The 115,343-nt window shown below is 29.1% G+C and carries 117 protein-coding genes, 1 tRNA gene, 1 pseudogene and 1 other annotated feature (1 of these 120 running past the window's edge); of the genes and pseudogenes, 109 read left to right on the plus strand and 10 right to left on the minus strand.

Annotation, left to right across the window (positions count from 1 at the left end; all coding sequences use genetic code 11):
• Nucleotides 1-443, minus strand: a 443-nt coding sequence (locus BS62_RS05095; RefSeq protein ID WP_496490174.1) for an NADH peroxidase, incomplete at its 3' end; no start/stop codon positions are given.
• Nucleotides 444-665: 222 nt separating this feature from the next.
• Here BS62_RS05095 and BS62_RS05100 point away from each other — a divergent pair.
• From BS62_RS05100 to BS62_RS05115, 4 genes are all read left to right on the plus strand, one after another.
• Nucleotides 666-881, plus strand: a complete 216-nt coding sequence (locus tag BS62_RS05100) for a small, acid-soluble spore protein, alpha/beta type (RefSeq protein ID WP_496490175.1) — start codon at nucleotides 666-668, stop codon at nucleotides 879-881.
• 76 nt (nucleotides 882-957) lie between these two features.
• Nucleotides 958-1,176, plus strand: a complete 219-nt coding sequence (locus tag BS62_RS05105) for a heavy-metal-associated domain-containing protein (protein ID WP_496490176.1) — start codon at nucleotides 958-960, stop codon at nucleotides 1,174-1,176.
• Between the two features lie 154 nt (nucleotides 1,177-1,330).
• On the plus strand, nucleotides 1,331-1,861 hold the full coding sequence (locus tag BS62_RS05110) for an ECF transporter S component (protein ID WP_496490177.1): 531 nt from the start codon (nucleotides 1,331-1,333) through the stop codon (nucleotides 1,859-1,861).
• 10 nt (nucleotides 1,862-1,871) lie between these two features.
• Complete coding sequence (locus tag BS62_RS05115) at nucleotides 1,872-3,008, plus strand: pyridoxal-phosphate-dependent aminotransferase family protein (RefSeq protein WP_496490178.1); 1,137 nt, start codon at nucleotides 1,872-1,874, stop codon at nucleotides 3,006-3,008.
• A gap of 118 nt (nucleotides 3,009-3,126) precedes the next feature.
• On the opposite strand, the gene rocF is transcribed toward BS62_RS05115, so the two are convergent.
• Nucleotides 3,127-4,023 carry an arginase gene (gene rocF, locus BS62_RS05120; RefSeq protein ID WP_496490179.1) on the minus strand — a complete coding sequence of 299 codons (897 nt, stop codon included), beginning with the start codon at nucleotides 4,021-4,023 and terminating at the stop codon, nucleotides 3,127-3,129.
• A 296-nt stretch (nucleotides 4,024-4,319) separates the two neighbouring features.
• Between rocF and BS62_RS05125 the strand changes: the two genes are divergently transcribed.
• From BS62_RS05125 to BS62_RS05280, 32 genes are all read left to right on the plus strand, one after another.
• Nucleotides 4,320-4,958 carry a hypothetical protein gene (locus BS62_RS05125; protein WP_496490180.1) on the plus strand — a complete coding sequence of 213 codons (639 nt, stop codon included), beginning with the start codon at nucleotides 4,320-4,322 and terminating at the stop codon, nucleotides 4,956-4,958.
• 28 nt (nucleotides 4,959-4,986) lie between these two features.
• Nucleotides 4,987-5,838 carry a GNAT family N-acetyltransferase gene (locus BS62_RS05130; protein ID WP_496490181.1) on the plus strand — a complete coding sequence of 284 codons (852 nt, stop codon included), beginning with the start codon at nucleotides 4,987-4,989 and terminating at the stop codon, nucleotides 5,836-5,838.
• 66 nt (nucleotides 5,839-5,904) lie between these two features.
• Nucleotides 5,905-6,582 carry a DUF4397 domain-containing protein gene (locus BS62_RS05135; protein ID WP_496490182.1) on the plus strand — a complete coding sequence of 226 codons (678 nt, stop codon included), beginning with the start codon at nucleotides 5,905-5,907 and terminating at the stop codon, nucleotides 6,580-6,582.
• 147 nt (nucleotides 6,583-6,729) lie between these two features.
• Nucleotides 6,730-7,461, plus strand: a complete 732-nt coding sequence (locus tag BS62_RS05140; RefSeq protein WP_496490183.1) for an endonuclease/exonuclease/phosphatase family protein — start codon at nucleotides 6,730-6,732, stop codon at nucleotides 7,459-7,461.
• A gap of 39 nt (nucleotides 7,462-7,500) precedes the next feature.
• Complete coding sequence (locus BS62_RS05145) at nucleotides 7,501-7,872, plus strand: VOC family protein (RefSeq protein ID WP_496490184.1); 372 nt, start codon at nucleotides 7,501-7,503, stop codon at nucleotides 7,870-7,872.
• A gap of 341 nt (nucleotides 7,873-8,213) precedes the next feature.
• Nucleotides 8,214-9,368, plus strand: coding sequence for a C40 family peptidase (locus BS62_RS05150; protein WP_496490185.1), 1,155 nt, complete (start codon nucleotides 8,214-8,216; stop codon nucleotides 9,366-9,368).
• 108 nt (nucleotides 9,369-9,476) lie between these two features.
• Complete coding sequence (locus tag BS62_RS05155; protein WP_496490186.1) at nucleotides 9,477-10,382, plus strand: hypothetical protein; 906 nt, start codon at nucleotides 9,477-9,479, stop codon at nucleotides 10,380-10,382.
• A gap of 253 nt (nucleotides 10,383-10,635) precedes the next feature.
• Nucleotides 10,636-11,973, plus strand: a complete 1,338-nt coding sequence (rsxC, locus tag BS62_RS05160; RefSeq protein WP_496490187.1) for an electron transport complex subunit RsxC — start codon at nucleotides 10,636-10,638, stop codon at nucleotides 11,971-11,973.
• Nucleotides 11,974-11,989: 16 nt separating this feature from the next.
• Nucleotides 11,990-12,970: an RnfABCDGE type electron transport complex subunit D gene (locus BS62_RS05165; RefSeq protein WP_496490188.1), complete on the plus strand. Its 981-nt coding sequence runs from the start codon at nucleotides 11,990-11,992 to the stop codon at nucleotides 12,968-12,970.
• Nucleotides 12,970-13,524, plus strand: a complete 555-nt coding sequence (locus BS62_RS05170) for an RnfABCDGE type electron transport complex subunit G (protein WP_496490189.1) — start codon at nucleotides 12,970-12,972, stop codon at nucleotides 13,522-13,524. The genes BS62_RS05165 and BS62_RS05170 overlap by 1 nt, the downstream gene beginning before the upstream one ends.
• A gap of 15 nt (nucleotides 13,525-13,539) precedes the next feature.
• Nucleotides 13,540-14,133 carry an electron transport complex subunit RsxE gene (gene rsxE / locus BS62_RS05175; protein WP_496490190.1) on the plus strand — a complete coding sequence of 198 codons (594 nt, stop codon included), beginning with the start codon at nucleotides 13,540-13,542 and terminating at the stop codon, nucleotides 14,131-14,133.
• Nucleotides 14,134-14,147: 14 nt separating this feature from the next.
• On the plus strand, nucleotides 14,148-14,723 hold the full coding sequence (gene rsxA / locus BS62_RS05180; protein WP_496490191.1) for an electron transport complex subunit RsxA: 576 nt from the start codon (nucleotides 14,148-14,150) through the stop codon (nucleotides 14,721-14,723).
• Nucleotides 14,724-14,740: 17 nt separating this feature from the next.
• A complete protein-coding gene (locus BS62_RS05185; RefSeq protein WP_496490192.1) occupies nucleotides 14,741-15,712 on the plus strand; it encodes an RnfABCDGE type electron transport complex subunit B in 972 nt (323 codons plus the stop codon).
• Nucleotides 15,713-15,844: 132 nt separating this feature from the next.
• A complete protein-coding gene (locus BS62_RS05190; protein ID WP_496490193.1) occupies nucleotides 15,845-16,420 on the plus strand; it encodes a Maf family protein in 576 nt (191 codons plus the stop codon).
• 82 nt (nucleotides 16,421-16,502) lie between these two features.
• Nucleotides 16,503-17,165 carry a RadC family protein gene (gene radC, locus BS62_RS05195; protein WP_496490331.1) on the plus strand — a complete coding sequence of 221 codons (663 nt, stop codon included), beginning with the start codon at nucleotides 16,503-16,505 and terminating at the stop codon, nucleotides 17,163-17,165.
• Nucleotides 17,166-17,191: 26 nt separating this feature from the next.
• A complete protein-coding gene (locus BS62_RS05200) occupies nucleotides 17,192-18,289 on the plus strand; it encodes a rod shape-determining protein (RefSeq protein ID WP_496490194.1) in 1,098 nt (365 codons plus the stop codon).
• 14 nt (nucleotides 18,290-18,303) lie between these two features.
• Nucleotides 18,304-19,188, plus strand: coding sequence for a rod shape-determining protein MreC (gene mreC / locus BS62_RS05205; RefSeq protein WP_496490195.1), 885 nt, complete (start codon nucleotides 18,304-18,306; stop codon nucleotides 19,186-19,188).
• 13 nt (nucleotides 19,189-19,201) lie between these two features.
• Entirely contained in the window at nucleotides 19,202-19,690 is a 489-nt protein-coding gene (mreD, locus tag BS62_RS05210; protein ID WP_496490196.1) for a rod shape-determining protein MreD, read from the plus strand.
• A 13-nt stretch (nucleotides 19,691-19,703) separates the two neighbouring features.
• Complete coding sequence (locus BS62_RS05215) at nucleotides 19,704-22,565, plus strand: penicillin-binding transpeptidase domain-containing protein (protein ID WP_496490197.1); 2,862 nt, start codon at nucleotides 19,704-19,706, stop codon at nucleotides 22,563-22,565.
• Nucleotides 22,566-22,647: 82 nt separating this feature from the next.
• Complete coding sequence (locus BS62_RS05220; protein WP_496490198.1) at nucleotides 22,648-23,307, plus strand: septum site-determining protein MinC; 660 nt, start codon at nucleotides 22,648-22,650, stop codon at nucleotides 23,305-23,307.
• A 24-nt stretch (nucleotides 23,308-23,331) separates the two neighbouring features.
• Nucleotides 23,332-24,129, plus strand: a complete 798-nt coding sequence (gene minD / locus BS62_RS05225; RefSeq protein ID WP_496490199.1) for a septum site-determining protein MinD — start codon at nucleotides 23,332-23,334, stop codon at nucleotides 24,127-24,129.
• A 14-nt stretch (nucleotides 24,130-24,143) separates the two neighbouring features.
• Entirely contained in the window at nucleotides 24,144-24,428 is a 285-nt protein-coding gene (minE, locus tag BS62_RS05230; protein WP_496490200.1) for a cell division topological specificity factor MinE, read from the plus strand.
• A 119-nt stretch (nucleotides 24,429-24,547) separates the two neighbouring features.
• Nucleotides 24,548-25,666 carry a rod shape-determining protein RodA gene (rodA, locus tag BS62_RS05235; protein ID WP_496490201.1) on the plus strand — a complete coding sequence of 373 codons (1,119 nt, stop codon included), beginning with the start codon at nucleotides 24,548-24,550 and terminating at the stop codon, nucleotides 25,664-25,666.
• 24 nt (nucleotides 25,667-25,690) lie between these two features.
• The gene (locus tag BS62_RS05240; protein ID WP_496490332.1) at nucleotides 25,691-26,104 is read left to right on the plus strand and encodes a methylglyoxal synthase; all 414 of its coding nucleotides are present in this window, start codon (nucleotides 25,691-25,693) and stop codon (nucleotides 26,102-26,104) included.
• A gap of 112 nt (nucleotides 26,105-26,216) precedes the next feature.
• Nucleotides 26,217-26,603, plus strand: coding sequence for a 3-aminobutyryl-CoA ammonia lyase (gene kal, locus BS62_RS05245; protein ID WP_496490202.1), 387 nt, complete (start codon nucleotides 26,217-26,219; stop codon nucleotides 26,601-26,603).
• Nucleotides 26,603-27,376, plus strand: coding sequence for a beta-keto acid cleavage family enzyme (locus BS62_RS05250; protein ID WP_496490203.1), 774 nt, complete (start codon nucleotides 26,603-26,605; stop codon nucleotides 27,374-27,376). Before kal ends, BS62_RS05250 begins: the two co-directional genes overlap by 1 nt.
• Nucleotides 27,357-27,941, plus strand: a complete 585-nt coding sequence (locus BS62_RS05255) for an MDR/zinc-dependent alcohol dehydrogenase-like family protein (protein WP_496490204.1) — start codon at nucleotides 27,357-27,359, stop codon at nucleotides 27,939-27,941. Before BS62_RS05250 ends, BS62_RS05255 begins: the two co-directional genes overlap by 20 nt.
• A gap of 185 nt (nucleotides 27,942-28,126) precedes the next feature.
• On the plus strand, nucleotides 28,127-29,395 hold the full coding sequence (locus BS62_RS05260; protein WP_496490205.1) for a Rossmann-fold NAD(P)-binding domain-containing protein: 1,269 nt from the start codon (nucleotides 28,127-28,129) through the stop codon (nucleotides 29,393-29,395).
• Between the two features lie 149 nt (nucleotides 29,396-29,544).
• Nucleotides 29,545-30,066 carry a GNAT family N-acetyltransferase gene (locus BS62_RS05265; RefSeq protein ID WP_496490206.1) on the plus strand — a complete coding sequence of 174 codons (522 nt, stop codon included), beginning with the start codon at nucleotides 29,545-29,547 and terminating at the stop codon, nucleotides 30,064-30,066.
• A gap of 23 nt (nucleotides 30,067-30,089) precedes the next feature.
• The gene (locus BS62_RS05270; protein ID WP_496490207.1) at nucleotides 30,090-30,734 is read left to right on the plus strand and encodes a hypothetical protein; all 645 of its coding nucleotides are present in this window, start codon (nucleotides 30,090-30,092) and stop codon (nucleotides 30,732-30,734) included.
• A gap of 46 nt (nucleotides 30,735-30,780) precedes the next feature.
• Nucleotides 30,781-31,641 carry a metallophosphoesterase gene (locus BS62_RS05275; RefSeq protein WP_496490208.1) on the plus strand — a complete coding sequence of 287 codons (861 nt, stop codon included), beginning with the start codon at nucleotides 30,781-30,783 and terminating at the stop codon, nucleotides 31,639-31,641.
• Between the two features lie 40 nt (nucleotides 31,642-31,681).
• Entirely contained in the window at nucleotides 31,682-32,104 is a 423-nt protein-coding gene (locus BS62_RS05280; protein ID WP_496490209.1) for a cytidine deaminase, read from the plus strand.
• A 31-nt stretch (nucleotides 32,105-32,135) separates the two neighbouring features.
• Here BS62_RS05280 and BS62_RS05285 read toward each other — a convergent pair whose 3' ends face one another.
• Nucleotides 32,136-33,326 (minus strand): FprA family A-type flavoprotein, encoded by a 1,191-nt coding sequence (locus BS62_RS05285; RefSeq protein ID WP_496490210.1) that lies wholly within the window; start codon nucleotides 33,324-33,326, stop codon nucleotides 32,136-32,138.
• A 158-nt stretch (nucleotides 33,327-33,484) separates the two neighbouring features.
• Here BS62_RS05285 and BS62_RS05290 point away from each other — a divergent pair, with 158 nt between their 5' ends.
• The 9 genes and pseudogenes from BS62_RS05290 to BS62_RS05330 all read left to right on the plus strand — a co-directional run.
• Nucleotides 33,485-33,766 (plus strand): hypothetical protein, encoded by a 282-nt coding sequence (locus BS62_RS05290; RefSeq protein ID WP_496490211.1) that lies wholly within the window; start codon nucleotides 33,485-33,487, stop codon nucleotides 33,764-33,766.
• Entirely contained in the window at nucleotides 33,741-35,591 is a 1,851-nt protein-coding gene (locus BS62_RS05295) for a TIGR03960 family B12-binding radical SAM protein (RefSeq protein ID WP_496490212.1), read from the plus strand. The genes BS62_RS05290 and BS62_RS05295 overlap by 26 nt, the downstream gene beginning before the upstream one ends.
• On the plus strand, nucleotides 35,591-36,286 hold the full coding sequence (locus BS62_RS05300; RefSeq protein WP_496490213.1) for a TIGR03936 family radical SAM-associated protein: 696 nt from the start codon (nucleotides 35,591-35,593) through the stop codon (nucleotides 36,284-36,286). The genes BS62_RS05295 and BS62_RS05300 overlap by 1 nt, the downstream gene beginning before the upstream one ends.
• A 139-nt stretch (nucleotides 36,287-36,425) precedes the next feature.
• Complete coding sequence (locus tag BS62_RS05305; protein ID WP_496490214.1) at nucleotides 36,426-37,784, plus strand: Rne/Rng family ribonuclease; 1,359 nt, start codon at nucleotides 36,426-36,428, stop codon at nucleotides 37,782-37,784.
• 93 nt (nucleotides 37,785-37,877) lie between these two features.
• Nucleotides 37,878-38,189 carry a 50S ribosomal protein L21 gene (gene rplU, locus BS62_RS05310; RefSeq protein WP_496490215.1) on the plus strand — a complete coding sequence of 104 codons (312 nt, stop codon included), beginning with the start codon at nucleotides 37,878-37,880 and terminating at the stop codon, nucleotides 38,187-38,189.
• 14 nt (nucleotides 38,190-38,203) lie between these two features.
• A complete protein-coding gene (locus BS62_RS05315) occupies nucleotides 38,204-38,521 on the plus strand; it encodes a ribosomal-processing cysteine protease Prp (protein WP_496490216.1) in 318 nt (105 codons plus the stop codon).
• A gap of 14 nt (nucleotides 38,522-38,535) precedes the next feature.
• Nucleotides 38,536-38,826 (plus strand): 50S ribosomal protein L27, encoded by a 291-nt coding sequence (gene rpmA, locus BS62_RS05320; protein WP_490141179.1) that lies wholly within the window; start codon nucleotides 38,536-38,538, stop codon nucleotides 38,824-38,826.
• A gap of 134 nt (nucleotides 38,827-38,960) precedes the next feature.
• Nucleotides 38,961-40,244 carry a GTPase ObgE gene (obgE, locus tag BS62_RS05325; RefSeq protein ID WP_496490217.1) on the plus strand — a complete coding sequence of 428 codons (1,284 nt, stop codon included), beginning with the start codon at nucleotides 38,961-38,963 and terminating at the stop codon, nucleotides 40,242-40,244.
• Nucleotides 40,245-40,261: 17 nt separating this feature from the next.
• Nucleotides 40,262-40,549, plus strand: a pseudogene (locus BS62_RS05330) (YhbY family RNA-binding protein); the annotation flags it as partial.
• A gap of 51 nt (nucleotides 40,550-40,600) precedes the next feature.
• Here BS62_RS05330 and recX read toward each other — a convergent pair.
• On the minus strand, nucleotides 40,601-41,239 hold the full coding sequence (gene recX, locus BS62_RS05335; RefSeq protein ID WP_496490218.1) for a recombination regulator RecX: 639 nt from the start codon (nucleotides 41,237-41,239) through the stop codon (nucleotides 40,601-40,603).
• 211 nt (nucleotides 41,240-41,450) lie between these two features.
• On the opposite strand from recX, the gene nadD reads away from it, so the two are divergent.
• The 8 genes from nadD (at nucleotide 41,451) to sdaAA (ending at nucleotide 49,598) form a co-directional block, all read left to right on the plus strand.
• Nucleotides 41,451-42,122, plus strand: coding sequence for a nicotinate-nucleotide adenylyltransferase (gene nadD / locus BS62_RS05340; RefSeq protein ID WP_496490219.1), 672 nt, complete (start codon nucleotides 41,451-41,453; stop codon nucleotides 42,120-42,122).
• A 10-nt stretch (nucleotides 42,123-42,132) separates the two neighbouring features.
• Nucleotides 42,133-42,699, plus strand: coding sequence for a bis(5'-nucleosyl)-tetraphosphatase (symmetrical) YqeK (yqeK, locus tag BS62_RS05345; RefSeq protein ID WP_496490220.1), 567 nt, complete (start codon nucleotides 42,133-42,135; stop codon nucleotides 42,697-42,699).
• Between the two features lie 98 nt (nucleotides 42,700-42,797).
• Nucleotides 42,798-43,148: a ribosome silencing factor gene (rsfS, locus tag BS62_RS05350; RefSeq protein ID WP_496490333.1), complete on the plus strand. Its 351-nt coding sequence runs from the start codon at nucleotides 42,798-42,800 to the stop codon at nucleotides 43,146-43,148.
• A gap of 44 nt (nucleotides 43,149-43,192) precedes the next feature.
• Nucleotides 43,193-43,378, plus strand: a binding site (T-box leader).
• Between the two features lie 52 nt (nucleotides 43,379-43,430).
• Entirely contained in the window at nucleotides 43,431-45,845 is a 2,415-nt protein-coding gene (leuS, locus tag BS62_RS05355) for a leucine--tRNA ligase (RefSeq protein ID WP_496490221.1), read from the plus strand.
• 320 nt (nucleotides 45,846-46,165) lie between these two features.
• A complete protein-coding gene (gene ilvA, locus BS62_RS05360) occupies nucleotides 46,166-47,377 on the plus strand; it encodes a threonine ammonia-lyase (RefSeq protein WP_496490222.1) in 1,212 nt (403 codons plus the stop codon).
• A 149-nt stretch (nucleotides 47,378-47,526) separates the two neighbouring features.
• Nucleotides 47,527-47,907, plus strand: coding sequence for a RidA family protein (locus BS62_RS05365; RefSeq protein ID WP_496490223.1), 381 nt, complete (start codon nucleotides 47,527-47,529; stop codon nucleotides 47,905-47,907).
• A gap of 103 nt (nucleotides 47,908-48,010) precedes the next feature.
• Nucleotides 48,011-48,691 (plus strand): L-serine ammonia-lyase, iron-sulfur-dependent subunit beta, encoded by a 681-nt coding sequence (gene sdaAB, locus BS62_RS05370; protein WP_496490224.1) that lies wholly within the window; start codon nucleotides 48,011-48,013, stop codon nucleotides 48,689-48,691.
• Nucleotides 48,692-48,719: 28 nt separating this feature from the next.
• Nucleotides 48,720-49,598 carry an L-serine ammonia-lyase, iron-sulfur-dependent, subunit alpha gene (gene sdaAA, locus BS62_RS05375; RefSeq protein WP_496490225.1) on the plus strand — a complete coding sequence of 293 codons (879 nt, stop codon included), beginning with the start codon at nucleotides 48,720-48,722 and terminating at the stop codon, nucleotides 49,596-49,598.
• Between the two features lie 38 nt (nucleotides 49,599-49,636).
• On the opposite strand, the gene BS62_RS05380 is transcribed toward sdaAA, so the two are convergent.
• The gene (locus BS62_RS05380) at nucleotides 49,637-50,941 is read right to left on the minus strand and encodes a D-alanyl-D-alanine carboxypeptidase family protein (protein ID WP_496490226.1); all 1,305 of its coding nucleotides are present in this window, start codon (nucleotides 50,939-50,941) and stop codon (nucleotides 49,637-49,639) included.
• Between the two features lie 80 nt (nucleotides 50,942-51,021).
• Here BS62_RS05380 and BS62_RS05385 point away from each other — a divergent pair, with 80 nt between their 5' ends.
• From BS62_RS05385 to BS62_RS05435, 11 genes are all read left to right on the plus strand, one after another.
• Nucleotides 51,022-51,705, plus strand: coding sequence for a helix-hairpin-helix domain-containing protein (locus BS62_RS05385; RefSeq protein ID WP_496490227.1), 684 nt, complete (start codon nucleotides 51,022-51,024; stop codon nucleotides 51,703-51,705).
• Between the two features lie 65 nt (nucleotides 51,706-51,770).
• On the plus strand, nucleotides 51,771-52,808 hold the full coding sequence (selD, locus tag BS62_RS05390) for a selenide, water dikinase SelD (RefSeq protein WP_496490228.1): 1,038 nt from the start codon (nucleotides 51,771-51,773) through the stop codon (nucleotides 52,806-52,808).
• Between the two features lie 94 nt (nucleotides 52,809-52,902).
• Nucleotides 52,903-54,303 carry an L-seryl-tRNA(Sec) selenium transferase gene (gene selA, locus BS62_RS05395; RefSeq protein ID WP_496490229.1) on the plus strand — a complete coding sequence of 467 codons (1,401 nt, stop codon included), beginning with the start codon at nucleotides 52,903-52,905 and terminating at the stop codon, nucleotides 54,301-54,303.
• 9 nt (nucleotides 54,304-54,312) lie between these two features.
• On the plus strand, nucleotides 54,313-56,193 hold the full coding sequence (gene selB, locus BS62_RS05400) for a selenocysteine-specific translation elongation factor (protein ID WP_496490230.1): 1,881 nt from the start codon (nucleotides 54,313-54,315) through the stop codon (nucleotides 56,191-56,193).
• 92 nt (nucleotides 56,194-56,285) lie between these two features.
• The gene (locus tag BS62_RS05405; RefSeq protein ID WP_496490231.1) at nucleotides 56,286-58,931 is read left to right on the plus strand and encodes an ATP-binding protein; all 2,646 of its coding nucleotides are present in this window, start codon (nucleotides 56,286-56,288) and stop codon (nucleotides 58,929-58,931) included.
• Between the two features lie 20 nt (nucleotides 58,932-58,951).
• The gene (locus BS62_RS05410) at nucleotides 58,952-61,780 is read left to right on the plus strand and encodes an ATP-binding protein (RefSeq protein WP_496490232.1); all 2,829 of its coding nucleotides are present in this window, start codon (nucleotides 58,952-58,954) and stop codon (nucleotides 61,778-61,780) included.
• 146 nt (nucleotides 61,781-61,926) lie between these two features.
• Nucleotides 61,927-64,659, plus strand: a complete 2,733-nt coding sequence (locus BS62_RS05415; RefSeq protein ID WP_496490233.1) for an ATP-binding protein — start codon at nucleotides 61,927-61,929, stop codon at nucleotides 64,657-64,659.
• A gap of 83 nt (nucleotides 64,660-64,742) precedes the next feature.
• Nucleotides 64,743-65,111, plus strand: coding sequence for a NusG domain II-containing protein (locus tag BS62_RS05420; protein ID WP_496490234.1), 369 nt, complete (start codon nucleotides 64,743-64,745; stop codon nucleotides 65,109-65,111).
• A gap of 17 nt (nucleotides 65,112-65,128) precedes the next feature.
• Nucleotides 65,129-65,803, plus strand: a complete 675-nt coding sequence (locus tag BS62_RS05425; RefSeq protein ID WP_496490235.1) for a uracil-DNA glycosylase — start codon at nucleotides 65,129-65,131, stop codon at nucleotides 65,801-65,803.
• Nucleotides 65,804-65,938: 135 nt separating this feature from the next.
• The gene (locus BS62_RS05430) at nucleotides 65,939-66,793 is read left to right on the plus strand and encodes a resuscitation-promoting factor (protein WP_496490236.1); all 855 of its coding nucleotides are present in this window, start codon (nucleotides 65,939-65,941) and stop codon (nucleotides 66,791-66,793) included.
• Nucleotides 66,794-66,894: 101 nt separating this feature from the next.
• Nucleotides 66,895-66,991: transfer RNA gene (locus tag BS62_RS05435), tRNA-Sec, on the plus strand.
• A gap of 51 nt (nucleotides 66,992-67,042) precedes the next feature.
• Here BS62_RS05435 and BS62_RS05440 read toward each other — a convergent pair.
• On the minus strand, nucleotides 67,043-67,834 hold the full coding sequence (locus tag BS62_RS05440) for a hypothetical protein (protein ID WP_496490237.1): 792 nt from the start codon (nucleotides 67,832-67,834) through the stop codon (nucleotides 67,043-67,045).
• An 82-nt stretch (nucleotides 67,835-67,916) separates the two neighbouring features.
• Between BS62_RS05440 and BS62_RS05445 the strand changes: the two genes are divergently transcribed.
• On the plus strand, nucleotides 67,917-68,633 hold the full coding sequence (locus BS62_RS05445) for a tRNA threonylcarbamoyladenosine dehydratase (RefSeq protein ID WP_496490238.1): 717 nt from the start codon (nucleotides 67,917-67,919) through the stop codon (nucleotides 68,631-68,633).
• A 164-nt stretch (nucleotides 68,634-68,797) separates the two neighbouring features.
• On the opposite strand, the gene BS62_RS05450 is transcribed toward BS62_RS05445, so the two are convergent.
• Nucleotides 68,798-69,622, minus strand: a complete 825-nt coding sequence (locus BS62_RS05450; RefSeq protein WP_496490239.1) for a ComEC/Rec2 family competence protein — start codon at nucleotides 69,620-69,622, stop codon at nucleotides 68,798-68,800.
• Nucleotides 69,623-69,812: 190 nt separating this feature from the next.
• On the opposite strand from BS62_RS05450, the gene BS62_RS05455 reads away from it, so the two are divergent.
• From BS62_RS05455 to holA, 5 genes are all read left to right on the plus strand, one after another.
• Nucleotides 69,813-70,718, plus strand: a complete 906-nt coding sequence (locus tag BS62_RS05455; protein WP_496490240.1) for a DUF2156 domain-containing protein — start codon at nucleotides 69,813-69,815, stop codon at nucleotides 70,716-70,718.
• A 1-nt stretch (nucleotide 70,719) separates the two neighbouring features.
• On the plus strand, nucleotides 70,720-71,892 hold the full coding sequence (locus BS62_RS05460; protein WP_496490241.1) for a GNAT family N-acetyltransferase: 1,173 nt from the start codon (nucleotides 70,720-70,722) through the stop codon (nucleotides 71,890-71,892).
• A 97-nt stretch (nucleotides 71,893-71,989) separates the two neighbouring features.
• Nucleotides 71,990-72,499 (plus strand): ECF transporter S component, encoded by a 510-nt coding sequence (locus BS62_RS05465; protein ID WP_496490242.1) that lies wholly within the window; start codon nucleotides 71,990-71,992, stop codon nucleotides 72,497-72,499.
• Nucleotides 72,500-72,563: 64 nt separating this feature from the next.
• Nucleotides 72,564-73,820 carry a ComEC/Rec2 family competence protein gene (locus BS62_RS05470; RefSeq protein ID WP_496490243.1) on the plus strand — a complete coding sequence of 419 codons (1,257 nt, stop codon included), beginning with the start codon at nucleotides 72,564-72,566 and terminating at the stop codon, nucleotides 73,818-73,820.
• On the plus strand, nucleotides 73,798-74,829 hold the full coding sequence (gene holA, locus BS62_RS05475) for a DNA polymerase III subunit delta (protein WP_496490244.1): 1,032 nt from the start codon (nucleotides 73,798-73,800) through the stop codon (nucleotides 74,827-74,829). Before BS62_RS05470 ends, holA begins: the two co-directional genes overlap by 23 nt.
• A gap of 159 nt (nucleotides 74,830-74,988) precedes the next feature.
• Here holA and rpsT read toward each other — a convergent pair whose 3' ends face one another.
• A complete protein-coding gene (gene rpsT / locus BS62_RS05480; protein ID WP_496490245.1) occupies nucleotides 74,989-75,255 on the minus strand; it encodes a 30S ribosomal protein S20 in 267 nt (88 codons plus the stop codon).
• Nucleotides 75,256-75,534: 279 nt separating this feature from the next.
• Here rpsT and gpr point away from each other — a divergent pair, with 279 nt between their 5' ends.
• The 18 genes from gpr to BS62_RS05570 all read left to right on the plus strand — a co-directional run bounded on the left by gpr (nucleotide 75,535) and on the right by BS62_RS05570 (nucleotide 93,878).
• Nucleotides 75,535-76,491: a GPR endopeptidase gene (gene gpr, locus BS62_RS05485; protein WP_496490246.1), complete on the plus strand. Its 957-nt coding sequence runs from the start codon at nucleotides 75,535-75,537 to the stop codon at nucleotides 76,489-76,491.
• A gap of 20 nt (nucleotides 76,492-76,511) precedes the next feature.
• Nucleotides 76,512-77,438, plus strand: a complete 927-nt coding sequence (gene spoIIP, locus BS62_RS05490) for a stage II sporulation protein P (RefSeq protein WP_496490334.1) — start codon at nucleotides 76,512-76,514, stop codon at nucleotides 77,436-77,438.
• Nucleotides 77,439-77,447: 9 nt separating this feature from the next.
• Nucleotides 77,448-77,699 carry a hypothetical protein gene (locus tag BS62_RS05495; protein ID WP_496490247.1) on the plus strand — a complete coding sequence of 84 codons (252 nt, stop codon included), beginning with the start codon at nucleotides 77,448-77,450 and terminating at the stop codon, nucleotides 77,697-77,699.
• Between the two features lie 117 nt (nucleotides 77,700-77,816).
• Complete coding sequence (gene lepA / locus BS62_RS05500) at nucleotides 77,817-79,622, plus strand: translation elongation factor 4 (protein ID WP_496490248.1); 1,806 nt, start codon at nucleotides 77,817-77,819, stop codon at nucleotides 79,620-79,622.
• Between the two features lie 184 nt (nucleotides 79,623-79,806).
• Entirely contained in the window at nucleotides 79,807-81,141 is a 1,335-nt protein-coding gene (locus BS62_RS05505; protein ID WP_496490249.1) for an APC family permease, read from the plus strand.
• A gap of 137 nt (nucleotides 81,142-81,278) precedes the next feature.
• Complete coding sequence (gene hemW, locus BS62_RS05510; protein WP_496490250.1) at nucleotides 81,279-82,409, plus strand: radical SAM family heme chaperone HemW; 1,131 nt, start codon at nucleotides 81,279-81,281, stop codon at nucleotides 82,407-82,409.
• A gap of 106 nt (nucleotides 82,410-82,515) precedes the next feature.
• Nucleotides 82,516-83,532, plus strand: a complete 1,017-nt coding sequence (gene hrcA / locus BS62_RS05515) for a heat-inducible transcriptional repressor HrcA (protein ID WP_496490251.1) — start codon at nucleotides 82,516-82,518, stop codon at nucleotides 83,530-83,532.
• Between the two features lie 24 nt (nucleotides 83,533-83,556).
• Nucleotides 83,557-84,072, plus strand: a complete 516-nt coding sequence (gene grpE / locus BS62_RS05520) for a nucleotide exchange factor GrpE (RefSeq protein ID WP_496490252.1) — start codon at nucleotides 83,557-83,559, stop codon at nucleotides 84,070-84,072.
• A 28-nt stretch (nucleotides 84,073-84,100) separates the two neighbouring features.
• Nucleotides 84,101-85,948, plus strand: a complete 1,848-nt coding sequence (gene dnaK, locus BS62_RS05525; RefSeq protein ID WP_496490253.1) for a molecular chaperone DnaK — start codon at nucleotides 84,101-84,103, stop codon at nucleotides 85,946-85,948.
• Between the two features lie 117 nt (nucleotides 85,949-86,065).
• Nucleotides 86,066-87,217, plus strand: a complete 1,152-nt coding sequence (gene dnaJ / locus BS62_RS05530) for a molecular chaperone DnaJ (protein WP_496490254.1) — start codon at nucleotides 86,066-86,068, stop codon at nucleotides 87,215-87,217.
• Between the two features lie 200 nt (nucleotides 87,218-87,417).
• The gene (gene prmA / locus BS62_RS05535) at nucleotides 87,418-88,362 is read left to right on the plus strand and encodes a 50S ribosomal protein L11 methyltransferase (RefSeq protein ID WP_496490255.1); all 945 of its coding nucleotides are present in this window, start codon (nucleotides 87,418-87,420) and stop codon (nucleotides 88,360-88,362) included.
• An 8-nt stretch (nucleotides 88,363-88,370) separates the two neighbouring features.
• On the plus strand, nucleotides 88,371-89,123 hold the full coding sequence (locus tag BS62_RS05540) for an RsmE family RNA methyltransferase (protein WP_496490256.1): 753 nt from the start codon (nucleotides 88,371-88,373) through the stop codon (nucleotides 89,121-89,123).
• Nucleotides 89,124-89,125: 2 nt separating this feature from the next.
• A complete protein-coding gene (mtaB, locus tag BS62_RS05545) occupies nucleotides 89,126-90,424 on the plus strand; it encodes a tRNA (N(6)-L-threonylcarbamoyladenosine(37)-C(2))-methylthiotransferase MtaB (protein ID WP_496490257.1) in 1,299 nt (432 codons plus the stop codon).
• 47 nt (nucleotides 90,425-90,471) lie between these two features.
• The gene (locus tag BS62_RS05550; protein WP_496490258.1) at nucleotides 90,472-90,819 is read left to right on the plus strand and encodes a histidine triad nucleotide-binding protein; all 348 of its coding nucleotides are present in this window, start codon (nucleotides 90,472-90,474) and stop codon (nucleotides 90,817-90,819) included.
• Nucleotides 90,820-90,945: 126 nt separating this feature from the next.
• On the plus strand, nucleotides 90,946-91,125 hold the full coding sequence (rpsU, locus tag BS62_RS05555; RefSeq protein WP_490141223.1) for a 30S ribosomal protein S21: 180 nt from the start codon (nucleotides 90,946-90,948) through the stop codon (nucleotides 91,123-91,125).
• A gap of 22 nt (nucleotides 91,126-91,147) precedes the next feature.
• Entirely contained in the window at nucleotides 91,148-91,588 is a 441-nt protein-coding gene (locus tag BS62_RS05560; RefSeq protein WP_496490259.1) for a GatB/YqeY domain-containing protein, read from the plus strand.
• Nucleotides 91,589-91,795: 207 nt separating this feature from the next.
• Nucleotides 91,796-92,302 carry a TspO/MBR family protein gene (locus BS62_RS05565; RefSeq protein ID WP_496490260.1) on the plus strand — a complete coding sequence of 169 codons (507 nt, stop codon included), beginning with the start codon at nucleotides 91,796-91,798 and terminating at the stop codon, nucleotides 92,300-92,302.
• A gap of 76 nt (nucleotides 92,303-92,378) precedes the next feature.
• Nucleotides 92,379-93,878, plus strand: a complete 1,500-nt coding sequence (locus BS62_RS05570) for a hypothetical protein (protein ID WP_496490261.1) — start codon at nucleotides 92,379-92,381, stop codon at nucleotides 93,876-93,878.
• Between the two features lie 79 nt (nucleotides 93,879-93,957).
• Here the strand turns inward: BS62_RS05570 and BS62_RS05575 are convergent, their stop codons facing one another.
• Nucleotides 93,958-94,710, minus strand: coding sequence for a TSUP family transporter (locus BS62_RS05575; protein ID WP_496490262.1), 753 nt, complete (start codon nucleotides 94,708-94,710; stop codon nucleotides 93,958-93,960).
• Between the two features lie 176 nt (nucleotides 94,711-94,886).
• The gene (locus BS62_RS05580) at nucleotides 94,887-95,258 is read right to left on the minus strand and encodes a class II SORL domain-containing protein (RefSeq protein WP_496490263.1); all 372 of its coding nucleotides are present in this window, start codon (nucleotides 95,256-95,258) and stop codon (nucleotides 94,887-94,889) included.
• 185 nt (nucleotides 95,259-95,443) lie between these two features.
• Here BS62_RS05580 and BS62_RS05585 point away from each other — a divergent pair, with 185 nt between their 5' ends.
• From BS62_RS05585 to BS62_RS05685, 21 genes are all read left to right on the plus strand, one after another.
• The gene (locus BS62_RS05585) at nucleotides 95,444-95,680 is read left to right on the plus strand and encodes a YabP/YqfC family sporulation protein (RefSeq protein ID WP_496490264.1); all 237 of its coding nucleotides are present in this window, start codon (nucleotides 95,444-95,446) and stop codon (nucleotides 95,678-95,680) included.
• A gap of 12 nt (nucleotides 95,681-95,692) precedes the next feature.
• Nucleotides 95,693-96,985, plus strand: a complete 1,293-nt coding sequence (yqfD, locus tag BS62_RS05590; RefSeq protein WP_496490265.1) for a sporulation protein YqfD — start codon at nucleotides 95,693-95,695, stop codon at nucleotides 96,983-96,985.
• Nucleotides 96,986-97,005: 20 nt separating this feature from the next.
• A complete protein-coding gene (locus tag BS62_RS05595; RefSeq protein ID WP_496490266.1) occupies nucleotides 97,006-98,019 on the plus strand; it encodes a PhoH family protein in 1,014 nt (337 codons plus the stop codon).
• Nucleotides 98,020-98,032: 13 nt separating this feature from the next.
• Entirely contained in the window at nucleotides 98,033-98,497 is a 465-nt protein-coding gene (ybeY, locus tag BS62_RS05600; RefSeq protein ID WP_496490267.1) for an rRNA maturation RNase YbeY, read from the plus strand.
• A 5-nt stretch (nucleotides 98,498-98,502) separates the two neighbouring features.
• Nucleotides 98,503-99,216, plus strand: coding sequence for a diacylglycerol kinase (locus BS62_RS05605; protein WP_496490268.1), 714 nt, complete (start codon nucleotides 98,503-98,505; stop codon nucleotides 99,214-99,216).
• 106 nt (nucleotides 99,217-99,322) lie between these two features.
• Nucleotides 99,323-99,724: a cytidine deaminase gene (locus BS62_RS05610; RefSeq protein WP_496490269.1), complete on the plus strand. Its 402-nt coding sequence runs from the start codon at nucleotides 99,323-99,325 to the stop codon at nucleotides 99,722-99,724.
• 22 nt (nucleotides 99,725-99,746) lie between these two features.
• On the plus strand, nucleotides 99,747-100,637 hold the full coding sequence (gene era / locus BS62_RS05615; RefSeq protein WP_496490270.1) for a GTPase Era: 891 nt from the start codon (nucleotides 99,747-99,749) through the stop codon (nucleotides 100,635-100,637).
• Nucleotides 100,638-100,652: 15 nt separating this feature from the next.
• Nucleotides 100,653-102,026 (plus strand): magnesium transporter, encoded by a 1,374-nt coding sequence (gene mgtE, locus BS62_RS05620; protein ID WP_496490271.1) that lies wholly within the window; start codon nucleotides 100,653-100,655, stop codon nucleotides 102,024-102,026.
• A 69-nt stretch (nucleotides 102,027-102,095) separates the two neighbouring features.
• Nucleotides 102,096-102,266: a YqzL family protein gene (locus BS62_RS05625; protein ID WP_496490272.1), complete on the plus strand. Its 171-nt coding sequence runs from the start codon at nucleotides 102,096-102,098 to the stop codon at nucleotides 102,264-102,266.
• Entirely contained in the window at nucleotides 102,217-102,969 is a 753-nt protein-coding gene (gene recO / locus BS62_RS05630; RefSeq protein WP_496490273.1) for a DNA repair protein RecO, read from the plus strand. Before BS62_RS05625 ends, recO begins: the two co-directional genes overlap by 50 nt.
• 34 nt (nucleotides 102,970-103,003) lie before the next feature.
• Nucleotides 103,004-103,624, plus strand: a complete 621-nt coding sequence (locus BS62_RS05635) for a DUF4342 domain-containing protein (RefSeq protein ID WP_496490274.1) — start codon at nucleotides 103,004-103,006, stop codon at nucleotides 103,622-103,624.
• A gap of 123 nt (nucleotides 103,625-103,747) precedes the next feature.
• On the plus strand, nucleotides 103,748-104,632 hold the full coding sequence (gene glyQ, locus BS62_RS05640) for a glycine--tRNA ligase subunit alpha (RefSeq protein ID WP_496490275.1): 885 nt from the start codon (nucleotides 103,748-103,750) through the stop codon (nucleotides 104,630-104,632).
• Nucleotides 104,625-106,691 carry a glycine--tRNA ligase subunit beta gene (glyS, locus tag BS62_RS05645; RefSeq protein WP_496490276.1) on the plus strand — a complete coding sequence of 689 codons (2,067 nt, stop codon included), beginning with the start codon at nucleotides 104,625-104,627 and terminating at the stop codon, nucleotides 106,689-106,691. The genes glyQ and glyS overlap by 8 nt, the downstream gene beginning before the upstream one ends.
• A 164-nt stretch (nucleotides 106,692-106,855) precedes the next feature.
• Nucleotides 106,856-107,497: a transcriptional regulator CcpN gene (gene ccpN / locus BS62_RS05650; RefSeq protein ID WP_496490277.1), complete on the plus strand. Its 642-nt coding sequence runs from the start codon at nucleotides 106,856-106,858 to the stop codon at nucleotides 107,495-107,497.
• 13 nt (nucleotides 107,498-107,510) lie between these two features.
• Nucleotides 107,511-108,347, plus strand: a complete 837-nt coding sequence (locus tag BS62_RS05655) for a pyruvate, water dikinase regulatory protein (RefSeq protein ID WP_496490278.1) — start codon at nucleotides 107,511-107,513, stop codon at nucleotides 108,345-108,347.
• A gap of 31 nt (nucleotides 108,348-108,378) precedes the next feature.
• Nucleotides 108,379-111,012, plus strand: coding sequence for a pyruvate, phosphate dikinase (gene ppdK / locus BS62_RS05660; RefSeq protein WP_496490279.1), 2,634 nt, complete (start codon nucleotides 108,379-108,381; stop codon nucleotides 111,010-111,012).
• A 96-nt stretch (nucleotides 111,013-111,108) separates the two neighbouring features.
• The gene (locus tag BS62_RS05665) at nucleotides 111,109-112,290 is read left to right on the plus strand and encodes a M20 metallopeptidase family protein (RefSeq protein ID WP_496490280.1); all 1,182 of its coding nucleotides are present in this window, start codon (nucleotides 111,109-111,111) and stop codon (nucleotides 112,288-112,290) included.
• A gap of 97 nt (nucleotides 112,291-112,387) precedes the next feature.
• Nucleotides 112,388-112,633 (plus strand): hypothetical protein, encoded by a 246-nt coding sequence (locus BS62_RS05670; protein WP_496490281.1) that lies wholly within the window; start codon nucleotides 112,388-112,390, stop codon nucleotides 112,631-112,633.
• Between the two features lie 235 nt (nucleotides 112,634-112,868).
• Nucleotides 112,869-113,807, plus strand: coding sequence for a metal ABC transporter solute-binding protein, Zn/Mn family (locus BS62_RS05675; RefSeq protein ID WP_496490282.1), 939 nt, complete (start codon nucleotides 112,869-112,871; stop codon nucleotides 113,805-113,807).
• A 10-nt stretch (nucleotides 113,808-113,817) separates the two neighbouring features.
• On the plus strand, nucleotides 113,818-114,537 hold the full coding sequence (locus tag BS62_RS05680; protein ID WP_496490283.1) for a metal ABC transporter ATP-binding protein: 720 nt from the start codon (nucleotides 113,818-113,820) through the stop codon (nucleotides 114,535-114,537).
• A 15-nt stretch (nucleotides 114,538-114,552) separates the two neighbouring features.
• Nucleotides 114,553-115,343, plus strand: the 5' portion of a protein-coding gene (locus BS62_RS05685) for a metal ABC transporter permease (RefSeq protein ID WP_496490284.1). It continues 61 nt past the right edge of the window; the window shows 791 of its 852 coding nt (coding positions 1-791); the start codon lies at nucleotides 114,553-114,555; the stop codon falls past the right edge of the window.

Genomic DNA, 115,343 nt, shown 5'->3' on the forward strand with positions numbered 1-115,343 from the left:
AGTTCTTTAGCACGAGTAGCTAACTTTTTCTTGCCATCACAAGCACCGTACTCAGCATCAACTCTAGCAGTTAAGTTAGCTTTAGTATCAGCAACAACAACTTCACCTAATAATTCAGCAAACTTAGCAGCATGTTCAGCTTCTTCAAAAGCTATTCTCTTGTAAGCTTCAGCAACTTCAGGATAACCTTCTCTATCTGCTTGTCTAGACATAGCTAAGTACATTCCCACCTCAGTACATTCCCCTATGAAGTTAGCTCTTAAACCTTCTATTATTTCAGGATCTACATCTTTAGCAACACCTATTCTGTGTTCATCAGCCCAAACTAAATCCCCTGATTTTTCTATGAACTTTTCAGCTCCAACTTTACAAACTGGACATTTTTCTGGTGCAGTTTCTCCTTCGTGTATATACCCACAAACTGTACAAACAAATTTTTTCATAATCAATTCCCTCCATATATTTCAAAATACTTACTATTTTTTTCTCAATACTAAATATATACCTTGTAAAAAATAATTTAAACAAAAAAATAAAAAAATTATTATTGATTAGATTTTTATAAATGGAAAACATTGAATTTATATATATTTAAGCTTTTAGATTATTTTTTATAAATAATCAAAAACTAGATATGAAAATATATAAAAAAAGGAGGAATTAATATGAACAATAACAAAATAATAGATGAAAATGCTAAAAAAGCTGTAGAATTAATGAAACTAGAATATGCAGATGAATTTGCAATTTCTGATGGTGGAAAAAGGTCGGCTTATGGAAACGGTATGTTAGGTGGATATGTAGGCGGACTTATGACCAAAAAGCTTGTACAAATGGGAGAAGAAGAACTTTTGAGAAACTATGGACCTAAAAATAAATAAAAATACCATATTTACAATTAATGGTGCATGGATATATAATATACCTATAGAGGGTATATGAAAGGAGTGTTTTAAAATGAAAAAGAAAATATCAATAGAAGGCATGAGTTGTGGCCATTGCGTTAATCACGTTAAAACTGCATTACTTGAAGATATGAATGGTGTTAAATCAGCAGATGTAAGTTTAGAAGAAAAACAAGCTATAATTGAAGTTGAAGATAGTGTAACTGATGAAAATATAAAATCAGTTATAGAAGAAGTTGGATTTGAAGTAGTTAATATAGAAAACATATAATTTATTAAAAACTGGAGAATTTTTCTCCAGTTTTTTTATTTTAAGTATAATATTTAATAAATTTCTAAAATTGTATGGATACAATTCCTGTTGTTGTGTGGTACAATTTCCGTTAAAATAATTTTTAAGAATAATATGGTTTGGAGGTATACATATGAGTACTATAGTAGAAAGTAAATTTAATACAAAGGATTTGGTCATATCCTCACTTCTTATATCCTTAGTATTTATAGCTACAAAATTTATAAATATAAGACTGCCTATATCTATAAATGGAGGATTAATTCACTTAGGGAATACAATGCTTTTTATATCAGCTATTGTTTTTGGAAAAAGAAAAGGGGCTATTGCAGGAGCATTTGGAATGGGGCTATTTGATATTGTATCTGGGTGGATACTATGGGCTCCTTTTACATTTCTAATAAGAGGTATTATGGGATATATTATAGGCTATATTTCATGGGGTAATAATAGAAATGGAAATAGTAATTTATACAATGTTATAGCTGTTTTATTAAGTGGGATATGGATGATAATAGGATATTATTTAACAGAAGTTATACTATATGGAAACTGGATTTCTCCTATAACTTCTATACCTGGGAATATAGTGCAAATAGCTATAGGGATTATTATAGGACTTCCAATAGCTAAGGTTTTAAAAAGATATAATTTTAATATATAGGAGGATTTTTATGAATAAAGTTATGATAATGACACCAGGGCCTACACATATAGATGAAGAAGTAAGGTATGAAATGGCAAAGCCAAATATGAACCCTGATTTGGATAAAAATTTCTATGAATATTATAAGAAAACTACTGAAAATTTAAAAACTATATTAAAAACTAAAAACGATGTATTAATATTATGTGGAGAAGGAATATTAGGACTTGAAGCAGCATGTGCATCATTAATAGAACCTGGGGATAAGGTATTATGTATAGATAACGGTATATTTGGAAATGGATTTGGAGATTTTGCAAAAATTTATGGTGGTGAAGTAGTATATTTTAAAGGTGATTATGAAAAAGGGATAGATTTTTTAGAATTAGAAAAATTCCTAGAGAATAACAATGGCTTTAAAGTAGCTACATTAGTTCACTGTGAAACTCCATCAGGTATTACAAATCCTATAGAAAAAGTATGCAAATTACTTAAAAAATACAATATAATTGCAGTGGTAGATTCTGTATCAGCAATAGGTGGAGAAGAATTACATATTGATGATTGGCAGATAGATATTGTATTAGGAGGATCTCAAAAGTGTCTATCTGCTCCTGCAGGGCTTACTTTTTTAAGTATAAGCGATACTGCTTGGAATAAGATATTAAATAGAAAACTTCCTATAGGTAGTTTTTATGCAAATTTGGCTATATGGAAAAACTGGTATGAAGATAAATGGTTTCCATATACCCAACCAATAAATAATATATATGGATTTAATAAGGCAATTGAAAGATATTTAAATGAAGAAAACCCTATATATAGACACGAAAAAATTGCAAATGCAGTTAGAAATAGCATTATAAATTCCGGATTACAGCTATATGCAGTAGATAGTTTTTCAAATACAGTTACATCTGTAAAAATTCCAGATAATGTATCATTTGATGATATATACAATTTAATGTTAAATGATCACAACATAATGATTGGAGGCGCTTTTGGATATTTAAAGGATAAAATATTTAGAATTGGCCATATGGGTGAAAATTGTCATGAAGAAAAACTATATAAAACATTAAAATCACTAGATGATGTTTTAAAAAAATTAGGGGTAAGCTTAAAAGGAAGGCTACATAAAGAATTTATAAAAGAAATGAAGTAATTTTTAAATAAAATATGATATTAAAAAAGGATGAAATTTTTATTAAATTTCATCCTTCTTTATTTGAGCAAGGTCCCTGCTCTTCAAGGTCGTTGGCGACATGAGCGCAGCGAATTTTTTATTTAAGATTTGCAAATACAGTATCTATAAGCTCTATAGCTATATTAGAAGTAATGTTATCTATATCTAATAATGGATTTAATTCAACTAAGTCCATTGACTTAACCATACCACTTTGTACAAATTTACTTAAAAATTCTTTTGATTCTTCAACACTAAATCCATTTTCTACTCTAGTTCCAGTACCAGGAACACAAGAAGCATCCATAAAATCTAAGTCAAAGCTTAAGTGTATAGCATCTATATCTTGTAAATTTATTTTTTCTAAAATTTCACTTACAACATTACCTATACCAATACGCCTTATATACTCTGGTGTATATACATTCATATCCAATTTATTTATTAGTTCTTTTTCTCCTTTATCTAAATCTCTAACACCTATAAGAAATACATTTTCTGGCGAAATCTTAGCGCCGTCAAAATATATATTAGTTAATTTTTCATGGCCTAACCCCATTGCTGCAGCTAAAGGCATTCCGTGAACATTTTTTGAATAAGTTGTTAGATGAGTATTGATATCTCCGTGGGCATCAATCCACAAAACGGCCAAATTATCATAATACTTACTTGCTCCAGATATACTTCCTACCCCTAATGAATGGTCTCCTCCTACAATTAGAGGGAAACAATCACATTTTAATGAGTTGTAAACAGTATGAGCTAAATTGGTATTAGCATCTGCTATAGGATCTAAATATTTCATGTCAGGATGAAATGAAAGTTTGTCTTTGTCTTCAACATATGGGATATATATATCGCCTAAATCGTAAATGTTGTAGTATTTTCTTATTGTACCTATAATGTCATTTTTTCTTAGACTATCAACTCCGAGGTTTGCTCCATACCTATCACATCCGTAAAAAATAGGAACTCCTATTAAGTTTATGTCCATAAAAATACCCCCATAAAATAATATTAGCTATCTTAGGTAACTAATATATTATATTCATGGTGTATAAAAATGGGCATGAAAAAACTAAAATATAGAAAAAAGGTTCCTATTGGGGGATAATAGGAACCTTCAAAATTGGGGGAGATTGAGTATATTTAATTTTATATATATATTATGTACTAGACTTAATAATGTTATACATAATTTAAATAAAATTTATTATTAATATAGAAATCACACTTCTATTTTAATTGGAATATAATAATATGAATAATTAAGTATCAGGGGGTGAAAATATGGAAAGGAAAAACTACCATAAACAAAATAATCAATCACATCATAAGCAAGAATTAAAGAATATGCTAATGAATTTGGCGCAAAAAGAACTACAAAGTTATGTAGCAAAAAAAGGTACACTAAAGTATGTAGAACAAAACGTAGATAAAGTTATAAATCAAAACTTAAAGAAGTTAAGTAAAAGTTTGAATACAAACCCTGCATATGATAGATTAATAGAAAAGTGTGCGTATCAAGACAGTCTACAAGATATTATGAGAATAATAAGAAATGAAAAACACCTAAGATCAAAATCTGAAATTATGAAACTAGCTAAATATTTAAATGTAAGTATTAATCATAAAAATTCATATAAAATAATAACTAGAAAAATAGCTAATCATATATACAAACAAAGAGACCATATAATAAGAGGATATTCTTTTTATGAAGAAAGAGGAATAGATAAAGTATTAGATCCAGAAGAAATTAGATATGAGCTTATAAATGAATACAAATCAAAGCAAAGAGAAAATTTAGAATCGGTAGCACACTCCTTTGATATTGACGTATATGAAGATGAAAGTGAAGAAGACTTAAAAAGAAGAATAATTAGTTATATAATAAAAGAAAAAATAAGAAAAGATGATAAGCTTTAGGCTTATCATTTTTTTGGAAGGAGTAAATATGTTTGGATTTAGAAAATTAACTTATGAAGACTATGAAGATGTATATGAAATGTGCAAAGATATATGGGAAGGAACAGATTATATACCGGATGTATTTAATAAATGGATAGGTGATGAAAAGGGTGCTTTTCTAGGCGTTATAAGTAATGGAAAAGTTATAGGATTAGGAAAATATACTATTTTACATGACCAAAAGGGATGGATAGAAGGACTTAGAGTACATAAAGACTATAGAGGACAAAAGCTAGGAAAAACTATAACTAATAAACTTTTGGATATGGCAAAAGATGATTTGAAAAAAGGACTTATAACAAAGATAGGAACTTCTACTCATATATCAAACGGAGCAAGTATGAAGATGTTTAAAGATATGGGATTTATATTAGAACAAGGATTTGTAACAGTGATAAAAAAATATAAATATCTTAAAAATTATGACATAAACATAGAGAATTTTGATGTGAAAAAGTGGGATCTATCTTACGATGAATTTAAGGAACTACCTTATTTCAAAAAAAGAAATAATGTATTTCACTGTGATTTTATATTTATAGATATGTGTGAAGATTTATATAAAGATTTAAATGAAAATAATAATTTATTAATTATAAATGGTCACAAAGGTATAATAAGATACAAAAAAGAGCCAAACTTCGTATGTATAGATGAAAGTTTTGAAGGAATAGATACTTTTATGAATTATTGCTTAACAAAATATAATAAAGAATACCTGACTATGACAACTGTAATTGAAGAAGATAAGAACTTAATAAATGATTTGAAAAATAATAAATATAGATCTTGGAATAATTGGGAAAATGATTATTTATATTTTTTGTATAACATTTAAAAGTCTACTTGCATATATGAATAGTAGGACGTGTTCCTAATACTAGATAAAAAAGAGGTAGATATAATGTATAGTTACGCCCGCGATATAAATGGAAATATGTTACAATGTGTAAGTTCAGATTTTTCACTTGTTAGAGTATTTCATGCATCACCAGATGCCCCTGTAGTAGATGTATATGCAGATGAATCTTTGTTAGTTAAAAATTTAAGTTATAAAGATTTTAGTAATTACGTGCCTGTACCAGTTGGAAATTATGATGTTGAAGTATATCCAGCTGGAAGTCAAAATGGTCCAGTATTATCTATAAATATAGATGTGCCTGGAGGGCAAATAATAACAGTGGCAGCTACAGGCAATTTAGATGACTTGACATTACTTCCTATAATTGATGATGCTACTCAAATGGTAAATGAAGGTGAAGCAAAGGTTAGATTTTATCATTTATCTCCAGATGCTCCAGAAGTTTATATAACTGCAGATGGAAATGAATTATTTGAAAACATATCCTTTAGAGAAGGTTCTGAATATGCAGATGTTCCTGCTGGAAGTTATAATATACAAGCTTATCCGACTGATTCAAATGAAGCTGCATTATCATCTACAATTAATATAAATGAAGATAAAATATATACTATATATGCAGTAGGTAGTGCTGACCCTAACTCAGAAGCATACTTAGCTGGTAATGCGCTTGAAGTTATTCAATCTGTAGATGGAAATACTTTCGTAAAACAATGTTAAAATAGATAGAAATAAAAAACGTTGATTAAAATCAGCGTTTTTTGATTTTATAAAGTAAAGTAGAAAACAGTATAAGCATATACTATTATAAAGTCAACGCAGAGGGGAGGCATAAATATTATAAAAATTAAAATTAATAAAATAATAGTGTATGCTTTTGTACTAATCATACTAGGTGGATATTATGCATATGAAAAAGAAATTTTTCCTATAAAAGATAAGGTTACAATAGTAAGCTATAATATACACAGTGGATTAGACAAGGATATGGCTCCAAGTCTAGAAAATATAATAAAATTTTTAAGTTTAAGTAAAGCTGATATAATATGTCTTCAAGAAGTTAATGAATCTGCCAAAGTTGGATTTCAAGTAAGTAGTTTGCAACAAAAGCTTGGAATGTATTTGCATTTTGGGGCAAATGTTATAAAAACGGGGATGAATTACGGACTTGTAAATTATTCTAAATATCCAATAATAGATCAAAATCATACATATTTAAGCAGTAACAGAGAACAAAGGGGAATGCTTCACAGTGTAGTAAATGTAAATGGAAAAGATTTAAATGTTATAAATGTACATTTAGGGCTAGATAAAGAAGAAAGAAGAAAACAAATGGATGAAATTATTAAGTATGTATCAAAATTAGAAAAGCCTTATGTATTAGTAGGTGACTTCAACCAAAGTTATTTAGATATAGATAAAAATTACTTCAAAGATGTAGCAAAGGAGTTAAAGCGAGACCATATTTTAACTCATATTACAACACTTAATAGGATAGATTATATATTAACTTCTGATGATGTACAAATAGTGAGTTATGATGTTTTGTTTGAAAATATGTCTGATCACTATCCTATAATTGTAAAGATTAAAATATAGGTGTATTATAATATTAAAAAAGTACATAGGAGGAAAAATATGAAATTTACATTTTATCACAATAATATAAACGTATTGGATCTTCAGAAAAGTTTAGAGTTTTATGAAAAAGCTTTAGGATTAAAGGAAGTTAGAAGAATAGAGCCAGAAGATAAAAGTTTTATAATTGTATACTTAGGAGATGGAGTTACAAGTCATATGTTAGAGTTAACATGGCTTAGAGATTGGGATAGACCATATAACTTAGGCGATAATGAATTCCACCTAGCTCTAAAAGTTGATGATTTTGATGGTGCATATAAAATGCACAAAGAAATGGGATGCATATGCTTTGAAAATAAAGATATGGGAATATATTTTATATCAGACCCAGATAACTATTGGACAGAAATATTACCAAGTGATAAATAAAATTCGCTGCGCTCATAAAAAAAGAGGCAACCTTATAATTGTGTAAGGTTGCCTTTTTGATTACAAGAATATTGATAGCTTATCTGGTCTGTGGATAAGTTATCAATATTCAACTGATAAACTTGAGCAACGGACCTGTTTTTTAAAGGTTGTTGGCGACATGAGCGTAGCGAATTTTTGTAACTAATTTGTAATTTATCAGAAAACTCCCTTTACATATGTTGGTAAATGCGGTAACATATAGGTAAATGATATTTTTTTATGCGGAAAATTGTCTTAAAAACTGAATATATGTTGTGTTTTATTGAACAAATAAATAAGATTGGGGGAATTACTGGATTATGAAAAAAGGTATAGCTATGTCATTATGTTTAAGTGCAGCTGCTTTTGGAATGGCTGCAACGGATTCTCATGCTCAAGAAGTAGGAACAATAACTGCGAGTGCGTTAAATATAAGAAGTGGCCCTGGTACAGGGGATTCTATAGTAGGTAAGGCATACAAAGGGCAAACTGTTACAATATTAGAAAGTCAAAATGGATGGCACAAGGTAACACTTTCAAATGGAACAACAGGTTGGGGAAGTGGAGATTACATAAGAATAGGTACTCAATCTTCAACACCGGCACCAACTCCAGAATCTGGAATAGGAACAATAACAGCAAGTGCTTTAAACATAAGAAGCGGAGCTGGAACAGGGAGTTCGGTAGTAGGTAAGGCGTATAGTGGACAAACTGTTATAATATTAGAGAGCCAAGGTGGATGGTACAAAGTAAAACTTTCAAATGGAACAATAGGTTGGGGAAGTGGAGATTACATAAGAATAGGTTCTCAATCATCAACACCGGCACCAACTCCAGAAGCAGCACCAGCGCCAGTTACATCAGTATCTGGAACTGGAACGATAACAGCAGGTACATTGAATATAAGAAGTGGGGCTGGAACAGGATATCAGGTAGTAGGTAGTGCTTATAAAGGACAAGTTGTTGAATTGTTAGCAAGTCAAAATGGTTGGTACAAAGTAGAACTTTCAAATGGAACAATAGGTTGGGCTAGTGGAAGTTATGTATCTAAAGGTTCTCAAGCACCTCAAGAATCAGTAACAGAAGCTCCATCTAGAGGAACTGATAGAAGTGCAGCGATAAACTTAGCTTATGCCCAAATGGGAAAACCATATAGATGGGGTGCTGAAGGTCCAAGCAGTTTTGACTGTTCAGGATTTACAACTTATATTTATAAAAATGCACTTGGTAAATCAATACCTAGAACATCATCTGCTCAAAGTGGATATGGAGCATATGTTTCAAAAGACCAATTACAAACAGGAGACTTAGTATTCTTTGATACTGATAGCGATGGTGATGTAAATCACGTTGGTATATACGTTGGTGGTGGTAAGTTTATACACGCATCATCAGGAGCGGGTAAAGTTACTGTATCAGATTTAGACGGATGGTATAGCCAAAATGGTAGATACAAAGGTGCTAGAAGACCTTAGTTATATAAAAGATAAAAAGTTAATAGCTTTTTATCTTTTTTTTGTAATAAATTTGTGTTTTCTTTAATATATATTTTATATATGAATTATATTAGGGGGGACAAACTAATGAATAAAAGAAGAGGATTTTATAGAAGAAAAAGTAATCCATTAGCTAGAATACTGCCTATGTTTATAATTATAACTAGTTTAGGCGGATATACTGCATATAAATACAAAGACAAGATAGGTGAAATAGTAAATATAAAAGATGTTTTTAGTATAACTTCAAAGGATAAAGATGATGAAGTTTTTACTGCAGAGGATTTAGGCTTAGATGGTAAAAAAGATGATAAAAAAGAAGAAGATAAAGAAAAGGTAGAAGATAAAGAAACAACTAAAGCAGAATCGTCTTTAATAACTATAAATGAGTGGAAAATATATTCAGTACAAGTTGGAGCATTAAATGATAAAACAAAAATAAAAACTATACAAGATAAATTATTAAAAGATAAAACTCCATTTTGTATAGTAGAAGACAAGGGAGTATCAAAAATATATACATATTCATTTGTAGATGAAAATTCTACAAGAAAGCATCTAGAGAATATAAAAGGTAATTTTACAGATGCATTTTTATCAACTACAGAACTTCCTGTTATGAGTTTTGAATATACCAAAAAATACGAATACATGAAAGCGGTATCAGAAGATTTAAATAAATTAATATCGAACTTTGAAGCTGAATCAAAATTCTGGAGTGAAAATAAAGCCGGAGAATTTGACTTTGAAAAATATAAAGGTATATTAGAGAATAGAAAAGCAATAACTGAATCCTTGGATAAAGGAATTAAGGAAATAGATTATAAAGACTTAGGAAAGTTTAAAGATTCGTTAGAATTATACAACAAAAGTCTTAAAGAAACTATAGAATCTTCGCTAAAATTAAATGATGCACAAAAAACTTATATAAATCAAAGTTTATTTATATCTAGTATGTTTGGATATTTTACATTTATAAACTCTATTCAATAAATTTAAAAATGACCTTATAGGTCATTTTTTTGTTAAAAAGATTATAACTTTCATTATACAAAATTGAGAAATAGGATATACTTTCAAAGTGGTGTGAGGCATGACCAATGTAATATTTATGGAAATATTTAAAAGTGGTGATAATTTTTTAACAATTGTTAAGATTTAGCGAATTATGTAGTATAATAGTTATATAATTCTCATTTTGAAATTTTTTAAAAATTTATCTATTAATAGATAAGGAGGTAAACTAATGAAGCTCTTAAGTTTTAAAGGGGGAATACACCCTCCACACAATAAGAAGTATACAGAACACAAAGCACTAGAAAGAGCAGTAGAACCAAAAATAGCTTATGTACCTCTTCAACAACATATAGGTGCTCCAGCTAAACCTATAGTTAATGTTGGTGATGAAGTAAAAGTTGGTCAAAAAATTGGAGAAATGCAAGGATTTGTATCATCAAATGTACATGCACCAGTATCAGGAAAGGTTAAGGCTATTTCTGAACATGCAACTCCTGGTGGAAGTTCTCAATGTATATTAATTGAAAACGACTTTAAAAATGAAATCCATGAAAGTGTTAAACCAAAAGGTGACTTAGAAAAGCTATCTAAGGAAGAAATACTTGAAATAATAAAAGAAGCTGGTATAGTTGGTATGGGTGGAGCAACTTTCCCAACTCATGTTAAATTATCACCACCACCAGATAAGAAAATAGATACTGTAGTATTAAATGGTGCAGAATGTGAACCTTATTTAACAGCTGACCACAGATTAATGCTAGAATCTCCTGAAAATGTAGTAGATGGACTTAGAGCATTAATGAAAGCTTTAAATGTAGACAAAGGTTATATAGGAATAGAAAACAATAAGCCAGATTGTATAGAAGTTATGACAAAAGCGGCAAAACAATATAACAATATTGAAGTTGTAGGACTTGAGACTAAATATCCTCAAGGAGCTGAAAAACAACTTATATACGCATGCACAAAAAGAGAAGTACCATCAGGCGGACTTCCAATGGAAACTGGAGTTGTTGTAACTAATGTAGGAACTTCAGCACAAGTTGCTATAGCTATAAAAACTGGTATGCCACTTATAGAAAGAATAACAACTATAACTGGAAATTGTATACAAGAACCAAAAAACATGATTGTAAAAATAGGAACTCCATACAGTGAAGTAATAGATCAGTGTGGAGGATTTAAATCTGACAAAAAAGTAGGAAAAGTTATATCAGGTGGACCTATGATGGGTATCGCTCAAACTACAATAGAAGTTCCAATTACTAAAGGATCATCTGGAATACTTTGTTTAGATGAAAAAGAAGGACACGTTCCAAAACCACAAAACTGTATAAGATGTGGTAAATGTGTAGATATATGTCCAGCATTTTTACAACCTTTATATATAAGTGCTCATTCATTAAAGTACGATTATGAAAATGCAGAAAGCTATAGAGCATTAGATTGTATAGAATGTGGTTCATGTTCATTTATATGTCCGGCTAGAAGACCTCTTTTACCATCTATAAGAGTTGCAAAAAGAGAAATAGTAGCTATCAAAAGAAAACAACAGGCGAGTAAATAATTAAGGGGGTAAAAAGATGGATAATAAGTTTATAGTATCGTCTTCTCCTCACGTGAGAAGTAATGAAGATACGTCTTATATAATGAAACAGGTATTAATAGCTTTACTTCCAGCTACAATAGCTGCACTATATTTCTTTAGATTAAGTGCTGTTAATGTAATATTTTGGTGTTTATTAGGTGCAGTTGGAGCTGAACTTTTATACCAAAAACTTATGAAACAAGATGTTACAATAAAGGATTACTCAGCAGCAGTTACAGGATTATTACTTGCATTTAACGTTCCTGCATACCTACCTTGGTGGATGTGTTTAATAGGTTCAGCTTTTGCTGTAATAGTAGTTAAGCAATTATTTGGTGGTATAGGTAATAACTTTATGAACCCGGCTCTTGGAGCTCGTGCTTTCTTAATGGCATCATTCCCTGTAGCAATGACATCTTGGTCTAAACCAGGTGTAAATTGGGTTAGTAATGGTAATTTAGATGCAGTTGCTACAGCAACGCCTCTTTCATATTTAAAAGCAGGTTCTGAAGGATTAACTGCATTATCACAAAATGGAATAAATTTATTTGATTTATTTATAGGAAACATAGGTGGATCTTTAGGTGAAACATCAGCTATATTAATTATACTTGGTGGAGTTTACCTAATATATAAAGGAATAATAACTTACGTTATACCAACTTGTTATATATTAACAGTTGTAGTATTAACATTTGTATTCGGAGGATTTGATGCTACATTTGCTATATACCAAGCACTAGCAGGTGGTCTTATGATAGGTGCATTCTTTATGTTAACTGATTATTCATCTTCTCCAATGACTACAAAAGGTCAAATAATATATGCTGTAATAGCAGGTATATTAACTGCTGTTATAAGAATGTATGGAGGATATCCAGAAGGAGCATCTTATTCAATACTTCTTGTAAACGTATTAACTCCACTTATAGATAAGTATACAAAGAGAAGAGTATTTGGGGAGGTGGCTAAATAATGAAAGACATGATCAGATTAGGTTTAATCTTATTTGTTATATCAGCTATAGCTGCTGGATCACTTGGAGCTACTAATCAAGCCACTAAACCTATTATAGAAGATATGATAGCAAAGGCAAACGATGAAGCTCGTAAAATAGTACTTTCTACTGCAAAGGAATTTAAACCATTAGAAGGTGCTGAAAAAGGGCTAGTTGCTGAAGTATACGAAGGAATAGATAACGGAAATGTTGTAGGATATGCATTTAAAACTGTTCCATCAGGATACGGTGGAAATATAGAACTTATGGTTGGTATCTCAGCTGATGGAAAAGTAACAGGAATAAACATGGGTACAAACAAAGAAACTCCAGGACTTGGAACAAAGGCAGCAGAGCCAAAGTTCAAAGATCAATACAATGGCAAAAGTGTAGAAAAACCACTTGAAGTTGTTAAAGGAAAAGCTACTGGTGAAAATAGTATAGTAGCAATATCTGGTGCAACAATATCTTCTAAGGCTGTTACAGATGGTGTAAATGCAGCTATAGAATCATTTAATAGTTTAAAAAAATAAGGTGGGGGTGAATTTATGAATATTGGAAAAATATTTAAAAATGGTCTTATAAATGAAAACCCTACATTTGTTCAAGTTATCGGTATGTGTCCAACTCTTGCGGTTACAACATCTGGAACAAATGGTTTAGGTATGGGACTAGCTACAACAGCAGTTCTACTTTGTGCAAACATAGCTATATCACTTATGAGAAAAATCGTGCCTGATAAAATAAGAATACCAGCATTCGTAGTAGTAATAGCTACATTTACTACTATAGTTGGTATGTTACTTAAAGCTTATTTGCCAGCACTTGATAAATCACTTGGATTATTTATTCCTCTTATAGTTGTTAACTGTTTAATACTTGCTCGTGCAGAAAGTTTTGCATCAAAAAATACTGCTGCTGCATCTGCAGTAGACGGACTAGGAATGGGTCTAGGATTTGCATTAGCATTAACGGTATTAGGTACTGTAAGAGAATTATTAGGAAATGGAACTTTATTTGGAATGGGTATATTCGGTGCTTCTTTCCAACCAGCTTTATTATTTATATTACCTCCTGGTGCATTCTTAACATTAGGATTTTTACTTGCAGCGTTTAATAAATTAAATTCAAAGAAAGCTTAATGGAGGTGTAAAGCGTGAGATTAATACTTATATTTCTTAGTATAGTACTTGTAAACAACGTTATAACTTCACAATTCTTAGGAATATGTCCATTCTTAGGAGTTTCTAAAAAAGTTGATACAGCTATAGGTATGGGAGTTGCTGTTACATTCGTTTTAACAATAGCATCGCTTTTCACATACTTTGTACAAATGATATTAGTAGCAACAGGCTTAGAGTTCTTACAAACAATAGCCTTTATATTAGTTATAGCTTCTATAGTTCAGTTCGTTGAAATGGTTATACAAAAAATGAGTCCTGCACTATATCAAGCACTTGGAGTGTTCTTACCTCTTATAACTACAAACTGTGCAGTTTTAGGTATAGCGATAGTTAATATAACAAGTGGATATAATTTAATAGAAACTTTAATAAACGGAGCAGGAGCAGGTATAGGGTTTACACTAGCTATAGTGTTATTTGCAGGTATAAGAGAAAGATTAGAACTTGCAGATATACCTAAGGCGTTCCAAGGGTTCCCAATAACACTTATAGCAGCTAGTTTAATGTCTATAGCGTTTTTAGGGTTCACTGGTCTTATAAAGTTATAAAATAGGGGGTGAAGACTATGACAATAATGAATTCAATTTTAGTATTAGGGTTAATGGGTCTTTTATTTGGAGTTGTACTAGCTTATGCTGCAAAGAAATTTGCTGTTGAAGTAGACCCAAAAGTTGAAGCGGTACTTGCAGCTCTTCCTGGTGCTAACTGTGGTGGATGTGGATTCCCAGGTTGTGGAGGTCTTGCAAACGCAATAGCAGAAGGTAGTGCACCTGTAAATGCTTGTCCAGTAGGTGGAGCAGATACAGCTGCAAAGGTAGGAGAAATAATGGGTGTAGCAGCTTCTGGTACGGATAAGAAAGTTGCAAAGGTTATATGTAAAGGTACTTGTTCTAATGCAAAAGAAAAGTTCAACTACGAAGGTATACAAGATTGTAAAGCTGCAGCAATGTTAGGTGGCGGATCTAAGTCTTGTGGCGCTGGTTGTTTAGGACTTGGAACTTGTGTTAATGTATGTAAATTTGATGCTATAACAGTTGAAGATGGTGTAGCTGTAATAAATGAAGAAAAGTGTGTAGCTTGTGGCCAATGTTTAGAAGCATGTCCTAAGTCTGTAATAGACTGGAAGCCATATAAAAATGGAGTAGTTGTAGATTGTAATAATAAAGAATTCGGAAAAACAGTTAAATCTAAGTGTACTGTTGGATGTATAGGATGTCAAATATGTGTTAAGGCTTGTCCTTTTGACGCTATAGGCTTCGAAAATAATTTAGCTAAAATAAACTATGATAAGTGTACTCAATGTCAAGTTTGTGTTGCTAAGTGTCCAACAAAAGCTATATCTGGAGATTTAAGCAAAGTAAGAAAAGTTGACATTGAAGAAGATAAATGTATAGGATGTACTATATGTAAGAAAAACTGTAAGTTCGATGCTATTGAAGGTGAACTTAAGCAAAAACACAAGATAGATCAAGATAAATGTGCAGGATGTCATGCTTGCGTAGAAAAATGTCCTAAAAAAGCTATTAAAATACAATAATATGGCAAAGATAAAGGTATGGAAAAAATTCCATACCTTTATTATTTTGCAGATAAAATCGTTCGACAAGAACATTGAATTTTTTACAATATAATGTTAAACTAATAAGTATTGGAACAAAGAGGTGAAATAATGGATATAGTATTGGCATCAAGCTCTCCTAGACGCAAGGAATTACTTGAAAATTTAAATGTAGATTTTAAAGTTATACCAAGTAGTATAGAAGAAGTTATGATCCCTAATGAAAAGCCAGAAGCATTGGCTATGAGACTTGCGTTTACAAAGGCATTTGATATTGCAAATAAAAATGAGAATAAGGTAGTAATAGGAGCAGACACAATTGTTGTTTTAGACAACGATGTTTTGGGAAAACCAAAAGATGAAAAAGATGCTTTTAATATGCTAAAAAATTTATCAAATACATATCATCAGGTTATTACAGGAATAAGTGTAATTAATCTAAATGAAAACAAAAAGATAGTAGATTATGTTGTAAGTGACGTAAAATTTAAAAATTTAGACGACGAAAAAATTAAAAGATATATAGATACAAAAGAACCATTAGACAAAGCTGGTGCTTATGGAATACAAGGATACGGATCTTTATTAGTAGAAGAAATAAAAGGGGATTACTTCAATATTGTCGGCCTTCCTTTATCTAAGTTAGACGAAATACTACACAAATATTTCCAAATACAAATTTTGTAGTTTTCACACGGTCTACACAAAGATAATTTAATATTTAGGAGGGTGTATATTGGGCGATTCTTTAACTTTACCTATAAAACAAATGGCTCTAGATCAAAGGCCGAGAGAAAAGATGTTAAGACAAGGAACGAAAAGCTTGTCTGATGCTGAATTATTAGCAATAATTTTAAGGACAGGAACGAGAAATAAAAGTGCTATAGAACTGGCACAATATATAATAAACAAAGAAAAAAGTGATGGTATACGTTGGTTAAGTGATGTAACTATAGAAGAACTACGAGAAATAAAAGGTATAGGCATTTCAAAGGCAGCTCAAATAAAAGCAGCTTTAGAACTTGGACAAAGAATATCAAAGTCTAATCCAAATAAGTACAAGGTAACTAATCCTTGGGATTTGTACAAATACTATATGGAGGAAATGAGATATCTAAAAAAAGAAAAGTTCAAAATAATTTTACTAAATACTAAAAGTGAAATTATAACAGACCTGGATATATCAGAAGGTTCCCTTAATTCATCTATAGTTCATCCAAGAGAGGTATTTAAAGAAGCTATAAAAAGAAGTGCAAATAAAATGATACTAATGCACAATCATCCTTCTGGAAATCCAAAACCATCTAAAGAAGATGAAAATGTTACAAATAGACTTATTGAATGTGGAAAGATAATAGGTATAGAAGTTATTGACCATATAATTATCGGAGATGGAACTTATTTTAGCTTTAAAGAAAATATTATTATGTAGCAATGATTAAAGAAAGGAGAAACATTATGTCTAACAAAAAAGAAAAAAAAGAAAAGAAAGAAAAAAAAGGTGGATTTTTTTCACTGTTCGGGGTAAATAAAATCTCAAAGGATATAGGAATAGACTTAGGAACAGCAAATACTTTAGTTTATATAAAAGGTAAAGGTATAGTTGTAAGAGAGCCATCTGTTGTTGCAATAAGAGATGATAGCAAAGAGGTTTTAGCAGTTGGTGAAGAAGCAAAAAGAATGATAGGTAGAACACCAGGTAATATAGTAGCTATAAGACCTATGAAAGATGGAGTTATAGCTGATTTTGATGTAACTCAATCAATGCTAAAATATTTTATACAAAAAGCATATTCTAAAAAAGGTGTAGTAAGCCCAAGAATAGCTATATGTGTTCCTTATGGAGTAACGGAAGTAGAAAAAAGAGCCATAGAGGAAGCGGCAAGAAATGCTGGTGCTAGAGATGCCTTTTTAATAGAAGAACCAATGGCAGCTGCAATAGGTGCAGGCCTTAAAGTTGAAGAATCAGAAGGAAACATGGTAGTAGATATCGGTGGTGGTACTAGTGAAATAGCTATTATATCACTAGGGGGTATAGTTACTGCTAAGTCAGTTAGATTAGGTGGAGATGAATTTGACGAGGCTATAGTAGCTTATGTCAAAAAAGAATATAACTTAATGATAGGTGAAAGAACCGCTGAAAATATTAAAATAGAAATAGGGTCGGCTTACAAAGGTGATGAAGAAGAAACTATGGATATAAGAGGTAGAGACTTAATATCAGGACTACCAAAAACTATATCAATATCATCTTCAGAGGTAAGAGAAGCACTAAAAGAACCAGTAACATCTATAGTAGATGCTATAAAATCTACTTTAGAAAAAACTCCACCAGAATTAGCTGCTGATATAATGGAAAACGGAATAATGTTAACTGGCGGTGGAGCACTTCTTACAGGTTTAGATGAATTAGTAAAACAAGAAACTATGATGCCTGTTCATATAGCAGACAACCCTCTTGACTGTGTTGCAATTGGAACTGGAAAGTCTGTTGAGGATCAAGAAATATTTGAAAAAGTTTTAATGATGAATAAAAGCAACTCTAGAATGAGATAAAAGTTGGTGATATAGTGAGAGCTAAAAAAAATAATGTCAAAAAATATCTTAATTTTAAAGTGATAGCAACGTCTACCGTTGCTATCACTTTAATTGGAATTATAGGAATATCAATAGGAAAAGTAGCAAGTTCAAATAGTACAAGTTATAATTTTGCATTAAATTCTTTCTCATTTGTAGAAAGTGGATTTAGTGGAGTAACTAACTTTTTGGGAGATCAATTTGACGATATAATAAACTTCAAAAAAAATGCAAGAAAAATAGAAAAAGTAGAAAAAGAAAATGAAAATCTAAGAAAAGAAATAGTTGACTTAAGAAGTGATTTAGAAAGTTCAGAGTCTTTAAGTGATCTTAAAAAAGCTCTTAATTTTATAGATGAAGGCTATGGAGCAAATCAAATTAGCGCTTCAGTAGTAGGAAAAAATGATGGAAATTGGTATACAACATTTGTAATATCTGCAGGCTCTAATGACGGAGTTAAAAAAGATAGTATAGTTGCCAATGGCAAAGGATTAGTAGGTATTGTATATGAAGTTTCTAGCAATTACTCTAAGGCAATATCACTACTTGATAATAAGTCTTCAGTTAGCTTTCAACTTTTAAAAGATGATAAATTTAAAGGAGTAATAACTCAAGATGTTACAATAGATACTTTAAGTAATTCAAAGGACAATGGTGATCTAAAAGGATATATGTTTGATGTAAGTTATAATGTTGTTCCAGGGGATGTGCTTACAACTTCAGGCCTTGGTATATATCCAGAAGGGATACCAATAGGTGAAGTAAAAAAAGTTATAGACGATAAAGATAATGCGCTTAAATATGTTATAGTAAAACCTTATGTTGATTTAAAAAATTTAAACGATGTTTTAGTTATAGAACCAAGGACTATAAGCTAAAGAGGTAATAAAAATGAAAAAATTCATACTATCTTTAATAGGAATACTTATTTTAATATTAGAAAACAGCGTTTTTAATTATATAGATATATTTGGAAATAGCGTTAATATAATACTTATTTATATAAGCATTATTTCACTATATTTAGATGAATTAGAAGCAGGTATATTAGGTGCTGCACTAGGCCTTTTAAAAGATTTAACTGTGGGTACTATACTAGGTACTAATGGGCTGAGTTTATTTATAATTGCCTATGTATTTAGTTACTTAAAAGATAAAATATATAAAGAAAGCTTAACAAGTATAATAATATTGGTTATGTTGGCAAGTATGACAGATTCATTAATTAATATTGTATTACTAGGACAGGTATATGCAAATTATGGGGTAATGTATATAATATCTAATGGATTACTTATAATACCAATATTAAATACTTTATCTGGTGTAATTTTTTATCTTATTTTTAAAGATTTAATTTTAAAATTAAAAAAAGAATAGTTGGTGAGATTGTATGGAAAAAAGAAATAAAAAAGATAGATTTGACATAATTAAAATCACGCTTATATCCATATTTTCTATTATTTTAATCAAAATAGCTTATATGACCACATTTAAACAAGGATATTACACACAGTTAGCTGATCAAAAAACATATAAACAGTTAGCTATAAAAGCTCCAAGGGGAGAAATAAGAGATAGATATGGAAGGTTATTAGCTGGAAATAGGCCTTCTTTTACTGTGCAAGTATCTAAAGATGGTATAGCAAAGGGAAATCCAAATCAAATATCTTTGGATCTTATAAATTTGCTACAAAGAAATGGTGAAAATTATATAGATGAACTTCCTATAATAATCGAAAATGGAAAGTTTTATTATAAAGCTGATAAAAATATAGCTGAGTTTAAAAATGACCCAGATTATGGAATACCTCATAATTTTAATGCTAAAGAAAGTTTTTATTTTATTGTAGATAAACTTATAAGCGAAGGTAAATTAGATGAATCGGATAGGGATTTAGACCCACTTAAGTTACAAAAAAAGGTAAATGCAACTGGAACATATCCTCCTATATTGGTGAGTAAATGGAAGTTTACAGATGAAAAAAATAAGGAAGATTGGCTAAAAAGCTATAAGATAGATAATCCCAACATAAGTGCAAGTAAAGCATTTAAACAAATAAGAGCGTACTATGAAATAAGTGATAACATATCTGACAACAGTGCAAGAAAAATACTTATAGTAAGAGATTTACTTAAATCACAAGGATATAAGCAGTACAAGCCTGTAACATTGGCCATTGATTTAAGTGAAAAAACAATAGCTCAAATAAAAGAACTTGAAATAGAATTTCTAGGGGTAAGTACACAAAGACAGCCGATTAGAGAATATCCAAATAATAATTTCTTAGCACATGCCCTAGGCCAAATGGGGAGAATATCTAGTGAAACAGAAATAGAAAAGTATGTAAATGAAAAGAAATATGACCCAGATGAAATGATAGGCAAAGGCGGTATAGAATTGGCCTTTGAAGATATTTTACATGGAGTAGACGGATATAAAAGAGTTCAAGTTGATGCAATCGGTAAGATAACAAAGGAATTAGACTCAAAAAGCCCAAAAGCAGGAGATACTGTTTACTTAAGTATAGATAAGGATTTACAAGAGGTTGCAGAAGAAGCACTTGAAAAAAATATAAAGGCAATACAAACTGGTGGTACATTTGAAAGTCAATATGGTAATAGAAGTTTTAATGGAGAAGCGTATTCTGTTACAAAATCCGGTGCTACAGTTGTTATGGATGTTAAAACTGGAGATGTACTTGCAATGGCTAGTTACCCAGACTATGACCCAAATTTATTTGCAACACCAATATCATCAGCAGATTATGATGAACTTGCCCCAGAAAATCCTAACGATCCTTTAAGTGCAAATCCATTATACAATCTAGCAACATCTGGTGCCGTACAACCAGGGTCTGCATTTAAAATGGTAACTGCAATGGCAGCACTTGACAATGGATTAGATGCTAAATATGCACTTCCAGATGCAGGACACATAGATTTAGGAAAAAGAGTATTTGCAGATGAAATATGGCATAAAAGCAGAAGTACCCACGGAGCTGTAGATTTATATAAAGCAATTGAGCAATCGTGTAACTATTATTTTTACTCTATATCAACAGGATATAACTATACGCAACAAAAGCCACTTCCAGTAAAAATGGATGCAGGTAAAGTATTAGAGTATGCTAGATTGTTTGGTCTAGATAGAAAAACAGGTATAGAAATTGGAGAAAGAATTGCAAAATTCCCAAATCCAGAAGATAAACTTAAAAGTACTAAGATTAATCTTAAATATGCTCTAGATAAAAAAATGGCAGATGCATTTAAGGATATAACTAAAAAATCAGATCCAGATGAATATGAGAAAAGAATTGATGAAATAGTTAGCTGGGCTGAAGAAAATCCTTCAAGGGGAGAGACAATAGAAAGAGTTACAAAGTTAAACGTAAAAGAAGATAGAATAGAAGAAATATCAGATATAGCTAAATTTAGTTATTTTAATCAAGCTAAATGGACAACTGCAGATACATTTAACTTAGCAATAGGACAAGGTGAAAATGCTTATACACCTCTTCAAATGGCAAGATTTACATCAGCACTTGCAAATGGGGGTAATTTACTAGAACTATCTTTAGTAGATAAAATAATTTCATCTAACTATTCAAATATAAAAGAAGATCCTAATAATAAAGAACAAATACCTCTAAAAAACAGAGCAGGACTTGAAGATATTGCAAAAGGTATGAGACAAGTTTCAACTATAGGTACAGGTAAAGGAACATTTGCATCTTTCCCTATAGAAGTAGCTGCAAAAACTGGTTCAGCTCAGAAAAGTGGTAAAATACCAACTGAAAATGAAGTGGATTATTTAGAAGCTCATATGGGTTCTTATGGAGTATCAATGACAGAGGCTTCTAAGTTAGCATATGATATGAAAAAAGCAGACAAGGTGACAGCTACTGACGATAAAACTAATTCAAGCTATTTAAGAAGAGCGATAAAAGAATTAAATCCTAATATATCTAATGAAGATATAGATAGATTTAAAGCAGATTACGTGGCTTTCAGCTGGTCGGTAGCATTTGCTCCATACGATAACCCAGAAATAGCAGTAGTAACTGTTATACCACAAGGAGCACATGGGGCATCAAGCCTACCTACAGCTAGGGAGATTTTTGGACAATATTTTGGTTTAAACAAAAAAAATGAAGATAAAGATAAAGATATAGAAAAAAACAGTGATAAAGTGGAAAATAGTGTAAGAAGTCAAGAAGAAACTATAAATTTTATGCCACAAATGCTAAAATAAAGAAGGAATTGAATATTTTTTGAAGAATATAATTAAATGATATGATACTCTGGAGGTTGAAGTGGCTTTGGGAGAGTTGAACATGGAAGATTTAATTGAATTTAAAGGAACGAGAAGAGGACTTGTAGTAAATGTAAAAAAAAGAGCATCTCTTGAAACAATAAAACAAAGCATTATAGATAGGTTAGAATCTTCTATTGGTTTTTTCAATGGAGCTAAGATATATTCTATTAATTGTCCTGGGTTAAGTGATATAGAGTTAATAGACCTTAAGGACCATATATCTACTAGATTTGATGTTGAATTTATAGAAGAAGAACCTAAAGAACCTGAAACAAGATATTATAATACAAAGTATGTTAGCACATTAAGATCAGGTGATAATGTTCAGTTTGACGGAGACGTTGTTGTCATGACTGATATGAAGCCAGGTTGTCAAATTATAGCTGCTGGAAATATAGTGGTTATGGGAGATATAAACCCTGGGGCAAAGGTTGTAGCTTATGGAAATGTAATTGTTATGGGGAAGGTAGAAGGATTTATACATGCTGGGGCATTAGGAAATATACATTCATATATCGTTGCTAATAATTTAGACCCTAAAATATTAAAAATAGCTGATTGTATAGCAGAAGCACCAGAAGAAGAGTATATCTCAAGTAAATCTATAAACCCAGAAATAGCATTTATAAATAACGGTATCATAGTTATTGAAAATTATTCATCTAAAAATATAAAATAGTAGGAAAAGACTGGGGGTAGTATAATGAGTGAAGTTATAGTTATAACATCAGGAAAAGGTGGAGTTGGTAAAACTACCACTACTGCAAACTTAGGTACAGCTTTAAGCTTAGAAGGCAAAAAAACTGTAGTAGTTGATGCAGATATCGGACTTAGAAATTTAGATGTTGTTATGGGTCTTGAAAATAGAATAGTATATGATATGGTAGATGTTGTAGAAGGAAATTGTAGATTAAAACAAGCTCTTATAAAAGATAAGAGGTTTGATAATTTATATTTGTTACCTGCAGCTCAAACTAGAGATAAAAATGCTATAACGCCTGATCAAATGAAAACACTATGTGACCAACTGAGAGAATCGTTTGATTATATATTAATGGATTGTCCAGCAGGGATAGAGCAAGGGTTTAAAAATGCTATAGCAGGTGCTGATAGAGCTATAGTAGTTACAAATCCAGAAATATCAGCTGTAAGAGATGCTGATAGAATAATAGGGTTATTAGAGGCACATGAAATAAAAGATATACGTTTAATTATAAACAGAATAAGAAATGAAATGGTTAAACGTGGAGATATGATGGATAAGCAGGATATAATAGAAATATTAGCTATAGACTTAATTGGGTTAGTGCCAGATGATGAAAGTATAATAGTATCTACTAATAAAGGAGAACCTGCAATACTTGATAATAAATCAATGGCAGGACAAGCCTATAGAAATATAACAAAAAGAATATTAGGCGAAGATATTCCTTTATTAGATATGGATGTTGAAGATACAATTATGACTAAAATTAAAAAAATCTTTGGCATGGCTAAATAGGGGGGATATTATCCATGTTGGATCTATTTAAATTCTTTTCAAACGAATCAAAAACTAGTAAAAATGTAGCAAAAGAAAGATTAAAATTGGTTTTAGTTCATGATAGAGTGGATTGTTCACCTAAACTTTTAGAACTAATAAAAAGTGATATATTAAATGTTATAGCAAATTATGCAGAGATAGAAGAAGACGGATTAGAAATAAAGATGTCTAAATCTAGAAGTGAAGAAACTGGAAATCCTGTATCTTCATTAGTAGCTAATATACCGCTTAGAAACATAAAAGAAAGAGCTAGATAAAATTTTGAATTGGGGAATTCTTTATAAGAATTTCCCAATTTTTTTGTATTTATTGTATATCCATATATAAACCTGTATAATTTATATATAGATATAAGGTAAAGAAAGATGGTGATTATGTGGGTGAATTAAATTCAAAATTTAAATTAGTAAAGCAGTTAGACTGGAGATTAATACTTACTGTATTGGCAATATTTTTTATGGGACTTCTTATATTAACTAGTGCTACTCATGCTAATAAAACAGGTAATTTCTCTCAGATATATAAACAAACACTGGCATTTGGAATTGGAATATTTTTAATAGTAGTCATGCTTTTAGTGGACTATAATATAATAGGAAAGCATTCTAAAGTATTATACTGGCTTAGTATAATTTTATTATTACTTGTGTGGGTTCCTGGACTTGGAAAGGCAAACGCAGGAGCTAGATCGTGGCTTAACTTAGGACCACTTGATTTTCAAACTTCAGAACTTGTTAAGCTAACATTTATAATGAGTTATGCAAAAATTGTTGAGTCAAAAAAGGACAAACTAAATACTATAAAGGATTTAATTCCTCTTGGGTTATATGCAGCTCCTATACTTGTATTACTTCTTATACAACCGGATTTGGGAACTACTATAGTTTTTTGTTGTATTATATTTGGGATGTTATATACAGCAGGACTTAATACAAAACTTTTAAAAAAGGCAGCTATAGGATTTTTAGTATTACTTCCTATAATATATCTTTTAATGGCACCACATCAAAAGGTTAGAATAGAAGCATTCTTGCATCCAGATGACCCTACTTATGAGGGAAATTATCAGGTTATACAATCTATGATAGCTATAGGTTCTGGAGGTATCACAGGTAAAGGACTTTATGGTGGAAGTCAAGGGCAGTATGACTTTTTACCTGTACAAGATAGTGACTTTATATTTGCTGTTGTAGGGGAAGAATTAGGATTTATAGGAATGGCTATACTTATATTGTTATATGTATATTTCTTATATAGAATGCTTTATATAGCAAAAGAGGCGAAGGATTTTTATGGAACTCTCATTGTTATAGGAGTTATGGGTATGTTTGCATATCAAATAATACAAAATATAGGTATGACAGTTGCGCTAATACCTGTTACAGGAGTTACATTGCCCTTTGTTAGTTATGGAGGAAGTTCGTTGCTTACATCACTAGCAAACTTGGGTCTTGCATTAAATGTAGGAATGAGAAGAAAGAAAATAAATTTCTAGGTTTAAGGAGATATTAACATGAATATGAATATTGCATTAATTGCCCATGATAATATGAAAAATACTATGGTTGGCTTTTGCATAGCTTATGAACATATACTAAAAAAATATGGATTATACGCTACTGGAACTACAGGGACTAGGATAATGGAGTCAACAGAGCTTAATGTAAATAGACTAGCCTCAGGACCTTTAGGTGGAGACCAACAAATAGGATCAATGATAGTAACACAAGATATAGATCTAGTAATATTTTTAAAAGATCCATTAACTTCTCAAGCACATGAACCAGATATACAAGCATTAATAAGGTTATGCGATGTTCACTATGTGCCTATAGCAACTAACTTAGCATCAGCTGAAATATTTATAAATGCCCTTGATAGAGGAGAACTATCTTGGAGAGAAGTAAGAAAAACTAGTGATATTATAAAGTAAATAAATGAGAGCACTTATCTTAATTAAGATAGGTGCTTTTTTGAGCATATTAACCGGACAAACATCATAGTATTATTAAGAACAAATAAATTTAATCTTTGGGGGGCTATAAATGAAATCTATTATAAGACTTAGAATGGGAGAAAATGATGCTCATTACGGAGGAAATTTAGTTGATGGAGCAAGAATACTACAATTATTTGGTGATGTCGCTACTGAATTGTTAATAAAAAATGATGGTGATGAAGGGTTATTTAAGGCATATGATAATGTAGAATTTTTAGCGCCTGTATATGCAGGGGATTATATAGAAGTTGTTGGAGAAATGATAGGCTGGGGGAATACTTCAAGAAAAATTGTATTTGAAGCTAGAAAGGTTATAGTACCAAGAAAGGATATAAATGATTCGGCTGCTGACTTTTTATGTAAGCCAATAGTAGTATGTAGGGCAAGTGGTACTTGTGTAGTTCCTAGAGATAAACAAAGGGGTCATGTGTAATGGAAAAATTAATAATAACTGCAGCTATATGTGGCGCTGAAGTAACAAAAGAGCACAACTCTGCTGTTCCATACACTATTCAAGAAGTACAAAGGGAAGCTAAAAGTGCATATGACTCAGGGGCTAGTATTATACATTTACATGTTAGAGAAGATGATGGTACCTTAACTCAAGATATAAATAGATTTAGAAAGAGTATAGAAGCTATAAAAGAAGTTTGCCCTGATGTAATAATACAACCTTCAACAGGTATTAATCTAAATCCTGAAATGGCAACTCTAGACTTTGGTACTTGTAATGAAAACACAATAAAAGAGTTTGCAAGAAAAATGTTAGATTTAGGTGTAAAACCAGAAATTGAAGTATTTGATAAAGGTATGGTAGATATGGCATTAAGATTACATAAACAGGGATATATAAAAGACCCTATGCACTTTAACTTTGTAATGGGTGTAAATGGTGGAATAAGTGCAACCCCTCGTGATTTAATGTTTTTAAAGGAAAGTATAAAAAGTTGGGATACATTTACTGTATCAGGTATAGGAGAATCTCAATTTCAAATGGCTACACTTTCAATATTATTGGGAGGTCATGTTAGAGTTGGATTTGAAGATAATGTATATATATCAAAGGGCGTTTTAGCAAAATCTAATGGAGAATTAGTAGATAAGGTTGTAAGAATAGCAAAGGAACTTGGAAGAGAAGTAGCTACACCTCAAGAAGCAAGAGAAATACTTGGACTGGAGGGATATAATGCGGGAAGAAATATATAAATATATTGATGATACACTGGCAATTGCAATTTTAGATGTTGCTGGAGCGCAAGCCCAAACCCAAAGAATAGTTAGAAAAGGGGATAGTGTCTTAGTATTAGGGGCTGATGAAAAATCTGGAATATTATGTTGTTACGAAGCTAAAAAGAAAGTAGGGAAAAGCGGTAAAGTTATTGGTTTGGTGAGAAGTGAAAAATATAGAGATTTATTATTACAATCAAACTTTTGCCATGATGTTGTAGTTGCAGATATTGGTAATCCTAAAGAAGTGTTAAATAAGGTACTTAAGGCCAACGATGGTGATGAAGTAGATATTTGTATAAACTGTGTAAATATAAGTGATACAGAAATGAGTAGTATACTAACTGTTAGAGATGAAGGAACAGTATGTTTCTTTTCGATGACCACAAGCTTTGCTAATGCGGTTTTAGGTTCCAAAGAGGTAGATAAGGACCTTAATATGTTAATAGGATGTGAATATACAAAAAATCACGTTGATATAACTATAGATTCATTAAGAGAAAGTGAAACACTTAGAAATATATTTAAAAAATTATATATTTAAGGTAGATAGTTTAATTAAGTTCAAAATGTAACCTCTATAAATCATAGAATTTTAAGAGGTTACATTTTGTTTTGTCACAGACCTCAAATAATTTGTACAAACAGTAACCTTTTTGTATTATTTAAAATATTATATACTAGGCTTTTATAGCCATATATTATAAAAATCAATAGAGGTGTATAAAAATGAATAACTATCCTATTATATCTATTCTAGGAAGCAGTGGGGGAGTTGCTAAAGCTGTATTATCTATACTAAGCAAATCTCTTCAAGATAAAAATGACCCTATTCATAAATTAATCTATAATTGTCAAATTCACTTAATAGATAAAAAACAAAAAGATATAAGTTATTTTCATCAACTATTTCCTAATCTTAAAGAAAAAATATTTTTATATGAATTTGACCTTGAAAATACTATTAGGTTTAAAGAGCATATTAAAAATACTAAAACCACACTTGTAATTGATGTTTCATGGGCAGACACAGTAAAAATGCTAAAATGTTGTAATGAATTAGGTGTTTCATATATAAACTCTGCGCTAGAAAATACAGCGGTTGATGAGGATGTTGATGGAGAATATGAAGGTTTTACTACTTCAAAACGATATGAATTCTTTGAGAAATATAAGAATAACTTTTTAAATACCACATCTATTATTTGTAGCGGTATGAATCCTGGAGTTGTTCAATGGATGGCGCTAAAAATGATAAAAGAAAATGATAATACTATACCTAAAGCTTGCTATATTGTTGAAGAAGATGATTCTTTTTATATAGATGAATCGATAGCACAAAAAGATACAATTTATACAACTTGGTCACCTGAATGTTTCCTAGATGAAGCCATTTTAAGTTATCCTTTATTTATGAAACAGAATACACAACTATTTATATATGAAGAAGTATATGCTATTGAATTTAAGGTTACCTTAGGAGAAAAACAATTTTATGGTTGTATTATGCCTCATGAAGAAGTCCTTACACTAGGTGAATTATATAATATGGAAGTTGGATTTATTTATAAAGTCAATGACCATACAACTCAGGTAATTAGAGAAAATATTGATAATCTAGATATATTATGGGAAAGACCAATGAAAGTTCTAGATCCTAGTGAATATCCTCTAAAAGGACAAGATTTAGTTGGTGTACTTCTTGTATACGATGACAAAGAAGTATATATGTACAATGCTTTAAATAATAAAGAAATATTTGATCAATACAAGGTTAGTGCAACTTATTTTCAAGTAGCCTGTGGAATTTACGGAGCTATAGCTGCTATATTATTAGATAATATTCCAAAAGGTATTTACTATGTGGATAATCTACTTCTAAAAACAGATAGTCAATATGGGGAATATTTATCATACTATATGAAAGAGTTTGTAATAGGAGAAAATGAAATTTCAGATGGGCTTTTACTGGATAGAATTAAAATAATAAATAAATAATTTATAACCGAAAGGGGCTAAAAATGATAGCCTCTTTTTAGAGAATATAGTCTAGATAAATATTTGAAAGTCACACTAATATTCTGTACAATTAAATAAAGACAAACTGGATAAAAAAGGATATTTTCAAGGGGATAGGAGATATATTTATGAATTATATTATAATAGATAAGGACTATAAACTTAAAGTTATTACTTATGATTCTATAGAATTAATTGAAAGCTTATGCACAAAATGTATAGACTACTATGGTTCATATTATGGACAATATAATATTACAGACGTTACTAAAGAAGTATTTGAAGATATTCCACCTAATAAGGACTATATAGATAAGTTTGTATTTGGAGTATTTAAGAATAATAGCCAATTAGTTGGGATTATTGATATTGTAAGGGACTTTCCTACACAAGAAGAATGGATAATTGGTCTAATGCTTATTGAACCAAATGAGAGAAAAAATAAGTTAGGTACAAAAATACATAAATCATTAATTAAATGGGCTACTGACTTAGGGGCAAAGCCATTTAGAATAGGGGTAATAAAAGACAATCATGTAGCTATGAAATTTTGGTCTAATTTAGGATATAAGAAAATAAAAGAAGTAAATATGGACTTATGCGGCAAGAAAAACATAGTGTATGTTATGAGACTTGAGTTAAAATTATAGAAATTAAAGAGGGGGATGGGATATTGAAAAAATTATTTGCAATATTAACGATGGTTTTAATGTTGGGGATAACAGGATGTGCCAATAAAGATAATGAAAATAAAGGTAGAAATAAAGGAATTAATATTACTAGAGAAAAGTTTGATAAAGTAGAAGAAATGAAAGATAGATTACAAGGAAACTATACAGGAATATTTAAGGTTAATAACTTAGAAAAGGGAAAATACAAAGTAACTATATTGAAGGAAGAATATAATAATGGCAAACTAAAAAAATCTAGAGATTTGATAGGTAGTGAAATAGAAATTAAAGATGAAAAAGATAAATTATATGTAGGAGTTAATAAAAATCAATATGATATAACTGTTGATATAAATCAGATAAACGGTGATAAGATTAACTCTGCAACAGCTTCAAGTGATATTAATATAGGTGATGATAAAGAAAACGGATATTCATGGTCAATGCTAGAAAACAATAATGTTGAATTCCACAAGATGAAATTAGATAAAGAGATATCAATTGCATCATTTAGTATCGGAAATAATAATACAACATACGGTATAAGTGTAGGTGAAGACGCTAAAAAACCAAGCGAGTATGCCTTAGATGGGGGAGCAAATTCAAAGGATATAGTTATATATCTAAAAATAAGTGAAATGAAATAAGTAATAGAAGCTGAAGAATGCTAGTATTTAACTAAGGGAGATGAACATGAAACCTAAATCAAAAACAATAAAAAATCTTATCATAGCTCTTTTTATATTTATAGGTTTAATTATATTCTTTATATGGCAAAACAACGCAGTCGGTATAACAAAATATGAATATATAAATTCAAAAATTCCTAAAGGTTTTGATAGTTATAAAATTATTCAAATTTCAGATTTACATAATAAAAATTATCATGGTAGATTGTCGGAGAAAATTCGAAAGGTTAATCCTGATATTATTATAATCACGGGAGATTTAATCGATAGAAGAAATACAAAAATAGATATAGCAACAGAATTTTTACAGCAAATAGCTACGATAGCACCTATATATTATGTTTCAGGAAACCACGAGCAATTATCGGGAAAATATAATGAACTAAAAAAAGAACTTGAAAATTTGAATGTAAATATTATTGATAATTCTTATATAACATTAAATAAAAGTAAAGACGAAATTGGACTTATGGGAATAGCAGACCCTTCAATTATGCAAAGTGAAAAAAATTATCTTTGGAGTAATAACAGTGAATATATGAGAAATAGTATTAGTAAATTATTTGAGGATATAGACACAGATTTTAATATATTGCTATCACATAGACCGGAACAATTCAGTATATATAAAGAAATGAATGTGGATATAGTTTTTAGTGGTCATGCCCATGGAGGTCAAATTAGAATTCCCTTTGTTGGCGGCTTAATTGCACCTAACCAAGGTTTATTTCCAAAGTATACACAAGGAATATATAGTGATGACTCAACATCGATGGTTGTAAGTAGAGGATTAGGAAATAGTGTTTTTCCACTGCGAGTGTTCAATCCTCCAGAATTAGTTGTAGTTACTTTAAAAAAAGAGTAAAGTTATAATATAAAAACATTAGTATACAGGGGGAAGATAAATGAATGTTTATGAAATAAACGAAAAAGATAAAGAGTTAATTTGTGAAGCTAAAAAAATTATCGAGAACTTATATGAAATTGACAAACACCATATAGGATGTGCTATAAGAACCAAAACAGGGAAAATAATCACAGCAGTACATATAGAAGCATATATAGGAAGAATTACTATTTGTGCTGAAGCTATTGGACTTGGAAAAGCAATATCTGAAGGGGAAAAAGAGTTTGATGCTATTGTGGCTGTGAGACATCCTCATGAAGATGAAGTTAATAAAGAAATTACAGTAGTAACCCCTTGTGGTATGTGCCGGGAGCTAATAAGTGATTACTGCCCTGATATTAATGTAATAATACCTTATAAAGAAAATATTGTTAAGTGTAAAATTTCAGAACTCCTACCATTAAAATATAGTAGAGAATAAAAAAAGGGCTAACTAATGTTAGCCCATTTAACTATATTAATTTACCAAACTCACGACCAAAGTCATAGCATTTTTCTAGTGTTTCTTCTGATGGGAAGAACTTCTTACTTACAGGCTCAAATGGAACCTTAAAGCCCATAGTCTTAATTAAAGACTGTGCCATATTTATACCTTCACCACTCCAACCAAATGAACCAAATACACCTGCTATTTTTCCTTGGTTAGCCATAGGGTCTATTATAGATAATGTATCCCACATCGGCTTAACCATTGATCTGTTTATTGTTGGGGAACCTAATATTAACCCTTTAGACATATTTATTACATCGTGGATTGTTTCTAAATCAACATTTTCTATATCCACATATTCAACTTTAACACCTTCAGATTCTAATCCTTCTTTTATTTTTTCAGCCATATATACAGTGTTTTTATATGCTGATAAATAAAGTAGTGCTACTTGTTTTTGATTTGATTTTTCTACAACATCAGTAGACCATTCTACATACTTTACTACATTATCCATTGGCTCTTTAGATAATATTGGTCCATGTGAAGTCAGTATTGTGTCAAATTTAAATTCATATTTTTGAACTTTATTTACAGCATTTAACACGTGTTGGCTAAATGGCTTAACTATACAGTTATAGTAGTGTTCTCTAGATTTTTTATAGTCATTAGTTGTAACTATTTCAGGGTCAACACTTGCAAAGTGAGAACCAAATGCATCACAAGTAAATAATACTCCATCATTTTCGCTGTAAGTAAACATAGTATCCGACCAGTGTAAAAACGGTGCAGTCATGAATGTTAAATCTCTGCTACCTATGTTTAATTTTTCACCATCTTTTATAACGTGACATTTAAATGGTCCGTTTATTTGCTCACTTAAGAATATTTTGGCAGCTTGAGTACAATAAACTTCTACATCTGGGTTTACTTCTAATATATATTTTAAACTACCAGAGTGGTCTGGTTCAGTATGTTGTATTATCACATAATCTAAATCTTTTATATCTACTAATTTAGATAGTTTTGGTAAAAACTCTTCTTTAAAATTAGGTTTAACAGTATCTATTAAAACCTTTTTTTCATCATTAATAAAGTAAGAGTTATAAGTTGTACCAAACTCTGTTTCCATTATTATATCAAATACCTTTAAATCTTGATCTATTACACCTGTCCAATGTATACCATTTTTTATTTCGAATGATTCTTTCATTAGTTTACCTCCTGCATAGAAATTATGTTATTTTTATACCCATATGTATGCTAATTAAAACCTATACTAAGATTTTAACATATATTGCTATTATTTTGCCTAAAAATATATGTTAATTCATATAATTTAGTGAGTAAATATATAAGGAGTGTTTAAGTATGAATAGATATAGTAATAATAAAAATATTGGAAAATATAAATATGGACATAATAAAAGCGTTATGAATAAAATTTTGATACAACTTGGAATATCGTGTATAATATTGGTTATATGTTTAGGGATAAAAGGAAATATTTTCAATTTAAATATATTTGAAGAAAATATAAAATACATAGTAAATAACAATATGAAAGTTGATGTAGATCGATATTCAAACTTACTAAAAGATAAAATTACGGAGGTTTTTAAATCAAATGAATCAAAAGGTGAACTTAAGTAGGATACTTAAAAGAGTAGAAAAGCCGGCAAGATACTTAGGCAATGAAGTAAACTCAGTACATAAAGATACATCTAATGAAGATTTAGTAAGATATGCACTTTGTTTTCCAGATATATATGAAGTTGGAATGAGTCATTTAGGAACTCAAATACTTTATCATGTTGCAAACAAAAGAGAAGATATCTTCTGTGAAAGAGTTTATGCACCATCAGTTGATATGGAAGAACTTATGAGAAAAAACAACATACCTTTATTTGCATTAGAATCAAGAGAAGCTATAACTAACTTTGATATGCTTGGATTTACTCTACAATATGAGTTATCTTATACAAACATACTTAATATGTTAGATTTAGCAAATATACCTGTATATGCTAAGGATAGAAGCTTAGACCATCCATTTGTAATTGTCGGTGGACCTTGTGCATACAATGTTGAGCCTATAGCTGATTTTGTAGATATAGTAGTTTTAGGTGAAGGTGAAGAAGTAAACTTAGAAATTATAGATGAGCTAAAGAAGCACAAAGTAAATAAAACATCTAGAGAAGAGTTTTTATATGATTTAGCCAAAAACGTACAAGGTGTATATATTCCTTCATTATATAGTGTAGATTATAAGGAAGATGGAACTATAAATAGTGTAAACCCTATAAAAGAAGATGTTCCAGCTAAAGTATCTAAGAGAATAATAAAAGATGTAGAAACTTTGGATTATCCAGATAAGTTAATAGTTCCTTTTATAGAAACTGTACATGATAGAATAGTTTTAGAGTTGTTTAGAGGTTGTACAAGAGGATGTAGATTCTGCCAAGCAGGGATGATATATAGACCTATAAGAGAAAAAAGTGTACCTAGATTAAAAGAGCTAGTAGATAAATTAGTAAAAAATACTGGATATGATGAAATATCATTATCTTCATTAAGTACTAGTGACTATAGTAAATTAGGAGAGCTTACAGATTACTTAGTAGATGAATATGCTGACCAAAATGTAGGTATATCTCTACCTTCACTTAGACTTGATAATTTTTCACTTGAAATAGCAGAAAAAGTGCAACAAGTTAGAAAAGCAGGACTTACATTTGCACCTGAAGCTGGTACCCAAAGATTAAGAGACGTTATAAATAAAGGTGTAACAGAAGAAGATTTAGAAAATGCTACAAGAAAAGCATTTGAAATGGGATGGAATAGTGTAAAGTTATACTTTATGATAGGACTTCCAACAGAAACTTATGAAGACTTAGATGGAATATCTGATTTAGCATATAAGGTTATAGATACATATAGAGATGCTAATGGTGGAAGATTTAATAGAAACTTTGGAGTAACAATAAGTACATCTACTTTTGTTCCAAAGCCATTTACACCATTCCAATGGCATGGACAAGATACTACAGAAGAAGTTATAGAAAAGCAAAGATATCTTGTTAAAAAACTTAGAAATAGAAATATAAAATATAATTATCATGATTCTCTTACTAGTTTAATGGAAGCAGTTGTAGCTAGAGGAGATAGAAGGATTGGAAAAGTAATATATGATGCTTGGAAAAATGGAGCTAAATTTGATGGATGGGCAGAACATTTCAAATTTGATATTTGGAAAGATGCCATGGAAAGCAATAATTTAGATATACATTTCTATGCAAATAGAGAAAGGGATTATGAAGAAGTATTCCCGTGGGATCATATAGAAGTTGGTGTTAGTAAGAAATTTTTAATTAGAGAAAATGACAAATCGAAAAGAGATGAAGTAACTGTAGATTGTAGAGCTACGTGTAATGCATGTGGTATAAATGTAAATGAAATAGGAAGGGGGATGTGCTAATGAATATATTAAGATGTAAATTTACAAAACAAGACGATATGATATACACATCTCATCTAGATTTACAAAAACTTCTTCAAAGGGCTTTTAGAAGAGCAGACATAAAACTTGTACATTCACAAGGTTTTAACCCTCATCCTAAAATATCTTATGGAAATGCATTGGCACTTGGAACAGAAAGTCAAGGTGAGTACTTAGATTTAGAGCTTGAAGAAGAAATAGATGAAAATGAGTTTTTAGAAAGAATAAACAATACCTTACCTAAGGGAATAAACTTTATAAAGGCTGAGTACATATCTAAGGATGTTACATCACTTTCATCTTCTATAGAATATGGTGAATATATATTCAAAATAGAGTTACAAAGACCTTTATCTAAGGAATATATAAAATCTAAAATATCAGATATTATGAGTGCTGATGAAATAATACTATCTAAGAAAAATAAAAAGGGAAAGATGGTAGATGTTGATATAAGACCTATGATAAGATACTTTGACTTAGTTGACTTATCTGAAAATGAGCTTGTTTTAACAGCGACTATAGCGACAGGATCTAAGGCTAATTTAAATACAAATATATTTATACCTAAAATATTAGAAGATTTAAATATAGATTTGGAACCTATTGATGTAGATATAATTAGAAGAGATTTATATATGATAGTAGATGGAGATTTAGTTTGTCCACTGTAAATATGTAAGGGGTAGTTTGCTACCCCTTTATTTTAATTACAAGGATATTATAATATATAGAATTTTGAGCAATGGACCTGCTCTTTAGGTCATTGGCGACATGAGCGCAGCGAATTTTTAGTTATAAGGAAGTGATAGTATGAAATCTATAGTAATAGACACTCTTACGTATTCTCAGAAAACAGCTATATTAGAAGATAATGTACTAACTGAACTTTTAATAGAAGATAAAGCAGAGAATAAAACTGTTTCTAATATATACAGAGGAGTAGTAAAAAAGGTAATGCCAGGGATAGAAGCTGCATTTGTAGATATAGGATCTGAAAAGTATGGATATTTACCTTTATATAAAAATAAGGACATAAAAAGTGGACAAGATATATTAGTTCAAATAAATAAAGAAGAAGTAGGAACAAAGGGAGCAAAATTAACTACAGAAATAAGTTTTGCTGGTAGATACATTGTATATATACCTAGTAATGATAGAATAACAATATCTAACAAAATGACTGATGAAGAAGAAAGATTTAGGCTTAAAAAAATAGTGAGAAAAATAGTAGGAGACAATGACTACGGTATAATTATAAGAACTGAGGCTGTTGGTGCTACATATGAAGAACTAAAAAATGATTTAGATAATTTATTAGTTAAACATAATAAACTACTTAAAGAATACAAGTTAGGTATGGGGCCTAAGTTATTATATAAAGTACTTGATAAATCTATGAAATATATAAATGACAATGTTAACGATACTTTTGATAAGATAATTGTAAATAATGCTCAAAAGTATGAAGAAATAAAGATTTTATTAAAGTCTATAGATAAAGATTTGGTAAGCAAACTTAAGTTAGAAGATGGTGAAGATGTATTTGATTTATACAATGTTGAAAATCAAATCAAAAAAGCCTTAAATAAAAAAATATGGTTAAAAAGCGGTGGATATTTAGTATTAGAGAGAACAGAAGCTTTAACTGTTGTTGATGTTAACACAGGAAAATTTACAGGAAGCATTGAACTAGATGAAACTGTTTACAAAACAAATATAGAAGCTTGTAGTGAAATTGCTAGACAATTAAGGCTTAGAGATATTGGTGGAATAATAATAATAGATTTTATAGATATGGAAAAAGAAGAATACAAAAAAGATATAATAGATAAATTAAATACAGAGCTCCAAAGAGAAAAAAGAAAAACTCAAGTATTTGGAATGACGAGGTTAGGACTCGTTGAAATGGTTAGAAAAAGAGATAAAGAACCTATAGATGAGTATTACAATAATTCAATTTTACACATAATAGACAATATAGAAAAAGAACTTATAAGGTTAAACAAACACACTAGTAGTAAATCTATGGAAGTAGAGTTAAGCTCTGATATTTACAATTTTATAAAAAGTCAAAACATATATAACTTAGATGAACTAGGCAAAAGATATAATATAAAATTAAGTATAAAATTAAATACTACACTTATTGACAAATCTTATAAACTTTGATATCATTTATAAATGTAATGCCGCGCAGTAAAGGTTTAAAATTCCTTTTGGATACCTTGTACTGGCGAGTTTGTGACCGAGGAGGTGCAGTAAATGTACGCTATAGTTAAAACAGGTGGAAAGCAATACAAAGTTTCTGAAGGTGATGTTATATTCGTTGAGAAGTTAGAAGCTAACGAAGGTGATGTAGTTACTTTAGAAGAAGTATTAGCTTGCTCAAAAGAAGGTAACCTAGTATTAGGAAGCCCTGTAGTTGAAGGTGTTTCTGTTCAAGCAAAAGTTGCTGAACAAGGCAGAGGAAAGAAAATAATAGTTTTCAAGTACAAAGCAAAGAAAGACTACAGAAAGAAGCAAGGACATCGTCAAGCATACACTAAGTTAGTAATCGAAAAAATAAACGCTTAGTTATAGGTTGATATATGATAAAAGTTAAGTATTATTATACGGATAACTTTTTATTAAAAGGATTTGATTTAAAGGGACATGCTGATTTTGCTGAAATAGGCTATGATATAGTATGCTCGGCTGTTACATCTAATGCAATAGCTGTTATAAACTCTTTAGACAAATTACAAAAGGTTAAGTTTGAAAGTGTAGTAGGACAAGAAGGCCATATCTCGTGTATGGTAAGTGATGAATATATAAATGATTCACAACTTTTACTTCAACATTTTCAGTTAGCTATCGATGGAATTAAAAGGGAATACCCAAAAAATATAAAAATCTTAAAAAAGTAGGAGGTGACTCCAGAATGTTAAAGATGAACTTGCAATTATTAGCATCTAAAAAAGGGGTAGGATCTTCTAAGAACGGTAGAGATTCTGTTGCTAAAAGATTAGGTGTTAAGAGATACGATGGTCAAGTCGTAACTGCTGGAAGCATAATAGTAAGACAAAGAGGAACTAAAATACATCCAGGAACAAATGTTGGTATAGGTGGAGATGACACTTTATTCGCATTAGTTGATGGAACAGTTAAGTTCGAAAGAAAAGATAAGAAAAGAAAGAAAGTTAGCATATATCCAGTAGCAGTTGCTGAATAATATGAAAAAAGGAGTGTGTACGCACACTCCTTTTTAAATTATAGAAAAATATATTTGTTCGGGATTTAAGAATTAGAAAGATTAATTTGGAAAAAATAAATTTAAAAATAGATTTATTTTAAGTAGGTGATGGAATGTTTATAGATAAAGCGAAAATATTTACTAAAGCTGGTAATGGTGGTAATGGTGCTGTAGCTTTTAGAAAAGAGATATACGTTCCAGCTGGAGGACCAGCTGGTGGAGATGGCGGAAATGGTGGTAGCGTTATATTTGAAGTTGATGAAGGTTTAAGAACTTTAATGGACTTTAGATACAAAACTAAATATTCAGCTAAACCAGGAGAAAACGGCAAAGGAAAGAAAATGCACGGAAAAAATGCAGAAGATTTAGTTTTAAGAGTTCCACCAGGAACAATAATAAGAGATGAAGCTACTAACTTAGTTATAGCAGATCTAAAAGAATCTGGAGACAGAGCAGTAGTTGCAAGAGGTGGTAGAGGTGGTAAAGGTAACTGTCATTTTACTACATCAGTAAGACAAGCACCTAACTTTGCACTACCTGGAACAGAAGGTGAAGAAAAATCAGTTATACTTGAACTTAAGATGATAGCTGACGTAGGACTACTTGGATTCCCTAATGTAGGTAAATCAACTTTCTTATCTGTAGTAACTAAGGCAAAGCCGAAGATTGCAAACTACCATTTTACAACTTTAACTCCAAACTTAGGCGTTGTTGAAACTAAACATGGAGATAGTTTTGTTCTTGCTGATATACCAGGGCTTATTGAAGGTGCAGCTGAGGGAATAGGCCTAGGTCATGACTTCTTAAGACACGTTGAAAGAACAAAGGTATTAATCCATATAGTAGATGTATCTGGACTTGAAGGAAGAGACCCGATAGAAGATTTTGATAAGATAAACAATGAACTTAACTTGTATAATGAAAGATTAGCATCTAGACCACAAATAGCAGTTGCAAACAAAATGGATTTACCGGATTCAGCGGAAAACTTTGAAGTATTCAAAGAAGAACTAGAATCTAGAGGACATAAGGTATTTGCTATGTCTGCTGCTACTCGTGAAGGAATAGATGAAGTTATAAATTATGTATCTCAACTTCTAAAAGAAGTAGAAGACGTTGAGTTAGTATCTGAAGATGAAATGTACAGAGAAGAACTTGCTCCAGAAACTAATGATGATCAAATAAATATAGAAGTTGACGAATATGGAGTATACGTTGTTACAGGTAAAGCTCTTAAGAGAATATTATATTCTGTTAACTTTGACGATATGGAATCTCTTCAATACTTCCAAAAGGTTATGGAATCTAGAGGTATATTTGATAGATTAAGAGAAATGGGAATTGACGACGGAGATTCTGTTAGAATCTACGATTTAGAATTTGAATTCTACGATTAAAAAGAGGTGGCAAAATAATGTTAACTGGAAAGAAAAGATCATATTTAAAATCTATAGCTAACGGACTTAAACCTATAACTCAAATAGGTAAAGATGGAGTTAGTGAAGCATTTTTAGAGCAATTAGACGGGGCACTTACATCTAGAGAAATAGTAAAAGTTACTATACTAGAAACTGCAGGTCTTGATACAAAGGAAACAGCAAACTTTATATGTGAAAAATTAAGAGCAGAATTTGTTCAAGCAATAGGTTCTAAATTTACTATATATAGAAGAAATCACGACAACCCACAAATAACTTTTCCTAGATAATAAAAGCTGGTGTATACCAGCTTTTTTATTTGAGCGCAGCGAATTTTAATATTCAAACTCATCATAATTTAATAACTTACCAAGTACTCTTTTTACTGTATCGTATTCAAATCCTTTATATGTTAGATGTTGTGCAATTTTTCTATATACTTTAGATTTATCTTCATTTTTAATTCTTTCATATCTTTTTTTAGCTAAATGCATTGCATTTTCAAATTCTGTATTTTCATCAACTTTAGATACTGCTTCACTAATAATACCTTTATCTATTCCTTTAGTATATAAATTTTGCTTTATTTTATTTTTTCCATATCTATTTAACTTTACATTTGTATTTGTTATTTTAGATGCTAAAACTTCATCGTTTATAAAGTTATATTTCTTTAAAAAATCAATTACTTTATCGACTACATCTTCGTTAAACTCATTTAAAAGTTTATCTTTTATAATTTTTTGTGATTGATCATTTCTAGAAAGTATATTCAAAGCTTTATTTTTAGCCTTTATATACATTTCTTCATTTAACATTTCTTTTAATTTATCTTCATCTATTTCTTGATCTTTTTTTATTCCAAGAGTATATATTATTTCTTTATAAACACCCATGAAAAATTTATCATTTAAATATATATTAACTCTATCTTCGTGTTTTTTTTGAACTTCTATTTTTGTTATTATTGCCATAATATCCTCCTAACTCAAAAAAGTATATATTATAAGATTATACCTAAAATAAATAATTCTATATAGTAATATTTTTAGCATATGCAAATCAAATATAGGATTAATATTATCATTATGTATAATAATAAGCTTAAACTCCAAAATTTATTATGTTATATTTTGTAAGAAAATGGTAAAATAGAAGAGATACTATAAATAAAGGAGAATTTTTATGAATATAGATTTATTAGTAAAAGAATCTATAAAGGCAAATTTAAATAAAAATAAAAAAAGAAGTAAATTAAAAAGAATTGGAATAATGGGAGGGACATTTGACCCTATACATTACGCTCATTTGGCTACAGCTGAATTTATAAGAATAAAATACAACTTAGACAAAATATTGTTTATACCATCGGGAAATCCACCACATAAAACTCATAGAATTATAATAGATAAATATCATAGATATAATATGGTTCTTTTGTCTACAATGACTAATGAGGATTTTGAAGTATCTTCAATAGAAATAGATAAAGATGAAAAAACCTACACAGTAGATACATTGAGAGAATTAAAAATTATATATCCAGATACAGAATTTTATTTTATAACTGGAGCAGATGCTATATGTGACATAGAGTCTTGGAGATATGTAGAAGAAAACTTTAAATTAGCTAAATTTATCGCAGCTACTAGACCAGGAATAAGCTTACTGAAGGCTCAAGATAAAATAGAAAAATTAATAAATAAATATAATGCTGAAATACTTACTGTATATGTTCCATCCCTTGATATATCATCTACTTATATAAGAGAACAAATAAAAGAAAATCATTCAATTAGGTATTTAATACCAGAAAGTGTGGAAAAATATATACAGGAAAAAGGTTTATATAAATAGGAGAAGTACAATGGAAATAAATGAAATGAAAGAAATATTAAAGACAATGCTACCAGAAAAAAGATTAATACACTCTTTAAATGTAGTTAAAGAAGCAATAAAATTATCAAAAATATATGAAATAGATAAAGATAAATCTGAAATAGCAGCACTCCTTCATGATTGTGCTAAGTATTTTAATAAAGATCAAGTAAGTCATTATGTAAATAAATACAATATAAAACTAGATGATATGGAAAGAGAAGATATAGCCCTATCTCATAGCATTATAGGTTCTTATATAGCAAAGTATGAATTTAATATAAATGATGAAGAAATTTTAAATGGAATAAGGTATCATACAACAGGAAGAGAAAATATGTCTTTATTTGAAAAAATAATATATATTGCTGATTTAATAGAAGAAGGAAGAAAATTTCCAGGTTTAGATGAACTTAGAGAAAAAGCTTATAATAAAAAATTAGATGAAGCTTTACTTATATCTTTTAACAATACCATTAAATATGTTATAGATATAGATAAGCTAATACATCCTAGAACTATAAAAGCAAGAAACTATATACTACAAAACAAATAAAACTTAATATAATACTATATTAGGCTATTTTGTGATATAATATCAAACAGTGTCTTTATTAAACAATAGGAGGAAAGTGTATGATAAACAATGAAAATATAACTGTAGAACAAATGTTAAAAATAGCATATGATGCGATAGATGATAAAAAAGGTGAAGATATAACTATGTTAAATATAGGTGAAATATCAACTTTATGTGATTATTTCGTTATAGCAAGTGCATCATCTCAAAGACAAGTAAAAGCTATATCAGACAATGTAGAAGATGAATTAACAAAGCTAGGAATAGAGCCTAGAGGAAAAGAAGGTATGATGGAACAAAAATGGATATTACTAGATTATGGTGATATTATGGTTCATGTATTCTATAGTGAAGACAGAGCTTTTTATAACTTAGAAAGATTATGGAAAGATGCACCACATATAGATATTGACAATTTAAAGTAAAAATGGTAATATATGAAATTATATTAAGAAAATTCCAAAATTATCAAATAGTCTAGAGTAGTAAAAGAAATATATTTTTACAGAGAGCTAGTGGTGGTGGAAACTAGCAAAATATAACTTTGAACTTGCTAGAAACATCTATTTGGCCTTAGTAGGCTTAAATACTAACTAAGAGGGCTATAATTATAGCCAATTAGGGTGGTACCGCGAGATAGACCCTCGTCCCTAACCATAGGGATTGAGGGTTTTTTGTTGTATAAATTTATAAAGGGAGGGTATTAAATGTCAGTTTATAATTTTAAAAACATAGAAGAAAAGTGGCAACAAAAATGGGTTGAGAAAGACCAATACAGAACAGTAGAAAGCGATAAGCCTAAGTACTATACTTTGGAGATGTTTCCTTATCCATCAGGAAAAATACATATGGGACACGTTAGAAACTACTCTATAGGAGATGTTGTAGCTAGATTTAAAAAAATGGAAGGATATAATGTGCTTCATCCAATGGGATGGGATTCATTTGGTCTTCCAGCAGAAAATGCAGCTATAAAACATGGAATACATCCAAATAAATGGACAAATGAAAACATAGAAGACATGAAAGATCAATTGAAATTATTAGGTCTTAGTTATGATTGGGATAGAGAGGTAGCAACTTCACTTCCAGATTATTATAAATGGACTCAAGAAATATTCTTAAGATTTTATGAAAATGGATTAGCTTATAAAAAGAAATCATATGTTAACTGGTGTCCATCTTGTCAAACTGTTTTAGCTAATGAGCAAGTTGTAGGAGGATCATGTGAAAGATGTGACTCTGTAGTTAATAAAAAGGATTTATCTCAATGGTATTACAAAATAACTGATTATGCAGAAAGACTTTTAAATGATTTAGATAAGCTAGATGGATGGCCAGAAAAAGTTAAAACTATGCAAAAGAACTGGATAGGAAAAAGTACTGGTGCTGAAATCGACTTCGATGTAGAAGGATACGATAAAAAAATAAAGGTATTTACAACTAGACCTGACACTGTATACGGTGTAACTTATATGGTACTAGCTCCAGATCATGAATACGTTAAAGAATTTGTATCTGGAACACAGTACGAAAAAGAAGTAGAAGAGTTTGTACAAAAGACAAACAAAATGACTGAAATAGAGAGAACTTCTACTGATACAGAAAAAGAAGGAATATTCATAGGAAAATATGCTATAAATCCAGTTAACGGAAAGAAAGTTCCTGTTTGGATAGCTAACTATGTATTATCTGATTATGGTACAGGTGCTGTTATGGCAGTTCCAGCACATGATGAAAGAGATAATGAATTTGCAGTTAAGTACAACTTAGAAATAATAGATGTTATAGATGAAAATAATAAAATGATAAATTCAGAAGAATTTAATGAAATGGATAATGCTGAGGCATTTGATAAAATAGTTGAAAAAATAGCATGTGATGAAAGAGGACAAAAAACTGTTAACTATAGATTGAGAGACTGGTTAATATCAAGACAAAGATATTGGGGTTGTCCAATACCTGTTGTATATTGTGATGATTGTGGAACAGTACCAGTAGATAGAAGCGATTTACCGGTACTCTTACCAACAGATGTTGAATTTACAGGTACTGGAAAATCACCACTTACAACATCTAAGGCATTTATGAATGCTACTTGTCCAAAATGTGGAAAAGAAGCAACAAGAGAAACAGATACTATGGATACATTTATAGATTCTTCATGGTATTTCTTAAGATTTATAGATCCACACAATACTGAAGAACCTTTTTCTAAGGATTTAGTTCAAAAATGGATGGATGTTGATCAATATATAGGTGGGGTAGAACATGCTATACTTCATTTATTATATTCAAGATTCTTTGTTAAAGTATTCAAAGACTTAGGTATGGTTGATTTCGATGAGCCATTTAAAAATTTATTAACTCAAGGTATGGTATTAAAAGATGGAATAAAAATGAGTAAGTCAAAAGGAAATATAGTGGCTCCTCTTGAAATAATAGAGCAATATGGAGCAGATACTGCTAGATTATTCGTTTTATTTGCAGCACCTCCTGAAAGAGATTTAGATTGGTCAGAACAAGGTGTTGAAGGATGTTTTAGATTCTTAAACAGAGTATATAGATTGGTTGATGAATTAAAGGATGTAGCTAATACTAATGTAGATTTAGGTCAATTATCTAAAGAAGATAAAGAACTAAGATACGTAATAAATGCTACATTAAAGAAGGTTACAGAAGATTTAAATAGAAAGTTTGGATTTAACACTGCTATATCTGCTTTAATGGAATTAGTAAATGAAATGTATAAGTATAAAGAACTTGAAAATAGAAATAAAGCCATAATGAAAGATGGTATAAAAACTATAATAACTATACTTGCTCCATTTACTCCTCATATAGGTGAAGAGTTATGGACAATGATAGGAAATGAAGATAGTGTATTTGATATTCAGTGGCCACAATACGATGAAAAGGCACTTGTAAAAGATGAAGTAGAAGTAGTAGTTCAAATAAACGGTAAATTAAGAGGAAAATTAACTCTACCTTCAGATATATCTAAAGAAGATATGGAAAAGGTAGCTATGGAAGATGAAAAGATAAAATCTTTAGTTGAAGGCAAGACAATAGTTAAAGTAGTTGGAGTTCCTAAAAAATTAGTTAATATAGTAGTTAAATAAAGTATAAAATATGAGTTAAAGTTAAAGATAAAGATGTACTTATGTGCATCTTTATCTTTTTTATATTGAAGGAAATTATAATTTACAACATATAAACTTGAGCAACGCACCTGACTTTCAAGGTCATTGGTGAAATGAGAGTAGCGAATTTTATAACAAAAATTAATATTAAAATTAAATTGAAAATTTTTTGATAAATTTTAATATTATAAAAAACCGTTTTCTGTTGCAATTTGTCAAAAAAAGTTGTAAGATGTTATTGGGATAAAAAAATAACAAAATTTTAAATTAAATTTATATATAATTAGGGAGTGAAATCAATGTCTATAGTTACATTACAAGATGTTCAAACAGCTAGAGAAACTATAAAACATATAGTTAAAAAAACAGATTTATTAGAAAGTACTAAGTTAAGCGAAGAAACTGGTAATAATGTGTACTTAAAACTTGAAAACTTACAAAAAACAGGTTCTTTTAAAATAAGAGGTGCTTGTAATAAAATAGCTAATTTAACTGATGAAGAAAAGGCAAACGGTGTTATAGCTTCAAGTGCTGGTAACCATGCACAAGGTGTTGCACTAGGGGCTAGTATGAGTGGAATAAAATCAACAATAGTAATGCCTGCAACTGCACCACTTGCAAAAGTTACTGCTACTAAAGGATATGGTGCAGAAGTTATATTAAACGGTTTAGTATATGATGATGCTTATGCAAAAGCAGTTGAAGTACAAAAAGAAACAGGAGCAACTTTCTTACATCCATTTAACGACAAATACGTTATAGCTGGACAAGGAACAATAGCTCTAGAAATATTTGAAGACCTGGAAAACGTTGATACAATATTATGTCCAATAGGTGGAGGCGGTATAATAGCTGGTATAGCTGTTGCTGCTAAAGCTATTAAGCCAAGCATAAAAATAGTAGGGGTTCAAACTTCTAACATACCATCTATGAGAGAATCTTTAGAAAATGGAGAAGTTACAACAGCTTTCAACGCTCCAACAATAGCTGACGGTATAGCTGTTAAAACTCCTGGAGATTTAACTTTTGAAATAATAAAAGAATTAGTTGATCATGTTATAACAGTAGAAGAAGAAGAAATATCTCATGCTATGTTATACTTATTAGAAAAACAAAAAATAGTTGCTGAAGGATCAGGAGCTGTATCTGTAGCTGCATTAATAAATGGAAAATATGAAGCTAAAGGCGAAAATATAGTATGTATAATATCTGGTGGTAACGTAGATGTTAACATGATGTACAGAGTTATAGATACTGCTTTAGCTAAAGAAGGAAGAAGATATACATTTGCAACAGTTGTACAAGATAGACCAGGCGGATTAGCTGAATTAACAAAAGTTATAGAAGTAACTAAAGCAAATATATTAGCTGCTAACTTAACAAGATTAGCATCTGGTACAAAATTAGGAACTCAAAGTGTTGAAATAGTTCTTGAAACAATTGACAGAAACCATATAGCAGAAGTTAGAGATGCTGTAATGGAAGCAGGATTTAAAATAACTGAAATATAATATTTAATAGAGGAAATTATAGGGTATTTATCCTGTAATTTCCTATTAATCTATAAAAATGTATGCAAAATTTTAAAAAATATAGTATAATAGTTCTAAAATAGTGAAAAAATAATATATGAATGAATTGTCGTATAGGAGGAAGTAAAATGAATAAACAAATAATACACACAGAAAAAGCTCCAGCAGCAATAGGTCCTTACTCTCAAGGAATAAAAGCTGGAAATTTATTATTTATATCAGGACAAGTTCCATTTAATCCAGAAACTATGGAAATAGTTGAAGGTGGAGTTGAAGCACAAACAGCTAGAGTATTAGAAAACTTAAAAGCTATATTAGCAGAAGCTGGTGCTAGTTTTGAAAACGTTGTAAAAACTACAGTTTTCATAAAAGATATGAATGAGTTTGGAGCAATAAATGAAATATATGCTAATTACTTTGGGGAAAACAAGCCAGCTAGAGCTTGTGTAGAAGTAGCTAGATTACCAAGAGATGTTAGGGTTGAAATAGAAGCTATAGCTGTTGTATAATAATGATATAAACTTTTTTAGTGGCCGGGGATTATACTTGGTCACTTTCATTTTGTCGTATTCTGGCAAAATTTGTCAAATAAAATAGAAAAGAGGTATGAACATGGCTAAAGATTATAGTGTATTCGATATAGTAGGTCCAAATATGATAGGCCCATCAAGTTCACATACAGCAGGGGCAGCAAGACTTGGAAAAGTTGCAGCTACAATAGCAGCAAAACCTGTAAAAAAAGTAAAATTCTTATTACATGGCTCTTTTGCTGAAACATATAGAGGTCACGGTACGGATAAAGCATTAGTTGGAGGAATATTAGGATTTGCCCCTGATGATGCACAAATAAGAAACTCATTTGATATAGCTTTAGAAAGAGGAGTTAAGTTTGAATTTTTAAAAGTTGATTTAGGAGTAGATGAACATCCTAATGCAGTTAAAATATTAGTAGAATTAGAAGATGGTTCAAATATGGAAATAAAAGGAGCATCAATAGGTGGCGGAAATATAAAGTTAACAGAAGTTGAAGGCCTTCCACTAGAGTTTAATGGATCAAAACCAACACTTGTAATATCTGTTAATGATATAGCTGCTGGTGAAGCATTTATAACTCATATATTAGGCAAGCATCATAAAACAGATATAGTATCTATGTCTGCTAGTACATTATCTGATGGAAAAGGGATGTTTGTAAAAATAGAAACTGATGAAAAAGTAGGAAAAGAAATATTAGATGAATTGTCAACTAATAAAGATATGATAAAGAAAATTATGGTTTTAGATAAATTCTAATATATCTTATATAAGGAAGGTGAATGTTATGAAATTTAACTTTACAAGTGGAGCAGATTTATTAAGAATATGTAAAGAGAATAATATGGCTATACATGAAGTTTGTTTAGAAAGAGAAGCTGAACTTTCTGGTCTTTCTAAGGAAGAAGTAAGAGAAAAAATGAGAGTTAGCTTAAACATAATGAAGGATGCTACGGAAAAAGCTATAAGAGAAGATATAAAGTCTATGGGTGGACTTATAGGTGGAGAAGCTAAAAAGATAACTAATAGAAGATTGAGCGGGAAAACAGTTGTAGGAAGTCTAATGAGTAAAGCAATAGCTGCTGCAATGGGGACTATGGAAGTTAATGCTTCTATGGGTCTTATAGTTGCTGCTCCAACTGCTGGTTCATGTGGTATATTACCAGGTGCGGTAGTTACAATAGGAAAAGAATATGAATTATCAGATGAAGAAATGTTAAATGCATTATTTGCAGCATCTGCTATAGGTGTAATAATAACTAGAAATGCAACTGTTGCAGGTGCTGAAGGTGGATGCCAAGCAGAAACTGGTGCTGCTGCTGGAATGGCTGCTGCTGGGGTAGTTGAAATGATGGGTGGAACTCCTGAAGAAGCTCTTCATGCTGCATCTCACTGCTTACAAAATGTTTTAGGTTTAGTATGTGACCCAATAGCAGGTCTTGTTGAAGCCCCATGTCAAGGAAGAAATGCTATAGGTGTTGCAAATGCATTATTATCTGCAGAAATATCTTTAGCAGGTGTGCCTAACGTAATACCATTTGATGAAAACGTAGAAGCTATGTACAAAGTTGGTAAAGCATTACCTATGGAGTTAAGAGAAACTGCATTAGGTGGTTGTGCTGCTACTTGTACTGGATGTAGTATAACAAAGAGAATATTTGGATAATAAAAAACTGGCCTAAGAGCCAGTTTTTATTTTTTATACTATCTTCTTTTTTTACTAAACATACTTTTACGTCTTCTATTATTTTTTTTCTTTATTAATATTAATCCTACAAAAATAGCTACAAGAGCTATAACTAAAACTCCTAATACTTTCATTATTGATTTAAAATTTATTATATCTTTAATATCTAAAGACATATTTGAAAATATATAGTTAACATCGTCCTTTGATACTAAGTCTACGTTAGATACTAGCTTATCATCTTTGTATACTTCTAGAGTACCTACTTTTTGACCTTTTTTAATAGGAAGCTTAATCTTATCTAATTCAGATTTTGTAGTGTATCCAGTAGGCTCTTCACCTTTTTTTACAATTGTCTTATATGGATTAGCAGTTACATACTCTAAATTCTTTTCTTTTGAATACCATATTTTTTTAGATCCCATTAATTTATTTTCTTCTACTATTGTTTTGGATTCATAATTTTCATACCCATAATCTAGTAGCGTTCTTGAGTCTACATAAACCTCGTCGCCAGTAGATTTAAACACAGCTGTTATAAGTCTAAGATCATCCTTGTATGCACTAGTTAACAAACATTTTCCTGCAGCATTTGTAAAACCAGTTTTTAGACCTTCTACTATATCGTATTTTATGTCTACATATTTTCCTTTGTATGGTATTTGACGGCCACCACTTATAAATTTATTAGTACTTACAAAAGTTCTAGCATAAGGATTTTCACTAGTTGGTTCAAAGTGAACAGATCTATTATTCACTATATCTCTAAATACTTCATTAGTCATAGCTTCTCTTGCCATTAATGCCATATCATAGGCTGTAGTATAGTGATTTGTATCTGGTAAACCATTTGGGTTGTTAAAGTGTGTCCCTTTTGCCCCTATTTTTTTTGCTTCTTCATTCATTAAACTAGCAAATTCTTCTACAGATCCGCTCACATAATTTGCTAATACTACTGCTGCATCATTTGAAGAGTGTACCAAAAGCCCCTCAAGTAATTGTCTTACAGTATAAGTTTCTCCCTTTTTTATATACATTGCAGATCCATCTATGTATCCAAGATCATAGTCTATTGTAACTTTAGAATTTAGGTCATCTACATTTTTTATAACAAGATAACCTGTCCAACCTTTTGTCGTAGATGCTGGATACATCTTTTCATGTGGATTTTTTTCATATAAAACTTCACCTGTTTCATAATCCATAAGAACTGCATATTGTCCATTTATTTGGGGTTCGGCAGCATAAGTTATATTAGGGTTTATGAATAATGATGTAAATATAAGAATTGATGTAATTAGTAAAGATATATTTTTCCTCATATAAAAACCTCCGATTTTTTGAAATTCATATTCTAGTATATCACAATTAGGTCAATAATGAAAAGGAAGGAGGCATAATTATGGATAAAAAGTTAAAAAGTATAATTATATTTACTATATTAGCTATACTTACAATATCGGGGATAGTATATAATTCCAGTATGAATCTAGGAAAAGATGTTTATGTAGTTAGTCCTAAGGAAGACAATGAAGACAATGATAAAGAAGCTAATAGTGGAATTAAAGAAAAAAACTCAAATGACAATAGTGATTATAATGAAGTAAAAACTGATGAAACTAAAGATATAAAAGTTTATATTAGTGGAGAAGTAAAATCACCTGGGGTAGTAAGTATAGAAAATAATGATAGGCTCATAGACGCTGTAGATAAATTAGGAGGATTGACATCTAATGCTGATCTAAATAGAGTAAATTTGGCATTAAAAATAGAAGATGGAAATCACTACATAATACCTAAAATAGGAGAAGAAATTAATATAGACTATGTAAATACTACTCAAAATATTAATAATAATAGTAGTAACTCTTTAGAAGTTAGTAATACTAACAGTAAAGTAAATATAAACACTGCAAGTGAAAGTGAGTTAGATTCTCTTCCTGGTATAGGTGAAGTAACAGCAAAAAAAATAATTGATTATAGAAATGAAAACGGAAAATTCTCAACTATAGAAGATATTAAAAATGTCAAAGGTATTGGAGATAATAAGTTTGATGATATAAAAGATAGTATAACAGCTCAATAAAAATGGTTTAACTTGAATTTAATATGGTATTATTATTATGTAATAACATGAAAAGGAGATTGAGTATGGACAACATAAAGAAATTAACAGATATGACTATGGCAGGTGGTTGAGCTGCTAAAATAGGGCCAGAGGTTCTGGCATCAGTATTATCTAAATTACCTAAAACTACATCAGATAAATTGCTTGTTGGACTTGAAACTTCTGATGATGCAGCTGTATATAAATTAAACGACGATATGGCGTTAATACAAACACTTGATTTTTTTACACCAATGGTAGATGACCCATATATATTTGGACAGATAGCAGCAGCAAACTCACTTTCAGATGTCTATGCAATGGGTGGAGTGCCTTTAGTTGCTATGAATATAGTTTGCTTTCCATCTTGCCATGATATGGGTGTGTTAGGAGAGATATTAAAAGGTGGTTATGACAAGGTAGCAGAGAGTGGGGCCCTTTTAGTTGGAGGACATACTGTAGACGATAAAGAGCCAAAGTACGGATTATCAGTATCAGGTACAGTTCACCCAGATAAGGTACTATCAAATGCAACAGCCAAAGTAGGAGACAAAATAATAATAACTAAGCCAATAGGAGTAGGAATATTAAATACTGCTATGAAGGCAAATATGGTAGATAAAAATACTTCTGATAAGGTTATTGACATTATGATACATTTAAATAAATATGCAGCTATGTCATTTGATAATATAAAAGTTAATTCTGTTACTGATATAACTGGATTTGGACTTTTAGGACATGTACTTGAAATGGCTAAGGCATCAAATGTATCTATAGATTTAAATTCTAAGGATATTCCTATAATAGATGGAGCTATAGACTTTGCAAAAATGGGTATAATACCAGCTGGTATGTATAAAAATAGAAATTACATATCAAAGGATGTAAACTCTGAAGGTTTAGACGAAGCATTAGAAGATGTATTATATGACCCACAAACATCTGGAGGACTTCTTGTATCGGTTCCAAGTGAATATGCAGACGAATTAGTTAAAGACATGAAGAAAAATGGATCTATAGAAGCTAAGATAATAGGTGAAGTAAAAAATAAAGAAGATAAATATATAAAAGTAAAATAGCTAAGAATCCTATTTATAGGATTCTTTTTAAATATAAGGAAATTATGATATAATCAAATTGTTATTAATTTATTTAGCTAAAGGAGAGATATAATTGAACAAAAGAAACTTATTTTCTCAACTTCCATCAGTAGATGAGGTATTAAATGATGAAAAAATAAAAACTGCATTGATAGATTACCCTAGAATACTTGTTACGGATAGTATAAGAAGTGAAATAGATGACACAAGAAAAAAAATAGTGAACTTAAAAGAAGATATAGAAGATTTTAAAATAGATTATGATTCTATAATAAATAATATATTAGATAAAATTAAATTAAATTATGCCCTATCATTAAAAAAGGTTATAAATGGAACGGGAATAGTTATACATACAAACCTAGGAAGGTCATTGTTAAGTGAAAGTATAAAAGAAGATATATGGACATCTGCTTCTAGATATTCTAACTTAGAATATGATTTAGATAATGGAGAAAGAGGGTCTAGGTATTCTCACCTTAAAAATATAATAAAAAAACTTACAAAAGCTGAAGATGTATTAGTTGTAAATAATAATGCAGCAGCAGTACTTTTGGTTTTAAGTACTATGGCTAAAAATAGTGAAGTTATAGTTTCACGTGGAGAATTAGTTGAGGTAGGCGGTTCATTTAGAATACCTAGTATAATGGAATTAAGTGGTGCAAAACTAGTAGATGTTGGAGCTACTAATAAAACTCATTTATATGATTATGAAGATGCCATAACTGAAGAAACTAAGGCCCTTATGAAGGTTCACACAAGTAATTATCGAATATTAGGATTTACAGATAGTGTTTCTGTTGAGGAATTATCAAATTTAGGTAAAAAATACAACATACCAGTAATTGAAGACTTGGGTAGTGGTGTATTTATAGACTTATCTAAATATGGACTAAGTTATGAACCAACAGTTTTTGATTCCCTAAACCAAGGCGCTGATGTAGTTACATTTAGTGGAGATAAAATACTTGGAGGACCTCAAGCGGGTATAATAGTAGGAAAAAAAGAATACATAGAAAAAATGAAAAAAAACCAGTTAACAAGAGCTTTAAGAGTAGACAAAATTACAATAGCAGCTCTAGAGGCTACACTTAGACTTTATTTAGATGAGGACAAGGCAATAAAAGAAATTCCATCACTTAGAATGTTAACTTACAAAATTGAAGAACTAGAAGCTAAAGCAAATAATTTATACAATATGATAGTTGGTTTAAATTTAGATATAAATATAAACATTGAAGATGGATTGTCTCAAGTTGGAGGAGGTTCAATGCCACTTGAAACTATAAATACTAAAGTTATATCTATAACTCCTAATAACATAAATGTATCTACACTAGAGAAAAAATTAAGACTTAGTGATAGTCATATAATAGCCAGAGTATATGACAACAAATATGTTTTAGATGTTAGAACAATATTTGAAGATGAATTTGAGGATATAGTAAATGAATTAGGAAAAGCTTTATCATAGGAGGAATTTATGAAAAACATAATAATAGGAACAGCAGGGCATATAGATCATGGAAAAACAACTCTTATAAAAGCATTGACAGGAAGAGAAACAGATACACTAGAAGAAGAAAAAAGAAGAGGTATATCAATAAATTTAGGATTTACATATTTTGATTTGCCAGGTGGTAAAAGAGCTGGAATAGTTGATGTACCAGGACATGAAAAGTTTATAAAAAATATGCTTGCTGGAGCATCTGGAATTGATATAGTTTTATTAGTTGTAGCTGCGGATGAAGGGGTTATGCCTCAAACAGTGGAGCATTTAGATATACTTAGTTTTTTAAATATAAAAAATGGAATAATAGTTTTGACAAAATCAGATTTAGTAGATGATGATTTCAAAGAACTTGTAAAAGAAGATATAAAAGAAAAAGTAAAGTCTACGTTTTTAGAAAATGTAAAAATAATAGAAGTTGATTCAGTAAGTAAAAATGGAATAGATACTTTAATAAATGAAGTAGAAAGATTAAGCGAAACAATTGAAGGTAAAAATGAAAATGCACCAGCTAGGCTTAATATAGATAGGATATTTTCTGTTAAAGGATTTGGAACAGTTGTAACGGGTACATTGTTAGAAGGAAAAATAGATGTAGATGATGATTTAGTTATATACCCTAAAAATATAAAAACAAAAATAAGAAGTATACAAGTTCACGGGGAAAGTGTAAAAACAGCCTTTGCTGGACAAAGAACGGCTATAAATATATCAAATATTAAGGTTGATGAAGTTGAAAGAGGAGATATACTAGCAGCTCAAAACTCTATGCAGGAATCTATGATGCTCGATGTTAAGCTGACATTAGTAAAGCATTCAAAAAGAAAATTAGAACATTGGGATAGACTTAGAATTTATCACGGAACAAGGGAAATATTGTGTAGAGCAGTTCCCTTAGACAAAGAAGCCTTAGATTCAGGAGAAACTGGATATGTCCAACTGAGACTAGAAGAAGGTATAGTTGCGAAAAAAGGTGATATGTTTGTAGTTAGATATTATTCACCACTTGAAACTATTGGTGGAGGATTAATATTAGATCCTAATCCAAGAAAACATAAAAGGTTTGATGAAAATATAATAAGCTCTCTTGAAATGAAGGAAAAAGGAGACTTAAGTGAAATAATAGAAGAACATATACAGAAAAACTCTAAAAATTATCCAAATTTAAAAGATATAATGACATACACTGGTGAAAATGAAAAAGATATAAGATTATCACTAGATAAGTTAATTAAAGATGAAAAACTAGTATCTATAAGTAATATATATATGCACAAGAATCACTATGAAAGTTTAAAGAAAAATACAGTCAATCTATTACAAGATTATCATAATAGATATCCTTTAAGAAAAGGTATTTTAAAAGAAGAAGTAAGATCTAAAATTGAAAGTAAATTTAAATCTAAAGATTTTGATATTCTTTTGGGAATGTTTGAAAATGATAATATAATTAAATTAAAAGAAAATATAATAGCATTATATGATTTTGAAATAGTTCTTACAGAGTCTCAAAAGAAAATAAAAAAAGAATTAGAATCAAAACTTGTACAATCTGGATTTACCCCTCCATCAATAGTAGATATTACTAAAGATGATGCTAAGTACAAAGAAGTATTAGCAATTTTAATTGGAGATAGCATAGTTAAATTAGATGATGATACGTTTATATCAAAAGAATACTATAATAAAGCTAAAGATATAGTTATAAACTATATACAAGAAAATGGTGAAATGACATTAGCAGATTTTAGAGATATATCAGGTTCTAGTAGAAAGTATTCAATGATTATATTAGAAGATTTTGATAGAAATAAAATAACTAAAAGAGTAGAAAACAAAAGAGTTCTTTATTAGAACTCTTTTTTGGTGGGAAATTTAAAAACATGTTGACGAAATATAGTATAATATATAGTGTGATGTGAATTTATGTAACAGGAGGAACGATATTGGAATATTATATATATTTTTTTTCTCAATGTGCTTATATAACTTTAGCACTAGCTATAGGTGTTATAGTTTTTAATACTCATAACTTTAACAAAGATAATTTTTCGGTGTTCTTAGGTACGGCATTTGCGGTTGGAGGAGTCGTAGAAGGAATTTACATATTATCTTCTATGGAACTTATAAGTAATTTACACGCACAAGTATCTATGCCATTGTTTATAGTTGCAAGAGCGTTACCTACAATAGGATTGATTTTCAGTTTTATATATATAAAAGATAATAAAAGAAATTGGGTTAGGGATATTATTGTAATTATATTATTAATAAGTATAGTATCTATATTCATAAATAATATAATTTTGAATTTAGAATATAAAACTAAAACTGATATTAATTTATATTTCTTAGCAAATATAATTTTGTTAATGTTAGATTATATTGCTTATGTTAGATTCAAAAAACATAAGTACTATTTTGATAGTGATGAATATAAAAATTTGAAAAACTCTATATTTATAGTAGTTTTATCTAAAGTAGTAATGTTGATTCCAAGAGAAGACTTAGTTTCTACAATAGTTATTACTAGTGATATTTTAAGGATATTAGCAATTTATTATATGTATAGATTCATTGTATATCTAAACTTAAAAAAGCCATATGAAAAATTAAGCGAAATAAATAATGAACTTACACTAAACACAAATAAACTTAAAGATAATAATGAAAAATTATTAGATGAGAATATAAAAATACAATATCTAAAAGAATCACTTACTTCGAAAGAATCCAGATTAACACAGACACTAGAAGCTGCTGTAAATGGTGTTTTGACTTTAGATAAAAATAAAAATATTATGTATAAAAATAGAAGATTTAAAGAGATATTTAATTTAAATGAAAATATAAAAGAAAAGTATATATGGGATAACGCTAAAGTATACATATCAAACTATCAAAATTTTAGTGAAAATATTGATAATGTATTAGAAGAAGGGAAATTAAAAGTAGATACAACTTACTTTAATAATGAAAAAGTATATAAAACAATATTTGCACCACTTATTATAAATTCAAAACAAGAAGGAATTGTATGTATATTTATAGATGAAACTAAAAAACAAGAGTTTGAAAATGAAATATTAGAAGCAAATGAACGTTATGAGAATTTCTTAGAAAGTATAGGAGATGGAATAGCTCTTTTAGATGATAAGAAGGTTGTTTATGCAAATAAAGCTTGTAAAAATATATTTAAAAATGAAATATATAATATTGATTTCGAAATTACTCAAGAAGATATAGAAAAAGAACATAGTTTTATTATAGATAATAAACAAATATATGTTCAAATTAGTTTTTCTAGCTTTATTTTTGAAAATAAAAAAAGAATTATAGCTGTTATAAGAGATATCACAGACCGTAAGGTAACTCAACTAAAGCTAGAAGATAGTGAAAAATCCCATAAAACCCTTATTGATATATTACCTGATGGAATATGTTTGATAGACAGTAAATTTAAAATAAATTATATAAATAAATCAATGCTACAAATGTTAAAATTAGATTCTCATAAAGATGCAAATAACAAAAATATAAGAGAATTTATAAAAATAAATCTTGAAGATGAAGAAATATTTTATCAAAAATTACTTGAAGTGTTTTCAAAAAATAAATCTGTACTTTTATTAGAGCATAAACTTATAACTTCAGACAAAAAAGAAGTACAAGTGGAGTTAAGTGCACTTCCTTTTGAAATAGACAATAACAAGCTAATTATGATTATGATAAAAGATTTAACTCATAAAAAAACATCTGAAAAGGTAGAAAAAGAGTTAATTCAAAGGGCAAAAACAGATAGGGTAAAAACAGAGTTTTTTGCAAATATGTCTCATGAACTAAAAACGCCTTTAAATGTTATATATAGTTCTAACCAATTGTTAGAGGCATTTTATAAAAGTGAAAAATTAGAGGATTATAATGACAATATAAAACAACATATAGGTTTAGTAAAACAAAATACCTACAGGCTTCAAAGGCTTATTAATAATATAATAGATTTAACCAAAATGGAAGGTGGGTTTTATAAGATAAGCTTAAACAATCACAATATTATCAGCGTTGTAGAAGATTTATTTATGGCTATAGAAGAATACGCAAAAATAAAAAATATAAATCTAATATTTGATACTGAAAGTGAAGAAAAAATAATGGCAATTGATAAAAATGAAATAGAGAGAATAATTTTAAATTTATTATCAAATTGTTTTAAGTTTACACCTAATGGTGGGAGTATATATGTTGATATATATGATAAGGAAAGTGAAGTTATAATATCAGTAAAAGATACAGGGATGGGTATTCCTAAAGACAAATTGGATGTAATATTCGATGAATTTGAGCAAGCGGACAAAACATTATCTAGAAATGCAGAAGGTAGTGGAATAGGTCTTGCTATAGTAAAAAACTTAGTAGAACTTCATAATGGAACTATAAATGTTGTAAGTGAAGTAGGCGTAGGTACAGAGTTTATAATAAGTTTACCTGTTTTAGTGTTAGATGATTGTGCCGAAAACTTACATTTTGAAATAAATAGTAATGATATAATAGAGAAAATAAAGGTTGAATTCTCAGATGTATACTATTATTAAAATTTTAGTGGGGTAATATTATGATAGATAAGTTAGAAGTGTTGGGAGAAACTAAAAAAAATAATATATTAAGTATTATACTGTATCTAGGTATACTTTTAGCTATATCTGTTTTAGGTTATATAAACTATGATGTTTATCATACTTTGATTACAGTAATAAAAAGCTGTGTAAGTTTTCTCGTATCTATAATAACCTTAAATTCATATTATGGTAAACAAAATAACTACATGAGTTTCATAGGAATCGGATTTATATATGCAAACTTATTTAATATAATTCATGCATTAACTATAAATATGGATTTATACTTTATGGAAACAAATATGTTAACTATATATATAGAGATAATTTCATTTGTACTAGCTATAAAGTTTATTAATAAAGAAAATATAAACTTTAAAAAAATATATTGGCTTTATTCATTGATATTTGCTGTAAGTTTTTTTATAGTTCTTAAGTATATAAATATTATTAATTTTAATAAAAATATTTATATATTATATCTTCCGCATTTAATTATAAGTTTACTATTAGTTATTTATGCTTTAAAACTTCTAAAATCAAACAAAAAATTTATCCAAAGTGATATATATAATTATACAGGAACTGCGATTTTACTTATGGGAGGATATATAACACTAACTATTATATATAACTTTACAATATATAACACTTTAAGTATGACCATAGTTAGACACAACTTGCTTATAATATATAGCTACTATATATACAAAACTATAGTTAAAGACAGGTTAGTAGAACCTTATTATAGTCTTATAGCAGCAAATAATGATTTAAATAATAAATCGAGTTTATTAGAAAATACTAATGTTTTACTTGAACGAATAAATAATATACAAAATAATATGAAAGAAAACTTAGTTCAAAGAGAAGGACTGCTAACTACAATACTAAATGCAACTATAAATGCTTGGATAGTATTTGATGATGAAAATGAAGTAGATGATTTAAATAAAAATGCTGAAGTTTTCTTTGGACAAAGAGATAAGTTAAAAGAAAATATAAAAAATATATTTAAAGACTATGAAAATTTTGAATCAAATATTAACAAGGTCCATATTAATAAGGGAATTTTAGATGAAGAAATATATTGTAATGATGGTAGGATATTTAGGTGTATTTATGCTAACATTGACTCAAATGATAAGTCTCAAAGGTGTATGTGCATATTTATTGATATAACTACTGAAAAAGGAATAGAGCAAGAAATAATAGATATGAATAATTCATATGAGAGTTTAATAGAGAATATACACGCCCCAGTTCTTATAAGAGATGAAGAACAGGTTGTAGATGTTAACGATGCTTTTGTTAATTTATTTGATCTATCTATGGAAACTTTAGTAGATAGTGAGAACGATTCAAATCCAATAGATAATCTAATATATCCAGAAGATAAGCATATATACGATGATATAATTTCTGCAAATAAATCGGCTACATCTAATTTAGAACTTTATAATAATGGAATAGCAAAATATAGAGTTTACGATGGAAATAATAATGTTAGGTGGATAGAAACTTATACTACTATATATTATGAAAAAGGAAAAAAACATCAAATAGTAACTTATAAAGATGTTACTGAATTTGAAAATACTCAAGAAAAGTTAGAAAAATCTGAGAAGATATATAAAAGATTACTAGATAACGTTCCAGAGGGTATATATTTACAAGATTTACAAACAAATGAATTTATATATATGAATAAAAAATTAAGAGATATGTTTAGTGTAGATAGATCATTAAAAGAAGATGAATTAGGCATTTATGGAAAAGATCATCTATTTGTTCATCCAAAGTATCAGGATACTGTAAATGAAAGAGTAAAAAAAGTAGAAAATCAAGAAGTAGCTCCTTTTACAAAAATAAAATTGTTAGATAAATACAACAAATCATTAGATGTTGAAATTGCTAGTATTCCATTTGTTGCTAAAGATAAAATATTGAAATTAACTATAATAAGAGACTTAAGAGAAATAAAAAAGGCTGAATCTATGAAGAAAAAGCTGACTAAGAGAATACAATACGACCAAACTAAGATGGAGTTTTTCGCAAATATATCCCATGAATTAAAAACCCCTCTTAATCTTATGTTTAGTTCAAATCAATTAATTGAAATGCTATATAAAAATAATAAAATAAAAGATTATAATAATATAATTAAAAGACATATAAAGCTTACAAAACAAAATAGTTATAGATTACTTAGACTTATAAGTAATATAATAGATGTAACTAAAATGGAATCTGGTTTTTATAAAGTAAATTTAGAAAATCATAATTTAGTAGACATAGTAGAAGATATAACACTATCAGTAAGTACCTATGCTAGCAATAAAGGAATAGAAATTGTATTTGATACAGATACTGAAGAAAAAATCATGGCAGTAGATACAAATATATTAGAAAGAGTAATACTAAATCTTTTATCAAATGCTATTAAATTTACAAACCCTGGTGGAGAGATATATGTAAATATATTTGATAATGAAGATACAGTACAAATTGAAGTAAAGGATACTGGAATAGGAATACCAAAGGATAAACTAGATATTATATTTGAGAGATTTGGACAAGTAGATAAAAATATGTTTAGAAACGCTGAAGGAAGCGGTATAGGACTATCATTAGTGAAATCCCTAGTTGATTTACACGAAGGTAAGATATATGTAGATAGCCAGTTAGAAATGGGAACTACATTTAAAATTGTTTTCCCAGTAAACGTTATAGAAAATGATAATAAATATGAATTTGTAAATAATCACAATTTAAATGTAGAAAGAATACATGTTGAATTCTCTGATATTTATACTAATGATTAGCATAGGTAAATCCTATGCTTTTTTTATTTGTCTAACAAAATACGACAAAATAATTGATAAACTTATGATAACCTATATTTGATGATAAAAATCGCTGCGCTCATATCGCCAAAAAATTCACTACTCTAATAATTGGGGGACAAAAAATGGAGTATATAGAAATTGAAGAAAAAATAAAACAAAGAAAAAAGATTAATATAAATTTATACTTTGTGATTTTAACTATAATATTTTTAATATCTGTATTTTATAACAATACAGCTTACTATTACATAACGATACAATCAATATACATAATAATGAGTTTGGCGATGTTTGTAATAGTAGCTAATACATATAAATTTAGCAACGATAAATTTTCTGCAATATTATCAATAGGATTTCTAATATCAGGGATAATGGAAGGTATGTATACTTTTACTTATATAGATCCTATTAAAAATATTAATAATAATGCTGATATAAGCACCCTTTTTGTAGCAATTAGTAGGCTAATTCCTGCATTTACATTTTATTATAGTTTTAAATTTCTAAATAAAAAAGATTATAGGTTAAGATATGCTATTTTAAATTTGATCTTACTTATAATAATATTAAGCACAATATCTGTATACCTATATTTAAATTACTTTTTTGATGAAAGTATACTTACAACTATAAAATCTGTAGCATCCATTTTAATTTTAGTATCTATTTTACTGTATAGAAAAACTTTCATTAATAAAGATGCAGTTAGTGAAAATGTTTATAGAAATCTAAACTACAGTATATTTACATTATTTTTGTACTCAACGCTGACACTTTTATCTACAGGTTGGTATTTACCTATAATGATATCTATTTTATTAAAGGGCTTATACATATACTACATATATAAATTAATAATAAGTGTTAGTATCACAAACCCATATAAAAAGATAAAAGAAATAAATACTGAGTTAATAGATAAAACTTACAAACTTAAGAAAAATAACGAAATATTATTAAACGAGAATATAACTATACAACAACTTCAAGTAGACTTGACTAAAAAAGAATCAAAGTTAAATTCTATGTTAAATTCATCTATTAATGGGATTATAGCTTTTGATAAAAATAAAAAAGTTATATATATAAATGATAGTTTTAAAAATGTAATTAACATTAATGAAGAAGGTGAATTATTAGATTTAATAAAAAAATATATTATTAATTATTTAGAATTTGAGAAAAATATAGAAAGTATAAATACATCCATAGATATAAAAACAAATATATTATATACAAAAGATAACCAAATATATAAATGTATATATGCACCTTTAACTGTAGATTCAAAAAAAGAAGGTATTGTGTGCATATGGATAAATATAACTAAGGGAAAAGAGTTTGAAAAAAACATAGTAGAAGCTAATGAAAGACACGAAAGTTTCCTACAAAACATAGGGGATGGGATAGCTGTTCTAGAGGAAGGCAAAGTAGTTTATGCAAATGATTCATGTAAAAAGATATTTAAAGATGAATTGCACAATATAAAGTTTGAAGATATAGATGATGATGAAAAGGAATATGAATTCAAAATAGACTCTAAAGATACATATGTACAAATCAGTTTTTCTAATTTTTATGAAGATAACATAAAAAAAACAATAGCTATTATTAGGGATATAACAAATCGTAAGCTTGCTCAAATAAAATTACAAAATAGTAAAAGATCTTATAATTCTTTAATAAATATATTGCCGGATGGTATATGTTTATTAGATAAAAATTTATCTATACAATATGTTAATAAATCAATGTGCAATATGTTGGAAATAGATTACCATAAAAAAGTTATAGGTAAAGATATAAAAACATTTTTAAAAGTAAATTTTGAAGATAATGATATATTTGATGAAAAGTTAAAAGATGTATTTACAAAAAAGCATCCTGTACTTCTTTTAGAACATGAAATTATATCAACAAAGGGCAATAATATTTATGTTGAGTTAATTGCACTTCCATTTGATGTAGATAACCAAAAACATATAATGCTTATAGTAAAGGACTTAACTTATAAGAAAAACTCGGAAGAGGCAGAACTTGAGTTAATGGAAAGAATGAAAGTAGATAAGGTAAAAACTGAATTCTTTGCAAATATGTCTCATGAATTAAAAACGCCACTTAATGTTATATATAGTTGCAATCAACTATTGGAGTCTTTCTATGAAAGTAATAAGATACACGATTATAACGACAATATAAAAAATCATATAGAGCTTGTAAGACAAAACTCATATAGATTAAATAGGCTTATAAATAATATAATAGATTTAACTAAAATGGAGTCTGGATTTTATAAAATAAAAACTAAAAATAGAGATATAGTTAGCTTAATAGAAGATTTGTTTATGGCTGTAGATAAATATGCAAAAAGAAAAGATATAACTCTTATATTTGATACTGATATAGAAGAAAAAATAATAGCAATAGACAAAGGTCAAATAGAAAGAATTATTTTAAACCTACTTTCTAACTGTTTCAAATTTACCGACAACGGTGGGAATATATATATAAATATATATGATAAAAATAATTATATTGAAATATCTATAAGGGATACAGGAATGGGAATACCCAAAGATAAATTAGACTTTATATTTGAAGAGTTTGGACAAGTAGATAAAACTTTATCAAGAAATGCTGAAGGTAGCGGTATAGGCCTTTCAATAGTAAAGCACTTACTAAACCTTCACAATGGTCATATAAAGGTAAATAGTGAAATAGGTATAGGAACAGAGTTTATTATAGGTCTACCAGTCAATGTATTAGATGACAGTAGTTATGATGATTTTGAAATTGAAGGTAATAATATAGATGAAAAAATAAAAATAGAGTTTTCAGATGTTTATTATTAAATAAAGGAGTTCCACGTGAACTCCTTATTTAATTTAAAGCAATTAATGATATAATATTTATATATATATTTAAGGAGGAACTTATGAAAAGAAACGACATTATTTTAGTATTAATTATCTTAATATCTGTGGGAGCTTATTTTGGTATAACTAAATATAACGAAAGTAAAGAAGGAGCGCTAAAAGCAGAAATATATGTAAATAAAGAATTATATAAAACAGTATCTTTAAATAAAGAACAAACTATAAAAATAGACCAAGATGGAAAGATAAATGTAATACATGTACATGATGGTGGAGTTGAAATAGAAGATGCAAATTGCCCAGATGATGTATGTGTTAAAACAGGATTTGTAAATACTAGTTCTAGAGGTATTGTATGCATTCCACATAAGGTACAAGTTAAAATAGTTGGAGGAGATAAAGAGGATATAGATATAATGTCAAATTAAATAAGTAGGTGATAATAATGGTTGACTTTGAAAATGAATGGACGGTTTTATTAAAAGATGAATTTGAAAAAGACTATTATAAAAAACTAATGGGATTTCTAGAAGAAGAATACTCTAGTAAAACAATATATCCAAATAAAGATGATATATTTAGTGCTTTAAAGTTAACATCTTATAATGATGTGAAGGTAGTTATTTTAGGTCAAGATCCTTATCATGGACCAAACCAAGCACATGGATTGTCTTTTTCTGTAAAACCTGAAGTGAATATTCCACCGTCATTACTTAATATATACAAAGAATTAAATGATGATTTAGAATGTTTTATACCAAACAATGGATATTTAATAGATTGGGCTAAACAAGGAGTGCTTCTTTTAAATACGGTTTTAACTGTTAGAGAAGGAAATGCAAATTCTCACAGAAAAAAAGGATGGGAAATATTTACGGATAAAGTAATAGAATTGTTAAATTATAGAAATGATCCTATAGTGTTTTTATTATGGGGCAAAAATGCACAGGAAAAATCTAATATAATAATTAATAAAAATCATTATATATTAGAGGCACCTCATCCAAGTCCTCTTTCTGCAAGAAAGGGATTTTTTGGATGTAAACACTTTTCAAAGAGTAATAATATATTGAAAAGTTTAGACAAAAAAGTTATAGATTGGCAAATAAAAAATATATAGCAGGCAAATGTGTATACCTACTGAAAATACTAGGTATGCACATTTTTTATTTTTTGTCAATTTGACAATGCTTCCATATTTGGTTACAATTTAGTTACACATTATTTAAAATTTGCTATAGGAAAGGAGTAACTCATGAAAAAACAAAAACTTAGGTTATTCATGATAACTTTGACAGTATTAGCATTATCATTTATAACTGTAGGGGCATATACAACTTTAAATAAAAAGTTAGTATTAGTAGTAGACGGTAACAATGAAGAAATAAGTACTTTTAAATCAGATGTTAAAGAACTTTTAATAGAACAAGGTGTAAAAGTAAACTCACAGGATATAGTTAGTGTAGGATTAGATTCTAAACTAGAAGATGATATGACTATAAAAATAACTAGAGTTAAAGAATCAAAAATAACAGAAGCGCAAAGCATACCCTATGAAATTAAAATAGAAAAAGATAATGAACTTAGTAAAGGAAAAACTGTAATTGAACAAGAAGGAAAAGAAGGTAAAAGAGAGTTCCTTTATAAGTTAGTTTATCATGACGGTAAAGAAGTAGATAAACAACTTTTAAAAGAATACATATCAATGGATCCTGTTGATAGAATTGTAAAAGAAGGAACGAAAGAAAAAAAGGTAGTACAAGTAGTGTCTAGAGGTAATGTTAGTAGAAGTTCATCTAGAGTTAATGCTACAACTGTAGCTAAAACTACAGAATCAGAGTATTCAAAAGAAATGAGTGTTACTGCTACTGCTTATACAGGTGGTGGAACAACATCTACAGGAACAAAAGCAAGATGGGGAGTTATAGCAGTAGACCCTAATGTAATACCTTATGGTACAAGGGTTTACATTCCAAAGCTTAAACAAACATTCGTTGCACAAGATACAGGTAGTGCTATAAAAGGAAATAAAATAGATATATATATGGACAGTAAATCTCAGGCAATAAACTGGGGAAGAAAAAATATAACTTTATATATCCTAAAATAAATTTACAATAAAAGCCACAATTTTGTGGCTTTTATTGTGAAAAAAACTTGAAAAATATCTTATAATATGGTAATATTATTCTTGTAATAAAAATATCATATGGGGGTGGATGGGTGCCGGTGTGCCCTCTGGTCTTCAACACCAGTATGAGGGGTTAATAGCCTCTTAGGTGGGTTCGATTCCCACGCACTCCCGCCATTTTAAAAAGGACTTCTAAATATAGAAGTCCTTTTTTGAGCGTAGCGAATTTTATTGTTTTATTTCTGTTTTTTCTATTAACTCAAACTTTTGAGTGTCATTATTCCAAACATATAATTCCTTTTGCATATTATTCTTTGTTTCTTTGAGTTCATAGTTCTTAGGCATGCTCTTAGATTTACCTTCATAAGTTACATAAGAAGTAATTGCCATTATTTTAGGTATAGTTTCATCTAAATAGTCTATTGATGAATTTTCTGTATATCTTACCCATGTTGATTTGACATTATCATCATTATCTTCCATAGACATCTTTTTATATGTTTTATCTAAAAATATGGATTTTTTAAACACCGATAAAAAATTGTTATTTGTATTTAAAAATACTTCTATAAATTCATTTTTTATAGGATCAGTTATTTCTTCGTCAATTAATTGTTCTACTACCAAAAAATCTTTGTAAAAATATATATTCTGGATAGGAGACAAATTTGTTATTTTTGATTTATATATATATTTATCTTCGCTTTGTTTTTCGTACAATGCAATTAATGAAGTTTTTTTGGGTAAACTTAAAATAAATGCTGTTGAACTATTTTTATCATTGGCTATGTGTTTGTATTCTTTTAACTCTATATAGTCTATATATTTAACCCAGTCTTTTTCATTAGTATCTTGTAAAATTTTAGCTATTAGATTATAATTATCTTCGTTATAATTATATGATTCAATATAACTTTCATTTAAATTAGTTAAAATAGGAAGGTTATATATAAACAAAGCTATAAATATACAGAAATTTATAATCAACAAATTGGTTATAATATTTATAAGTTTTCTCAAATTTATCACCCTTAAAAATAAATTATATTTTATATATATTCGTTAGACATAAAATAAATAACTTAAGAGATGGAGTGATTATATGGAAAAGAGTTTTAGAACTAGAACTGGCCTTATAATAGGAGAAGATGGATTAGAAATATTAAAAAACTCTAAAGTAGCAGTATTTGGAGTTGGTGGAGTTGGAAGTTTTACAGCAGAAGCTCTAGCTCGTGCAGGTGTAGGGAATTTAACATTAATAGACTTCGATACTGTAGATATAACTAATATTAATAGACAAATACCAGCTCTTCATTCAACAATAGGAAAAGCTAAAGTTGATATTATGAAAGATAGAATACTAGATATAAATCCAGATATAAATATAACTATATATAAGGAATTATATAACGCAGAAACTAGTGAAATGATATTAAGTGGTGGTTATGATTATGTTATAGATGCAATAGACATGGTAACATCTAAAATACACCTAATAGAAGCTTGTATTAAAAAAGATATAAGAATAATATGCTCTATGGGAATGGGTAATAAATTAGACCCTACAAAAATAGAAGTTGCAGATATTCACAAAACTCATACTTGTCCATTGGCTAAAGTTATGAGAAAAGAATTAAGAGATAGAAGAGTAAAGAAGTTAAAGGTAGTTTATTCAACAGAACAACCTTATGAACTTAAAGAAAAAATAATGAATGGTAGAAAAGTTACTCCGGGAAGTATATCATTTGTCCCTTCAGTTAGCGGACTAACTTTAGCATCAGTAGTTGTAAGAGAATTGCTTGGAATAGAAACTTCATAAGAAGTATATATTTTCTACACAATAACTTCATAAAAAAACATTATATTAATATTAAAGAGGCTGCTAAAGTTCATGTGTTACAGGAGACATAAAACTCCTCTCTCTTTAAATCCCAATTAATATCTTCTAAAAAGGCCGTTGATTTCAACGGTCTTTTTAAATACCTAAGTTGGAGATTTGTAAGTGTATATAGTATAGCCATCAGAGTAAAATACTAAATTTCCTTGTTTATCTGTTCTATATACAGGAATATCATATTTAATAAGGTTGTCCAGAGTTTCTTGGCTTGGATGATTATATTTATTTTTGTATCCGCAGGATATTACTGCCACATCAGGAGATGTGTTTTTTAAGAAAATATCACTAGTTGATGTTTTGCTTCCATGATGACCTACTTTTAAAAAATCTACATCTTCTAGATTATAATCACTTATAATATCGGTTTCATTTTTATATTCAGCATCTCCTGTAAACAAAAAGTCTTTGTTTTCATAAGATAAATTTAATACAATTGAATTTAAATTGGTATCACCGTATGAAGTAGAAGGGCTTAGTATGTCTATAAAAACACTGGATCCTAAACTAAAATTCATTCCTTTAGAAGCATTAATAATATCTATATTCTCTTTATTACAGGCATTAATAACATCAGCATAATGGGTTGTATTGTGTTTTTTATTGGGCATATACATTTTATCTATATCAAAACTATAAAGTATATCATCTAATCCACCAATGTGGTCACTATCTGGGTGAGTAGCTATAACAACATGGAGTTTAGAAATTTTATGTTTTTTAAGATATCTCTTAACTATTTTTCCGCTATTTTCATCTCCAGAATCTATTAGCATATTTTTATTATCTGGAGTTTGTACAAGTATACTGTCTCCTTGACCAACATCTATTATATGTATTAAAACTTCATTTGAATGTTTGTTACAACCAGTTAAAAACAAAAAAACAAAAGCTAGTAAAAAAATTTTTTTCATTGAAATACTCCTATATTTTAACAATAAATGCATGTTTAGAGGAACATAATTAGGGTACTATAAATATAAAGATAAAAACACTATTATTATTTCCTAACATTTGTAAAATATTACAATTATTATATAAAAAGTTATGGATATTGAGATTATCAATATATAGTGATATAATGATATCCATAGGAGGTAAATTATGAATTTTAAAGAAATAGACATCAATTCGAAAAAGATATTAGACCCTTTTTTTGAGAAAGTAAGTCATGAAGCTTGCGAATACTGCTTTACAACTTTGTTTATGTGGCAACATATGTATAAAACTTATTATCTTGTTGAAGAGGATTTTGCCATTGTAGTAGGAGAATATGGAGGAAATAAATTTACAGTTATACCTCTAGCTTCTAAGGAAAATCTTCCAAAGGCATTTGAATTTATATTAAATTACTTTAAAGAACACGATATGAAATTCAATTTAAGAGCTGTAACAGAAGAAGTTGTAGAATTTTTAAAAGAAACATACCCTAATAAATATAAGTATATAGAAGAAAGAGATTATTTTGACTATGTTTACTTAGGTGAAGATTTGAGAACATTAGGTGGAAGAAAAAATCAAAAGAAAAGAAACCACATAAACGCATTTAAAAAAGAATATGAAGGAAGATATGAATACAAAGCTTTAGAAGAAGAAAATTTAGATGAATGCATACAGGTTTTAAGAAAATGGAACGAAGATAAAGAAGAACATGATATTGTAGAAGAAGGAATGGATGAAGAATTTATAGCTATCAAAAAAATATTTAATAACTATAGTGAACTTAAAAGTACCATGAAAATAGGTGGTATATATATAGATGGACAATTAGAAGCTTTCACATTTGGAGAATACTTAAATCCAAATATGGCTGTTATACATGTTGAAAAAGCAAATCCAAGTATAAGAGGGCTATATCCAATTATAAATCAATTATTTTTACAAAATGAATTCCCTGATGTAGAATTTGTTAATAGAGAAGAAGACATGGGAATAGAAGGACTTAGAAAGGCTAAGCTATCATATCATCCTTACAAGTTTGCAGAAAAGTATACAGTACTGGAGGATTAGTATGAACATTAGATATGCAAAAGATGATGATTTAGGTGATATAAAAGATATATGGAGATACTGCTTTAGAGATGAAGAGGGATTTTTTAATTATTATTTTGACAATAAATATAAACCTTATAATACTATAGTAGTGGAAGATGAAGAAGAAATAACATCTTCTCTTCAGCTAAATCAATATAAAATAAGTCTTAATAATGTTGTATACGATACATCTTATGTAGTAGGAGTATCTACTTTTCCTGAGGGAAGAGGCAAAGGATATATGAAAAATCTTATGTCATATACCTTAAATGAACTTTATAAGAAAAATCAATTAGTATCTATATTAATGCCTATAGACTATAGGTTGTATAGAAGTTATGGATATGAACATTGTTATGATCAAATTGAATACAACGTAGATATAAACGACTTTAGAACTTTTAAAATTAATGGAAATTTTAAAAAAGTAAATGAAAGTCATATAAAATATCTATTAGATATATATAGTGAATTTATGAGTAACAACAATGGATATACAAAAAGAGATGAATTATATTATAGAGATATATTCAAAGAAGTAGAAAGTGAAAATGGATATATCTATACTCACGTTGATGAAAATGGCCAATACATGGGATATATAATGTATTTTATAAATAATGAAAATATGTTTGTAAGAGAGTTATTTTATAAAGATATGAATTCTCTAAAATCTATTTTGAAGTTTTTATATAATCACAACACACAAACTAAAAAAGTAGTTATTAATACTCCAGTTAACGATAAAATAAGATATATACTTCCAAATTTAAAAAACACTGAACTTAAAATAAAGCCATTTATGATGGGAAGAGTTATAAATTTTAAAAAGTATATGGAGTCTATTAAAAAAGATTACGATAAAAACTTATCTATAACTATAAAAGTCATAGACGATTTTATAGATGAAAACAACAAGGTATTTAACTTAGTTATTGATAAAAATATAAAAGTGTATGAAAGTGATGGTAGTTACGATGTTGTTATAGATATAAACACATTGAGTCAACTTGTATTTTCTTATATAGATGTAGATGAAGCTTTATTTATGGAATTAATAGAAATAAAATCTTCAAATAAATCTGAAGTTATAGATACTCTAAAATGTATATTTAATAAAAAAATAAATTATATAAATGAATATGTATAGTTAAAAAATACAAATTGTATGGGTACAATTCAAGTTGTTAAGCTTAACACCCCTTGATATAATAAAGTTATAATTATTATATCAAGGGGTGGTTTTTATGAATAATAAAACGCATAAAATGGTGCTAAATGCTCTTATGATAGCTTTAGTATGTGTTGGAACTATGATTATACAAATACCTGTTCCATCTACAAATGGATATGTAAATATAGGAGATGGAATTATTTTTATTACAGCTATAGTATTTGGCCCAATACCAGGAATGATAGCAGGTGGAATAGGCTCATCTCTAGCAGATGTATTAAGTGGATATTCTCAATGGGCTATATTTACACTTATAATAAAAGGATTAGAGGGTTATGTAGTAGGGGTTATAGTTAGAAAAAACATAACAAAGGCAAAAAGCATAATGGCTTCAATAATAGGGTCTATAATAATGATAAGTGGGTATTATGTAGCAGGAGGAATACTTGAAGGTAGCTTTATAGTTTCTCTTCATTCAATTCCAGGAAACGTTATACAGGCAGTAGCAAGTATATTAATAGGTGTACCACTTGCACTTTCATTAAATAAAATTCCATATTTTAAAAAAACATCTAGAGCCTAATAAGCTCTAGATTTTCTTTTTTTTGACAATAATAAATATATTATACAAAAGAAAGGAAATAGTTATGAGAAGACCTCTATTAATTATATTTATATTAAGTTTATTTATTGGTTTTATATATACTAACAAAGATGATAAAAATGAATATAGTTATAACAATAAATATGTTAGTATAAGTGGAATATCAAAGGATATTAAGAAAAAGGAAAGATACAATGAATACATAATAGGAGATTTTATAGTAAGAGATTTTAAAAATGAAAATATTCCCATAGGATATAAGGTAGATATTAAAGGAAAGTTACAGGAATTAGAAAATCTTAAAATAGATGAATTTGACTACGGTAGATATTTAAAAAGCAATGGATATAAAGGCATTATAGTATTAGATAGTTATAAAGTATATGAAAAGGATTACTTATATTATTATTCATCTAAATTTAGAAGCTATTTAATAAATGAATTTAGGAATATATATAAAGATCATTCACCACTTATAATTGCTATTAATTTAGGGGTTAAGGATGAATTAGATGATTATACTATAGATTTATTTAGTAAAACAGGAACAGCTCATATAATGGCTTTATCGGGGTTAAATATAGGTATTATATGTGCAGTTATAGGTTTTATTATAAGAAACATAAATAGATTTTATAAACTCATAATATTAGTATGTATATTGTCATTTTACAGTTTTATGGTTGGATTTGGACCGTCAATTGTAAGGGCTTGCGTGTTTGCAGTATTACTTTATAGTTCTATATTTTTACAAAGATGTTATGATGGTATAAGTTCTCTTTCAATAATAGGAACATGGCTTATTATTTTAAATCCATATGTAATATATAATGCTAGTTTCCAGTTATCTTTTTTAGCAACTCTTTCAATTATATATTTTTATAACTATATAAATACCTATATAAAATTTCCATTGATATCTTTGACTATTGCTGCTAATATACTTACATTGCCTATAGTGTATTATAGCTTTAAGAATATATCATTAGTTTCAATAGTATGTAATTTATTGGTTGTACCTTGTATAAGCATAATAATGATATTATCAATATTGAGTATTATAACTTTTAATATAAATATATTTGTTACTGATATTATAGTTTATATAAATAAATTTATAATTGATTATATATATTTTGTGTTGGATTACTTTTACAATTTAAATTATAGTTTTATAGAATTTAAAGAAAGTAGTTTTAAAATAGTGGTTATATATTATATAATTGTATTTACCTATATGATATACAAAGAATTGACGATTATAAAGGAGCAAAAAAATGGAGTACAAGGATATAGTTAGAAATATTAAAGAAGGTAGTTTTAAAAATGTATATTTGTTTTATGGAAGAGAATTTTATTTATTAGAAAATATAACGAAGGTTTTTAAAGAAAGTTTAAATGAATCTATGTTAGATTTTAATTTAAGTGCACTAGATGGAAGAGAAATTATGTTAGACCAACTCATAAGCAGTATAGAGACTCTTCCTTTTATGGATGATAGAAAAATAGTATTAGTTAAGGACTTTGAACTGTTAAGAGGAAAAAGAAAGAATTTTTCAGAAGAAGATGAAAAAAACTTAACAGATTATATACATAATATACCAGATACATCTACACTTGTATTTATAGTTTATGGAGACGTAGATAAAAGAAAAGGTTTAATAAAGAAAATATCAAAAGAAGGTATAGTTTTTAACTGCGATAAATTAAATGATATAGAACTTTTTAAATGGGTTAAAAATAAGTTTAAGAAAAAGGAAGTTGTTATATCAGATTCTGAAGTTATGTATTTCATAGAAAAGGAAGACTATAGGTCGAAAAATAGTGACAAAACATTATCTGATTTAGAAAATGAAATAAACAAAATAGTATCATTTACAGGAAAAGAAAAAGTCGTAACTAAAGATACAATAGATAAGCTATCTCAAAGAAAAGTAGAAAATGATATATTTAAACTTATAGATGCTATAGGAAGTAAAAATTCATCTTATGCACTAAAAATATTAGATGATATGATATTAGAAGGTGAATCTGTCCTTGGGATATTTGCTATGATATCTAGACAATTTAAAATTGTTATGCAATCAACATATTTGCAAAATAAGGGATACTCTTCAAAATTAATAGCAGAAAAAATAAATGTTCACCCATTTGCTGTAACAAAGGCTCTAAAACAGTCTAATAACTTTAGTGATGATACAATATTATCTTTATTAAATGACATATTAGAAAGTGATTATAAGATTAAAAATGGACTTATAAAAGATACATTAGCAATAGAAATAATAGTAAGTAAATACTGTTCTTAAAGTTAGGAATTATATTCCTAACTTTTTTTGAGCAACAGACCTGTTTCTCAAGGTCGTTGGCGACATGAGCAAAGCGAATTTTGAGCACCAAAAAACCCTTAGTACATACTAAGGGCTGATATCTATTGGGGAATATAGACACATTTATTAAATAAGTAATTAAGCGTTTATGCTGTTTAATTTCTTAGCTAATTTAGCAACTTTTCTAGACGCTGCATTTTTGTGTAAAGTACCTTTAGAAGCTACTTGGAATATTTTCTTTTGAGCTGATTGGAATCTTACTAAAGCTTCTTCTTTATTACCAGCAACTATAGCTTCTTCAAATCTTCTTATAGCTGTTTTAACTTGAGATTTTCTCGCTCTATTTAAAGCAGTTTTCTTTTCGATAACTTTTATTCTTTTCTTAGCTGATTTTATATTTGCCAACACGTTCACCCCCTCATGCTCATTTTTTATTGTTACTCATAAGTCAACATATTAGATTTTATCAGATATAAATCTAAAAATCAAGTTAATTATTATCGACTTTGATTATCGGTTTGTATTTGACCTTAAAAATTATAACCTAAAATATAGTTTTTTACAACACATAAATTAGTTTTTCTAAAATTTTTAAAAATATTTACTGTTTTGTTATAAAATAATAAATTTTGTCAACAATGATAAGTATGGTTTATGTATATGTTTTTTAGGAGGGAAATTATTATGAGAAATATAAGAACAGATTTAGCTCTAGAAGCTAGAGAAATGTATAGTGAAGAAAATAGAAAAGATATTGAAATTCCTGGTGTTAAGGTAGATAAAAAAGAACTTGAAGACTGTATAATAACTAAAGTTGAAATATTAAATGAACAAGGCTCTAATGCTATGGGTAAAGAAAAGGGTGTATATATAACTATAGAAACTAAACTTATGAAATATGATGATGATGAATCAAGGGAACAAGTAACTCAATTTGTAACTACAGAATTACAAGGAGTACTTGGAAATGATAAAACAAAAAAGACTTTGGTAATAGGCCTTGGAAACTGGAATATAACATCAGATGCACTTGGACCTAGAACAGTGTCTAAAACATTAGTAACAAGACACATATTTAAAAACTACAACAAAGATTATGACGATGATTTTACTGAGGTTGCAGCATTAAGCCCTGGGGTTATGGGAATCACAGGTATAGAAACTAGTGAAACAGTAAAATCACTAGTAGATATGTTAAAACCAGATAGAGTTATAGCAATAGATGCATTAGCTTCAAGAAAAATGGAAAGAGTTAATTCTACTATACAAATATCAACAGCAGGCATAGCACCTGGAGCAGGAATAGGTAATAAACGAAAGTCTCTTAATGAGGAATATTTAGGGGTTCCAGTTATAGCAATAGGAGTTCCTACAGTTGTAGATGCAGCAACTCTTACATCAGATATTCTAGATATAGCTATAGATAGTTTAATGAGCCAATCTGAAGCTGGAGGTAGTTTTTACAACATGTTAAAAGAGTTACAAGAAGATGAAAAATATCATTTGATTAAAGATGCACTAGATCCTTATGATCAAAATGTTGTAGTAACACCTAAGGATATAGATGAAACTATAGAAAATTTAGCTGTAATAATAAGTGAAGGTCTAAATAGATCTCTACATCCAGGACGATTAAATTAGATAAGGAGTGATGACTAGTGATGAAAAAGGGTATAAGCGCAACTCTCATAGCTTCGTTATTATTTATGTCTATACCGTCGGGTATTTACGCACTAGGAGAAGATGATTTTTTAAAGTTTTTAATGAAATCTACTTACCCAGAAGTTAGTGCACAAAATACTAATACTACTAATACAACAACACAAGAAAATACAAATAACGAAGATTATGTAAAGATTCATATAGGAAAAGATAATCAACCTACGCCAGAACAAAACAGTGTAGAAAATAAAACACCAGAACCGAATATAAAGGATGTACCAACTGTTGTAATGACTAAAGAAAATCCAGAGGTATTTATATATCACACTCATGGAAGTGAAACATACTCTGATGCTCCTGGAGATAACTTCCATGCAAAAGAGGAAAATAAGTCTGTTATTGGAGTGGGAAATGTATTAACAGATGAGCTTACAAAAAGAGGTTATGGTGTAATTCATGACAAAACATACCATGATGTTAGTTATAACCAATCATATTTAAGATCTTTAAATACAGCACAAAACACAATAAATCAACATAAAGATATTAAGGTTATAATAGACCTTCATAGAGATGCAAAAGATACAACTACAGAAACTGCAGCTATTAGTGCAAATAAACAAGGTACTTTAACTATAAATGGAGAAAAGGTAGCCAAATTTATGTTTGTAATAGGTGGTAAAAGTCCTAATGCAGATAAAACAAGAAAGTTTGCTCAATTTGTAACTGACTATGCAAATAAAAAATACCCTGGAATAGCACTTCCTATAGTAGAAAAAAGCTATGCAAAATTTAACTCATACTTATCTGATAACTATTTGTTATTAGAAATAGGAAGTAACGCAACATCGAGTGCAGAGTCAAAAGCAACAGCTAAATATGTAGCAGAAATACTAGACGGTGTATTTAAAGAAATGCCAAAATAGGGTGATATAATGAGCCGACTAGAGAGGACCTTAGAAAATAAGCATAAAAAGAGAAAGTATAAGCTAATTGTTCATATAATTTTTATTATAATAATGATGTTAATTTGTACATTAAGTATTATTGAAGTAGATAAAAATATAGTATCTATGTTAGATGACAATAAAGATTATTATATTAGCAACTTTTTTATAAGTTTTAAAGATTCATGTATACAATCTTACAATGAAGCTTACAATAAATCAAAAGAATTGCTAAAATAAACATAAGGTTTATCATTTTAAATGATAAACCTTTCTTTATTGTGTTATATTTACATAAGTGAATATATATTATAAAATAGAAGTTATGGTAACATCACAAAGTAAGGAGGATGACAATTGAGTAGTAAACAAAGTAGAACTAGAAACTTTAGTATAATAGCACATATAGACCACGGTAAGTCTACTTTAGCGGATAGATTAATACAAGAAACAGGTCTGGTTAGCGCAAGAGAAATGAAAGATCAGTTACTAGACAATATGGATCTTGAAAGAGAAAGAGGAATAACTATAAAGCTTCAAAATATAAGATTAGTTTATAAAGCTAAAGATGGACAAGAATATTACTTAAATCTTATAGATACTCCAGGTCACGTAGACTTTAATTACGAGGTATCTAGAAGTTTGGCAGCTTGTGAAGGAGCATTACTTGTAGTTGATGCAGCTCAAGGTGTTGAAGCACAAACGTTAGCAAATGTATATTTAGCCCTTGATCAAGATTTAGAAATATTACCAGTTATAAATAAAATAGATTTGCCAAGTGCAAGACCTGATGAAATAAAAGAAGAAATAGAAGATATAATAGGTATTGATGCATCAGAGGCACCTTTAATATCAGCTAAAAATGGAATAAATATACAAGACGTTTTAGAATCTATAGTAGAAAAAGTACCGGCTCCAACTGGAGATGAAAATGCTCCACTTAAGGCTCTTATATTCGATTCATATTATGACAGCTATAAAGGTGTTGTAGCTTATGTAAGGGTTTTTGAAGGAACTGTTAAAAAAGGTACTAGCATAAAGATGATGAATACAGGAAAAACTTTTGAAGTAACAGAAGTTGGTGTAATGTCTCCAGGTCAAGTTCCTTTAGATGAGTTAAAAGCAGGAGATGTTGGATATATTGCAGCAAGTATAAAGGATATGAGAAGTTGTCGTGTAGGTGATACAATAACTTATACTCAAAATCCTACTGATGAAGCTCTTCCTGGGTACAAAAAAGCTACTCCTATGGTTTACTGTGGTATATATCCAGGTGAAGGCGAAAAATATGAAAATGTAAGAGATGCATTAGAAAAACTACAGATTAATGATGCAGCTCTTGAATTTGAGGCAGAAACATCTGTAGCTCTTGGATTTGGATTTAGATGTGGTTTCTTAGGATTACTTCACATGGAAATAATACAAGAAAGATTAGAAAGAGAATTTAACTTAGATATAATAACAACTGCTCCATCTGTTATATACAGAGTAACTAAAACTGATGGTGAAGTTGAAATGATACAAAATCCTACTAATCTACCACAACCAGGAGAAATAAAGATGATAGAAGAGCCTATAGTTAAAGGAGATATAATTGTTCCTAAAGACTATGTAGGTGCTGTTATGGAGCTTTGTCAAGAAAGACGTGGAGATATGATAAGTATGGAGTATATAGACCCTAAAAGGGTAATGCTACATTACAATCTTCCTCTTAATGAAGTTGTATACGACTTCTTTGATGCCCTAAAGTCTAGAACTAGAGGTTATGGATCGCTAGATTATGAGTTTAAAGGATATGTAGAATCAGAACTTGTTAAGCTAGATATACTTATAAACAAAGAACAAGTAGATGCACTATGTTTTATAGTTCATGAATCTCGTGCTTATGCTAGAGGTAAATCTATGTGTGAAAAATTAAAAGAAGAGATACCAAGACATCAATTCCCTATACCTATACAAGCTGCTGTTGGAACTAAGGTTATAGCTAGAGAAACTATTAGTGCACTTAGAAAAGACGTTTTAGCTAAGTGTTATGGTGGAGATATATCTCGTAAGAAAAAACTTCTTGAAAAACAAAAAGAAGGTAAAAAACGTATGAGACAAATAGGTTCTGTTGAAGTTCCTCAAAAGGCATTTATGTCAGTTCTTAAACTAGATGATTAGTTAATTAGAGTAGATTTTATATCTACTCTTTTTTAGTTTGCAAAAACTGGTAGTTTATCTATATAAGGATATTTTTTAAAAAATATCAGAAAATACAATAAGAAATAGTATTTTTATAATCTATTTCAAATCATAATTTAGACTTTAAATAAAATTTATATTCAGCAACAAAAGGAGGAAAATTATGAGTGATAAAGGACTTCAAAAAACTCTAGGACTAGCAGCTGCGCTATCTACAGTTGTAGGTATGGTTATAGGTTCCGGGGTGTTTTTTAAACCGCAAGCGGTATTTGGTGCAACAGTAGCTCCAGGGCTTGGAATGATGTCATGGGTAATAGGTGGGATACTTACAGTATGTGGCGGTCTTACAGCAGCAGAACTTGCAGCAGCAATACCTAGAACTGGAGGTATGATGACATATATAGAAGAAGCCTATGGAGATGTATGGGGATTCCTAACAGGATGGATGCAAACTGTATTATTTTTTCCTGGTACAATAGCAGCATTAGCGGTTATATTTGCTACACAGGTAGTAGTTTTGTTGGGAATGGATGTAGATAGATCTTTGGCAATTATTATAACAATAGCTATAATAACAATTTTATTTTTATCCTTCTTAAATACACTAGGATCAAAAACAGCAGGTAGTATACAAACAGTAGCTACCATAGCTAAACTTATACCTTTAGCAATGATAATAATATTTGGTTTTGTAAATGGAAATGGAAGTGTAGAAACTAGATTGCTTCCTATGACAGATCCTAACGTCAACACAGGCACAGCACTTGGTTCAGCATTAATAGCTACATTATTTGCATATGATGGATGGATAAACGTAGGTTCCATAGCTGGTGAAATGAAAAATCCAGCAAAGGATTTACCAAAAGCTATAGTAGGTGGTTTATCATTAGTTATGGCAGTTTATATAGCAATAAATATAGCATATTTATGGGTACTTCCAGCATCAGAGTTAGCAGCTACATCAACTCCTGCAGCAAAAGTTGCAACAGCTATATTTGGACAAACTGGAGGAACTGTAATAACTGTTGGTATACTTATATCAGTGTTTGGTGCTTTAAATGGATATACATTAACAGCAGGAAGGGTTCCATACAAACTAGCTGTTGAAGGAAGTTTCCCAGGATATAAATCATTATCAAAATTATCAGGTAGTAATGTACCATCTAATGCAATATGGTTTATAGCAATATTATCTTGTATATATGCATTATCAGGACAATTTAACTTGTTAACAGATTTAACTGTATTCATAGTATGGATATTCTATATAATGACATTTATAGGGGTTATGATATTAAGAAAGAAAAGACCTGACTTACACAGACCATATAAAGTTCCACTATATCCAATAGTTCCTCTTATAGCTATAATAGGTGGAGGATATGTTGTAATAAATACATTAATAACTCAAACAACTTATGCTATAGCAGGTCTTATAGTAACTGCTATAGGTTGGCCAGTTTATAATTCTATGAAGAAGAAAAATAGAGAAGCTTAATACAGAGCCTTGGAATATTCCAAGGCTTTTATTCTTGAGCAACGGGCCTGTTCTTCATGCTGTTGGCGACATGAGCATAGCGAATTTTATTAACAAATGATACAATTAACTTAATTAAGCTTTTAGTGGAGGTAAAAATGTTAGGATTATATTTACATGTTCCTTTTTGTATTAAAAAATGTAATTACTGTGATTTTAATTCTTATTCAATAAACGGTGAAGATAAAGATAAGTATTTAGAAAGCATAGTAAAGGAAATGAATTTGTATAGGTCAGATTTTAAGGATAAAGTATTTACAAGTGTATTCATAGGAGGCGGTACTCCTACTATATTAAAAGAAGATGAACTAGAATACTTGTTTAATAATATATATTCAAACTTTAATATACATAGTGATGCTGAAATAAGTATAGAAGCAAATCCAGGAACTTTAACAAAATCAAAACTAAAAACACTATACAATATAGGTGTAAATAGATTAAGTATAGGGCTTCAGGCTTACCAACAAAGTCACTTAGACAAGTTAGGTAGAATACACACTTTTGAAGAGTTTGCTAAGAATTATGAAGATGCAAAAAATATAGGTTTTAATAATATAAATATAGACCTTATGTACGCACTTCCAAATCAAACAATTGATGATTGGAAGGAAACTCTACAAAAGGTAGTTATGTTAAATCCAACTCATATATCTGCATATTCTCTTATAATAGAAGAAGGAACTAAATTCTATGAACTATATGAAAGAAAAGAATTAAACCCTACAGATGAAGAACTTGATATAAAAATGTATAGATACTCTATAAAATATTTAAAAGAATATGGATATAATCAATATGAAATATCTAATTACTCAAAGAAAGGCTATGAATGCAATCATAATATTATTTATTGGAAATGTGAAGAATATCTAGGACTAGGGCCTGGTGCATCTGGTTATATAGATGGAGTTAGATATTCAAATGTTGAAGCCTTAAATGAATACTTTGGCCATATAGATAGTGAAAATAAACCAATATGTGATAAAAATATATTGGAAGTTAAAGATAAAATAGAAGAAAAGATATTTATGGGTCTTAGAATGAATGAAGGTATATATTTTAATGATTTTGCAAAAGAATTTAATATAAACTTCAAAGAAAAATATAAAGGTATTATGGAGAAGTTAAGAAATAATAACCTAATTGACTATGATGATAAAATAATGTATTTAACTCAAAAGGGAATTGAAGTTTCCAACTCTGTATTTATAGAATTTTTAGATTAATATCATAAACTATTGACAAAAAAAGATTATAATGTTATATAATATATATAATCTTTTTAGCACTCAAAGTTGATGAGTGCTAACAGCAGAAACAGGAGGTGTTAATATGGACTTAAATGAAAGAAAACTTAAAATTTTAACAGCCATAGTAAAAGATTATATAGAAACTGCAGAAGCCGTAGGATCAAGAACAATATCTAAAAAATATGATTTTGGTGTAGGCGCAGCAACTATAAGAAATGAAATGGCTGATCTAGAAGATTTAGGTTATTTAACACAACCCCATACCTCTGCTGGGAGAATACCTTCTGAAAAGGGATACAAACTATATGTAGATTCTTTGATGAAAAAAACTGATTTAGATGAAAATGATAAGATTCTAATGCAACAATGTATAGCTAATAATGTTAATCAAATAAAGGAATTAATTCATGATACAGCTAAATTATTGTCAAAAATTACTAACTACACAACAGTTGCATTGTCTTCTAACTTTGTAGAACAAAGTAAAATAAAGCATATACAGCTTGTAGAGTTAAATCCTAAAAGTATAATGTTAATAGTTGTAACTGAAAAAGGAAATATCAAAAATGTTAATATAAGTACAGGTATAGAAATAGATCAAGAAAAACTAAATATAATATCAAATATTCTTACTAGTAAGTTACAACATAAATCTATAGTAGACTTAGATGAAGATTTTATAAAGTATATAAAATCGCAAATAAGCGACTATTCTATAATCTTTGATCAGTTACTAAATGTTATAAGTAATAATGTAACTAAGGAGTCTGATATATCATTAAGTGGAGCTACTAATATATTTAACTTTCCTGAGTTTAACGACATATTAAAGGCTAAGGCATTTCTGAATATGTTAGAAGAAAGAGATATGTTGACAAATATTGTTAACTCAAAAGGAATAGAAAAAGAGAACGTAAATATAATAATAGGTAGCGATAATAGTTATGATATAGCAAAGGATTGTAGTATAATAACTGCAACTTATATAATTGATGGAGTTGGAGTAGGTAAGATAGGATTTATAGGACCTACTAGAATGGATTATGCAAAAATTTATTCTATGATAAATTATATGGGTCTATTAATAAATAAAAAATAATATACTCTAAGGGGTGGACAAGACTTGGAAGAAAAAGATTTAAATGTAGAAGAAGTAATCAATGAAGATATAGTAAATAACGAAGAAAATATAGATGTTGAAGAATCTGATTCAAAAGATGTTGAAATACAAACATTAAAAGATAGTTTACAAAGACTTCAAGCTGATTTTAATAATTTTAGAAGAAGAACTCAGCAAGAAAAAGAAAGTTTAAGTATATATGCAAATGAAAAAATGGTAATAGACCTACTTCCTGTTATTGATAATATGGAGAGAGCATTAGAAGCATGTGATGACAAAGAGAGTGATATGTATAAAGGTATTGAATTAGTTTATAAACAACTAAAGGATACTTTATCAAAGTTTTCAGTTGAAGAAATAGCTGCACAAAATGAAGAATTTGATCCTAATCTTCACATGGCTGTAATGCAAGAGCCTGCTGAAGGAGTAGAACCAAATAAAGTAATACAAGTACTTCAAAAAGGATACAAACTATCTAGTAGAGTTATAAGACCATCGATGGTAAAGGTATCTTGTTAAAATATAAAATTTAGGGAGGATGTTACATATGGGTAGAATAATAGGTATAGACTTAGGAACAACAAACTCTTGTGTTGCCGTATTAGAAGGTGGAGAGCCACAAGTTATAGCAAATGCTGAAGGAATGAGAACTACTCCATCAATAGTTGCTTTTGCAAAAGATGGAGAAAAAATAGCTGGAGAACCTGCTAAAAGACAAGCGGTTACAAATGCTGATAGAACTATAGCGTCTATAAAAAGACATATGGGAACTGACTATAAAGTTAATATAGATAGCAATAAATATACTCCGCAAGAAATATCAGCAATGATACTTCAAAAATTAAAAGCTGATGCTGAAGGTTATTTAGGTCAAAAAGTTACTGAAGCTGTAATAACAGTTCCAGCATACTTTACTGATGCTCAAAGACAAGCAACTAAAGATGCTGGTAGAATAGCAGGTCTTGAAGTTAAGAGAATAATAAATGAGCCAACTGCAGCAGCACTTGCTTATGGACTTGATAAGGCTAATCAAGATCAAAAAATATTAGTATTTGACTTAGGTGGAGGTACATTTGATGTATCTATACTTGAAATAGGAGATGGAGCTTTTGAAGTTCTAGCTACTAGTGGAGATAACCACTTAGGTGGAGATGATTTCGATGAAGTTATAATAAACTATATAGCTGAAGAATTCAAAAAGCAAGAAGGTGTTGACTTAAGACAAGATAGTATGTCTCTTCAAAGATTAAAAGAAGATGCAGAAAAAGCTAAAAAAGAATTATCTAGTGTTATGACTACTAACATAAATTTACCATTTATAACTGCTACAGCTACAGGTCCAAAACACTTAAATATGGACTTAACAAGAGCTAAATTTGATGAATTATCAGCTAAATTAGTAGAAAGAACTATGGAACCTACTAGAAGAGCTTTAAAAGATGCAGGTCTTAATCCATCAGATATAGACCAGGTATTATTAGTAGGTGGATCTACAAGAATACCAGCAGTTCAAGATGCTGTTAAAAAATTCATAGGAAAAGAGCCACATAAAGGTATAAATCCTGATGAATGTGTTGCAGTAGGAGCTGCTATACAAGGTGGAGTTTTAACTGGAGAAGTTAACGACTTATTATTATTAGACGTTACTCCATTATCATTAGGTATAGAAACATTAGGTTCAGTATTTACTAAGATAATAGAAAGAAATACTACTATACCTACTAAAAAGTCTCAAGTATTCTCAACTGCTGCTGACAATCAAACTGCTGTTGATATACACGTATTACAAGGTGAAAGATCAATGGCAAGTGACAATAGCACATTAGGTAGATTCCAATTAACAGAAATACCACCAGCACCAAGAGGGGTACCTCAAGTAGAGGTTACATTTGATATAGATGCAAATGGTATAGTTAATGTTTCTGCTAAAGATTTAGGAACAGGAAGAGAACAAAAAATAACAATAACTTCTAGCACTAATTTATCAGAAGAAGAAATAGAAAGAAAAATAAAAGAAGCTGAAATGAATGCTGAAGCTGATAAAACTAGAAAAGAAAAAATAGAAATATTAAATCAAGCTGAGTCAACTATATATCAAACAGAAAAAACATTAAATGACCTAGGCGATAAAATAAATGCAAATGATAAGTCAGATGTAGAAGCTGAACTGTCAAATTTAAGAAGTATTAAAGATAATGAATCTTCATCAGTTGAAGATATAAAAAATGCTATAGATAATGTTATGAACAAGTTCCATAAAATATCTGAGCAAATGTATCAACAAGCTGGGGCAGAAGCTGGAGAACAAGCTAATGCTGGTGCTCAAAGCGGACCAAAAGATGACAATGTTGTAGATGCTGATTACACAGTTGTTGATGATGAAAATAATAAATAGTTCAACAAACTTCAATAGTTGTATATAATTATATAGTGATGTAATTTATTATGGAATAGCTTGTAGTTGCAACTGCAAGCTATTCTTATGTATACTAAGTTAAGGTGGTGACAATATATGGCGCAAAAACGAGATTACTATGAAGTCTTAGGTGTAGATAAAAGCACATCTGCACAGGATATAAAAAAGGCATATAGAAAGTTAGCTATGAAATATCATCCAGATAGAAACGCTGGAGATAAAGAATCGGAAGAAAAGTTCAAAGAAATAAATGAGGCATATGAAGTTTTATCAGATGAAGGCAAAAAAAGCACTTATGACCAATTTGGTCATGAAGGAATGAACGGTGGATTTGGCGGCCAAGGAGGCTTTGGTGGTCAAGGCGGATTTGGTGGCTTTGAAGATATATTTGGAGATATATTTGGGGATGTCTTTGGCGGCGGCTTTGGAGGACAAGGAAGAAGAAAAAATGGTCCTGAAAGAGGAGCTGACCTAAGATATGCTGTAAATATAACTTTTGAAGAAGCTGCATTTGGTACTACTAAAGATGTTTCAATATCTAGAAGTGAAGAATGTGAAACATGTAGTGGTAGCGGAGCAAAGCCTGGAACATCTAAAAAAACATGTCCAACATGTTCAGGTACAGGAGAAGTAAGAACAGCTCAAAGAACTCCATTTGGAAATATAATGAATGTGAGAACTTGTGATACTTGTGACGGTGAAGGTAGTGTAGTAGAATCTCCATGTGGTAAATGTGGAGGACGTGGCGAGATAAGAAAAACTAAGAAAATAGAAGTTAATATACCAGCTGGTATAGATGATGGACAAATGATAAAGTTAAACGGACAAGGGGAGCTAGGACGCAAAGGTGGTCCAAGGGGAGATCTATATATAGTGGTAAATGTTGCATCTCACAAATTATTTGATAGAGATGGAAGCGACGTTTATTTAGAGATGCCTATAACATTTGTTCAAGCATCACTTGGAGATGAAGTTGAAGTACCAACTATAGATGGTAAAGTTAAGTATAAAATACCTGAAGGAACTCAAAGTGGTACAGTATTTAGATTAAAAGATAAAGGTATACCAAGAATCAGAGGAAATGGCAGAGGAGATCAATACGTTAAAATAATAGTTGAAATTCCTAAAAAATTAAACGAAAAACAAAAAGAATTATTAATAGAGTTTGCAAAAGAAAGTGGAGATGAAATTCACGAAGGAAAAAGAAACTTTATGGACAAATTAAAGGATCTCTTTGATAAAAAATAAGTTCTGCTTAAAAACCCTAGACTAAAAATAGCCTAGGGTTTTCATTTATTGTATAATTATATAATTCAAAAGTGAATAATAATATTAAACACTAAAGTTAATTGTATATTTTTATAAAATAAAGACTTTTTTATAATAATGTTTGGTATAATAAAGGTTATGTGAAAAACGAAAATTATAAAATGAAGGATGGATTGCTTATGAAATGGGTTGAAATAACTATTAAAACTACGACTGAAGCTGTTGAAGCTGTAACTAGTATATTATATGAACAAGGAGTTGGAGGAGTTGCAATAGAAGACCCAAATGATTTCTTATTTGAAAAAAAAGATGCATTAGCATGGGATTACATAGACGAAGATTTATACAAAAAAAGCGGATATGAAGGCGTTATTATAAAAGCTTATTTATCAGAAGAAAAAAATGTAATAACTTCTATAGAAGAGATAACACAAAAAATGGGAATGTTAAAGGAATACGGTATTAATATAGGAGAAGGTAGCGTTAGTCTTATAGAAGTGGATGAAAATGACTGGGCACACTCATGGAAGGCGTACTATAAACCTGCCAAAATTGGAGAAAAAATAGTTGTAAAGCCAACTTGGGAAGAATACGAAAAAAGTGATGATGATATAGTAATAGAACTTGATCCAGGAATGGCATTTGGTACAGGTACACATGAAACTACTAGTATGTGTATAGTAGAATTAGAAAGATATGTAAAGCCTGATAGTGTTGTATTCGATATAGGTTGTGGAAGTGGTATATTATCTATTGCAGCAGCAAAACTTGGAGCAAAACATGTTTTAGGTGTAGATTTAGATGAAGTTGCTGTTAAGGTTTCAAAAGAAAATGTAGATGAAAACAATGTTTCTGATATAGTAGAAATAAAATATGGAAATTTAATGGATGTTGTGTCTGATAAAGCTGACATAGTAGTTGCAAATATAATGGCAGATATAATAAAAATACTAGCTAAAGATGTTAAAAACTTTTTAAAAGAAGACGGAGTATTTATATCATCTGGTATAATACTAGACAAAATAGAAGAAGTAAAAAGTGCTTTAGTAGAAAATAAATTTGAAGTAATAGGTGTAAGAACTCAAGGTGAATGGTCGGCAATAGTATCTAAAAAAGCTAAGTAGGTGATATTTTGGATAGATTTTTTGTACAAAAAGAAGATATAAATTTAGATGAAAAATCATGTTTGATAAAAGGTGAAGATGTAAAGCACATATCAAAGGTATTAAGATATAAAGTTGGACAAGAAATAGAAGTCTGCGACAATGAGAATAATGAATATGTATGTGAAATAGATGATATGGACAAAAATGTTATAACTTTGTCTATAATAGAAAAAGTTGAAGTTAATAGAGAGTCACCATTAAAAATTAGAGTATATCAAGGGTTGCCTAAAGGATCTAAAATGGAAATTATACTTCAAAAACTAACTGAAGTTGGAGTTTATGAAATAATTCCAGTTATTACCAAAAGAAGTGTATCTAAAATTGATGATAAGAAAGAAGATAAAAAATTAGATAGGTGGGAAAGAATAATATATGAGGCATCAAAACAAAGTAAAAGAGGAATAATGCCTAAACTATCTAATGTTCTTACATTTGATGAAGCACTAAAACATATGAAAAATAATGATATGAATATAGTTCCTTATGAAAGAGAAAATACAAAGTCTATTAAACAAGGTATAAGGGGCTTAAATATAAATAGCATAGGGATTTTTGTAGGCCCAGAAGGCGGATTTGAAGAGGACGAAATACAAAACATAGAAAGTAATGGTGGAGTATCTGTAACGTTAGGTCCTAGAATACTTAGAACAGAAACTGCATCGCTTGTAGCATCTTCTATAGTATTATATGAACTAAGTGATTTAGGAGGAGTTGAGTAAAATTGAAAAAAGTAGCTTTTTATACACTAGGATGTAAAGTAAATCAATATGAAACAGAAGCTATGTCTGAATTATTTAAAAAGGCAGATTACGATGTAGTAGGTAGTGAAGACTATGCCGATGTTTATGTAATAAATACTTGTACTGTTACACACATGAGTGATAGAAAATCTCGTCAATATATTAGAAGGGTAAAAAAGACCAACCCAGACTCTATAATAGCTGTTGTTGGATGTTACTCTCAAGTATCCCCAGAGGAGATTATAGACATAGAAGAAGTAAATGTAGTTATGGGTACTAATGATAGAAATAAAATAGTTGAAGTTATAGAAAATATAACTGTAAAAGATAAATTAAGTACAGTTGACGATATAATGAAGGTTCGTCAATTTGAAGAAATGCAAATAACAGAAACTCATGGAAGAACTAGAGCATTTCTTAAAATTCAAGAAGGATGCGATAGATTTTGTTCATATTGTATAATACCTTATGCAAGAGGACCTATTAGAAGTAGACAAATAGATAATATAGTTAATGAAGTAGTTGAACTTGCAAATAGAGGATACAAAGAGGTTGTTTTAACAGGAATACACGTTGCATCATATGGAAGAGATTTAAAAGAACAAAATTTAACAATATTAAATGTTATAAAAGAGATAAATAAAATTGAAGGTATTGAAAGAATAAGATTAAGTTCTGTTGAACCTTTATTAATGACTGATGAATTTATAAATGAGATGGCATCAATGCCTAAGGTGTGCCCGCATTATCATTTATCACTACAAAGTGGGTCAGATGAAACATTAGATAGAATGAATAGAAAATATAATACAGCACAATATAAAAATATAGTTAAAAAGTTAAGAGAAACTATACCAAATGTTGCAATAACAACAGATATAATAGTAGGATTCCCAGGAGAAACTAATGAAGAATTTGAGACTACTTATGAATTTTTAAAAGAAATAGAGCTTGCTCAAATGCATATATTCAAATATTCTCCTAGAAAAGGAACTCCAGCATCTACTATGGAAAATCAAATAGACCCTCAAATAAAACAATTGAGAAGTGAAAAGCTAATAAAGCTTTCTAAAGAAAATTTTGCGAAGTTCACATCAAAATTTATTGATAAGGAATTACCTGTATTATTTGAACAGAAAGTAGATGAGAATAATTACGAAGGGCTAACTCCTAATTATATAAGAGTAGTAGCAAAAAGTGATTGTGATATAGAAGGAAAAATATTAAATGTAAAAATCGCTAAAGTAAAAGACGAACATATAGAAGGAAATTTAGTATAATACGTAGAAATACTAAATTTAATAAATTGTAGATAGGGGGTGTAGTATTGGATAATTGTATATTTTGTAAAATAGTTAATGGAGAAATTCCATCTACAAAAATTTATGAAGATGATAAAGTTATTGCCTTCAATGACATAAATCCTGTTGCTCCAGTACATATATTAGTTGTACCTAAAAAACATTATGAATCTATATTAGATATAAAAGATGAAGAAATGGAAATTGTTTCTCATATTCATAAAGTTATAAAAAATTTATCACAGCAAGGTGAATTTGATAAAACAGGATTTAGAATAATAAACAACTGCGGTGAAGATGGAGGACAAGAAGTAAAACACATACATTTTCACATACTTGCAGGCAAAAAATTAAACCATTTCCTTCCAAATTAAAAAGGGTTGCGTAAAATTAAGTTTTAGTTTATAATAAACAAGGTGTGAGGTTGTAAGTAATAAACCTAGTTATAGTCGTAGTTACAGTCCCAGCATAATTGCGGTATCGGAGGGAGGGAAAAAGGAATGTCAGAAGTAAGAGTAAGAGAAAATGAAACTTTGGACAGCGCCTTAAGAAGATTTAAGCGTTCATGTGCAATGTCAGGCATAATGTCAGAAGTTAGAAAAAGAGAACATTACGATAAGCCAAGCGTTAAGAGAAAAAAGAAAGCTGAAGCTGCTAGAAGAAAAAACGCTAAGAAATAATTAAGATAAGAGGTGAAAGAGCATGTCCCTTAAATCAAAGTTACAAGATGATTTAAAACTTGCTATGAAAAACAAAGATGCAGTTAAAAAATCTGTTGTAACTCTTATAAGATCTGCTATTAAGCAATATGAAGTTGATAATAGAGTAGAGCTTAATGATGATCAAGTAATAGATGTTATAGCTAAACAGTTAAAGCAAGGAAGAGATTCTTTAGCTGAATTCCAAAAAGCAGGAAGAGACGATTTAGTTCAACAGATAGAAGCTGAAATCGAAGTTTTAAAAGAATACTTACCTCAGCAACTAAGTGAAGAAGAGCTAGAAGTTATAGTTAAAGAAACTATAGCTGAAGTAGGAGCGACTTCATCAAAAGATATGGGTAAAGTGATGTCAGCTGTAAGACCTAAAGTAAAGGGAAGAGCTGATGGAAAACTTATAAATGAATTAGTTAAAAAAAACTTATAATAGATTAAAAGCCTAGAGTATACTCTAGGCTTTTTTATATTTAAGGAAATTGTAAAATTTCCAACATATAATCTTGAGCAATGGGCATTCTCTTTAGGCTTTTGGGATATGAGCGTAGCGAATCTTTTATTTCCTGGACAAATTAATTTTTTAATCATAACTATATATTTTCTTTCATATTTATAAATAAAAAGATATTGAAAGAAGGTGAAAAGATTGATTATATCAGTTAAAGATGTAAGAAATTTTCTAATAAGTATATTAATACCTTTATTAGTAGGGGCAACAAGCTCTATGTTATCTAGAATAATAGGAAAAATAGCTAATGTACAAATGTATTCTGATTTAATAAAGCCAGCCTTTGCACCTCCAGCCTTAGTATTTCCTATAGTTTGGACTATTTTATACATATTAATGGGTATAGCAGCATATAAAATATGGAAAATGGGTTATTGCAAAATACCTGTAAGGGATTCTCTATTTTATTATGGTCTACAGTTATTTTTAAACTTTATATGGTCTATATTGTTCTTTGGACTAGGACTAAGACTTACTGCACTTATAGACATACTATTACTAATAGTAGTTATTATAATTATGAATTTAAAGTTTAATAAACTAAATAAAAAGAGTGCATATTTAAATATACCGTATCTATTATGGTTATCATATGCTGCTGTATTAAATTACTATGTGTGGATATTAAATAAATAAAATCAAAAAATCAAGCCTTCTTATCATAAATAAAAGAGGGCTTACTTTAAGTTAATACAAAGATGGAGGGGTAGTTATGGAGTATACTTTTATGAATAATAATTTAAATATAAGTGAAAATAGACAAAATTATAATGATCTAAGAAAAAAATTTATATATTTAGCTTATAGTTTATCTACAGAATTTGAAACCCAACATGTAGATGAAAAAAAGGGGTTGTTTAAAACATTTAGTCAGGTAAAAAAAATAGCACAACCAGCTGCAAAAGAGTGTGTAAAAACACTTATATCCCATGGTATATACGATATAGATATAGAACAATTTTTAAGTGATTACGATTCTGATAATAAACATCTAAGATCAGAATATGGAGATTTATACAATATAGATATATTTAAATACGAAAAACCTAGAGGATTTAATTTTAGTATAGTGTTAGATGGTATGAGTTTAACTATATTTGAATATGTTTATAGAATGCAATTTTATTTAATAGAAATTATCCATAATAGATTAGAAAAAAGTGTATATGATGTTCCAAATTATGAAAGTGCAAAAAAGGCATCTGGAATATTTAATAATTTAGAACTAGGGGATTTTGATAATAATACAAAAGTAAATCTTTTAGGAGAAATATTAATACTAAACCCTTATAAATCAGTATATTATCAATATATTATAGAGAAATACGGAGATAAAAATTTAGAAATAGAAAATATAGCGAATTACTTTGATATAAACTTAGATAAATACAAAATGTCTTATATATATGAAATATACCATGACATTACTGTAGAAAATGAAGAAGAGGCAATAGAAGCTCTTAAGCAAATTCAAGATAAAATAGAGTTTATTGGAATAAAAGAACATCCAGTAATAAGTGAATTAAAAAGTATATTAGAAGATTTTAATCTACAGGCTAGAACTGTTGATGATATAGTTTTTGAAACTAAAGAAGAAGCTGATCTAGCTAGAGGTGAAAAAATAAAATTAGATTTTATGTTTGATGAGTTTTATAAGTTTAATGAAGAACAATTAATAGATTTAAAGGAAGTTATATCTAGTGATAAGTTTATAAGTAATATAGTTCCTAAGTATATATTAAAAATAGATACAAGATTAAATGAGATAGATATAGAAAAAAGAACTGTAAATGGTGTAGTATTTGAAAGTAGAGAAGAAGCTAACTTAGTAATAAAAGAAAAAGAGAAGCTTGATTTTATGTTTAAAGACTTTGAACTTTTAGGAGAAGGTGAATTAATTGGCCTAAAAAAACAAATAGAAGAGTTCGATTTTAAAACAAGTGTATTATCAAATTATAAAGCAAAATTAAACAATGAAATACTCAAAAAACAAGAAGAAAAAAGCATAAGACAAATGTATGCTGCTGCAGATTTAGACTCTGTTGAAAATATAAAAGTTTTATTAGAAGAATTAAGTAATAATTATCAAACAGATATAGCTCTAAAATATAAAGATGAATTGTCTAGAAGACTAAATAAAATACAATTAAATAATATTTTGGAAAAAACTAAATTAAATAAAGTTGTAAATTTATTTAAAAAGGGGAAATAGCAAATTCGTTTCACTCATGTCGCCAACGGCCTAAAGAGCAGGCCCGTTGCTTAAAAAAGCCTTGGATATTATCCAAGGCTTAAAACATTTGATATAACATTTTTACCGCAACACCTAAAGACATAGTTATAAATATAGGTTTTATAAGTTTAACACCTTTTGATATAGCTAGTTTAGAGCCAAGTTGAGCACCTAATATCATAGATATAGCAAAAGGAATTCCTATTTTGTATAATATCTGACCGTTTATAGCAAACATAATAAGAGACGTTATATTACTTGTAAAGTTTAAGACCTTTGTATTACCAGTTGAGTTTAAAAAGTCAAAACCATATATTTTCATAAGACCAAACATTAAAAAAGTACCTGTACCAGGACCAAAAAATCCATCATAAAATCCAAGAGAAAATGCAAGTATTATACCAAGTTTTATATTTTTATCAGTAAGACCTTCAAATGTATTTTCAGAGCCTAATGACTTAGATCTAATAGTATATATTCCAACAGCCACTATTAATACTAAAACTAATATATTTAATATATTTTCATTTATGTTAAGTACTGTTTTAACTCCTATTATGGATCCAAGTATTGTAAATGGAATAAGCTTTTTTAATAAATCTGTATTGGTAGCCCCAGATTTTATATATCTAAGAGAACTTGTAAATGATCCTGTAGAAGATGCAAATTTATTAGTTCCAAGTGCATAATGTGGTGATACTCCACTTATCATAAGCGCAGGTAAACTTATTAGACCGCCACCCCCAGCTATTGCGTCAACAAAAGCAGCTAAAAATCCTGCAATACATAAAAATACTAATTGTTCAATCACTTAAGTAACCTCCAAGATGTATTATATAACACTATATAATTATATAATAAAAACAACAAAAAAGTCTTTCTATTTTAAGAAAGACTTTTTTATATTAGGAAATTATAATTTCCAACTTATACACTTGAGCAACGGGCCTGTTTTTTAGGCCGTTGGCGACATGAGCAAAGCGAATTTTATTCTTCAACTATTAATTCTTTGCTATTTTCCCATAGACCGTGGATATTGCAATAGCTTAGTGCATATAATACACCTGGTTTATTTACTATAATCTTAGTTACACCTAAAGGATCAGTAAATTTATCGTATTCTCCGTGAGTAGAGAAGCTAAAAGAAGCTAACTCAACAGGAAACTTTTCATCATATGCCTTATAGTATAGCTTTATCCAATTTATATGATGTTCTATTGTATTTGGATGACGGATTTCATCTCCTATTGAAACTCTTACTTCAAAATCTTCTCCAGCTTTAACTGTTTCTGGTGCATGTATAACAGGAACGTGTTTTTCACCTTTCCAATCACCGCTTTGTATTAAATCTCTTATCATAGGAATTACCCCCTCATTTTTTATTTATTAACTAACACAATATATATATTCCCATACATAAGGAAATATAAACATTTTTTAATTCAAAACATAAAATTAATATTAAATAAATATAAATAATAAGTAACAATAAGAGGTAATTTTCAATATAAATACTCATAGAATATATTAAGGAGGTTATGTATATGATTGAATTACCGAGCGATTTACAAGTTAATCAACCTACTGTAACACTTATAGGAAATAAATTTATATGTATAGAAAACTATATATCAATACTTGAGTATGACAAAACTATAATAAGAGTAAAAACCAAGTCTAATGTAATAAAAATATTAGGTGATAAGCTAAGTCTAAAATATATAACAGATGCAGAATTAGGAATAAAAGGTATAATACACGGGGTAGAGTATAGTAATTAGGGGGAGATACCATTGATAAGTTATATAAAAGGGTATTGTCTAGTAAGCATTGAAGGATTAAATGTTGAAACATTTATAAATCACCTTATAAGAAATGGTGTATATGTTTATAATGTCAATAGAATATCAAGTACTAAGGTGGAACTAAATATATACAGAAGAGATTTGAGAAAACTTACTAAAATTTATAGAAGTTCAAACTTTGATGTAAAGATAAAAAGAACATCTGGACTTCCATTTATAATGAAGAGGATATATAAAAGGAAAACACTATGGATTGGGGCTATAATATCACTATTATTATTAGTATCAACATCTTTATTCGTAACAGATATATATATTCAAGCTCCAGAAGGAATAGATAAGTATGCTATAAGAAAAGAATTATATGGATATGGACTAAAACCTGGAGTCTATAAAGAAAAGATAGATAGAAAACAAATAAGAGACCATATAATGGGCAAATTTGAAGATGTCGCTTATGTTTCTATAAATATAAAAGGAACTAATGTTTTTGTTACAATTACCAAAAAGGCAGAGAGTCTAAAGCAAAATATAGATACAAATTACTGTAATATAATAGCGGAAAAAAATGGTATAATAGAAAAGGTAATTCCAAGAAGTGGAAATGCCATAGTTAGTAAGGGAGATATAGTCCAAAAAGGGAATTTATTAATATCAGCAGGAAGTACAACTGCTATACCGGAGGTTTGGGCTAAGACCTTTTATGAATCAGTACAAAGTGCAAAATACATAGAAGATGAGAAAATTAAAACAGGAAATAAAAAAAGAGTATATACTATAGGCATTTATGACAAACAATATACTATAAGAAGGAATATAGATTATAAAAATTATGTTATAGAAAATAAGGATTATAAATTATCAATAGGAGATTATACTTTTCCTATACAAATAAAAATAAGCACATTTAATGATGTTAATTTAAAGTCAGTTAAAAAAGATACAAATGAAATAAAAGAAAAATTAAAACAAAAAGCAATAAAAGAGTTAGAATATATGATACCTATTGATGCTAGATATGTTGATGTAAAACATGACTACAATATAAAGAAAGATACTTTAGAATATATAGTTACAGTAGAAGCTTCAGAAAATATAGCACAAGTTCAACATTTAACTAAGTCTGAAGCAGAACAAATATTAAAAGAACAAGAAGAAAAACAAAATGAGATTCAACCACAACCTAGAAATCCTCAAAAAATGCCTGTTAATGATCCTAGAAAAAATATGGACTTAGATACTACAGAAGATGAAAAAAATAATAAACAAGATAATCAATAAAAACTAAGGAGGGACTTAGATTGATAATACAAAAGAAAATAGAAATTGAGGACCAAATTTTTGAAAGAGAATTATTTGGAAACTTTGATGAAAATATAAAATTAATAGAACAAAATCTAAATATAGATGTATTATTGAGAGAAGGAAATATTATTTTATTAGGCGAAGAAGAAAACGTAGAAGCGGCATCTAAATTAATGGATGAATTATATTCAGTAGTTAAAAAAGGCAATTCATTAAATAAACAAAATATATCTTATGCTATAGGCCTTTTATTTGAAGGAACTGAGCACAAGATGCAAGAATTAGATGATGTTATAATTATTACAGAAAAAGGAAAGACAATACAGCCAAAAACACTAGGACAAAAAGAATATATAAATAAAATAAGAAATAATGATATAACATTTGGTATAGGTCCTGCAGGTACAGGTAAAACATATTTAGCTGTTGCTATGGCTGTTAGAGCTTTTAAAAAAGACGAAGTAAGTAGAATAATACTAACTCGTCCAGCAGTTGAGGCAGGAGAAAGTCTAGGATTTTTACCTGGAGATTTAAAAGATAAGGTAGACCCTTATTTAAGACCTTTATATGACAGTTTATTTGAAATATTAGGTGGAGATAAGTTTGCTAAATACTTAGAAAGAGGACTTATAGAAGTAGCGCCGCTAGCATTTATGAGAGGTAGAACCCTAGATAATGCATTTATAATATTAGATGAGGCGCAAAACACTACTCCTGAACAGATGAAAATGTTTTTAACTAGACTTGGATTTGGTTCAAAAGCTGTAGTAACAGGTGATTTGACTCAAACAGACTTACCATCAAATAAAAAATCAGGACTAATCCATTCAGCTGAAGTTCTAAAAGATGTTCAAGGAATAGGTATAATAACTTTAACTCAAAGAGACGTTGTAAGACATGAACTTGTACAAAGAATAATAGCAGCATATGAAAATCATGATAATAAATCTAAAAAAGATGAAAATAATACAGAAAATAAATCTAGAGGAAAAAATACTAACAAAAGGTAAAGAAGGTGGATATATGGAGCTTATAATAGATAATAGACAAGGAAAAATAAATATATCTAATGAACTTATAAAACAAATGGAAGAAGTTGTGTTAGAATGTTTAAGATATGAAGAATATGATGAAGGATATGAAGTTAGTTTATCTTTTGTAGATAACGAAGAAATACACAAATTAAACAAAGAATACAGGTCAGTAGATAGGCCTACTGATGTATTATCTTTTCCACTTATAGATGACGAATTTGATTTCGAAATAGATATTGAGGAAAAGATATTAGGAGATATTGTTATATCTTTAGAAAAGGCCTTAGAGCAAAGTGAAGAATATAAACATAGCTTTGAAAGAGAAGTATGTTTTTTAGTTTGTCATAGTATGTTTCATTTAATGGGATATGACCATGACAATGATGAAAACACTAAAGAAATGAGAAAAAAAGAGGAGGCTGTTTTAAATAAGCTTGGTATTATAAGGGAGTAAGTATAATGAAACAAGGAAAAAAACGTCAAAGTTTAATGAAAGCTTTCAACTGTGCAATAGATGGTATAATATATACATTTAAACACGAAAGAAATATGAAGGTTCATTATTTGGTAGCAGTTTTAGTTCTTATATCTAGTTTATTTTTCGACTTTACAAAGCAAGAGATGTTATTACTATTATTTGCTATAAGTTTGGTAGTAATATCTGAGATGTTTAATACAGCAGTAGAAAAAGCAGTAGACATAATAACAGATGAATATCATCCTTTAGCAAAAATAGCAAAAGATGTTGCCGCGGGTGCTGTTTTAATAGCTACCCTAAATTCGGTAGTTGTAGGATACATACTATTCTTTGATAAAATAAATGATCTGTCTCATAAACTTTTTTATACTATAAGAAAGTCAGAATTACACGTAACTGTAATATGTATAGTTATGGTATTAATTGTAGTTGTAGTTGTAAAGGCACTAACTGATACAGGAACCCCTCTTCAAGGAGGTATGCCAAGTGGCCATGCAGCCCTTGCATTTGCAATAGCAACAGCTGTTACATTTATTACAGAAAAAGTAGTGGCATCAACACTTACATATATTATGGCAGTACTCGTTGCACAAAGCCGGATAGAAGGAAAAATACATACCTTTTGGGAGACTGTGGCAGGTGCCCTTTTGGGGGTTTTAGTAACTATTTTAGTGTTTCAATTAAGTTTATTTTAGAAAGTGGGGATAATATATATATTCCCACTTTTGTGTTGTTTTGGTATAATGATTAGTACTCATAAATATAAATAGTAATATTCCCAATTAATTAGGAGGTTTTTTAATGGATAATAAAGAGCTGTTAAAAATAGCAGAGGAAGTTGTAAGTAGAGCGTATGTTCCTTATTCTAACTTTCATGTTGGAGCAGCACTCCTTACAAAATCAGGAAAAGTATATACTGGGTGCAATGTAGAATGTGCTTCATATGGTGGAACAAATTGTGCTGAAAGAACAGCTATATTTAAAGCAATATCAGAAGGCGAAAGAGAATTTGATGCTATAGCAGTTGCTAGTGACAATTCTAAAAAAGGACTACAGACATTTCCATGTGGAATATGCAGACAGGTAGTAGCCGAATTTGGAAAAGATATAAGAATAATATTAGGTGTATCAGATGGAGATATAAAAGAGTATACTATAGCAGAATTACTTCCACATTCATTTGAATCAACAGACTTTAGATAAGATAAAAATAAGGAGTGACAATATGTTTAAATCAGGATTTGCTAGTATAGTAGGAAGACCAAATGTAGGAAAATCAACACTTATGAATAGTATGATAGGTGAAAAAATAGCAATAATGAGTGATAAACCTCAGACAACTAGAAATACAATTCAGGCAGTTTATACAGATAAAGATTCTCAAATAGTATTTTTAGATACACCAGGACTTCATAAGCCTAAAAATGTATTAGGTGAATATATGGTAAAAGCAGCATCAGAGGCATTTAGAAATGTGGATGTTGTTATATTTGTTGTAGACGAATCAAAGAGTATAGGGCCTGGAGATAGAAAAATAATAGAAGATTTAAGAAGTGTAAAATCTCCTGTTATATTAGTAATAAATAAAATAGATAAATTGGAAAAAGAAGAATTATTAGTACTTATGCAAAAATATCATAACGAAAATTTATTTGCCGATGTAGTTCCAATATCAGCTCTAAAAGGAAAAAACACAGATACATTACTAAAAGTTCTAAGAAAATATATAGAAGAAGGTCCTAAATACTTCCCAGATCATATGATTACAGATCAACCCGAAAGAGTATTAATCGCAGAGCTTATAAGAGAAAAGGTATTACATTATATACATGATGAAGTTCCACATGGTGTTGCAGTTGATATAGAGCAAATGAAATCAAGAGAAGAAAAAGATATAATAGATGTAAATGCAATTATATATTGTGAAAGAGACTCACATAAGGGTATAATAATAGGTAAGAATGGAAGAAAACTTAAAGGTATAGGAAAATCTTCTAGAGAAGATATAGAAAGACTTTTAGGATCTAAAGTTAATTTACAAGTATGGGTAAAAGTAAAAGAAAACTGGAGAAATTTACAAAATTCTATTTCAAATTTCGGTTATACAGATAAATAAGTAAAGGTGGGTTTTATGGATAAGAATGAAGAAATGTCCAAGAAACTATTAAATGATGTTATAAACTTAATAGATAACAATAAAATACTAGAAGTTACAGAATTACTAGAAGAATATCATCAAAAAGATATAGCAGAGTTAATAGAGATATTAGATGAAAATAGACAGTTAAAGTTATTTGAAATACTTCCGATTAACTTAGCTGCCACTATATTAGATGAAGCTGATTCTCAACTTTTTGATTTTGTTTTATCTAAAATAAGCTTAGAGCATAAAAAAAGTATATTAGAACTTATGTCACTAGATGATATGGCTGATATATTGGGGGATTTAGAAGAAGAAAGAAGAGAAGAAATAATAGATTTATTAAATCATGAAGATGCAAAAGACTTAAAAGAACTTTTGGTATACAAAGAAGATTCAGCTGGTGGAATAATGACAACAAATGTTATGGCTGTAAGAAAAGACATGACTGTTGGTGAAGCCATTGACTATATGAGAGAAAATGCTCCAAGTGCTGAAACAATTTATTACATATACGTAGTTGACCAACAAGATAAGTTAGTTGGAGTATTATCTTTAAGAGAACTTATAACGTCAAGGCCATCTAATGTATTAGAAAATATAATGAGTGAAAATATTATATCTGTATACGTAGATGATGACCAAGAAGAAGTTGTAAAGTTAGTATCTAAATACGATTTACTTGCTATCCCTGTAATAGATTCAAGTGAAAAGCTAAGAGGAATAATAACAGTAGATGATGTTATAGATGTAATGGAAGAAGAAGCAACTGAAGATATGTATAAATTTGCTGGAACATCTGAATATGAAAGTGAAAATGCTGAAGAAGATAAACCATCAGTTCAAATACTAGGATCTGTAAAAGCAAGGCTACCTTGGCTTATAGTAACCTTGTTTGGCGGATTCCTTGGAACTATGGTTTTTTCAAAGTTAGATATTATTTTAAATCAAAATTATATAGCATTAGTGTTTTTTATTCCACTTATACTAGGCATGGGTGGAAATATAGGAACACAAGCATCTGCACTTACTGTTAGAGCTCTTTCTTCTAAAGATGGCCAAATTAGAAATATTTTAATTGAAGGAGCTACAGGAGCTTTAACTGGAATAGCTTGTAGTTTAATAATATTTATAACTACATATATATGGATAAAAAGTTTAAGTATATCTCTTATAGTATCTCTAGCACTTATAGTTAATATGATAGTTGGTGCTATTATTGGAGCTTTAGTCCCAATAATATTTAAAAAATTAGATGTAGATCCATCTATTGTATCAGCTCCTCTTATATCTACAACTCTTGATATAACAGGAGTTACAGTTTATTTTATAGTTGTAAATACTTTATTGTCAAAAATTGCATAAAATAACATGAATTATTTTCCCTCTTCTTACTAAAAATATACTATAACCGTAAGAAGGGGGTTTTTAAAAATGAACAATATATGTTGGGAAGTTTTTAAAAAAACAGGAAGCATAGAGGCGTATTTATATATAAAAGAATACACTAGCTCTATCGTTACAAATGAAGAAATAAGGGAGATAAGTAGCAACTATGATGACAATCAATACCCAGGGGATAGTTTTACGGGCTTCGAAGTATAAAGAAAGTGATTTAATACTTACTGTATTTACAAGAAAACTTGGAAAAGTATCTGTACTTGCAAAAGGAGCTAAAAGAAATAAAAGCACATTACTTGCAACATCACAGCCTTTATCTTATGCAAACTATACCTTGAGAAAATACGGTACAATGTATAAGGTAAGTCAAACTGACATAATTAAAAGTTTTTATAATATATCATATAATATTGAAGCTTTTTCTTATGCAACTTATATAACTAAATTAGTTGAAGACTCTGTATATGAAAATCAAACAAACAACAGACTATTTGTATTATTAGCTCAAACGCTGTATTTATATTCTACCTTAGATATAGATTATAAGTATATAACACGTGCCTTTGAGCTAAAGTTTTTAGAATATATAGGATATAAACCAATAGTAAATAGATGTACAAATTGTAAAACTAATAAATTAGAAAATGTAATGTTTAATATATATGAAGGTGGAGTATTATGTAAGGATTGTCAAAATAAATTTGAAAATAATCTTAAAATAGATCAAACTACTATAAAACTCATGGATTATATATTAAATAACGATATATTAACTTGTAACAAAGCAAAAGTATCAAAGTATATAACTAATGAACTAGAAAAAATACTAAGACTGTATATGCAAAACTATCTAGATAATTTAAATCTAAAATCGTTATATTTATTACAGAATATGGATAATATATAATTATGAATAAATAATAAGTATAGGAGTGGTAAATATGAATAGTAATATAACATTAGAACAAATAGATCAAGTACTACATAGAATGCCAACTGCATCATATGCTGATGCAAAAGAAGCACTAACTGCTACTAACGGAGATGTTATAGAGGCAATATTATATCTAGAAAATAAAAATAATAAAAAAAATATAGATCTACATGCAATGTTTGAAAACATGGGTAATATGAATAGTGAAATGATGAGTAACTTAAAAGATATGATCAAAAAAGGAAATGTCGTTAGGGTAGTTATAGAAAAAGATGGAGATAAAGTTATAAATTTACCTATAACAGTTGGAGCTGCTGCATTAATTTTAGGACCAATGGCAACTTTATTAGGATTATCAGCTGCTATGCTTACTAAATATAACGTAAAGATAACTAAAGAAAATGAAGAAGTAATATTAGACTTAGGAGAGTTGACAGAAGAAAAAATAAACTTCCTAAAAACTATTATGAATCCTGGAAAAGAAAAAACTACTACTACTACAGATAATAAAGATGTTACAGAAGATTTAATGAAAGAATCATATACTGCTACTGCTACTGCTACAACAACAACAACTACTACTACAGCTAATGTAGAAGCTAAAGATAACGATACAATAATGGAATAATATAACTTGCTTGACAAATAATTCATAGTTTGTTAATCTAAAAGTTAGAAATCATCAATTAAGGGCCTTTCGTGAAAACGAAAGGCTATATTTTTTATAAATTACATAATAGGAGGGAAGTATATGAATTTTCAAAACATGATACTTACTTTACAAGATTACTGGTCTAAGCAAAATTGTATCATTATGCAACCTTATGATACAGAAAAAGGTGCAGGGACTATGAATCCAAATACATTTTTGAAATCATTAGGTCCAGAGCCATGGAAGGTATGTTATGTTGAACCATCTAGAAGACCAGCTGATGCTAGATATGGTGAAAATCCTAACAGATTATATCAACACCATCAATTTCAAGTTATATTAAAACCATCTCCTGATAATATTCAAGAATTATACTTAGAAAGCTTAAGAGCTATAGGAATAATTCCAGAAGAACATGATATAAGATTTGTTGAAGATAACTGGGAGTCTACAACTCTAGGTGCTTGGGGGCTTGGATGGGAAGTATGGTTAGACGGCATGGAAATAACTCAATTTACATATTTTCAACAAGTAGGTAGCATAGATTGTGAACTAGAATCTGGGGAAATAACATATGGTCTTGAAAGACTTGCTATGTATATTCAAGATGTAGATAATGTTTATGACCTTAAGTGGAATGATAATATAAAATATGGAGATGTATTCAAAAAATCAGAGTATGAAAACTCAGTATATAGCTTTGAAGAAGCTGATTCTGATATGCTTTTCAATTTATTTGATATTTATGAAAAAGAAGCTTTAAGACTTATGGATAAAGGTCTTGTAGTACCATCTTATGATTATGTTTTAAAATGTTCACATACATTTAATACCCTAGATGCAAGAGGTGCAGTAGGTGTTAGTCAAAGGGCATCTTTCATATCTAGAGTTAGAGGTATGGCTAGAAAAGTAGCCGAAATCTACGTTAATCAAAGACATGAAATGGGACTACCTCTTTTAAAGGAGGGTGAAAATAATGAATAAATACCTTTTATTTGAAATAGGAGTTGAAGAATTACCTTCAAGATTTATAAACTCATCACTTAATCAATTAGAAACTTCAACAAAAAAACTTTTAGGAGAAAACAGAATAAGCTTTGGAAGTTTAAAGACTTATGCTACACCTAGAAGACTTACTTTAATAATAGAAGATATAGCTGACAGACAAAGTGATTTAGAAGAAGAACTAAAGGGTCCAGCTAAAAAAATTGCCTTTGATGGCGATAATAACCCTACAAAACCTCTTCAAGGATTTATGAAAAGTAAAGGTGTAGAACTTAATGATTTATACTTTAAAACTGTAGGAAAAGATGAATATGTACATGCAAAAATAAGAAAAGAAGGTAGGGATACTGAAGAAGTTTTAGAAACAATACTTCCAGATGTAATCAAATCTATAAACTTTCCAAAAGCTATGCGTTGGGGAGGAAAAAATTTAAGGTTTGCTAGACCTATAAGATGGATAGTATCTCTTTACAATGACAAAGTATTAAACTTTGAATTAGAAGGAATAAAATCTTCTAATATAACAAAAGGACATAGATTCTTAGGTAAAAAAGAATTTGAAGTTAACTCACTTGGGGATTATTTAACTAAGTTAGATGAAAACTATGTAATAATAGATCATGTAAAAAGAGCAGAAATAATAAAAAATCAGTGTATAGATATTGCAAAATCTTTAGGTGGAGAACTTGTATTTGATGAGGAATTATTAGAAGAAGTAAACTATTTAGTTGAATATCCAACTGCTTTTTATGGAGAATTTGATATAGATTATTTAAAATTGCCTAAAGAAGTTATAATAACTCCTATGAAACAACATCAAAGATATTTCCCAGTAGAGAAAGATGGACAACTTCTTCCAAACTTCATAGCTGTAAGAAATGGTGATAGTTATGCAATAGAAAACGTTAAAAAAGGTAATGAAAGAGTTTTAGAAGCTAGACTTGCAGATGCGCTATTCTTCTACAAAGAAGATACAAAAAAATCATTAGAATCATATACAGAAAAATTAAAAAGTGTTGTATTCCAAGCTAAACTTGGAACAATTTATGATAAAACTATAAGAATAGAAAACTTATCTAAAGATATATTAAATGAATTAGGATATAAAGAAGATATATCTAATACATCAAGAGCGGCAAAGCTTTGTAAAGCAGATTTAGTAACTTCTATGGTATTTGAATTTACAGAACTTCAAGGTGTAATGGGAAGAGAGTACTCAAAATTATCTAATGAAAATACAAATGTAAGTGAAGCTATATTTGAGCATTACTTACCAAGATTTGCTGGAGATATTTTACCTCAAACTAATTCAGGAATAGTTTTATCTATAGCAGATAAACTAGATTCAATAGCAGGTTTCTTTGCTATAGGAATACAACCAACTGGATCACAGGACCCTTATGCACTTAGACGTCAAGCTTTAGGTATAATAAATATATTAATGGATAAAAATATAAATGTTAGCTTAAGAAGTTTGATAAACTATACTCTTAATAATTATGAATTCTTAAATATAAATAAAGAAAAAGTATCTGACGAAATAATTGAATTCTTCAAAGATAGAATAAAAAATATGTTTAAGGATTTAGGAATAAGATACGATGTTGTAGATGCAGTACTTAGTGCACATATAGACGACATATCTGATATGTATATAAGAGCACAGCAATTAAACAACTGGTTAGATAAAGATGAGTTAGTAGAAATGTTAACTGCGTTTAACAGAGTTGCAACATTAGCTCAAAAATCACAACATTCTAAAATAAATGATACTTTATTAAAAGAAGTATCAGAAATAGAATTATATAATAAGTTTATATCTGTTAGAACTAATGTTTTAGAGTACATTAGTAATAAAAATTACTCAAAAGCACTTGATGAATTTGCTACATTAAAGCAGCCGGTGGATAATGTATTTGATTCTGTAATGATAATGGACAAAGATGAAGAAATAAAAAATAATAGACTAGCACTACTTAGACAAATCTACGATACTATGCTTACAATATGTGATTTATCTAAAATAGTTTATAAATAATAACATAAATCTAAGCCGGGGATTATCCTCGGCTTTTATTACATAAAATACAATAATTTATAACTAATAATATACAAAAAAACATTTACAGAATATATTATATGGATATATAATATACTATATAGAGAAAAAACAACAAATAGTGTAACATATATGAAAAGAGGGTGAATATCATTCAACTTAATCAACGCCAACAAAAGATAATAGAAATAGTGAAAGAAAATGAACCCATAACTAGTGAGCATATAGCATCCATATTAAGTGTAACTAGAGCCACATTAAGATCGGATCTGGCAATACTTACTATGACAGGAATATTAGATGCAAGACCTAAAGTAGGATATTTTTATTCTGGAGTGAATGAAAACAATCTTTTAAATAAAAAATTAACTGATAAAAAAGTTAAAGATATAATGAGTTTACCTATAGTGGTAAAAAAAGATACAACAGTATATGATGTTATAGTTTCTATGTTTTTATCAGATGTGGGAACAATATTTATAACAAATGAAGAAAATGAATTATGCGGTGTGGTTTCTAGAAAAGACTTGCTAAAAAATACTATAGGTGGAAGTGATATAAATAAAATACCTGTAGGACTTATTATGACTAGAATGCCTAATGTTGTAATTTCAAGACCAGAAGATAATGTAATTGAAGCAAGTAAAAAAATAATAGAACATGAAATTGATTCACTTCCCGTAGTTGAAACAGTAAGTGAATATGGCAGAGAAATAACAAAAGTTATAGGAAGAATTTCTAAAACAAATATAACTAAACTACTTGTAGAACTAGCTAGCAACTAGGTAGGAGGAAATTATGGATAATTTAGTTGTTTATGTAATATCAGACTCAGTAGGTGAAACAGCTCAACAAGTTACAAAAGCAGTGGCATCACAGTTTGATTTAGATGGAAAATATGAAATAAGAAGATTTCCTTATGTTACAGATGTAGATTACATAAAAGAAATATTAGATGAAGCACAAAGAGAAAAAGCTATAGTAGTCTACACGTTGGTAGATTTAGAACTTACTTCTTACTTAGAGGAAAATTGTAAGGCAGGTAAAATTAACTGTGTAGATTTAATGACACCTCTAATAAAAGCGATATCAAGTATTACAAACTTACAACCAAAAAGAGAGCCAGGGGTTATTAGAAAACTAGATGAGGCATACTTTAAAAGAGTTGAGGCTATAGAATTTGCTGTAAAATACGATGATGGAAAAGATCCTAGAGGAATACTAAAGGCAGATATTATCTTACTTGGTATATCTAGAACGTCTAAAACTCCTCTTAGTATGTACTTAGCAAATAAAAATATAAAAGTTGCAAATGTACCATTAGTTCCAGAAATACCTGTACCAAAAGAAGTTTATGAAATTCCACATAAGAAGATAATAGGACTTACAAATGCACCTGAGAAGCTGAATGTTATAAGACAAGAAAGACTAAAGACATTAGGTCTATCTAGTAGTGCAAGTTATGCTACTATGGATAGAATACTTGAAGAACTTGAATATTCAGATATGGTAATGAAAAAAGTAGGTTGTCCAGTTATAGATGTTTCAAAAAAGGCTATAGAAGAAACTGCAGGGATTATATTAGATATAATAAAAGAAAGTGGAATAATTATACACCTTGAAGATGACAAATAAAATGCCATGGGGGCAAAATGGAGGATGTTAAATGAGTACTAAGTATGTATATGATTTTAGTGAAGGAACTAAAGAAATGAAAAGTTTATTAGGAGGAAAAGGAGCAAACTTAGCAGAAATGACTAAAATAGGTTTGCCAGTACCTCCAGGATTCACTATAACAACAAGTGCATGTAACTATTATTATGAAAAAGAAAAAACAGTAACAACTGAATTAGCTAAAGAAATAGAACAACATTTAGAAAGTCTTGAAAATAACTTAGGTAAAAAATTAGGGGACGATAAAAATCCACTTTTATTATCTGTACGTTCAGGATCAGTGTTTTCAATGCCTGGAATGATGGATACTATATTAAACTTAGGTTTAAACGATGTAGCAGTAGAAGCTTTAGCTAAGGCTACTAACAACGAAAGATTTGCATACGATAGCTATAGAAGATTTATACAGATGTTCTCAGATGTAGCAATGGATGTACCTAAATACAAATTTGAACATGCATTAGAAAGAGTTAAAGAAGAAAAAGGTTATGAGTTTGATACAGACCTTACAACAGAAGATTTAAAAGCTTTAGTTGCTGAATTCAAAGCTATATACAAAAAAGAATTAAGAAAAGAGTTTCCATCAGATCCAAAAGAGCAACTTATGTTAGCAATAACTGCTGTTTTTAATTCTTGGAACAACTCTCGTGCTATAGTATACCGTAGATTACATGATATATCAGATACTTTAGGAACTGCTGTAAATATACAATCTATGGTATTTGGAAATATGGGTGAAACTAGTGGTACTGGAGTTGCGTTCACTAGAAACCCATCTACAGGAGAAAATAAATTATATGGAGAGTATTTAATTAATGCACAAGGTGAAGACGTTGTTGCAGGAATAAGAACTCCTCAAACTATAGATACATTAAATAATATAATGCCAAGTATATATGATGAATTTGTAAAAGTAACTCATATACTTGAAGGTCATTATAAGGATATGCAAGATATAGAATTTACAATAGAAAATGAAAAATTATATATATTACAAACTAGAAATGGAAAACGTACATCTCAAGCATCTATAAACATAGTTGTAGATTTAGTAAAAGATGGAGTTATATCAAAAGATGAAGCTATACTTAGAGTAGAAGCAAATCAATTAGATCAACTTCTTCATCCAAACTTTGATGCAAGTGCTATAAAAAATTCTAAAGTATTAGCTACAGGACTTCCTGCATCTCCTGGTGCTGCAAGTGGTAAAATATATTTCTCAGCAGCAGATGCAGTAGAAGCAAATAAAAGAGGAGATAAAGTAATTTTAGTTAGAGTAGAAACTTCTCCAGAAGATATAGAAGGAATGATATCTAGTGAAGGTATACTTACAGCTAGAGGCGGTATGACTTCTCATGCTGCAGTTGTAGCTAGAGGTATGGGTAAGTGTTGTGTTAGTGGATGCGGAGAAATAAAAATAGATGAAAATAAAAGAGAAATGAGTGTTCAAGACATAGTTATAAGTGAAGGTTCATATATATCTCTTGATGGTACAACGGGTAATGTTTATTTAGATAAAATAGATACTGTTGAAGCTAATTTAAGTGGAAATTTTGAAGAATTTATGACTTGGGTTGATGAATTTAGAAAATTAAAAATAAGAACTAACGCTGATACTCCACATGATGCAGCAACTGCAATTAAATTTGGTGCAGAAGGTATAGGTCTATGTAGAACTGAGCATATGTTCTTTGATGAAAAAAGAATACCAGCAGTTAGGGAAATGATAATATCTAATACATTAGATCAAAGAGAAAAAGCATTAGAAAAACTTCTTCCAATGCAAAGAGAAGACTTTATAGAGATATTTAAGGTTATGGGAGAAAGACCTGTTAATATAAGATTATTAGATCCACCATTACATGAATTCTTACCGAAAGAAGATGCTGATATACGTAACTTAGCTTCAAATATGGGTATAACTTTTGATGGACTTAAAAAGAGAATACATGATTTAGAAGAAGTTAATCCAATGTTAGGTCATAGAGGTTGTCGTCTTGCTATAACTTATCCTGAAATATATATGATGCAAGCTCAAGCTATAATTGAAGGAGCTATAGAAGTTAAGAAGCAAGGAATAAATGTAGTACCTGAAATAATGATACCTTTAGTTGGTGAAGTAAAAGAACTTAAATATATAAAAGATATGATAAAAGAATTAATAGACAATACATTAGCTGACTCAGGTGTTGAAATAGCATATAGCATAGGAACTATGATAGAAATTCCTCGTGCATGTTTAACTGCTGATGAAATAGCAGAAGAAGCAGAATTCTTCAGCTTTGGAACTAATGACTTAACTCAAATGACATTTGGATTCTCAAGAGATGATGCAAACAAATTCTTAGGAGAATATGTAAATAAAAACTTACTTGAAAAAGATCCTTTCCAAGTACTAGATGTAAATGGAGTTGGAAAACTTGTTAAGTTGGCTGCTAAGCTTGGAAGAGAAAGTAGACCAAACATAAAATTAGGTATATGTGGTGAACATGGAGGAGAGCCAAACTCTATAAACTTCTGTCACGAATTAGGCCTTGATTATGTTTCTTGTTCTCCATTTAGAGTTCCAATAGCTAGACTTGCTGCAGCACAAGCAGACATAAGAAAATCAAGAAAAAATGCATAAATAAATATATAAAAAGGTTGCTTATACAAGCAACCTTTTTTATAATTTAAATAAATTAATATATAAGGTTATTGTTTTGTCTTTAGGAGGAATTACATGAACGATATAATAACTAAAGCTAATATATTAAAAAGTTGGCTTATAGATATAAGAAGAGATTTTCATCAAAATCCGGAACTTGGCATGGAGGAATTTAGAACTGCACAAAAAATATGTGATTATCTAGAAGAAATGAATATACACTTTATATCCGGGGTAGCAAATACAGGAGTAGTGGGAATAATAAAAGGAAAATGTCCTGGACCAACTATAGGCCTTAGGGCAGATATGGATGCTCTTCCTATATTGGAAACTAATAATGTTAGTTATAAATCAGTAGTAGATGGTAAAATGCATGCATGTGGACATGATGCCCATATGGCAATACAACTAGGTACTGCAAAGATACTATCAGAAATGAGAGAAAATTTATATGGGAATATAAAGTTAATATTTCAACCAGCTGAGGAAAATATCGGAGGAGCATATCCTATGATACAAGAAGGTGTTTTAGAAAATCCATATGTAGATGCTATATTTGGACTTCATATGGCTACTGAAATAGAAACAGGAAAAATTGGTATAAGATATGGGAGAATGAATGCATCATCAGATACTATTGAGATCAATATATATGGAAAAAGCGCTCATGGAGCATATCCAGAGCTGGGTATCGATGCTATAGTAGTTGCAACAAATGTTATAAATGCCATACAGACAATAATATCTAGAAACACCTCATCTAATGAATCGGTAGTTATAACAATAGGAAAGATAAGCGGAGGAGTCCAAGGCAATATATTGTGTGATAAGGTTACAATGGTTGGGACAATTAGAGCTTTAGATGAAGATATTAGAGCTAAAACTATAAAGAGAATAGAAGAAATAGTAGATAATATTTCAAAGTCCTTTGGAGCTACAGGTGAAGTTATTAAAATTAAAAAATATATTGGATTAGTAAATAGTGATGAAGTAGTAGATATAGTAAAAGAATCTGTTATTGATATCTTAGGATATAATAGTGTTTTAAATATAAATAAACCTAGAATGGGAGCTGAAGATTTTGCATATTTCGCAGATGCTAGACCAGCTGCATTTTTTAGAATAGGATGCAAAAATATAGAAAAGAGTATGATTTACGGAGGACATACTCCAAATTTTGATATAGATGAAGACGCTCTTCCTATAGGAGTTGCAATTCAAGTTTATAATGTATTAAAGGCGATAAAATATTACTAAAAAAACGATAACAAATTTGGACACCTATGAATATTATATATAACAAAGTATCATATTTTGGATACTTTATGATAATGACAGCTTGGGGGTGGGTAATATGATTAGTTGCCCTAAATGCGGAAGAGAAATATCCTCTAGACCTGGTTCGATATGCCCTAGATGTGGCTATAAGGTGACACTAAAAGTAGAAAAGGTATGTTGTCCAGAGCCGAAATGTAGAGCACTAGTAAGTTCAAAATATTTATATTGTCCTAAGTGTGGATGTAAACTTAGAAATCCAACACTCATGGAAATGCTAAAGATGATAGAGTGTAAGATACAAGATATATTTGATGATTGCTAGGTATATTCCTAGCAATCTTTTAATGTTAGTATAAAAGTGATGTATTATGTAAATAATTTAAAAGCATTAATAGGTACTTGTTTTGAAATTATGGATATATGTGGTAGAATATTAAAGTGTAATTTATAATAAAAGTTGATATTTATAAATAAAAGGGCTATAATAATGATAAGCATTCTCAATTAAAATAAAAAATGTTTATTAATAGCAATATATTATTAAGGAAGGTGAAAACATGAAGAGACTGGTAACTTTAATTATAAGTGTAGTAATGGGAATATCTTTAGTTGGTTGCAATAGTTCTAAGGAAGATGGAAGCCAATCAAATGATAATGATAAAATAACTGTATATACTACTATATTTCCTATATATGATTTTACAAAGAATATAGGTAAGGATAAAATAAATTTAAATTATGTTGTTCCTCCAGGAGGAGAGCCACATGAATGGGAACCAAGTCCAAAGTTAATAGGAAAAGTATTAAGTTCTAATGTTTTTATATACAATGGGTTGGGTATAGATAATTGGGCAGAAAATATGATAGATTCATCTGAAAATAAAAAACTTGTAATAGTTAAAGCTACAGATAATATAGATCCAATAAAGTATAATAAAGATGACCATGAAGATGAGAAAGAGGAAGACCTCGGGCAATATGATCCACATGTATGGTTAAATCCTGAATATGCAATAAAAGAATGTGAAAACATAAAAAATGGATTGATAAAAGCAGATCCTAATAATAAGGATTATTATGAAAAAAATTATAATGACTACATAAAAGAAATTAACAGCCTAGATAGTGATTATAAAGAAAACTTAAAAAATCTAAAAACAGACACTGCAGTAGTATCCCACGGAGCTTACGAATACTTGTGTAAAGCTTATAATCTAAAGCAAAAGTCTATAACTGGATTGTCTCCAAATCAAGAACCATCTCCAGCTAAGTTAAGTGAATTAACTAAATATGCTAAAGAGAATAATACTAAATATATATTTTTTGATGGACTTGTAAATCCAAAAACAGCTCAAACTTTGGCTAATGAGGTTGGCATCCAAACGGCTACTTTATATTCTATAGATGGAATTAGTAAAAAAGATTTTGAAAATGGAGAGAGTTATATATCTTTAATGAAAAAGAATTTAGATGTATTGACCAAAGCTTTAAAATAGGGGAGATATTATGGAAACAATAATTAAACTTAAAAATATTACATTTGGATATCAAGATAACATAATTCTTAATAATATAAATTTAGAAATAAACAAGGGAGATTATGTAGGCATAATAGGTTCTAATGGAGTAGGCAAGAGTACATTACTTAAACTTATGCTAAATGAAATGAAGCCATTAGGTGGATCGGTAGATATATTTGGAGTTAAAATAAGTGAATTTAAAGATTGGAAAAGAGTTGGGTATGTAAACCAAAAGGCTAATTCTTTTATATCATCTTTTCCTGCAACGGTGCAAGAGGTAGTAGCTATGAACTTATCTTCTAAAATAGGGCTTTTTAGATCAATAAATAAAAATCACTTAAAAGAAGTTGATCGTGTTTTAGATTTAGTAGGTATCGAAGAATGCAAACATAAGCTAATAGGGGAATTATCTGGAGGACAACAACAAAAAGTATTCATTGCTAGGTCGTTAGTTAATTCTCCAGAGATATTGTTTTTAGATGAGCCCACTGTAGGAATCGATTTATCAGCACAAAGTGAGTTTTATTCATTGTTATCTCAATTAAACAAAAGGTTAAACCTTACTATAGTTATGGTTTCTCATGATATATCCATAATTAAACACGAGGTAAAAAAACTTGTATGTCTTAAAGGTAAAAAAATAGATATATATGATAACTGTGAAAAAACTGTTTCAAGAGAAATTATATTAGATTGTTTTTACTAGAGGGGAGGTAGTATCTTGGAAATACTTCAATACGGTTTTATGCAAAGGGCAATAATATCTGGATTAATAGTTGGATTTATATGCCCATTTATGGGAATGTTTATAGTGCTTAGGAGAATGTCTTTAATTGGAGACAGTTTGTCTCATATAGCTTTATCAGGTATAGCAGGAGCTATTATATTAAACTCAAACCCTTTAGTAGGTTCACTTACTGCATCCACAATTGCATCGATAGTTATTGAAAAGCTTAGAAAAGGTTATAAACAATATGCGGATCTTTCTATAGCTATAATTATGGCTGTTGGAGTTGGATTATCAGGAATACTTATGAGCTTCTCACAAGATGTGAATTTTGATTTATTTTCGTTTATGTATGGAAGTATAACCACAGTTACTAAAGAAGATATATTACTTATTATATTTGTAGGTATAGTAATATTATTATTTATAAAATTATTTTATAAAGAGTTGGTTTATATATCATTTGACGAAGAAAGCGCTAAATTTTCAGGAATTTCAGTTAATTTAATAAATAACATATTTATGATATTAGTTGCAGCTACTATAACATTGACACTTAGAATAGTTGGAGTACTTTTAGTATCTTCTTTAATAGCACTTCCTGTAGCAGCTAGTTTGCAAATTGCAAAGAGTTTTAAAAATGCTATGTTGTGGTCTGTTTTATTTGGAGAGATATCTATAATATTTGGGATATTTACTTCTTATTATTTTGATTTGGCTCCAGGTGGAACAATAGTTATATTATCTGTATTTATTTTAATACTGTCAGCTTTTTATAAAAATAT

This window comes from Sporacetigenium mesophilum DSM 16796, assembly GCF_059569055.1.

Bases quoted from the DNA above. Each gene is read 5' to 3' on its own strand.
- kal (WP_496490202.1), top strand. From the start codon at position 26,217: ATGAAATCTATTATAAGACTTAGAATGGGAGAAAATGATGCTCATTAC.
- BS62_RS05220 (WP_496490198.1), top strand. From the start codon at position 22,648: ATGGAAGATTTAATTGAATTTAAAGGAACGAGAAGAGGACTTGTAGTA.
- dnaK (WP_496490253.1), top strand. From the start codon at position 84,101: ATGGGTAGAATAATAGGTATAGACTTAGGAACAACAAACTCTTGTGTT.
- BS62_RS05130 (WP_496490181.1), top strand. From the start codon at position 4,987: ATGTTTGGATTTAGAAAATTAACTTATGAAGACTATGAAGATGTATAT.
- BS62_RS05470 (WP_496490243.1), top strand. From the start codon at position 72,564: ATGAGAAGACCTCTATTAATTATATTTATATTAAGTTTATTTATTGGT.
- BS62_RS05240 (WP_496490332.1), top strand. From the start codon at position 25,691: ATGAATATTGCATTAATTGCCCATGATAATATGAAAAATACTATGGTT.
- BS62_RS05505 (WP_496490249.1), top strand. From the start codon at position 79,807: ATGAGTGATAAAGGACTTCAAAAAACTCTAGGACTAGCAGCTGCGCTA.
- BS62_RS05105 (WP_496490176.1), top strand. From the start codon at position 958: ATGAAAAAGAAAATATCAATAGAAGGCATGAGTTGTGGCCATTGCGTT.
- BS62_RS05150 (WP_496490185.1), top strand. From the start codon at position 8,214: ATGAAAAAAGGTATAGCTATGTCATTATGTTTAAGTGCAGCTGCTTTT.
- BS62_RS05215 (WP_496490197.1), top strand. From the start codon at position 19,704: ATGGAAAAAAGAAATAAAAAAGATAGATTTGACATAATTAAAATCACG.
- rocF (WP_496490179.1), bottom strand. From the start codon at position 4,023: ATGGACATAAACTTAATAGGAGTTCCTATTTTTTACGGATGTGATAGG.
- BS62_RS05155 (WP_496490186.1), top strand. From the start codon at position 9,477: ATGAATAAAAGAAGAGGATTTTATAGAAGAAAAAGTAATCCATTAGCT.
- rplU (WP_496490215.1), top strand. From the start codon at position 37,878: ATGTACGCTATAGTTAAAACAGGTGGAAAGCAATACAAAGTTTCTGAA.
- BS62_RS05265 (WP_496490206.1), top strand. From the start codon at position 29,545: ATGAATTATATTATAATAGATAAGGACTATAAACTTAAAGTTATTACT.
- BS62_RS05135 (WP_496490182.1), top strand. From the start codon at position 5,905: ATGTATAGTTACGCCCGCGATATAAATGGAAATATGTTACAATGTGTA.
- sdaAB (WP_496490224.1), top strand. From the start codon at position 48,011: ATGGCTAAAGATTATAGTGTATTCGATATAGTAGGTCCAAATATGATA.
- BS62_RS05165 (WP_496490188.1), top strand. From the start codon at position 11,990: ATGGATAATAAGTTTATAGTATCGTCTTCTCCTCACGTGAGAAGTAAT.
- BS62_RS05190 (WP_496490193.1), top strand. From the start codon at position 15,845: ATGGATATAGTATTGGCATCAAGCTCTCCTAGACGCAAGGAATTACTT.
- BS62_RS05430 (WP_496490236.1), top strand. From the start codon at position 65,939: ATGAAAAAACAAAAACTTAGGTTATTCATGATAACTTTGACAGTATTA.
- BS62_RS05675 (WP_496490282.1), top strand. From the start codon at position 112,869: ATGAAGAGACTGGTAACTTTAATTATAAGTGTAGTAATGGGAATATCT.
- minD (WP_496490199.1), top strand. From the start codon at position 23,332: ATGAGTGAAGTTATAGTTATAACATCAGGAAAAGGTGGAGTTGGTAAA.
- BS62_RS05285 (WP_496490210.1), bottom strand. From the start codon at position 33,326: ATGAAAGAATCATTCGAAATAAAAAATGGTATACATTGGACAGGTGTA.
- BS62_RS05420 (WP_496490234.1), top strand. From the start codon at position 64,743: ATGAAAAGAAACGACATTATTTTAGTATTAATTATCTTAATATCTGTG.
- BS62_RS05280 (WP_496490209.1), top strand. From the start codon at position 31,682: ATGAATGTTTATGAAATAAACGAAAAAGATAAAGAGTTAATTTGTGAA.
- BS62_RS05495 (WP_496490247.1), top strand. From the start codon at position 77,448: ATGAGCCGACTAGAGAGGACCTTAGAAAATAAGCATAAAAAGAGAAAG.
- BS62_RS05425 (WP_496490235.1), top strand. From the start codon at position 65,129: ATGGTTGACTTTGAAAATGAATGGACGGTTTTATTAAAAGATGAATTT.
- BS62_RS05560 (WP_496490259.1), top strand. From the start codon at position 91,148: ATGTCCCTTAAATCAAAGTTACAAGATGATTTAAAACTTGCTATGAAA.
- BS62_RS05670 (WP_496490281.1), top strand. From the start codon at position 112,388: ATGATTAGTTGCCCTAAATGCGGAAGAGAAATATCCTCTAGACCTGGT.
- BS62_RS05305 (WP_496490214.1), top strand. From the start codon at position 36,426: ATGAAATCTATAGTAATAGACACTCTTACGTATTCTCAGAAAACAGCT.
- BS62_RS05200 (WP_496490194.1), top strand. From the start codon at position 17,192: ATGTCTAACAAAAAAGAAAAAAAAGAAAAGAAAGAAAAAAAAGGTGGA.
- rsxC (WP_496490187.1), top strand. From the start codon at position 10,636: ATGAAGCTCTTAAGTTTTAAAGGGGGAATACACCCTCCACACAATAAG.
- sdaAA (WP_496490225.1), top strand. From the start codon at position 48,720: ATGAAATTTAACTTTACAAGTGGAGCAGATTTATTAAGAATATGTAAA.
- BS62_RS05580 (WP_496490263.1), bottom strand. From the start codon at position 95,258: ATGATAAGAGATTTAATACAAAGCGGTGATTGGAAAGGTGAAAAACAC.
- BS62_RS05260 (WP_496490205.1), top strand. From the start codon at position 28,127: ATGAATAACTATCCTATTATATCTATTCTAGGAAGCAGTGGGGGAGTT.
- BS62_RS05145 (WP_496490184.1), top strand. From the start codon at position 7,501: ATGAAATTTACATTTTATCACAATAATATAAACGTATTGGATCTTCAG.
- BS62_RS05450 (WP_496490239.1), bottom strand. From the start codon at position 69,622: ATGAAAAAAATTTTTTTACTAGCTTTTGTTTTTTTGTTTTTAACTGGT.
- holA (WP_496490244.1), top strand. From the start codon at position 73,798: ATGGAGTACAAGGATATAGTTAGAAATATTAAAGAAGGTAGTTTTAAA.
- selB (WP_496490230.1), top strand. From the start codon at position 54,313: ATGAAAAACATAATAATAGGAACAGCAGGGCATATAGATCATGGAAAA.
- gpr (WP_496490246.1), top strand. From the start codon at position 75,535: ATGAGAAATATAAGAACAGATTTAGCTCTAGAAGCTAGAGAAATGTAT.
- BS62_RS05585 (WP_496490264.1), top strand. From the start codon at position 95,444: ATGATTGAATTACCGAGCGATTTACAAGTTAATCAACCTACTGTAACA.
- yqeK (WP_496490220.1), top strand. From the start codon at position 42,133: ATGGAAATAAATGAAATGAAAGAAATATTAAAGACAATGCTACCAGAA.
- spoIIP (WP_496490334.1), top strand. From the start codon at position 76,512: ATGAAAAAGGGTATAAGCGCAACTCTCATAGCTTCGTTATTATTTATG.
- ilvA (WP_496490222.1), top strand. From the start codon at position 46,166: ATGTCTATAGTTACATTACAAGATGTTCAAACAGCTAGAGAAACTATA.
- radC (WP_496490331.1), top strand. From the start codon at position 16,503: ATGGCTCTAGATCAAAGGCCGAGAGAAAAGATGTTAAGACAAGGAACG.
- BS62_RS05455 (WP_496490240.1), top strand. From the start codon at position 69,813: ATGAATTTTAAAGAAATAGACATCAATTCGAAAAAGATATTAGACCCT.
- ppdK (WP_496490279.1), top strand. From the start codon at position 108,379: ATGAGTACTAAGTATGTATATGATTTTAGTGAAGGAACTAAAGAAATG.
- obgE (WP_496490217.1), top strand. From the start codon at position 38,961: ATGTTTATAGATAAAGCGAAAATATTTACTAAAGCTGGTAATGGTGGT.
- prmA (WP_496490255.1), top strand. From the start codon at position 87,418: ATGAAATGGGTTGAAATAACTATTAAAACTACGACTGAAGCTGTTGAA.
- BS62_RS05100 (WP_496490175.1), top strand. From the start codon at position 666: ATGAACAATAACAAAATAATAGATGAAAATGCTAAAAAAGCTGTAGAA.
- era (WP_496490270.1), top strand. From the start codon at position 99,747: ATGTTTAAATCAGGATTTGCTAGTATAGTAGGAAGACCAAATGTAGGA.
- BS62_RS05415 (WP_496490233.1), top strand. From the start codon at position 61,927: ATGGAGTATATAGAAATTGAAGAAAAAATAAAACAAAGAAAAAAGATT.
- BS62_RS05465 (WP_496490242.1), top strand. From the start codon at position 71,990: ATGAATAATAAAACGCATAAAATGGTGCTAAATGCTCTTATGATAGCT.
- BS62_RS05680 (WP_496490283.1), top strand. From the start codon at position 113,818: ATGGAAACAATAATTAAACTTAAAAATATTACATTTGGATATCAAGAT.
- mgtE (WP_496490271.1), top strand. From the start codon at position 100,653: ATGGATAAGAATGAAGAAATGTCCAAGAAACTATTAAATGATGTTATA.
- BS62_RS05655 (WP_496490278.1), top strand. From the start codon at position 107,511: ATGGATAATTTAGTTGTTTATGTAATATCAGACTCAGTAGGTGAAACA.
- recO (WP_496490273.1), top strand. From the start codon at position 102,217: ATGATGACAATCAATACCCAGGGGATAGTTTTACGGGCTTCGAAGTAT.
- BS62_RS05635 (WP_496490274.1), top strand. From the start codon at position 103,004: ATGAATAGTAATATAACATTAGAACAAATAGATCAAGTACTACATAGA.
- BS62_RS05570 (WP_496490261.1), top strand. From the start codon at position 92,379: ATGGAGTATACTTTTATGAATAATAATTTAAATATAAGTGAAAATAGA.
- BS62_RS05445 (WP_496490238.1), top strand. From the start codon at position 67,917: ATGGAAAAGAGTTTTAGAACTAGAACTGGCCTTATAATAGGAGAAGAT.
- BS62_RS05295 (WP_496490212.1), top strand. From the start codon at position 33,741: ATGAATCAAAAGGTGAACTTAAGTAGGATACTTAAAAGAGTAGAAAAG.
- BS62_RS05300 (WP_496490213.1), top strand. From the start codon at position 35,591: ATGAATATATTAAGATGTAAATTTACAAAACAAGACGATATGATATAC.
- BS62_RS05380 (WP_496490226.1), bottom strand. From the start codon at position 50,941: ATGAGGAAAAATATATCTTTACTAATTACATCAATTCTTATATTTACA.
- hrcA (WP_496490251.1), top strand. From the start codon at position 82,516: ATGGACTTAAATGAAAGAAAACTTAAAATTTTAACAGCCATAGTAAAA.
- BS62_RS05410 (WP_496490232.1), top strand. From the start codon at position 58,952: ATGATAGATAAGTTAGAAGTGTTGGGAGAAACTAAAAAAAATAATATA.
- BS62_RS05385 (WP_496490227.1), top strand. From the start codon at position 51,022: ATGGATAAAAAGTTAAAAAGTATAATTATATTTACTATATTAGCTATA.
- hemW (WP_496490250.1), top strand. From the start codon at position 81,279: ATGTTAGGATTATATTTACATGTTCCTTTTTGTATTAAAAAATGTAAT.
- BS62_RS05170 (WP_496490189.1), top strand. From the start codon at position 12,970: ATGAAAGACATGATCAGATTAGGTTTAATCTTATTTGTTATATCAGCT.
- BS62_RS05365 (WP_496490223.1), top strand. From the start codon at position 47,527: ATGAATAAACAAATAATACACACAGAAAAAGCTCCAGCAGCAATAGGT.
- rpmA (WP_490141179.1), top strand. From the start codon at position 38,536: ATGTTAAAGATGAACTTGCAATTATTAGCATCTAAAAAAGGGGTAGGA.
- leuS (WP_496490221.1), top strand. From the start codon at position 43,431: ATGTCAGTTTATAATTTTAAAAACATAGAAGAAAAGTGGCAACAAAAA.
- BS62_RS05290 (WP_496490211.1), top strand. From the start codon at position 33,485: ATGAATAGATATAGTAATAATAAAAATATTGGAAAATATAAATATGGA.
- glyS (WP_496490276.1), top strand. From the start codon at position 104,625: ATGAATAAATACCTTTTATTTGAAATAGGAGTTGAAGAATTACCTTCA.
- BS62_RS05625 (WP_496490272.1), top strand. From the start codon at position 102,096: ATGAACAATATATGTTGGGAAGTTTTTAAAAAAACAGGAAGCATAGAG.
- BS62_RS05255 (WP_496490204.1), top strand. From the start codon at position 27,357: ATGCGGGAAGAAATATATAAATATATTGATGATACACTGGCAATTGCA.
- BS62_RS05185 (WP_496490192.1), top strand. From the start codon at position 14,741: ATGACAATAATGAATTCAATTTTAGTATTAGGGTTAATGGGTCTTTTA.
- nadD (WP_496490219.1), top strand. From the start codon at position 41,451: ATGAATATAGATTTATTAGTAAAAGAATCTATAAAGGCAAATTTAAAT.
- BS62_RS05275 (WP_496490208.1), top strand. From the start codon at position 30,781: ATGAAACCTAAATCAAAAACAATAAAAAATCTTATCATAGCTCTTTTT.
- rpsU (WP_490141223.1), top strand. From the start codon at position 90,946: ATGTCAGAAGTAAGAGTAAGAGAAAATGAAACTTTGGACAGCGCCTTA.
- BS62_RS05460 (WP_496490241.1), top strand. From the start codon at position 70,720: ATGAACATTAGATATGCAAAAGATGATGATTTAGGTGATATAAAAGAT.
- dnaJ (WP_496490254.1), top strand. From the start codon at position 86,066: ATGGCGCAAAAACGAGATTACTATGAAGTCTTAGGTGTAGATAAAAGC.
- BS62_RS05115 (WP_496490178.1), top strand. From the start codon at position 1,872: ATGAATAAAGTTATGATAATGACACCAGGGCCTACACATATAGATGAA.
- rsxE (WP_496490190.1), top strand. From the start codon at position 13,540: ATGAATATTGGAAAAATATTTAAAAATGGTCTTATAAATGAAAACCCT.
- BS62_RS05315 (WP_496490216.1), top strand. From the start codon at position 38,204: ATGATAAAAGTTAAGTATTATTATACGGATAACTTTTTATTAAAAGGA.
- BS62_RS05125 (WP_496490180.1), top strand. From the start codon at position 4,320: ATGGAAAGGAAAAACTACCATAAACAAAATAATCAATCACATCATAAG.
- recX (WP_496490218.1), bottom strand. From the start codon at position 41,239: ATGGCAATAATAACAAAAATAGAAGTTCAAAAAAAACACGAAGATAGA.
- BS62_RS05665 (WP_496490280.1), top strand. From the start codon at position 111,109: ATGAACGATATAATAACTAAAGCTAATATATTAAAAAGTTGGCTTATA.
- BS62_RS05110 (WP_496490177.1), top strand. From the start codon at position 1,331: ATGAGTACTATAGTAGAAAGTAAATTTAATACAAAGGATTTGGTCATA.
- BS62_RS05605 (WP_496490268.1), top strand. From the start codon at position 98,503: ATGAAACAAGGAAAAAAACGTCAAAGTTTAATGAAAGCTTTCAACTGT.
- BS62_RS05610 (WP_496490269.1), top strand. From the start codon at position 99,323: ATGGATAATAAAGAGCTGTTAAAAATAGCAGAGGAAGTTGTAAGTAGA.
- glyQ (WP_496490275.1), top strand. From the start codon at position 103,748: ATGAATTTTCAAAACATGATACTTACTTTACAAGATTACTGGTCTAAG.
- BS62_RS05250 (WP_496490203.1), top strand. From the start codon at position 26,603: ATGGAAAAATTAATAATAACTGCAGCTATATGTGGCGCTGAAGTAACA.
- mreD (WP_496490196.1), top strand. From the start codon at position 19,202: ATGAAAAAATTCATACTATCTTTAATAGGAATACTTATTTTAATATTA.
- minE (WP_496490200.1), top strand. From the start codon at position 24,144: ATGTTGGATCTATTTAAATTCTTTTCAAACGAATCAAAAACTAGTAAA.
- ybeY (WP_496490267.1), top strand. From the start codon at position 98,033: ATGGAGCTTATAATAGATAATAGACAAGGAAAAATAAATATATCTAAT.